This window comes from Microbacterium sp. CFBP9034 (assembly GCF_034045255.1).
In the GTDB taxonomy this organism is placed as follows: domain Bacteria; phylum Actinomycetota; class Actinomycetes; order Actinomycetales; family Microbacteriaceae; genus Microbacterium.
This window is the reverse complement of sequence record NZ_JAXCWC010000001.1, coordinates 230687-344781: the sequence shown is the minus strand read 5'-3', so window position 1 is coordinate 344781 and position 114095 is coordinate 230687. Positions and strand designations below refer to the sequence as shown.

Genomic DNA, 114095 nt, shown 5'->3' with positions numbered 1-114095 from the left:
CGCGGTGCCTGAGCCCTGCACCGAGCCGATGGTGACGACGGGCAGGTCGCACCCGGCCTCGGCGGGCGGGGGCCCGGCGGGGGTGACCGAGTTCGCGGCACCGGGCGTGTTCACGGCCTCGCCCGCCGCCAGCGTGCCGGGGAACCCGGGGATGCCTGCGCGGTCGTAGTCGTTGCGCACCCAGTCGGCGGCGGTGTCGGTGTCCGTGCCGTCGGGGATGCGAGAGGCTCCGCCGACCGAGAACGTCTGCCCGCCGAAGCCGGGGCTGAGCACCACCGAGCTGTAGGTGCGGTCGGCGGCGTTGCCGTCCGAGACGGCGACCGCGTCGACCACGGTGAAGCCGAGGCCGTCATCGATGACGCCGTCGTCGTTCGCGTCGATGTCGCTGCCCGCGGCGGGGATCGTGCCGCTGACCAGGAGCAGCGTCATCGTGCCGTTCTCGAGGGCGCCGTTCGCGAGCGAGGCGAGCGAACGACCGGTGGCACCGGGCGCGGGGAACGAGATGACCTCGTCGACCAACCCGAAGGGCGCGACACCGGAGCTCGGGGCGTCGCCCTCGATCTCGAGCACGCGGTAGGCGGAGAGGTCGCTCGTGGGGGTGGACAGCAGCTCGACGTACTCGACGTCATCCTCGGCCGTGCTCGCCGAGAACTCGTTGATGACGACCTTGGTGACGGGCGGCTCGACGTCGCCGCAGTTCGCGGTGTGCGCACCGAGCCCATCGAACGTGTTGGTGGCATAGCCGTCCCACTGGACGGCGGGATCGAACGCGTCGCCGCCGTTCAGGTCGCCGACGCAGAGGTCGGCCTTGCGGCGCAGGGTGTTGTCGACCGTCGAGGCGAGTCCGGTGCCCCACTCCGTGCCCGGGTCGAAGCCGATCTGCCCGAAGACGTCCACGGTGGTGTCGCCCTTGACGAGCGCGACGGCGTCGTCGCCGTTGAACCAGCCGGAGCCGTTGGTCTGATCGGCGACCGCGAGGATGGCCGGGTCCGCCGTCGCCTGCGCGACGACGTGGACGTCACCGGCCGCCACGGATCCCGCGAGGGGGATGGTCAGCCCGGCGCTGGGTGAGCCGTTGAAGAAGTACCGGAGGCTGTAGCCCTCGAGCGTGACGGAGGCGCCCGTCGGGTTGTAGATCTCCACCGCCTTGCTGTTGCTCGTGCCCTCGACGACCTCGCTGAAGAACAGCTCGGTCGGGGCTTCTGCAGCGAACGCCGCTGGCGCGATCAGCCCGGTCAGGGCGAGCGCACCGGCGGCGGCGACGGCGACGGTTGCTCGTTGTGAACGACGCACGGAACCTCCTACACAGGGAAAAAGGCCGGTAGGCCTTCCGCGCCAGGCTAGGCGAGCGGCATCGCCGGCGGAAGGCCTGGCCGAGGAGAGTTCGTTAACGATCGGTGTCGGGCGGCGGCATCCGTCGTCCAGCGCACTTGGGTGCGCGTCCGCACCGGGCCAGAATGGAGCGCATGACCGCGAACACCGGCGAGCCCTTTCGCGTCGTGTTCGTGTGCACCGGCAACATCTGCCGCTCGCCGATGGCGGACGTGGTGTTCCGTGGATTCGCGGATGCCGCGGGCCTGGGCACGCGCGTGGCGTCCACGAGTGCCGGCACCGGCGACTGGCACGTCGGCGAGCGCGCGGATCAGCGCACGATCGACGCCCTCGATCGGGCGGGCTACGACGGCACCCGGCACCGGGCGCGTCAGTTCACCCATGCCGACTTCGCGCACAGCGACCTGGTGATCGCGCTGGACCGCAGTCACGAGCGCATCCTCCGCGGCTGGGCGCGCAACGAGGCCGACTCCGACAAGATCGGGCTGCTCCTCGCGTTCGATCCGTCGGCCCACACCCTCGACGTGCCCGACCCGTACTATGCCGGGCCCGGAATGTTCGACGAGGTGCTCGGTATGATCGAGAGTGCGAGCCGGGCGCTCTTCCGGCAGCTCGAACCCGCGATCCGCCCGGCGAACTGACGCCGGCGATCCCCCTTGCGTTCCGACGGGAGCCCCGTGACCTCTCTCCCCCCTCAGCCCTTGAGTCCGCTCGACGGCCGCTACCAGGCCGCCGTGACCGAGCTCGCCGACTATCTCTCCGAGGCCGGCCTCAACCGTGCCCGCGTCGAGGTCGAGGTCGAATGGCTCATCGCCCTCACCGACCGGTCCCTTTTCGGCACGGCCCCGCTCTCCGACGACGACAAGGCGCGCCTGCGTGCGCTCTACCTCGAGTTCGGTCAGGCCGAGATCGACTGGCTGGCCGAGAAGGAAGCGGTCACGCGGCACGACGTCAAGGCCGTGGAGTACCTGGTGCGCGACCGCCTGTCGGCGCTCAGACTCGACGCGATCGCCGAGCTCACGCACTTCGCGTGCACGAGCGAGGACATCAACTCGGCGTCGTACGCGCTCACTGTGCAGCGTGCCGTCCAGCGCGTGTGGCTGCCCAAGCTGCGGGCGATCATCGCGGCGCTCGGCGAGCTCGCGGTCCGGCACCGCGATGCCGCGATGCTGTCGCGCACGCACGGTCAGCCGGCGACCCCCTCGACCATGGGCAAGGAACTCGCGGTCTTCGCCTGGCGTCTCGAGCGCGTGGCCCGCCAGATCGAGTCGGGCGAGTACCTCGCGAAGTTCTCCGGCGCGACCGGCACGTGGTCGGCGCACCTCGCCGCCGAGCCCGACGTGGACTGGCCGGAGCTGTCGCGCGGCTTCATCGAGGGCCTGGGCCTCGGGTTCAATGTGCTGACGACGCAGATCGAGTCCCACGACTGGCAGGTCGAGCTGTACGACCGGGTGCGGCATGCCGGCGGCATCCTGCACAACCTCGCCACCGATGTGTGGACCTACATCTCCATCGGCTACTTCACGCAGATCCCGGTCGCGGGCGCCACCGGCTCGTCGACGATGCCGCACAAGATCAACCCCATCCGCTTCGAGAACGCCGAGGCGAACCTCGAGATCTCGGCCGGCCTGCTGGCGACCCTGTCGCAGACGCTGGTGACGAGCCGCATGCAGCGCGACCTGACCGACTCGACCACGCAGCGCAACATCGGCGTGGCATTCGGGCACTCGCTGCTCGCGCTCGACAACCTGCAGCGCGGCCTGCGCGAGATCTCACTCGCCGAGGACGTGCTGCTGGCCGACCTCGACGGCAACTGGGAGGTGCTGGCCGAGGCGATCCAGACCGTCGTCCGCGCCGAGATCGCGGCCGGCCGCTCGCAGATCACCGACCCGTACGCGCTGCTGAAGGACCTCACCCGCGGCCGGCGGGTCGGCGCCCCCGAGCTCGCCGAGTTCGTGCGCGGCCTCGACATCGGAGACGCCGCGAAGGAGCGCCTGCTCGCGCTCACCCCCGCGAGCTACGACGGCCTCGCCTCGCGGCTCGTGGACGAGCTCGGCTGAGGCCCGCGTTTCGTCTCGCTTCGCTCGCTCAACGACCGACAGAGCGCCCACACCGGTCGTTGAGCGAGGGAGCGCAGCGACCGAGACGAACGCCTCAGGCCTTCGGGTCGACGGATGCCGCGGCATCCGTCTCATCGTCCTCATCGGGAAGCAGCACCGGCTTGTCGATGGTCTTCGTCACCTGCGCGGGGTCGATCGCCAGCAGCAGGAGCGAGACGACGAGCAGCACCACGATGAAGGTGACGCCGGCGATGATGAGGGCGAGCACGACGGCGGCGCGCACCTTCTCGGAGCCGCCCTGCTGGAAGAAGCCCATCGACACGAGGGTGACGATCCCGGCGAACAGCGCGGCGGCGAAGGCGAGCCCGAGCAGCTGCACAGGCTTCATGAGGTCGCGGCGGGTGGGTCGGTCGTCGCTCACGCGGGATCCTTCTGGTCGGCGGGAGCGGATGCCGGGGCCTCGGTCGTGACCGGTGCATCCTTTCGCGGCGAGAAGCCGGCGATCCCGAGGTAGACGGCGAGGATCGCGGCATACGCGCCGAAGATCCCGACGCCGATGATGATGCCCGTCAGGGTGAAGGTCTGCTGCGCCTCATCGATCGTGTACTGAACGGCGAAGCCGGTCGGGACGAGCAGGAGGGCGATGCCCAGGAGCACGCCGAACGCTCCGACCACGACGGCGTCCCGGTTGTCGGCGCGCGGACCCGGGTCGATGTCCGCCCTCGCATCCGCGATTCCGGGCGCGATCTCGCGTCGGGCGCGCGGGCCACGCAGGCCGCGCCAGCCGGCGATGAGCTCGATGGCGCCGCTGACGAGGGCCCAGGCGATCACGACGCCGAAGAACCCCGTGATGGTCCGCACCGGGCCGAGTCCGCTCACCATGCCCGCAAGGAGGGTGACCCCGCCCAGAGCGGCGGCGGGCCAGCGGCGGCCGGCCGGGTAGACGAGCCACACCGCGAGGAGGAGGACGATGCCCGTCGCGATCGCGAAGCCGCTGAAGACCGCCATGCCGACGAGCGCCGAGTGGTCGGGCGAGAACGTGATCATCAACGCGGCGAGCGCCGCGAAAGCGGCGCGTGCGAGCTGCACGTGTCGCACGGTGAACGTGCGATCGGAAGAAGCTGAGGTCACGGCGGATTCCTGCGAAGGGTGAGGGATGCCTCCAGTCTAAGTCGTGCACCGGGCCTGGCCTCCCGGTCGGCTGCCCGTGCACCCGCCGGTGCTACCGTGCGATGGTGACCTCGGCACCCCGCGACCTTCCGGCGTCGACGCACGCCGTCCGCGAGATCCATGTGTCGGCCGCCGTCATCACCGACGGAGCCGGCCGGCTCCTGCTCGTGCGCAAGGCGGGCACCACCGCGTTCATGCAGCCGGGCGGCAAGCCCGAGCCCGGCGAGACCGGGGCCGAGACGCTCGCGCGCGAGCTCGAGGAGGAGCTCGGCATCCGTCTTCCGGCCGGCGACCTCAGGCCGCTCGGCTCATTCACCGCGGCGGCCGCGAACGAGCCCGGCCACCTCGTGGTGGCCGACGTCTTCGTCGCCGACATCGGCGAGGCGCGACCGGAGGTGGGCGCCGAGATCGAGGAGCTGCGGTGGATCAGCCGGGCCGACGCCGACGCGCTCGAGATCGCCCCGCTCGCGCGGACGTACTTCCTGCCCCAGGAGTGACGGGCTACCAGGAGCTCTTTCGGTAGTCCTTGAGGAAGACGCCGAACAGGTCCTCGCCCGCCTCGCCGCGCACGATCGGGTCGTACACGCGGGCCGCGCCGTCGACGAGGTCGAGCGGGGCGTGGAATCCCTCCTCGGCGAGGCGCACCTTGGTGAAGTGCGGGCGCTCGTCGGTGATCCACCCGGTGTCGACCGCGGTCATGAGGATGCCGTCGGTCTCGAACATCTCCCGGGCGCTCGTGCGGGTGAGCATGTTGAGCGCGGCCTTGGCCATGTTCGTGTGCGGATGCCCCGGCCCCTTATAGCCCCGGCCGAACACGCCCTCCATCGCCGAGACGTTCACGACGTAGGTGCGGCGAGCGCTCGACGCCGCCATCGAGGCGCGCAGGCGACTGACCAGCAGGAACGGCGCGGTCATATTCGCGAGCTGCACCTCGAGCATCTCGAGCGGCTCGACCTGATCGACGCTCTGCGTCCAGCTGTTGATGTGGTGCTCGTCGGGGACGAGCCCGCCGGCGTCGATCGCGGTGCCGGCGGCGAGGCGCTCGAGGGACGAGGATCCCGCGGCCATCGCCTCGGCGGTGAGCTCGTCGGCCGTGCGGGCGGCCGCGGCGAGGATCGGGTGGCTCGACACCGACTGCGCGAGCGCGAGCGGGTGCGCGTCGTTGGTGTGGCCGAAGGTGAGCAGCTCGGGGAGCGGGCCGGTGGGAAGCGGCGCGAGCTCGGCGTCGACCAGCGGCTTGTAGGCGCCGGCCGAGCGGCGGACCGTCTGGGCCGCGTTGTTGATGAGGATGTCGAGCGGTCCGTCGGCGGCCACCGCGTCGGCGAGCCCGATGACCTGGGCCGGATCGCGCAGGTCGATGCCGACGATCTTGAGGCGGTGCAGCCAGTCGGCCGAGTCCTCCAGTGCGCTGAACCGGCGCACGGCGTCGCGCGGGAAGCGCGTCGTGATCGTGGTGTGGGCGCCGTCGCGCAGCAGGCGCAGGGCGATGTACATCCCGATCTTGGCGCGGCCGCCGGTGAGCAGTGCGCGCTTGCCGGTGAGGTCGGTGCGGGCGTCGCGCTTCTCGTGGCTCATGGCCGCGCAGTCGGGGCAGAGCTGGTGGTAGAACGCGTCCACGAGCGTGTACTGCTGCTTGCAGATGTAGCAGGCACGCGGCTTGATGAGCTCGCCGGCGGTGGGGGCGGTGGTGCGCGTGGCCAGCGGGATGCCGCGCGTCTCGTCGTCGATCCGGTCGGGGGCGCCGGTGGCGGTCGCCGCGACGACGGCGCGGTCGGCCTCGGCGATGCGGTCCCGCTTGTCGCGGCGCGACTGGCGCTTGACGTCCTTGTACATCTTCCCGGTCGCGTGGCGGAGGGCGATGTAGACGGGATCGTCGCGATCCAGCTCGGCGGTGGCCTCGATCACACGAAGCGCCGTCGCCAGATCGGCGGGGTCGATCGGTCGCGGCGCGTCGGAGGAGGGCGTGGAGGGCACAGGGGATTCTACCCGTCGCCACCTGGGCGTCGGCCGGTCGTGGTCAGGCGAGCGAGTCCAGGATCTCGACGAGCAGCTCGTAGGTCGTGAGCGGGCTGATGATCGCGAACCGGAGCACCGGCTCGCCCGCGTGCGAGCTCGGCACCACGAACCCGCGCTGCTCCTCGAGGAGGCGGTTCGACCACGCCTGGTAGTCCGCCATCGTCCAGCCCTCGCGCCGGAACACGACGACGGACAGCTGCGGGTCGCGCACGAGCGAGAGGCCGTCTCGCCGGGCGATCTCGTCGGCGATGCGCTGCGCGAGGTCGATGCCGTGGGCGATCGTCGCCCGGTACTGCTCGGTGCCGTGCGTCGCGAGCGAGAACCACAGCGGCAGTCCGCGCGAGCGCCGGGTGAGCTGGATGGCGAGGTCGGACGGGTTCCAGTCGGGCGAGTCGGTGAGCGTGTCGAGGTACTCGGCCTTCTGGGTGTGGGCGCGCAGCGCGAGCGACGGCTCGCGGTAGATCAGGGCACACGCGTCGAACGGCGCGAAGAGCCACTTGTGCGGATCGACGATGACGGAGTCGGCGAGCTCGACCCCGGCGAAGGCCGGTCGCATCTCGGGCACGAGCATCGCGGCCAGGCCGTACGCGCCGTCGACGTGCAACCAGACGCCCCGGTCCCGGCTCGCTGCGGCCACCCCCGCGATGTCGTCGACGATGCCGAAGTTCGTGGTGCCGCCGGTCGCGACCACGGCGAACGCGGCGTCGCCGTGCGCGTCCAGCGCGAGGGCGACGGTGTCGCCGTGCAGACGCCCGTCGGCATCCGGTGCCGCGGTGACGACGTCGACATCCATCACGGCGGCGGCCGAGGCGATCGAGGAGTGGGCCTCGGCGCTGCACACCACGACCCACCGCGCCGGGTCGGGGCGGCCGAGCTCGCGGTTGCGGGCGCGTGCGGCATCCCGGGCCGTCACCAGGGCCGAGAGGTTGCCGATCGTGCCGCCCTGCACGAACACCCCGCCCGCCGTCGCCGGCAGCCCGAACTCGCGGGCGAGCCAGTGCAGCACCTCGTTCTCGGCGTACACGGCTCCGGCGCCCTCCATCCACGAGCCGCCGTAGATCGCGGATGCCGACACCACGACGTCGAACGCGAGCGACGCCTTGCTGGGGGCCGAGGGGATGAAGGAGAGGTAGCCGGGGTGGTCCGTCGAGATGCACGCCGGGGCCAGCACGTTCTCGAAGAGCGCGATGGCTCGGCGCGCGCCGATGCCGTCAGCCGTGATCGACCCCGAGGCGAGCCGCGCGAGGTCGTTCGGGCTCATCGCCTTGTCGAGCGGCACATCCTCGTACAGCGCACGTCGCCGGGCGTAGTCCAGCACGTCGTCGACGGTGTGGACGGTCTCGTCGGAGATGGCGTGCATCTGCTCGGGACGGGATGACGCGGTCATGGCTTCTCCACGGTTCGGGTGACATCTCACGGTAGGGGCGGGTGCGGGAGGGTTCAAGTGACCCCCGTCGCGTCACGATGCGGCGGAGGAGCGGAATTGCGGAGAGCCGAGGACGCGCTCCACCGCCAGCTCGAGCACCACGCGCTGCGGGTTCACCCGCGGCTGGCGATAGCGGGCCGCGTAGAGCGCGACGGCGTGGGCGACGGCATCCGGATCGTCCACGACGCGAGCCGTGCCCTCGAAGCTGATCCAGCGGGCACCGTCCACCGAGCACACCGACGCGCGTCCGCGGCGCTCGGCGTTGAGGAACTTCTGCGACCCGCGGGTGCCGATGACGCGCACCACACCGTCCTCGACGGTGAAGCCGACGGGCACGGCATGGATGCGGTCGTGGCGCCCGAGGGTGGACAGCGTCGCCAGGTGATATTCGGAGAGGAAGTCGTACGCGGCGTCGGTCAGCACCGATACAGCCTGTCACGGCCCGGGTCGCCCGGGTGCTGTCGGCATCCGGCGGCGCTCACTCCGACACGGTGATCGTGATCGCCCACGGCGCCCCGGACTCCGACCCCCGAAGGACCGACGCGCCGGGCTCGACCGCGCGCACCTCCCACTCGCGTGCGTCGCCACCCGCCACATTGGTCACGAGGATCAGCAGCACCGACGTGCCCTCGAGCTCCGGCTCGGGGGCGTCGGGATCGACCAGCTGCAGCGCCGTGGTCTCACCCACCGTCATCGCGTACGTCCGGCCGTCGTCGACCGGGCCGATGAAGCGGGGCACGGGCACCGCCGCCGAAGCTGACGGCTGCGGTGATGCCGACGGGGACGCCGATCCGTCCGGCGGCGTTCCCTCCGGCGGCGTTCCCTCCGGCGGCGTTCCCGCGCTCGCACAGCCCGTCAGCAGGGCGACGAGGATGAGCGCGGGAAGCCACCGTCTCACGTCGGGCCTCAATCTCCGCTCTGCGTGGCGATCCGCTCGACGATGTCCTTCTGCGCCTTGATCTGCGTCGACGTCGACGCCGGGTTCACCCGGATGGTCTCCGCCGTCAGCATCACCGCGCCGAAGGTGCTGTCGAGCGTGCCGTTGCCGTCGCTGTCGACCGGAGTGCTCAGACTGACCGACCCGTTCGCGAAGTTCAGCCAGGCGCCGAGGGCGTGCTGGTCGAAGATCACGTGCGCCGGCGACTTCGCCGGGTTGTTGAGCACGAGCGTCGCCGCCGCCCGGGTCGAGGCATCCTTCTCTTCGCTGAACACCAGGCTGAAGTACCCCACGATGTCGAGGTAGCACTGCAGCTCCGCGGCGGTGAAGTCGTTGGACTTCTTCACCCGGTACTGGTTGAGCCACCAGCCGTGGCCCTTGGACACCGTGGCGTTCCCGGTGACCACGACCACCGCGGTGTCGGTCGCCGAGACCCCGCCGTCATCATCCTCGGCCGTGACCCCCAGCTCGAACACGCAGGCGTCGCCATAGGTGTGGGTCTCCTCGAGCGTGATGTCGCGCGGCTGCACGGACGGCGACTTCGCCGGATCCGTGACCGGCGGGTTCACCAGACTGGTCTGCGAGTCGGACGAGCCGTCGCCCCAGTCCCACGTGAGCGTGAGGTCGTCGCTGCCGGGATCGGTCGAGCCGGCGGGAACGGCGAGCTCCTCGCCCGCTTCCAGGATGAACGCGCTGACGCCGTCGTAGACCTCCTCGGCGGCGGTGTCGATCGTCGCCGTCGGATCGACGTTGGCGACCGCGGCCACCGCCGTGTCGCAGTTGTCGGTCGTGTCATCGTCGGCGGCGCACACCCTCACCGTGAAGTTCCCGTTGTCGCCGTACTGATGCTGAACGGAGAAGGTGAGCGTGGCATCGGGCCGGGTGTTCTCCTCGACCCCGGCGAGCGCCACCGGCGCCACACCGTCGTCGTAGGAGATCGTCGCCGACAGGTCGTCGAGCCATCCGGGGTCGGTGACGGTGCCCGACACTGTGACCGTGCCGAGCTCGTCGATCGGTGTGATCGCGTCGATCGACACCGTCGGTGCGACATTCGTGACCGTCACCGTGGTGGAGTCGGTGTCCGTGTTCCCGAAGTCGTCGGTGACCTCCAGGCCGACGGTGAACACGCCGTCCTGACCCACCGTCGTGAACGATGGGGTCGGGCCTGTCGCGTCGTCGTACTGGCCGTCATCGTCCAGATCCCACGCGTAGGCGGTGATCGCGCCGGCGCTCGGGTCCGTCCCGGCCGACGAGCCGCTGCCGTCCAGGGCGATGTTCGTCCCTTCCAGCGTCACATACGGCCCGCCCGCATCCGCCTCCGGAAGGCACTCCGCCGGGAGGTCGTCGCTCGCGGTCGGAACGGTGTCGACGCCCGTGGTCGACGCGGTGCCGAGGCCACGGCCGGCGAACGCCGTCCAGATGAGGCAGGTGTTGGCGCCGGCGTCGGCGGCGAGCAGTCCGTTGCGCGCGTCGATGTAGTTCGGGTTCGCCGGTGTCGCCTTCATGCCGTCGAGCACGAGCGTGGCCAGGGGCTCGACCCCACCGGGGAAGAGCTCGCTGATGTCGTAGATCGTGGCCGCCCAGATCTCGCCGTTGCCGTGGCCGCTGTTGGACGTCGTGTTGTACGACTGGAAGGTGCGCGTCGAGATGTCGTAGCCGACCGAGCGGATGCCGTTGACGGCGTCGCCGGTGACGTACTCGCCGACCGTCGCATCGTCCCACTTGAGCAGGGAGATGACGTCGCTCCAGCCCTCGCCCAGCGCACCGCGCTGGTCGGTGTTGCTGTAGCCGAGCGTGCCGCCGCCGACGAGTCGGCTCGAGACGCCGTGCCCGTACTCGTGGGCGATGACGTCGCCGTCCATGTCACCGTCGCGGAAGGGTCGGGAGCCGGCCCACATGTACATCTGCATGCGCGGGCTCGCCCCGTCGGCCGGAGTGCCGAAGTTCGCGTTGTTCAGGCAGCGGATGATCTCGTCATCGCCCGGTGCGGGAGTGTCCTTGTCGTCGACGCACCCGAAGTCCCAGCCGTCCTGCGCCTCGGCGAGGACGGGGTCGCCGCCGCTGCCGCCGCTGCCGAAGTTGTCGATCTGGAAGTTGCCGCTCGCCTCGTCGAAGCCGTGACCGTAGAGCCAGTCGTGCATGACGTTCGTGTAGTAGAACAGCTGCGTGATGATCGCGTCGCGATCGGTGTCGAGCGCCGGGACCGAGGCCACATCAGCGGTGGTCTGCCAGGCGTTCGTGAACGGGTAGAGGAACTGCTGGTATCCGGGGTCGCCGTTCGCCGCCGTCTGGGGCTGGTACTCGTTGTTCGAATCGTCGTCGTTGCGATCGAGATAGGCGTTGACGTTGTTGCCGCTCGTGGTGCGGTCGGTCACCCAGGAGCCGTTGATCCCGGAGAACGACGTGGTCTGCTGGACCGCGCCCGTGGCCTCGGGATGCTGCTCGCGGAACACGTCTCCCTCGGGCGCGGCGTGCGCGTAGCGGCTGCGCTGGTCGATGACCTCGCCGGTGCCGGCGTCCACCACGGTCTCGAACCAGGCATGGTCGGAGGACTCGATGTCGGTCAGCCACGCGAGCCGCAGCGCGGTGCCGTTGGCGTCGGGGTACCAGACCAGCTCGGCGGTCACCGGAGCGGGCTCGGTCACGCCCTCGGCGTAGACGTTCGGATACTCCTTGGGCTTCGCCGACTTCGTGTCGGCCTCGCGCAGCGGACGACTCGCGTCGGCGTCCTGCGCATCGGCGGCCACGTCCAGGGCGGCGTGCGCCGTGAGCTTCGCGGTCGTCCCGGTCCCGTCGCCCGGGGCCAGGAAGCCGGCCATCGACATCAGCCGGCCATCGGCGGCGACGACGCCGGTCATCACGGCGTCGCGCACGCGCAGGCCGTCGACGCGCTGGCCGAGGTGGACAGCCGTCGCTCCCGTCGACAGGCTGAGCAGCTTGTGGACGTAGAGCCCGGCCGCCGCTTCCGGGGCGAGACCGAAGTCCGCCGCGTTCTCCTGCACGTAGCGGAGGGCGACGTCGCCCGGCCCGGCCGTGCTCGCGCCCGTGAGCGGGCCACCGGTCGGAGCGGCGACCACCCGGCCGCTGTCCGGATCGACGGCTACTCGTGGTGGTGGCCCCGAGTCATCGGGAGCGGCGACGGCCGCACCTCCGAGCCCCGAGAAGCAGAGTGCTCCGGTGAGAAGCACGCCGACAGGCAACAGCAAGGAACGATATGGCGCGGACATCTCCGGCCCCCCTCAGGGCATCCGCGGCACCCCCAACCGGCGCGGACAGCGGACCCCAACGCGCCACAACATAGACCCGGAAAGCGGTTCATACAAGGGCCGCGCTGTGCGAGGGCCCGTCGACGGGTCGCGCGATCGATCAGTTTTGGAGAAGCCCGGTGACGCTGTGACGCGTAGCGTGACGTCCACGGACCGACAGCGGTCGGCCGTCTCGCGAAGGAGGATCACGCATGGCCGAGAAGACCGGCTCGTCGGCAGGGCTCACCCAGGAGGAGCGCGACGCCGTCAAGCAGCGCGCGAAGGAGCTGCGGGCACAGGAGAAGGCGGGGAAGAGCCGCGCGGCCGGATTGAAGTCCGTGCTCGATGCCATCGCCGCGCTGGAGCCGGACGACCGGACACTGGCCGAGGGCCTCCACTCCGTCGTCACGACGGTCGCGCCCGACCTCGTGCCGAAGACCTACTACGGGATGCCCGGCTACGCGAACGACGAGGGCAAGATCGTGGTGTTCATCCAGGCGTCGAAGAAGTTCAAGACGCGCTACTCGACGGTCGGCTTCCAGGACACCGCGAACCTGGACGACGGCGAGATCTGGCCGACCGCCTTCGCGCTCACCGCGTGGACGCCCGAGGTCGAGAAGAAGCTCACCGCCCTCGTGAAGAAGGCCGTCGGCTGACGGATGCCGGCGTCGGGGGCGGCAAAGATTACGCCGCCCCGGGTACCTTTGCAACGGGCTGATCGGATGGGCGCCCGTCGCATAGGTTCGCCGCATGAGTTCCGACTACGCACAGACCCCGGGTCCGGCGGATCGACCGGCTCCTCGCACCCCCCCGACCGACGGCGACATCGTTCGCGACGACACCGCTCGTGACGACACCGTCGCCTACGACCGGACGACATCCCTGCACGACGACGTGCTCCAGCGAGAGTCGGACCGCTTCGGCGGCTTCAAGTTCGGCTCTGCGTTCTTCGGCTGGCTGACCGCGATGGGCGCGGCCGTGCTGTTGACGGCACTGGTCGCCGCCATCGGCGGCGCGCTCGGCCTGGCGACGCCCGAGGCGGTCGACGACGCCGCCCAGGCGGCAGAGCAGAACATGGGCGCGGCGACGATCATCGGTGCCATCGCGATCGCGCTCGTGCTCTTCATCGCATACTTCGCCGGAGGATATGTCGCAGGACGCATGGCTCGCTTCAGCGGCGTCAAGCAGGGCATCGCCGTGTGGCTGTGGGCCGTGGTCATCGCCATCGTCGTGGCCATCATCACGGCGATCGCCGGAAGCCAGTGGGACATCCTGACGACGGTCGACAGCTTCCCGCGTATTCCGGTGACGCCCGAGACGGCCACCTTGACCGGCATCCTGACCGCCGTCGGCGCTGCGGTGATCACCCTCGCCGCCGCGATCCTCGGCGGCATGGCCGGCATGCGCTACCACCGGCGGGTCGACCGAGTCGGACTCGGCGACTGACCGCAGGACCTTGTTCACAAAGGAGAGGAGATGCCCATGGGTATGGGAGACGACATCAAGCACAACGCTGAGGACATGAAAGGCAAGGCCAAGGAGGCCGTCGGAGACGCGACGGACAACGAGCGCCTTCAGGCCGAGGGCCACGCCGATCAGGCCAGCGCCAACCTCAAGAAGGCCGGGCAGGACGTCAAGGACGCCTTCACCGACGATCGGTGAGTCCGGCTGACCCGTGCCCCCGGTCTGTGACCGGGGGCACGGGCATGCGTGGCGTCCGTCAGACGATGACGCGCCCTCAGCCCTTGCGCCAGGCGTCGCTCTCGAGATGGGACCCGGCCTGCGGGCCCATCTGCAGCATCCCCCCGTCCACGGTCCAGCTCGCGCCGGTCACGTAGGAGGCGGCGGGGGAGGCGAGGAACGCGATGACGGCGGCCACCTCCTCGGGCTTGCCCGGCCGGCCGAGGGGAATCCCCGGCCGGTGCACCTTCTCGGCATCCTCGGACTCCATGTCGTTGATCGGCGTCGCGATCTCGCCGGGCGCCACCGAGTTCACCGTGATCCCGAACTCTCCCAGCTCCTGCGCCACCGTCCGCACGAGGCCGCCGAGCCCGTGCTTGGCCGCGACGTAGTCCGCCGATCCGACACGCGGCTGGTGCTCATGCACGCTCGTGACGGCGATGATGCGACCGCCGCGCCCGGCCGCGACCATCCGCCTCGCGGCGGTCTGCATCGCCGCGAACGCCCCGTCGAGATTCAGGCCGAGCGTCTCGCGCCAGACGTCCGCTGAGATCTCGAGGAAAGGGCCGCCGGACCCGCCGCCCGCATTGTTGACGAACACGTCGACGCCGCCGAGCTCGTCGGCCAGCCCGTCGATCACGCGGGGGTTCTCGTCGAGGTCCGTCGCATCGAATCGGGCGACGACCGCACGGGATCCGCGTGCCCGCACCTCCGCGGCTGTCTGCTCGGCACCCTCTCGGTCGCTGTGCCACGTGACGCCGACGTCCAGACCGAGCTCGGCCAGCGCGACGGCGGTCGCGGCGCCGATCCCCGAATCGGACGCGGTGACGATGGCGTGGCGAGGCGATCGGTCGTCGGTGGCGCTGCTCATGGTTCCCTGCTCTCCTGCATCGGCTGTCCGGGGGTCCCGGTGTCTCCAGCCTGCAGGGGCGCGGTCGCTCGGACGAGGGCGTTGACGTCGCCCGCGTCTTCTGCCAGCGGCCTCGACCACGCGCTGGTGCGCGCGCAGCAGGAGAGGCGGATGCACGCCATGGCACTCACCCGCCGCCCAGGTCGATTGACCGCCCGCGACCGCGCTGTGAGATTCGAAGCGAGTTCGCGAGCCGCACGACCCCCCGGTCCCGCTCCGTGCTCGCGCCGGCGTCGACCGACGCCCGCCTGGAACCCCCCGTCTAGGAGCACGATGAGTACACGTCGAAAACTGGTCGGCGCCGCATCCGCGGCACTGATCTCGACCGCGATGATGGTCGCCCCGATCGGGACCGCCACGGCGGCTCCCACCCCGCCGCCCGGCACGGCGTCCTCGGCCGCACCCGATCCCGACGGCCCCTTCGCTCCTGGCCGGCCCGGCGCCGCCGAGCCCCGCACGCCTTCCGTGGAGATCGGGCAGCAGTCGACGGCCGCACCCGAGCTGTACGAGCCGCAGGCCGAGCCCGGCTTCCACCCGGTCGACTCGATCGGGTCGTCGGCAGCCGCGACCGACAAGCTCGGCGACGCCGACACGCGGCTCCTGCAGCAGGCTCAGGGCGATGACGAGAAGACCGTCACGGTGATGATGCTCGCCCGCAAGGGCGCGGCCGACGAGGTCGTCGCCGCCGTGCGCAAGGCCGGCGGCACCGTCGGCTCGGTCACGGAGAAGCTCGGCTACGTGCGCGCCACGGTGCCCACCGACAGCGTCGCCGATCTGGCCGGCCTCTCGAGCGTGAAGGCGATCGACCTCAACCGCACGTATCGGGTGCCCGCCCCCGATCGCGGCGCGGAAGCCGCCGCGGTGCGGTCCGCCCGCGACGCGGGCCCCAGCGCCCCCGACGCGAGCACGCCCGCCGCGAACCCCTACATGCCCATCGATGAGACGGGGGCGCTGTCGTTCCTGACGGCGCACCCGGAGTGGGACGGTCGAGGCACCGTCGTCGGCGTGGTCGACACGGGCGTCGACCTCGGGCACCCGGCGCTGCAGACGACCAGCGACGGCAAGCCGAAGATCGTCGACTGGGTCACCGCGACAGATCCGCTGCAGGATGGGGACGGCTCGTGGGTCGAGGTGTCGACCCCCAAGACCGGGCCCACGTTCCGCTCGATGGGCGAGGAGTGGACCGCGCCCACCGGCGAGTTCCTGATGGGCTACTTCTACGAGCTCTCGACCGGCGGCAGCGAGCTCGCCGGCGATCTCGACGGGAACGGCGACGTCTACGACGCCTTCGGGGTGCTCTACGAGCCGTCGACCCACTCGATCTGGGTGGACAGCGACCGGGATCACGACTTCACCGATGCACCGGCGATGGCTCCGTACGCGGTCGACCGGCAGGTGGCCCACTTCGGCGCCGATGACCCGCAGACGGCCGAGAACGAGCAGATCCCCTTCGTCGTCGAGTACCGAGACGGTGTCGACCTCGCGCCTGCCGGCGGTGAACCGGGAGCGACCGCGAGCTTCGTCAACATCGGCCTTCCCTCCGCCGCGCACGGCACGCACGTCGCCGGCATCGTCGCCGCGACCTCGATGTTCGGCGGCGAGATGCACGGCGCGGCCCCGGGCGCGCAGATCGTCTCCTCGCGGGCCTGCACGTTCGACGGGGGCTGCACGCAGGCCGCGCTCACCGAGGGAATGATCGACCTCGTCGTCAACCGGCACGTCGATGTGGTCAACCTGTCGATCGGCGGCCTTCCGCCGCTCAACGACGGGTCCGACGTGATCTCGGATCTCTACGACCAGCTCATCGACCAGTACGACGTGCAGATCGTCGTGGCCGCGGGCAATGACGGCCTCGGGACCAACACCGTCGGCTCGCCGTCCGTGTCCGCCAAGGTCATCTCGGTCGCGGCATCCGTCAGCTCGCGCACCTGGTGGGCGGACTACGGCGCGAAGGTGACGGCGGAACAGGGCATCTTCGGGTTCTCCTCCCGCGGGCCCGCCGAGAACGGCGGCCTCGCGCCGCAGCTCGCCGCCCCCGGTGCCGCCGTGTCGCCCATCCCGATGTGGCTGCCCGGTCAGCCCGTCCCCGAGACCGGGTACGAGCTGCCCGCCGGGTACGGCATGTTCAACGGCACCTCCATGGCGGCGCCGCAGGTCGCGGGCTCCGCGGCGCTGCTGCTCTCCGCGGCGAAGGACTCGTCCGTGCCCGTCTCGGCGGACGGCCTCAAGACGGCCCTCACCGGGACCGCGCGTCTGATCCCGGGCATCCCGACGACCGCGCAGGGCGCCGGACTCATCGACACGTCCGCCGCGTGGAAGCAGCTGGCGAAGAAGGTCTCGGTCAACACGCTCGAGATCTCGGCGCCGGTGTGCAGCTCCCTGTCGGGCATGCTCGACACCGCGGACACCGGAGCAGGGATCTACAACCGCTGCCTGCCCGACGCGGGCGGTCAGGTGACCGGCAAGGAGAAGGCCTACAAGGTCGGCGTCACCCGCACCGGCGGTGCGGGCGGCAGCGTCGTGCACCGCATCGGCTGGATCAGCAACGACGGCACGTTCAGTGCTCGCGCGAGCCTTCCACTCAAGAAGGGAAAGGCGGCGGATGTCTCGGTCGCCGCGACTCCGAAGACCGACGGCATCCACAGCGCGATCATGACGATCGACGACCCGGCCACCGCCGGCATCGATCAGTTCGTCGCCGTCACCGTGCTGTCGACGACGCCGCTGGCCGCCCCGGACTACGCGGTGACCGGCTCGGGCACTCTTCCGCGCGGCGGCAGCACTTCACTGCTGGTCCCCGTCCCTGCCGGCGTGGAGGCGCTGCAGCTGACGCTCGACGGGATCGTCGACGGCAGCCAGGTGCGCATCCTTCCGATCGACCCGGACGGCATGCCCGCGGACTCCAACGCGAGCAACCACTGCTACACCGGCTACGCCGACCCCGCGGAATGCGACGCCACCGCGCGGGCCGTCTACCGGCCCAAGCCCGGCATCTGGGAGTTCGTGATCGAGGCCCGACGCACGTCGGCCACTGACGCCAACGCGTACAGCGCGTCGGTGGCGCTGCAGGGCATGACCGTCGAGCCGGGAGCGAGCACCATCGACTCCGTCACGATGCACGAGCCGACGGACGTCAGCATGACGGGGACGAACGCGTTCGGCACCGTCGATGCGCGCGTGACCACCGGCGAGGTCGGCACCGTCGCGAACCTGTTCTCGACGGTCGCCCAGGGCGAGACGACGCAGAACATGCTCTACGTCCCGCGCGACTCGACCCGGCTGGATCTGACGCTCACTCCCCGCGAGTCCGCCGACCTGGACTTCTCCGTGTACTTCAACGGGAGGCCCGTCGGGCAGAGTGCCACCACCGGCGACGCAGCCGAGCGGATCGTCATCGACGACCCGCAGCCGGGCACGTACTTCATCGTGGTCGCCGGGGTCAGCGTCGCGGGTGAGGACGTCACATTCGACTACCACCAGGAGATGTTCTCGAAAGGACAGGGCACCGTCTCCCCGACGTCGGACGCCACGTACTCGCTCTCCGCGGGCGAGTCCATGCCGGTCGACGGGTCGCTCGTCGTCACGGCACGCCAGCTGACGGGCGACCCCATGGTGGGTCGCGTGCGGGTGGCGAACGCGCACGGCACGATCATCGGGGCGGCGAGCGTGGCCATCACCACCGTCGCGGTGCCGCAGCTCGATGTCGTCAGCTGGGCTCCGCCGTTCGTGGGCGCCGAGCTGACCGACGACGGCGTGGTCGCAGGTGATCGGCAGTTCGAGAGCCGGATGACACCGACGACCTGGACCGTCGACGGGGGCTTCGCCAACCTCGCACTCGAGGGGGAGGGCTACGGTTCGGCGCTCGGGATCAACGAGTCTCGCACGTCCGTGGGCTACGCGACGGACAGCGAGTGGAGCAACCTTCCCGCGCAGTGGGCGGCCGACGGCTCGCTCACGGTGATCGGCGTTCCGGACTGGCGCCCGTACACCAACGGGTATGCGACGGGGGTGAACGACGGCGGCGTGATCGCCGGTTTCGCCGAGCTCCTCGAGCAGGATCCCGAGGGCACCTGGCACAGCTACAGTGACGCGTTCGCGCGCACGCCGGATGGCGCGTTCACGAAGCTCGAGCACCTGTCGGCCGAGCCGTCGGGGACACAGACGCGCGCGGTCAACGCGGCCGGGTCTATCGTCGGACACTCCATCAGCGCCGAGAACGCGGAGCATGCCGTGATGTGGGATGCCGCGACCGGAGCGGTCCGCGATCTGGGCACCCTCCCCGGCCAGTGGTTCGCCCAGGCCACGGATGTGAACACACCCGGCGCCGTGGTCGGAACGAGCGGGGACGACGCCTTCGTGTGGACGGAGGAGACCGGGATGAAGCGTCTCGCCGACTACGGCTACGACGCGACCGCGGAGAAGGTGAGTGACGACGGCTGGGTGCTGGGCACGGTCGAGCTCGCGCCGTACTACGCGGTGTCGGCGCTGTGGGATCCGCAGGGCAGGCTCTGGGATCTGTCGGGCATGGTTCCGGTCGAGGAGGGCGGCTGGTTCCTGCCGACCTACAGCTTCGACATCAACAACGAGCACCAGCTGATGCTCTACGGCGAGGGCGGAGCGAACGGCGCGGAGTCCAGCACCGTGATGCTGAGCATTCCCGCCGGCCTGCGCGACTAGTTTCGTCGCCACCGCGTCCCGTCGAGCCGGTCGTCACCGGTTCGGCGGGACGCGTGCGTTGTACACCGGCCTGCGCCCGGCGCCTGAGCAGTTACTCGCGCGGCCGGTATCGCACGGCGACCGCACCTGACCGGAACTCGTGGCGATCCACGAGCTCGAGCTGGATGCGCTCGCGCAGGCCGGCGAGCAGCGTCGGCCCGTGTCCGGCGAGGACCGGCTGCACGAGGAACTCGTACTCGTCGATCAGTCCCAGATCGGCCAGCGCCAGGGGAAGCGTCACTCCGCCCACCCACAGGCCCTCGCCCGGCTCCTGCTTGAGGGCCTGAACCGCCTGCGCCAGGTCGCCGCGCACCAGCTCGGCATTCCAATCGGCTCCGCTCAGCGTGCTCGACACGACGTGCTTCTTCGCCCGGTCGATGGTCTCGGCGAACGGGACCTCCCACTCGCCCATCCAGTCAGGCCACACGCCCGTGGACGGCTTCCGCCACGCCGACTCCATCATCTCGTAGGTCACCCGGCCGAACAGCAGAGCATCGGCGCGCGCCATCTCGGCCGTCCAGTAGCGCATCGACTCCTCGTCGGGCGGGAGTCCCGCCTCGTGATGAACGCAGCCGTCGAGCGTGACGTTGATCGAGTATCGAAGTGGTCTCATCCCGTAACCGTCCTCTCGCGCACCCCGGTCGGGTAGCCCTGTCGGCCCGCCGATGAGATTGGCCGATCGACACGCTCAATCTTCACGATCGCGTGCCGATCCATCAATTGGAGCTAAGGCTGCACTGCGCCGAAGAACTCGCGTGCCGTCGCCAACTGGGCGAGTGCCATCACGCCGGCCACGGCGACGTAGATCAGCCCGATCGTGTCGATGCCGTAGGCGATTGTGACCGCGGTCGCCAGCACGACGAGCCAGATCGAAGCCCACGCCCAGCGCTGCCTGACACGGTAGGGGAAGAACAGCACCAGCAGCGCCAGCGCGTTGACGACCGCGTAGGCGATGAACATCCGGCCCTCGTCTGCTGACGTGGCCACCAAGAAGATCGCGACCAGGTGATTGAGCAGCATCCCGGCGTTGAGCACGATCAGCACGATCCAGCCCGCCTTGGCCAGTCCAGTCCTCATGCCGCGAGTGTAGGACCGCGTGCCACGCCGCGAAAGACGCGACGAGCGCTAGGGGGTGCCGACGGGTAGCCCCCGTACCCATCTCGCGCCCGAGGGTCCACCTGGGTGGCGCACGGCTGAAGCGGTGCAGCGCACCTTTTCGTCGGCTCGAGTTGTGCGCAGCGAGCTCGGAACAAGCAGAAGAGCCCGTGCGCGGTAGGATAAAACAGTTGGCGCGCCGACAGCAGCCCTACTGGAAGTCGCCGCCGGGGGCCATGTCGGTGAACCGGGAGAAGTGTCCCTGGAAGGCGACGGTGATGGTGTCGGTCGGTCCGTTGCGGTGCTTGGCGACGATGAGGTCGGCCTCGCCCGCGCGCGGGCTGTCCTTCTCGTAGGCGGCCTCACGGTGCAGCAGCACCACCATGTCGGCGTCCTGCTCGATCGAGCCCGACTCACGCAGGTCGGAGAGCGCGGGCTTCTTGTCGGATCGCTGCTCGGCACCACGGTTCAGCTGCGAGAGCGCCACGACAGGAACGGCCAGTTCCTTGGCGAGGAGCTTGAGCGCCCGCGAGAACTCGGACACCTCCTGCTGACGGGACTCGACGCGCTTGCCGCTCGTCATGAGCTGGAGGTAGTCGATGACGACCATCTTCAGCCCGACCTTCTGCTTGAGCCGGCGGCACTTGGCGCGGATCTCGACGAGCGTCATGTTGGGGCTGTCGTCGATGTACAGCGGGGCCTCGTTGATGCGTCCGCGGGTCGCGGCGATCGTCGTCCAGTCGCGGGAGTCGAGCGTGCCCTTGCGCATCGCCTGCAGCGGCACGGATCCTTCGGCGCTCATCAGGCGCATCGCGATCTCGCTGCGCCCCATCTCGAGCGAGAAGAAGATCGTCGGCATGTCGTGCTTGATGGCGGCGACGCGCGCGAAGTCGAGCGCGAGCGTCGACTTACCCATCGCCGGGCGCGCGGCGATGATGATCATCTGGCCGGGGTGGAGTCCGTTGGTGAGCTGGTCGAGTCCGGAGAAGCCGGTCGGGATGCCGGTCATCTGGCCGTCGCGACCTCGCGCGGCCTCGATCTCCTCGACGGCCGCATCGACGGCGACCGTCAGCGGCACATAGTCTTCGGCCGCCTCGGCGCCGGTGACCGAGTAGATCTCGGCCTGCGCGTTGTTCACCAGGTCGAGCGCCTCGCCCTGGCCGGAGTAGCCCATCTGCACGATGCGGGTGCCCGCGTCGACGAGACGGCGGAGCAGCGCCCGCTCGGAGACGATCGATGCGTAGTACCCGGCGTTGGCCGCGGTGGGAACGATCGAGGTGAGAGTGTGCAGGTAGTCCGCGCCACCGGCGCGCTGCAGCTCGCCGGTCTTGATGAGCTCGTCGGTGACCGCGACCACGTCGGTCGGCTCGCCGTGCGAGTAGAGGGTGAGGATCGCCTCGAAGATGAGCTCGTGCTTCGGGATGTAGAAGTCGACGCCGCGGAGGGTCTCGATCACATCGGCGACCGCATCCTTCGAGAGCAGCATGCCGCCGAGCGCGCTCTGCTCGGCGAGAAGGTCGTGCGGGGGAGTGCGCTCGAACTCGCGCGGGCCGCCCATGCGCTCTTCGGAGATGTCGGCGATCGACATAGGTGCAGGATCCTCCACGTCGGTCGGTTCGGTCTCGGCGGCTCGCCGCAAAGCGGTGCTCGATCACTCGTGAGGAGTCGGGATGCCGCAGCGATCTCATGACGTGTTCGCCGGCGCTGACCCGGCATCTTCACTCGCAGACGCTTCGGCACTCTTCCCCTGAGGACCGACCCCCACGCTAGGCAGGGGCCCCGACAGCCGCAACACGGCCTGTGGATAAGTCTGTGGAGGACTTGCGTGAAACGCCGGGAGACCTGTGAACAACACCTGTGGACAACCAGACGATTCTTCACCCCCGTGGCCCAAGATACCGGCTTTCACCTGGGGTTCTCGATTCCACACCCTGTGGAGGGGGATGTGGTTGAAGTGCGGCTTGAAGGTTGAGTGTGCTGCGGGGGCCTGTGCACAATTCTGCGCCGGCGTGTCGCGGGGCAGCCTCATTCGCGAGAGATCCCATGACCCTCTGGACACGTTCGCGGGAGAGCGCTAGCCTGTGGAGTCCAGGCACCCTCAGCGCATTTCCGTTCGGAATGCGTGGCGTTATCAGTCGTGGGAGGTGAACGTGGACATCGCAACCTCAAAGTCGAGGATGTGGCAGCTGGCCCTTGTCGGGGTCGCAACCGCGTTCGCCTGGATCGTCCTCTCGCTGCTCCTCGGCCTCGGGTCGGGACAGGCACGAGCGGATGACTCCACCGACGGTAAAGGCCTGTTGGGTGCCGTCACCTCGCTCGTCGACGAGACCGCTTCGACCGTGACCAGTACCGTGACCGCAGTCACCGGGGAAGTCACCGGCGTCGTGAACGCGGTCGTCGAGGTCGCTCCCGCCCCGGTGCAGCAGCCGGTTCGCGAGGTCGTCCAGAGCGTCGGCACCGTCGTCACCACCGTCACCGAACCCGTGACCCAGGTCGTCTCCGGCGGTGTCGTCGGCACGGTCACCGCGCCGGTCGTCGCCGTCGTCGAAGACGTTCCCGTGGTCGGAGGCATCGTCTCCGATATCGGGCTGGGCGATGCGATAGAAGACGTCGCCGGCACCGTCGACGAGACGGTGGGCGGTGTGGTCGACGCCGTCGATGACACCGGCTCGTCCATCGGGCAGCCGTCGACCGGCGCGAACCCGGCAGTTCCGCCGGTGCTTCCCGAACTCCCGAGTCTCCCCGGCACCACGAGCCCCGACTCGGCGGCCCCCGCCGGACAGGACGCCCGTCCCGCCGCCGGCCCGGCACCCGCGATCGCTCCGACCCCGGCGTTCTCGCCGGGCGCGGCATCCGCTCTGCTGTTCCAGGGCGCGTACGAGCCGGTCGGCTCCGCGTCCTCCGCACCTGTCGTCGTGTCCTCCTCCATGGCGTCGTCCGACGCCCGTGGACCCCTCTCTCCGGCGGGAGACCTCTGCCCGCCGACTGCTTCTTCCTCGGGACCCGGTGGTACGGGTCTCGGCGCTTGGGCGCTGGTCGCCCTCGGTCCGCTCGCCGCACACCGTGCCTGGGTGCGTCGCGCAGGACCCGAGGACGAGCACGCGCCACCGGCGCCTGCAGGATCCACCGACGTCTCCCCTGACTGATCGTCGCGCCACCGCCTCCTGAAGGCGGCAGAGCATCAGCAGTGCACCCTCACGCGCTGCGAAGACCATCAGTCAACAAAGGGGAACAACCATGCGTACTTTCGTCAAGCGCGCCCTCTTGGGCACGCTCCTGGCCGGCGGCATCACGCTGCTCGGCGCTACGGTCGCCAATGCGGCCGAGACGACCGGAGAGGACGGGCTGCTCTCGGGCACCCAGGCTCTTCTGGACGTCACACTCCCGGTGACCGTCAGCGGCAACTCGCTGTCGCTCATCGGCGACTCCCACAGCGAGCAGGCGTCCGCACCGGCTTCCGCTCCCGCTCCCGCACCGGCACCCGCCCCGGCCACCACCAGTGGTCAGGACGGCGTCGGGTCCGGCACCCAGGCGATCATCAACGTGACCGTCCCCGTGACGGTCGCCGGCAACGCGGTGTCCGTCGTCGGCGACAGTTCCCAGGCGGATGCCGCCACCACGGCTCCGGCGCCCACCAGTGGCGCTGCGAGCTCGGCGTCGACCTCCGGCGAGGACGGCCTTCTCTCCGGCACGCAGGGCCTCATCTCTGTGGACCTGCCCGTCACCGTGAGCGGCAACGCCATCTCGGTCATCAGTGACAGCCACAGCGAGGGCGCCACCGCGACGCCCGCCGCCGGCACCACCGGCACCGCGGGCACGGGGGCAGAGGGCTGGACCAGCGGCGAGGATTCGATCCTCGGCGGCACCCAGGTCATCGCTCCCGTCACGGCGCCGGTCGCGGTGGTGGGCAACGCCATCTCCGTCATCGGCGACAGCCACAGCGAGGGCGCCACCACGACGCCCGCCGCCGGCACCACCGGCACCACGGGCGGTACCGGCGGAGAGACCGACGGCACGGGTTCGGTTCTCGGGGGCACTCAGGTCATCGCCCCCGTCGCCGCTCCGATCACGGTCGGCGGAAACGCCATCTCGGGCATCGGCGACAGCTCGTCCGAAGGCGCGACGTCCGGCAGCGCGGGTGCAACGGGCGGGCCGCTGTTCGGCGCGACCGACGGCACCGACTCGCTGCTCGGCGGCACCCAGGTGCTCGCCCCGGTCACCGCACCCATCACCGCGATCGGCAACGCGATCTCGGTGACCGGCGACAGCTCGTCCGCGGGCACGACCACCGGCACGGGGACCGGGACGAGCGGCGGCACCACCGGCGGCGTGACCGACGGCACCGACTCGCTGCTCGGCGGCACCCAGGTGCTCGCACCGGTCACCGCACCCATCACCGCGATCGGCAACGCGATCTCGGTGATCGGCGACAGCTCGTCCACCGGGGCCGTCACGGCACCGGCCGCGGGCGGCACCGGCGGCACGACCGGAACCACGTCGGGACTCGGATCGATCCTCGGGGGAACCCAGATCCTCGCTCCGATCACCCTGCCCATCACGATCGGCGGCAACGCGATCTCGGTGATCGGGGACTCCACCACGGGGACGCCGGTCGTCGTCGTTCCGACGGACCCGACCGATCCGACGGACCCGACCGATCCCACGGACCCGACCGACCCGACGGACCCGACCGATCCCACCGATCCCACCGATCCCACGGACCCGACCGACCCCACCGGCCCGGCCGGCCCCAGCGGCCCGGGCTCGTCGGACGACGGTGACGACGTGATCGGCTCCCCGGCCGGCGCTCAGCCCAGCGCCGCCGCTCTTGCCACGACGGGAGGGACGGGCGCGCTGCCCGCGCTGCTGATGAGCCTCATGCTCCTCGCAGCCGGCGCTTTCGCGCTCGTGTCGCGGCGCCGCTCCGCGTGAGTCGGCACCGGAGGCGAGCCCCAGAGTCGCCCCCGGTCCACTCCGCGTGAGCGCGGCGGGAGGGCCGCTCCCCACCGGCCCTCCCGCTCTCCACACTCGCCCCTCGATCATCGGACGACCGCCAATGCCTGGATCGGCCGTTCGATGATCGGGGGGTGTTCATACGGCGGATGCCGCGACGCGGGGGACTCTCGGCATCCGTCGTGCGTCTTCGCTGCTACTTGGCAGCGACCACCTGAAGGGTGATCACGGCGGTGAGGTCGTCGCGCAGACGGACCGTCGCCTCGTGCTCGCCCACCGACTTGATCGGCGAGGTGATGTGGATCTTGCGCTTGTCGAGATCGCCGAGTCCGGCGGCCTTGACGGCGTTGGCCACGGCCTCGGTCTTCACCGAGCCGAACAGACGGCCTTCGGCGCCGGCCTTGACCGACAGCTTGACCTTGTTGGACTCGAGAGCGTCCTTGAGGGCCACGGCCTCTTCGTGGTCGTGGATGACGCGAGCGTCGCGGGCGGCGCGGATCGACGCCACCTGCTTCTCGCCGCCACGGGTCCACGACACGGCGAAGCCCTGGGGGATGAGGTAGTTGCGGGCGAACCCGTTCTTGACCTCGACAACGTCACCGGCGCTACCAAGCCCGGCGACCTCATTCGTGAGAATCAGCTTTGCCATTGGGTGCTCCTTAGCGGCCAGCGCCGGCGTAAGGCAGGAGCGCCATTTCGCGCGCGTTCTTGATCGCCTTGGCGATCAGACGCTGCTCCTGCACCGAGACACCGGTGATACGACGGGCGCGGATCTTGCCACGCTCCGAGATGAACTTGCGAAGAGTGGCGACGTCCTTGTAGTCGATGAGACCGACCCGGATCGCCTTCGCGGGAGCGGCGTTCTTCGCGCCCTTCCGCGGCTTGCGGCGGTCGCCGCTTGCCTTTCCAGCCATGGGTGTTTCCTTACTGAGATGAGAGATTCACCGGATGCCGAGGCATCCGAAGTGCTTTAGAACGGGGTGTCGTCGCCGTAGCTGCCGGGAGCGCTCCACGCGTCGGCACCGGCGGCGGCGCCGGCGTTGCCGCCTGCGTTCGCCGAACCCGGAGTCGACCACGGCTCGTCGGCGACCTGCGACGGGCGTGACCCGCCGCCGCCGCCACCCGCAGCGCGCGTGACCTGAGCGGTCGCGTAGCGCAGCGAGGGGCCGATCTCGTCGACCTCGAGCTCGATCGCGGTGCGCTTCTCGCCCTCGCGCGTCTCGTAGGAGCGCTGCTTCAGGCGGCCGGTCGCGATGACGCGGGAGCCCTTCGTCAGCGATCCCGCGACGTGCTCGGCGAACTCGCGCCACACGCTCGCGCGGAGGAACAGCGCTTCGCCGTCCTTCCACTCGTTGGCGGCGCGGTCGAAGTTGCGCGGCGTCGACGCGATCGTGAAGTTCGCGACGGGGAGACCGTTCTGCGTGTAGCGCAGCTCGGGATCAGCCGTGAGGTTTCCCACGACGGTGATGATCGTCTCGCCGGCCATCGTCGTTACGCGTCCTGCTTGACGGGCTTCGCGGGACGGGCAGCCTTGCGGGCGGCCTTCTCGTCGGCACGCGCCTTCTCGGAGGCGATCATGGCGATCGCTTCCTCGGCACGCATGACCTTGGTGCGCATGATCAGCTCACTGAGGTTCAGCTGACGATCGAGCTCCTTGGTGGTGTCGCTCGTCGCGGTGAAGCTGACGACGGCGTAGATGCCCTCGGTCTTCTTCTGGATCTCGTAAGCGAAACGACGGCGACCCCAGATGTCGATGTTCTCAATCGAGCCACCATCGTTGGTGATGACCTTGAGGAACTTGTCGAGATTCGGGGCGACCTGGCGCTCATCGATCTCAGGGCTCAGGATGACCATGAGTTCGTACTGGTGCGTCACTAACCCACCTCCTTCGGACTTGAACGGCTGTCGGGCATTTCCCGGCAGCAGGAGGGTGTGTGCACGTCATCCGACTTCCCGCGCGCTGGGGCGCGTGCGGACAACCCTCCTATGCTACCGGATGCCTGGTCACGCGGCTAATCCCCGTCTGGGGCCGTCACCGGAAGGCGCTGATGCCCGTGAGGTGCTGGCCGAGGATCAGGGTGTGGACCTCGTCCGTGCCCTCGTAGGTGCGGACCGACTCGAGGTTGGCGGCGTGGCGGATCGGCGAGTGCTCCAGCAGCACGCCGTCGCCGCCGAGGATGGTCCGGGCCTCGCGCGCGATGGCGATGGCCTCCCGCACGTTGTTGAGCTTGCCCAGCGAGATCTGGGTCGGCGTGAGGGTGCCGGCATCCTTCGACCGTCCGATCTGCAGCGCCAGGAGTGCGCCCTTCTGCAGCTCGACGACCATGTTCACGAGCTTCTGCTGGGTGAGCTGGAACGAGGCGATCGGCACCCCGAACTGCTCGCGTCGCAGCGCATGGCGCAGCGCGGCCTCGTAGCTGTCGCGCGCGGCGCCCAGCGCGCCCCACACGATTCCGTACCGGGCCTCGTTGAGCGCTGAGAACGGTCCGCGCAGCCCGGTCGCGCCGGGAAGGAGAGCGGATGCCGGCAGCCGCACCTCGTCGAAGTGCAGCTCCGTCTGGATCGAGGCCCGCATCGACCCCTTCGGCGCGAGCACCGTCGCCCGGAACCCCGGGGCGTCCGTCGGCACCAGGAAGCCGCGCACGCCGTCGTCGGTCTGCGCCCACACGACCGCGAGCTGCGCGATGCTCGCGAGTCCGATCCAGCGCTTGGCGCCCGAGAGCACCCAGTCGTCACCGTCCCGGCGGGCGAAGGTGGTCATGCTCGACGGGTCGGACCCGGCGCCCGGCTCGGTCAGCCCGAAGCTGCCGATCACCTCGCCCGCCGCCATCCGCGGGAGCCACTCGTTCTTCTGCTCCTCCGAGCCCCATCTATGGATCGACCCCATCGCCAGCGATCCCTGCACCGAGACGAAGGTGCGCAGTCCCGAATCGCCGGCCTCGAGCTCGAGCGCGGCCAGGCCGTACTCGACGGCGGTGCGGCCGGGGCATCCGTAGCCCTCCAGGGTCATGCCGAGCACACCCAGCGCTCCGAACGCGGGGACGAGCTCGGCGGGGAAGTGGGCGCGGTCGAACCAGTCCGCGATATGCGGCCGGATCTCCGCATCGACGAAGGCGCGCACGCGGTCGCGGGTCGCGCGCTCCTCCGGGCTGAGCAGGGCATCGAGGCCGAGGACATCGGATGCCGCGCGCAGCGCGTCCAGATCCTCGGGGTCGCGTCGAGGCATCTGCCACTCCTTCGTTCGGCCGTCGCGTCCGATTCTGCCCGGGTTCGCGCCGGGGCGTGTCACAACTCCGCCCGTCCGCCGCCGGCCGGTTGATCCACCCCCGGTTCACGCGGGCGGTCCCGGCCCGCGGTGTCGCCCAGGCGGAGCTGTGACACACCGGGCGCCCCCACCGGCGCCCCGCCGGACGCCGAGCGGCGCCGGTAGCGTGGGCGCATGACCCTCCCCGGCGGCTCGGAGGCCGCACAGCCCGCGTACCCGTTCGATGCGCGGCCGCTCGTCGAACCGGTCGACTCGGCCGCTGTGCGCGCTTTCACCCAGCAGCAGCGGATGGCCGGCGGGCTGCCGTCGGGGTTCACCGGTTCGTCGGTGGTCGGCATCGTCGTGTTCGGCGTCGCGACGGTGATGTTCGCCTCGGTGTTCCTCACCGTGGCCTTCACGGTGATCGACGGCGGCCTCGGCGGCCTCGGCCTGCTGGTGGGTCTGATGCCGCTCCTGGTCATCGGCCTGGTCGCGACGGCAGTGGCGATCGCCTTCGTCGCCGGGACCCGTGTCGCCGCGCATCGCATGTACCGGCTCGACCGCTTCGCTCGCGCGAACGGCATGTCGTACCTGCCGGCGCTCGGCACCCACTCCCTTCCCGGCCTGATCTTCGGCGTAGGCAACGGCCGAATGGCGACCGACGTCCTCCGGGGCGAGCAGCCGCGCTTCGTCGAGTTCGCGAACTATGAGTATTCGACCGGATCGGGCAAGAGCAGGACCACCCACAAGTGGGGCTACGTGGCCGTGAAGCTGGACGTGCCGCTGCCGCACATCGTGCTCGACGCGACCGGCAACAACGGCCTCTTCGGCTCGAACCTTCCGGCTGCCTTCGACAAGGACCAGCGGCTCGGCCTCGAGGGCGACTTCGACCGCTACTTCTCCCTGTACTGCCCCGAGGGGTATGAGGCCGACGCCCTGTACCTCTTCACGCCCGACATCATGGCGCGCTTCATCGACAACGTCGCCGCGCTCGACGTCGAGATCGTCGACGACTGGCTCCTCCTCTATGCCAAGCGCGAGTTCTCCGGCCTCGATCCCGCCACGTGGGCGTGGCTGTTCTCGGTCGTCGGCGCCCTGCTCGACAAGTTCGCGCAGTGGGCGCGGTGGCGCGATGACCGGCTGCGCGCCGAGGCGGCGGCGGAGGCGGATGCCTCGGCCCTCGCCGGCGCCGGCCCTGGGATCGCAGCCGGGGGCGCAGCATCCGCTATGCCTTTTCAGGCTCCGCTCGATGCGCTGCGGCCGCCGCCGGGCGTCGCGCTGCAGGGACGCCGGCTGCAGCGCGGGGTGCCGTGGGTGTCGTTCATCGTCGTGGGCGCGATCGCCCTCTACTGGCTGCTCAGCCAGACCGGGATCCTGGCGCTCTTCTTCCGCTGACACCCGGGACGCGGCGCGCGCACCAGCCGTGACTCAGCCGCCGAAATCGCGCTCCCACGCCACGCGCCGGGCGGCCTGCTCCACGGGATCGGGCACCGGCAGCGAGGCGATCAGGCGCCGGGTGTAGGCATCCTGCGGATCGCCCAGCACCTGGGCCGTCGGGCCCTCCTCGGCGATCTCGCCCTTGTGGAGGACGACGACCGAGTGCGCTAGCAGATCCACGACCGCGAGGTCATGCGTGATGAACAGCGTCGCGAACCCGAACTGCGCCTGCAGATCGCGGAACAGGTCGAGCACACGTGCCTGCACCGAGACGTCGAGCGCGCTGGTGGGCTCGTCGGCGATGAGCAGCTTCGGATCGAGCGCCAGCGCCCGGGCGAGCGACGCCCGCTGGCGCTGCCCGCCGGAGAGCTCGTGCGGGTAGCGTTCGCCGAACGCCTTCGGCAGCTGCACGGCTTCGAGCAGCTCGTCGACCTTCGCGCGCGCGGCGTTCGCATCCTTCGCGTCGGTGTGCACGATGAGCGGCTCGGCGACGTTCTGCGCGATCGTCAGCAGCGGGTTGAAGCTCGTCGCGGGGTCCTGGAAGACGAAGCCGAGCTCCCTGCGGCGAGGGCGGAACTGGCGCTCCTTGACGCCGAGCATCTCGGTGCCGAGCACGCGCAGCGACCCGCCGGCGACCGGCGTCAGGCCCGCGATGGCGCGGCCGATCGTGGTCTTGCCCGACCCGCTCTCGCCGACGAGGCCCAGCACCTCGCCGGGCTTGATCGAGAAGCTCACCTCGTTCACCGCGCGGAAGGCCGCACGGCGGAAGCGGCCGGCGTACTCGATGACCAGCTTGTCGGCGACGACGACGGGCTCGGCGCCGATCGACGACTCCGGTAGCTGCCGGTCGGCGATCTCGAGCCGAGGGACCGCCCCGAGGAGCTTCTTCGTGTACTCGTGATGCGCGTCGGCGAAGAGCTCCGTCGCGGTCGCCATCTCGACGATCTCGCCGTTGAGCATGACCGCGACGCGGTCGGCCAGATCGGCGACCACGCCCATGTTGTGCGTGATGAGGAGGATCGACGTGCCGTCCTCGTCGCGAAGACGACGCAGCAGCTCGAGGATCTCAGCCTGCACCGTGACGTCGAGCGCCGTGGTCGGCTCGTCGGCGATGATGACGGTCGGCTCCAGCGCGAGGGCCATCGCGATGACGAGGCGCTGCTTCTGACCGCCCGAGAACTGGTGCGGGTAGTCGTCGACCCGCAGCTCCGGCTCCGGGATGCCGACGCGCTGCAGCATCTCGATGGCCCGCTGGCGCGCCTGCGACTTCGTGAACTTGCCGTGGGCGCGGAGTCCCTCGGCGAGCTGCCAGCCGACGGTGAAGACGGGGTTCAGTGCCGTCGACGGCTCCTGGAAGATCATCGCGGCCTTGGTGCCGCGGACCCCGCGGAGCTCCTTCTTGTCGAGGGCGACGACGTCGGTGCCGTCGAGGATGACGACACCCTCGGTGCGCGCCGACTCCGGGAGCAGGCCGAGGATCGTGCGGGCGGTGACCGTCTTCCCGCTGCCCGACTCGCCGACGATGGCCAGGACCTCTCCTCGGCGCACGTCGAGCGTGACGCCGCGCACGGCGTGGACGTCACCGCCGTCCGTGGCGAACGAGACGTCGAGGTTCCGGATGTCGACGGCCAGGTCGTCGGATGCTGCAGGTACGGCGGCCATCACTCCACCTCTCCCATGAACTCGCGCGACACGGGCTGGCTCGCGGCGACCGCGTCTGCCGGGGTCTGGGTCTTGCCCGCGCGGCGCCGCGCTCGCAGGCGCGGGTCGGCGAGATCGTTGAGGCTCTCGCCGATGAGCGTGACGCCGAGGATCGTGAGCACGATCGCCACGCCCGGCGGGATCGCCGTCCACCAGATGCCCGCGGACACGTCGCCGATGGACTGCTGCAGGTCGTAGCCCCACTCGGCAGCGGAGGTCGGCTCGATGCCGAAGCCCAGGAAGCCGAGCGCTGCGAGAGTCGCGATGGCCTCTGACGCGTTGAGCGTCACGATGAGCGGCAGCGACCGGGTGGCGTTGCGCAGCACATGGACGAACATGATGCGCGGGGTCGAGGCGCCGATCACCATGGCCGACTCGATGAACGCCTCGGACTTCACCCGGACGACCTCGGCGCGCACGACGCGGAAATACTGGGGGATGAAGACGACGGTGATCGAGATGGCCGCGGCGAAGATCCCGGGCCAGAGACCTGACTGCCCGCCGCTGATCGCGATCGCCGCCACGATGGCCAGCAGCAGCGTGGGGAAGGCGTAGATCGCATCCGCGATGACGACGAGCGTCTTGTCGACCCAGCCACCGAGGTAGCCGGAGACGAGACCGATGAAGATTCCGATGAACACCGAGAGCAGGATCGCCACGACGATCACCATGAGCGCCGTCTGCGCGCCCCAGATCGTGCGCGACAGCACGTCATAGCCGCCGACGGTTGTGCCGAGGAGGTTGACGGGGTTCGGCGGCACCTGCGAGCCGAAGAGGCCGTCGGGTCCCTCGAGCTGGCTGAAGCCGTACGGCGCGATCCACGGGGCGAAGATCGCCATCAGGAGGAACACCGCGGTGAGCACGAGGCCGGCGACGAGCATTCCCCGCTGGAGTCCGACACTCTGCCGGAGCTGGTGGACCACCGGCAGGCGGTCGATGATGCGACGCTTCGCCATGTCAGTACCTCACCCTCGGGTCGAGGAACGCCGCGATGATGTCGACGGCGAAGTTGGTCAGGGCCACGATGATGGCGATGACCGCCACGATGCCCTGAATGGCGACGAAGTCCCGAGCCCCCAGGTACTTCGCGAGCTGGAAGCCGAGGCCCTGCCACTCGAACGTCGTCTCGGTCAGCACAGCCCCGCCGAGCAGCAGCGCGATCTGCAGGCCGATGACCGTGATGATCGGGATGAGCGCCGGCTTGTAGGCGTGCTTGCGGACGAGCCGGTACTCGCTGACGCCGCGCGACCGGGCGGCGTCGATGTACGGCATGTTGTGCGTGGCGATCACGTTGGTGCGCACCAGCCGCAGGAAGATACCCGCCGTGAGCAGGCCCAGGACCATGGCCGGCAGGAAGGCGTGCAGCAGCACGTCCTGCACATACGCGGGGTTGCCTGAGCGAAGGGCGTCGATCAGATAGATCCCCGTCGCCCCGTCTTCGCGTGTCAACGCGAGTTCCGTGCGCACGCTCGCGCGCCCACTGACGGGGAACCAGCCGAGCCACACCGAGAAGACGAGCTTCGCCACGAGTCCGGCGAAGAACACGGGCGTCGCGTAGAAGAGGATGGCGCTGACGCGCAGGGCCGCGTCCGGCGCGCGGTCACGCAGCGCGGCGGCCACGAGTCCCAGTGGAATGCCGACGATGAACGCGACGATGAGCGCGTAGATGACCAGCTCGAGCGTGGCCAGGCCGTAGTTGACGAGGACTTCGGTGATCGGCTGCCGATCGGTGATCGTCGTGCCGAAGTTGCCGGTGGCGATCTGGCCCAGGTACTCGATGTACTGGACGAAGACCGGCCGGTCGTACCCGGCCTCGTGGATGCGTTCCTGCAATTGGTCGGCAGGAAGGCGTCCGCCGAGTGCGGCGGTGATCGGGTCGCCGGTGAGCCGGATCAGGAAGAAGACGACCGTGACGAGGATGAAAACGGTCGGGAAGATGAGGAGGAACCGGATCAGGATGTAGCGGCCGAGGGTTCCGCCCGTCTTCGGGCGTCTCTTCGCCAGGAACGGCGGTGGTTCATCGACGGGCGACGGGTTGCGTGCGCCGCCGGGGGCGCTTGCGGCGAGCCCTGCGTCAACCATGCGGGAGCCTAACTTTGAGAGTGCGAGCCCGAAGCTCCGGTCGTGGCGATGGGGCGGCCCGTCGAGCGGACCGCCCCATCGACCTTCAGCCGGTTACTTCGTGACGGGCGCGAAGCGGAACTTGAACGACGAGTCCAGGACGACGCCCTCGACCTCGGCTCCGGCCACGGCCACCTGAGCGCCCTGCAGCAGCGGGACGGTCGAGAGGTCACCGGCGACGAGCTCCTGGATCTTCTCGATGTCCGCGGTACGGGTGGCGGGATCCGTCTCGACGGCCTGCTCGAGGATCAGGTCGTTGACCTCGGGGTTGTCGTAGTGGTTGCCCAGGAAGTTCTCCTTCAGGAAGAACGGCGCGAGGTAGTTGTCGGCGTCGGAGTAGTCCGGGAACCAGCCGAGCTGGTAGGCCGGGTAGACGTCGGCAGTGCGGTCCTCGGAGTACTGCACCCACTCGGTCGACTTGAGGTCGACGGTGAACAGGCCGTCCTTCTCGAGCTGCGATTTCACCATGGCGTACTCGTCACCCGACGAGGGACCGTAGTGGTCGGGGCTGTACTGCAGGCTGAGTGCGACCGGCGTCTCCACACCGGCGGCCTCGAGCCTCTCCTTGGCCGCTGCGGCGTCGGGGCCACCCTCACCGTCGCCGTACAGGCCCTTGAGCGCCTCCGTGGCCCCCGCGAAGCCCTCGGGAACGTACGAGTAGAGCGGGGTGTAGGTGCCCTTGTAGACCTGCTGCGAGATCGCGTCGCGGTCGACGAGGTCGGCCACGGCCTGACGGACGGCGAGCGCCTTGGCCTCGTCGGCCTCCGGCGTCTCGATGCCGTACGGCTGGGTGTTGAAGTTGAACACGATGTAGCGGATCTCTCCACCGGGACCGTCGATGACCTGCACGTTGTCGTTGCCGCTCAGGTCCTCCACGTCGGTGGCCGACAGGCTGCGGTACGCCACGTCGACGTCGCCTTCCTGCACGGCGAGCTTCAGGTTCGACGACTCGGCGAAGTACGTCAGGATGACGCCGGCGTTGACCGGTGCATCGAGCAGACCCTGGTACGCCTCGTTCGGGGTGAACTCGACGGTCTTGTTGAAGTCCCACGACGTGACCGCGTACGGTCCACCGAAGGCGTTCGCGTCGACGATCTCGTCATCCGGCGTGAGCGCGTCGGCGGCGAAGACCTCGTCGTCGACGATCGCGCCGGGGAAGCTCGTGAGGATGAAGGGGAAGACCTGGTCGTTCTCGGTCTTCAGGTTGAAGACGACCGTGGTCTCGTCGGGGGTCTCGACGCTGTCGAGGTTGTACAGCAGGCTCGAGGCGCCGTTCGGGTCGGCGATCGCGATGTTGCGGTCGAACGAGAACTTGACGTCGGAAGAAGTCAGTTCGTTGCCGTTGGCCCACGTGAGACCCTCGGGCAGGGTGACCGTGTACTCGGTCGGCGAGGTGAACTCGGCCGACTCGGCGAGGTCGGGAACGACCTCGTTGCTGTTGTAGTCGGTGTTGACGAGGTACGGGAAGACCTGCGTCTGAACGGCGAGCGAGCCGTTGTCGTAGGAACCGGCCGGGTCGAGCGTCGTGACCTTGTCGGTGGTGCCGACGATGATGGGCTCGCCCGATGCGTCGCCGTCGTCGTCGGTTCCGCCGCCGCCGCCACCGGCGCAGCCTGCGAGAAGAAGTGCCGAGGCACCGAAGGCTCCGACGGCGAGGCCGAGACGGCCGCGCTTGCTGTGGTGCAGTGACATAGTGCTACCTCTGCTGTCAAGGGTCGGCCGCGTCCGATGGCGCGGCCCTCGGCCATCTTTCCCCCGATTCCCGGAAAACGACAATCCAGTGAACGATTCGTAACCAGACTGAAACTCTCGCTCAACACAGGAGGCGGGGGCTGCGCGATCTGTCGGGACCCGCTCAGGCGAGACCGTCGCGCACGAGGATCTCGCGGTAGTGCGGGTTCTCCATGATCCCGAGGATGTTGCCGAACGGATCCACCACGGCGGCGGTGTTGAAGCCCTCGCCTCGCTCGATGACGGGCTGATAGGGAGTCGCGCCGAGCTCGAGAAGGCGGGCGAGGGCCGCATGCACGTCATCGACGGCCCACTGCATGACCGCTCCGGCCGCACCGTCGGGCATGGGCGGCCGGTACTGGGCATCGATGATCCCGAGCTCGTGCTCGTAGTCGCCGACGCGGAACTCGATGTACGCGGGCGTCACGAAGTACGGCTCGCTGCCGAGCACCTCGGCGTACCAGCGTGCGGCCGCATCGAGGTCGGAGGCGTAATAGCTGATGGTCGCGAATCCTCGCAGCATGATGTGCCCTTCGCTTCGGCGGGACGGGATGCCCCGCGCTCGGGTCCAGTCTCACCCGGAACGCGGACATATCACGTCCGCGATCGCGCCTCGCTCTCCTGCTCTCCCATGGGGCATCCTCGAGGGATGACCTCCCCCGTCGCCGACACGCTCGACACGCGTCCTCTCGTCGAACCGCTCACCCCGGCCGACGTCGAGGCGGAGCTCGAAGTGCTGCGGCGCTCGGAGGGTCCGAGAGGCGTCTCGCGGTTCGCCGGTCATGTGACGGCGATCCTGCTGGTCGGCTTCCTCGCGGTGGTCTTCGTCGGCGTCGGCCTCGGCATCCCGTATCTCCTCTCGCAGGACTCGCTCGACCCGCTGCCGGCGGCCGCCGTCCTCGTGCCGCTCGCGGTCACGGCTGCCGGTGTCGTCGCCGCCCTGATCGCCGCACGCCTCATCCGCCGGCGCGACCGGCTCCGCGCCGCGCGGATGAGCCGCTTCGCTCGGGCGAACGGGATGGCGTATCGCGCTCACGTGCCCGGTCCTCGGCCGGGCATGATCTTCCGAGCGCACAGCGACGGTGAGGCGGTGACCCGCGACGGCGAGCGCTCGTGGGAGGTCGGCGGGGTCACCACGCGGGTGCCCTTCGGCCGCAGCACCCGACGCGGACCACGGTGGGGCTACACCGCCGTGCAGCTGGACCGGCCACTGCCGCACATCATGCTCGACGCGCGGGGCAACAACAGCCTGCTGGGCCGCACCCGCCTCCCGGACACCGCGCTGCGCAGCCAGCGACTGAGCCTCGAGGGCGACTTCGACCGATGGTTCACCCTGTACTGCCCGGCCGGGTACGAGCGCGCCGCGCTGTACCTCTTCACCCCCGACATCATGGCGATGATGATCGACCGCTTCGCCGAGCTCGACGTGGAGATCATCGACGACTGGGTCTTCTTCTACTCGCGGAACGAGCTCGTGTCCTTCGACCCTGCGGTGTGGGAGTGGCTCGTCGCCGTCACCGCGGCGGTAGAGCGCAAGCTCGGTCAGTGGGAGCGGTGGACCGACGACGACGCCCCGCCGCTGCCGTCTTCACACCCGGCCGTGGACGCGATACCCGGGGCGTCGCGGCCGCCGCATCTGCGCCGTCGCGTGCGCCTCGCACCGATCCTGTACGTGTCGGGCCTGTGCCTGCTCGGTGTCGTGCTGATCGTCGATCTCGTCGTCCAGCTCCTCGGCCGCTGAGGCCGCTGCCGCGCACGGCGATCGTCAGTCCCGCGCGGCCCACCACTCCCGCAGGCGCCGCTCGGCGACATCCTCGCCGAGAATGCCTTCGTCCAGCCGCAGGTCGAGGAGGAACCGGTACGCCTCGCCGACCTCGCGACCCGGTCCGATGCCCAGCACGGCCTGGATGCGATTGCCGTCGAGCTCGGGACGCATCGCGTCGAGCTCCTCCTGCTCGGACAGCTCGGCGATCCGCCGTTCGATGTCGTCGTAGGCCCGCGCGAGACGCCCGGCCTTCTTCGTGTTGCGGGTCGTCACGTCGGCCCGCGTGAGGATGTGCAGGCGTTCGAGCTCGTCGCCGGCGTCCCGCACGTAGCGGCGCACCGCGGCATCGGTCCAGGCGCCCTCGGCATAGCCGAAGAACCGCAGATGCAGCTCGATGAGCCGCGTCACGACCGAGATGGTGTCGGAGTCGAAGCGCAGAGCGAGCAGCCGTTTGCGGGCCAGTCGCGCACCCTTGATGTCGTGGTGGTAGAACGTCACGCCGCCACCGGGCTCGAGCTTGCGCGTGGCCGGCTTGCCGATGTCGTGCAGGAGCGCCGCGATGCGCAGCGGGACGTCGGGCGCGGCATCCGGAAGCCTCGACGCCTCGAGCGCGATCGCCTGCCGGAGCACGGTCAGCGAATGCTCGTAGACGTCCTTGTGGTGGTGGTGCTCGTCGACCTCGAGCTTCAGCGCGGGCACCTCGGGCAGGAACTGGTCGATCAGCCCGGTCTCGACGAGCAGGCGGATGCCGCGCACCGGGTCGCCGGTCGCGAGCAGCCGGACGAGCTCGCCCTGGATGCGCTCGGGGCTGACGATCGACAGGGTCTCGCGGAGCGCGGCCATCGCGTCGACCGTCGCGGGCTCGACCTCGAAGCCGAGCTGCGAGGCGAACCGCGCGGCCCGGAGCATGCGGAGCGGATCGTCGCCGAAGCTCACCGAGGGATCGGCCGGGGTCCGCAGTCGCTTCGCGAGCAGATCCTCGACGCCACCCGTCGGGTCGACGAGGGTGCGCGCCGGCACCCGGAGCGCCATCGAGTTCACGGTGAAGTCGCGGCGCACCAGGTCGCCCTCGAGCGTGTCGCCGAATTCGACCGTGGGCTTGCGGGTGACCCCGTCGTAGCTGTCGGCGCGGTAGGTCGTGATCTCGACCTGCTCGCCGGCGACCTTGGCGCCGATCGTGCCGAAGGCCCGGCCGATGTCCCACTGCGCGGTGCTGATCGGCTTGACGATCCGCAGGATCTGGTCGGGCAGCGTGTCGGTGGTGAAGTCGAGGTCGTTCACGGCACGCCCCAGCAGCGCATCCCGCACGGGTCCGCCGACGATTGCCAGGTCGTGGCCGGCGTCGGCGAACGCGTCGGCGAGCGTGGAGACGACGGGAGACTCGGCGAGCGCGCCGAGGCGGGCGATGCCCTCGGCCATGTTGAGCATGGGCTCCAGCCTAGAGCCCGGTCGTTGAGCGAGCGAAGCGAGACGAAACGCCCCCAGGCACCCCGCGAGCCCGAGCCGTTTCGTCTCGGTCGCCGGTGCCCCGGCGCTCAGCGACCGGGAAGGAAGCCGAGGAAGCCGGTGAACGCCAGCTCGCGCACCCGCGGGATGAGGTCGGCGCGGAGGGCCGCGGCATCCACCCCCAGAAGCTCGGCGATCGCGTCGATCAGCACCCCCGCGGAGAGGTCGCCGTCGCACGCGCCGACGAGGGCGGCGAGGCCGGGATCGACCCCCAGCGCGCGGCCGAAGCCACCGCCCTGACGGAGTTCGATGATCGTCGGGTCCTCTTGCCCCGGCACGTGATGGCGGGCTTCCGTGACATCGGGCGAGACGACGAACACGGATGCCGCGACCTCCTCGTCGTCGAGCGACGCCAGCCGGTCGTGCGCGGCGAGCGCCGCCGCGAGGTGCCCGCCGAGGTCGTCGCCGCCGATCGCCTGATGCAGCACCTCGTACCGGCGCAGCGTCGGCTCCGCCGAGACGGGACGGCGCAGCAGCAGGTAGCCGAAGCCCACCTCCGTCACCTCGCGCGCGATGAAGTCGTCGAGCCAGGCGTCGAGGAGACGCGAGAATCCGGGGGTGCCGGGCAGGGTGCCGCCGTCCCTCACCCAGAGCTCGGCGTACGAGAGCGGGTCCAGGCTCTCGCGTTCGACGACCCATGCGTCCAGCGGAACCGGCGACGACTCCACCCAGGTGCGCACCCGGTCGAGGCCGGCGACGCCGCCCCGAGTCTCCCAGTTGCCCAGAAGCTGTGCGATCCCGCCCGGCTCGAGGTGCTCGCCGACCCCGCGGACGAAGGCGGCCACGATGTCATCGCCCACCATCCCTCCGTCGCGATACTCGTACGCCGGCACGTCGGCGACGCGCGGCGTGATGACGAAGGGCGGATTCGACACGATGCGGTCGAAGCGCTCGCCTGCGACGGGGCCGAACAGGCTGCCGAGCCGCGTCTCGACGCCGTCGACGCCGTTGAGCAGCGCGTTGAGCCGGGTGAAGGCGAGCGCCCGCGCCGAGATGTCGGTGGCGACCACATGCGCGACCTCGCGCCGGGCACGGAGGGCCTGGATGCCGCATCCCGCACCGACGTCGAGCCCCCGGTCGGCGGGCGTCGGGAGCTGCAGGGCGGCGAGCGTCAGCGAGGCGCCGCCCACGCCGAGCACGTGATCCTCGGGCAGCGGCCCGCCCAGCGCGGCCTCGTCGAGATCGCTCGCGATCCACCAGGTGCCCGATCCGTCGCCGTCGGGGTCGGAGGAATCCGCGTACGGCTGCGGACGCACCACGGCGAGCGGGCGCACCCCTTCGCCGGCCCGGGCGGCGAGCCCCAGGCGCGCGAGGCCCTCCGCGCCGGTGCGGGGAAGTGCGAGGGCGACGGATGCCTCGGCCTGCGGCATCCCGAGCATGAGAAGCCTTCCCAGCACCGCCAGAGCGTCGTCGCGGGCGGCGAGGGCGCGATCGGCCGGACGACGAAGCCCGCGCGCGATCGCATCGTCGGCGGCGGAACCCCAGGCCTCGCGCAGCGCTTCGGCCGTGTACCCCGCGTCGCGGAGGTCGTCGGCGAGGGAGCGGCACAGGGCGGGATCCGGTTCGGGAAGCACGGGTCCATTCAACCCTGCGACGCCGACGCCCGCGGGTGCGCCGGGTGCTCGGAGGCTCGGACCGTAGAATCTGAGACGATCGTGCGGTCCGGACATCGCACAGGAGCGAAACCACAGGATGACCGTGACCCCCCGTAGGCCCGCCCGTCGCCGCGCCCCGCGCGCCGCCGCGGTCCTCGCGGCGCTCCTCTTCGCGCTGACGGCCGTCGTCCTCCCCGCTCCCGCATTCGCCGATACGCCGTCACCCAGCCCCACTCCCACCCCCACCCCCCCGATCCCCGTCGGCACCACCGCCTTCACGCTCGCCCCGATCTCGAACGGGCTCGTGGTGTCCGGGGAGCCCCTCACCGTCTCCCTCACCCTGCAGAACGAGACGGATGCCGCGACCGCCCCCGCTTCGGCGACCGTCTCCCTGGGCCGCACCCCCTTGCCCGATCGCGCGGCCCTCGCCGCCTGGCTCGACGGCGACACCTCGGGCGTGCAGACGCAGGCTGTCGCGACCGCCTCGATCGGCGCCGTGGCGCCCCGGGGGCAGGAGGTCACGCCCGCCCGCGTGGCGGCGGACGACCCGGCCCTCGCCGGTCTGCCGCCCGGGGTGTATCCGCTCCAGGCGTCGTACGAGGCAGGCGCCGAGAAGGTCGTCGCGACGAGCGCCATGATCGTGCCGCCCTCTTCCGACCGCGAGATCGGCATCGGCGTGCTCGTGCCCATCACGGTAGGCCCCCTCACGGGGGGACTGCTCGGCGCCGACCAGCTCGCCGCGCTCACCGCCCCGGACGGCGACCTCACCGCGCAGCTCGACGGCATCGACGACACCTCCACCATCCTCGCGGTGGACCCGGCGATCCCGGCCGCGATCCGGGTGCTCGGCACCGCCGCCCCCGCGAGCGCTCTGGCTTGGCTGGAGCGTCTCGAGGCGCTTCCCAACTCCCGCTTCGCGCTGCAGTTCGGCGACGCCGACGTCGTGGCGCAGCTCGAGGCGGGCCTGCCCCGCCCGGTCGGACCGTCCTCCCTCACGGCCTATATGAACCCGGCCGACTTCGTCCCCGAGACCGAGCCGACCCCGGCGCCGACGCCGACCGAGGGCGTCGACCCCGATGCCCCGGTCTTCCCCGACCTCGCGACCCTCCTCGACGTCGGGCCGGGCACTCGCACGGGCGTGTACTGGCCGGCGGCCGGAAGCGCCGGCTCGGCGAGCGTCGCCGAGCTCGGGGAAATCCGCATCGACGGCAGGTCGTCGCTGACCCTCATCCCGTCGGACACGACGTCGGCGGGCGCAGACCACGCCACCGTGCCTGCGCACGGCCGGGCCGGTGACGCCGACGTGCTGGTGTACGACGCCGACGTCTCGCGGGCTCTCACCGAAGCCGCCGGGCTGGAGGAGACGTCGCTCCGCGGGGCCGCGTTGACCGAGGCCACCGCCTACCTGGCCTTCGCCACCGGCGAGACCGGCGGTGCGCCCCTTCTCGTGACGCTCGGGCGCGAGGTCGAGCGGTCACGCGTCGCACTGGGCGCCACCATCGGTACGGCGCTCGGCGCTCCGAACGTCGTTCCGCTGACCCTCGGCGGGCTGGCGAACTCGGCGGTGAGCGAGCTCACGGTCGACGACTCTCCGCCGGAGGAGGCGCGGGCGGCCGCGGCATCCGCTCTCTTCGAGGAGGAGGCCGAGTTGTCGCGCTTCGCCACGATCCTCGACGACACGCGGCTCATCACCGGTCCGGAGCGAGCCGAGATCCTCCAGCTGCTCGGCATCGCGTGGCGCGCCGACGACGTCGCGTGGACGGCGGGGATCGTCGAGCACCGGACAGGAACCCGGACCACGCTGGACTCGGTGGGGCTCGTGCCGACGAGTGAGATCGACCTGTACGGCTCGAACGCGGGCCTGCGGTTCTTCGTGCGCAACGACCTGCCGTATCCGGTGAACCTCGTCCTCTACGTCACGCCGGACGACCTGCGGCTCGACGTGCAGCGCGCCAACCCGATGGTCGCCCAGCCGTCGAGCAACAGCCGCGTCGAGGTGCCGGTGCAGGCGCGAGTCGGCAACGGCGAAGTCACGCTCGACCTCCAGCTGCGAAGCCGCGCCAGCGTCGCGATCGGCGGCTCGGAATCGGTCGACGTCAACGTGCGCGCCGAGTGGGAGACGTTCGGCATCGCCGCCCTCGCCGTCGTGGTCGGCGGACTCCTGCTGCTCGGCATCGTGCGCACGGCATTGCGCCTGCGGGCGCGCCGCCGGGGGACGGATGCCGCGGCCGACGAGGCGCCGGAGCCCGAGGCGGAACCCGAGCCGAGGCGCGAACCCGAGCCGAAGGACACCGAGTGAGCATCGGCCGTGCGAGCGCCCTGATCGGCGCGGGAACGATCGTGTCGCGGCTCAGCGGATTCCTGCGCACCGTCGTGCTGGTGGGGGCGGTCGGTGCGACGACCGACGGCGGCAACGCGTTCGCGGTGGCGAACCAGCTGCCCAACAACATCTACGCGATCATCTCGACCGGTCTGCTGACCGCCGTCGTCGTGCCGCAGATCGTGAAGGCGGCCGCGCACGACGACGGCGGGAGCGCCTTCGTCTCCAAGCTCTTCACTCTCGGCACTGTCGTGCTCCTGGGCACCGCCGTCGTCGCCACGATCGCCGCTCCCTGGCTGGTCGCGCTCTACGCCCCGGGCTACGACGAGGCGCAGAAGGCGCTGGCAACGGGCTTCGCCTACTGGTGTCTGCCGCAGATCCTGTTCTACGGTCTGTTCGCGCTGGTGGGAGAGTCGCTGAATGCCCGGCGGGTCTACGGGCCGTACACCTGGGCGCCGATCGTCAACAACGTCGTGTCGATCGCGGGGTTCCTCGTCTTCATCCGGCTGTTCGGGGCCGGCGGTGCCGACACGGCCTGGACGCCGGAGATGGTGGCCGTGCTGGCAGGCACGGCGACGCTCGGCATCGTCGTTCAGACCGGGATCCTGTTCCTGTTCTGGCGCAAGACGGGGCTCCACGTTCGGCCGGATTTCGTCTGGCGCGGTGTGGGACTCGGGCAGATCGGGCGCCTGGCGGGCTGGACCTTCCTCATGGTGCTCGCCGGCCAGCTCGCCGGCCTGGTGCAGTCGCAAGTGCTCTCGCAGATCCCGAAAGGCGATCCCGGCTTCTTCGTGTCGCAGAACGCGTGGCTCCTCTTCATGCTCCCGTACTCGATCATCGTGCTGTCGATCGGGACGCCCTACTTCACGCAGCTGAGCGAGCACGCCTCGGCCGGCCGGGACGACGAGGTCCGCTCCGACGTCGGCCGCGGCATCCGCACGCTCGGTCTGTTCGTCGTCGGCGCGACCGCCGCCCTCGGCGTCGCCGCCGTGCCGGCGTCGCGGATCTTCACCGATTCCCGCAGCGAGGCCGTCCTCGCGGGCGCCGTGCTGCTCTGCTACCTCGTGAGCCTCGTGCCGCTCGCGGTGCTGTTCGTCGTGCAGCGGACCTTCTACGCCTACGACGACACCCGCACTCCCTTCTTCTTCACGCTGCTGCAGTGCGGGCTCGTCGTCGCGACGGCTCTGCTGGCGTCGTGGGCGGTGGGCTCGGCGAGTCTCGAGCTCTGGCGGCTCGCCGCTGCCGTCGCGCTCGGCCAGTCGTTCGCGACCGTCGTGCAGGTGATCGTGGCGACTTCGCTGCTCCAGCGCCGACTGGGCGGGCTGCGCATCGGATCATGGATGCTGTCACTCGGCCGCTTCGCCCTCGCCGCCGTCCCGGCCGCCGGCGCCGGCTGGCTCACGTTCCAGCTGCTCGGGGGCGCGGAGGGCTGGACGGTGTCCGACAAGCTGCTCGGCGCTCTCGGCGCCGCCGTCATCGGCTCGGTGGTGCTCGTCGTCTACGCGGGTTTCCTCGCACTTCTCCGCGCGCCGGAGCTCGCCACGGCCACCGGACTGGTGCGCCGCCTCCTGCCGGGCGGGCGCTGACCACAGGGGTCGCGGCGGGCCGGCGCCGACCGCAGCGGTGGAATGCCGCACGGCTACCATGTGTTTAGTCATCTGGGGCTTTCCGTCCCGAAACAGAAGGGGGCGCTGGTGCGTCACGTCATCATCATCGGTTCGGGGCCTGCGGGCTACACGGCGGCCATCTACGCGGCGCGCGCCAATCTCGAGCCTCTTGTGGTCGCGAGCTCCGTCGAGGCCGGCGGAGACCTGATGACCACCACCGACGTGGAGAACTTCCCCGGCTTCCCCGAGGGCATCCAGGGCCCCGACCTCATGACGAAGATGCAGGAGCAGGCCGAGCGATTCGGCGCCGAGGTGCTGTTCGACGACGTCGTGTCGCTCGAGCTGGACGGCCCCGTCAAGAAGGTCAAGCTCGGCAGCGGTGCCGAGTACGAAGCCCGGTCGATCGTCTACGCCACCGGATCGGCCCATCGCAAGATCGGCATCGAGGGTGAAGAGCGCCTGTCGGGCCGCGGAGTGTCGTACTGCGCGACCTGCGACGGCTTCTTCTTCCGTGAGCGCGTCATCGCGGTCGTCGGAGGCGGCGATTCGGCGATGGAGGAGGCGACGTTCCTCACGAAGTTCGCCTCGAAGGTCTACGTGATCCACCGCCGTGGCGAGCTTCGCGCCTCGAAGATCATGCAGGAGCGCGCGTTCGCCAACGAGAAGATCGAGTTCGTCTGGAACAGCGAGGTCGTCGACGTGCTGGGTGACGACGCGGTGACAGGCGTCGTGTTGGAGAACCTGGTGGACGGCACCCGCAGCGACCTCGCGCTGGACGGCCTGTTCGTCGCGATCGGCAACGACCCCCGCACGCACCTCGTGCACGAGAAGCTCGAACTGACCCCCGAGGGCACCATCTGGGTCGACGGGCGTTCCTCGCGGACTTCGGTCACTGGCGTCTTCGCGGCCGGCGACGTCATCGATCCCACCTATCGTCAAGCCGTCACCGCGGCCGGCAGCGGAACCGTCGCCGCTCTCGACGTCGAGCACTACCTGGCTTCCGTCGGCGAGGCGGGCGCTCCGGCCGTGGATGCCGATCAGATCGAGGGCCTCCCCGAGGCCGACGCCGCCTGACTTCCACCCGCATTCGCGCGTGGAACAATCCCACCGCGTCGCGTGTTCGAACAAACGACATACTTTGCCATCGAAGGAGAGATCATGACCGCCAAGGCGACGACATCGGCCACGTGGGAGCAGGACGTGCTTCAGGCTGAAGGCCCCGTGCTCGTGGACTTCTGGGCCGCGTGGTGCGGACCGTGCCGCATGGTCGCGCCTGTGCTCGACCAGATCCAGTCCGAGCACCCGGACAAGATCACGGTCCTGAAGCTCAATGTGGACGAGAACCCCGACCTGGCCATGAAGTACCAGATCACCTCGATCCCGGCGATGAAGGTCTTCAACAAGGGACAGGTCGAGACGACGATCATCGGCGCGAAGCCGAAGTTCGCCCTCGAGCAGGACCTCGCCGCGTACATCGCGTAACCTTCACGGCTCCTGCCGTGCGCCCCGGTGACCGTTTCTTCGTTTCCTCGAAGAATCCCTGGTCACCGGGGTTTTCGCATACATGCCGCCTACGGCATCCATCGATTCTGAGATCGATTTCAGGAAGGATGTCGATCCGGGCGTCCGTCGTTCGACGCACGGAGTGAAGGGGCCGGAGCGGCCCTGCGAGCCGGTCGGCTCACAACGACGAAGGAGCGGGACATGCGTTACATGCTGATCATGCAGGTGGAGCCCGAAGCTGCTGCACGCGCGGCGGAGGATCTCGACATGGAACAGGTCGTCGCGGCGATGGGCGCCTACAACGAGGAACTGCAGAAGGCCGGCGTCTTCCTGTCGGCCGAAGGGCTCTCCGACGCGAGCGAGGGGTTCCGCGTCGACTTCACCTCGGTTCCTCCGGTGGTGACCGATGGGCCGTACGCCGAGGCGCGCGAAGTCTTCACCGGCTTCTGGATCCTCGAGGTCGCCAGCCGCGAAGAGGCGGAGCACTGGGCGAAGAAGTGCCCGCTCGGGCCCGGTGTCGGGCTCGAGGTGCGTCGAGTGAACGAGTTGAGCGACTTCGACATGCCTGACAACGAGTGGATCTCGAAGGAGCAGGAGTGGCGCGCCACCAACTCATGAGTCCGAGCGCGTGAGCTCAGGACGCATCGGCACGCACCGTCGCATCCCAGCGACGGTGCGTGTTCGCGTCGCCCAGCAGTCGCCACACCGCTTCGGTGAGCGGCGGGTACTCGAGGGCGATCTGGCGCAGCACCCGGTAGTGGCGGGCGGCGTTCGGACGGGAGCCGCCGTTCGCCTCGATGTTCTCCGCGCGGAGGGTGAAGACCACGAGCTCGTCGACCGTCGGCAGGTCCTCCATGAAGTCCCAGGGGTCTTCGCCCGCCCGCAGGCGTTCGGCGATCACGACCGCCAGCTCGTCGGACGCCTCGGCACGCAGGAGCTCGAGACTGGCGCGGCGGCGCGGAGTCTGTTGTTCTGGCGGCACCATTCCAGGGTACGACGCCCTTCGGACGCGTCGGCCCGTTACGCGCCTACGCTGGCAGGATGATCGAGGATTCCCACGCTCGTCGCGCGGTCGAGGCCGTCTGGCGGGCGGAGTCAGCGCGCATCGTCGCCGCCCTCATCCGGCACACCGGCGACTTCGCCTGGGCCGAGGATCTCGCTCAGGATGCCCTCCTCGAAGCGATCGCGAAGTGGCCTGAGAGCGGCATCCCCGACAACCCGGGCGCCTGGCTCCTCTCGGTGGCAAAGCGTCGCGCGATCGACGGGTGGCGGCGGCGGGAGCGCCTCGCCCTTCGTGAGCCCTTGTTCGCGGTCGAGGTGCGCGAAGCCGAGCAGCATGACTCCGTGCCGGACCTCGCCGATCCCGACCACATCGAGGACGATGTCCTTCGCCTGGTCTTCATCGCGTGCCACCCCGTGCTTCCCGCACAGGCTCGACTCGCGCTCACCCTGCGCACGGTGGCCGGCCTCACGACCGAGCAGATCGCTCGCGTGCTGCTCATGACCGTGCCGACCGTGCAGCAGCGCATCGTGCGCGCGAAGCGGACGCTGTCCGAGGCCGGCGTGCCGTTCGAGGTTCCGGACCGCGCCTCGCGCCCGGCCCGGCTCGCCAGTGTGCTCCAGGTCATCTACCTCCTCTTCACCGAGGGCTACGCCGCCGCGGTCGGGGATCGGCCTGTGCGGCCGGACGTCGCGCGCGAGGCGGTGCGGCTGGCGCGGCAGCTGTCGGCCCTGATGCCGGGTGAGCCCGAGATCGACTCGCTGATCGCTCTCATGGAGTTCCAGTCATCCCGCTTCGCAAGTCGGATCGATCCCGACGGGCTGCCGCTGACCCTCGCCGAGCAGGACCGCCAACGGTGGGACCGCTCCTCCATCGCTCGCGGCCGAGAGGCAATGGCACGAGCGGATGCCGCGGGCCGCGGCCTGGGCTACTACGGACTGCAGGCCGCCATCGCCGAGTGCCACGCGGTCGCGCCATCCTTCGAGGAAACCGACTGGGATCGCATCCTGAGCCTCTACGACGCGCTGGAGGCGCTCGCACCGTCAGCGGTGGTGCGACTCAACCGCGCCGTCGCCGTGTCGATGGCCGAAGGTCCGGCGGCTGCTCTGTCGGTCGTCGCGGAGCTCGAGCCGGAGCTGGGCGACTTCCGGCCGTGGCACGCTGTCCGGGCTGAGCTGCTGGAACGCCTGGGGGAAGCGGATGCCGCGGCCGCGAGCTTCCGCGTTGCCGCTGAGCTTCCCGGAAACGAGGCGGAGGCCGCCGTGCTCCTCCGCCGGGCCGCGGCGCTCCAGGTCGACGCGCCGACGTGAGGGATACCTGGTGGACTGACTCAGGCTGATCCGTAGCCGCTCTCGCCGATCTCCTCGAGAATGCGATTGAGGTCCTGAATGCTCGCGAAATCAATACTGACCTGGCCTTTTCGTGCCGTCAGTGAGATTCGCACACGCGTGTTCAGCCGGTCGCCGAGTCGTTCGGCCACCTCATCCAGGTGAGCCCGGCGCGCGCCGGGCTGTGGCTTCGGGGCACGGCTGCCGGCGGCATCCGGAAGCTTCGCGGCCGCCTCGGCCGCGCGGACCGACAGGTCTTCGTTCACGATCTTGTCGGCGAGGCGCTGCATGGCCTCGGGGGTGTCGAGGGACAGGATGGCGCGGGCGTGGCCGGCAGTGAGCACACCCGCGGCGACGCGCTGCTGCACCGGGACCGGGAGCTTGAGGAGCCGGATGGTGTTGCTGATCTGAGGGCGGGAGCGTCCGATTCGGGACGCCAGCTCTTCCTGCGTGATGCCGAAGTCCTCGAGGAGCTGCTGGTACGCCGACGCCTCCTCGAGCGGGTTGAGCTCGGAGCGGTGGAGGTTCTCGAGCAGCGCATCGCGGAGAAGATGCTCGTCCGCCGTGTCGCGGACGACGGCCGGGATCGAGGTGAGTCCGGCCTCACGGGCGGCGCGGGTGCGGCGCTCGCCCATGATGAGCTCGTACTCGCCGTTCCCGTTGGCCCGGACGACGACCGGCTGCAGAACCCCGAACTCGCGCACGCTGTGCACCAGTTCGGCCAGATCCTCGGAGTCGAAGTGGGTGCGAGGCTGACGCGGATTCGGCACGATGGAGTGCGGATCGATGTGCGCGAGGTGCGCGCCCGGCACCTGCACCAGCTCGGCGGCGGAGGCCTCCAGTTCGGCGACGTCGTCGGCCGTGACAGCGCGGGGGAAGAAGACGTCGGACGGACGGTCCTCCGCCTGCTCCGTCGTCGGGATCAGCGCGCCGATCCCCCGTCCGAGCCCTGTGCGTTTGGCCATCAGGCACCCCCTTCGATCTTCGATTCGGCGTTCGGTGCGGCCGCGAGCTCGGAGTCGCGGTTGATGATCTCGACCGCGGCCTCGCGGTAGGCGATCGCCCCGGCCGACTGCCCATCGTAGGCGATGACGGTCTGCCCGAAGCTCGGAGCCTCCGAGACGCGCACGGACCGTGGGATCACGCTCTGCAGGACTTCCTTCGGGAAGTGCTCGCGCACCTCCTCGGCGACCTGCTGCGCGAGGCGCGTGCGGCCGTCGTACATCGTGAGGAGGATGGTCGACAGTGTCAGGCGCGGGTTCAAGTGCTTCTGGATCATGCGCACCGTTCCGAGGAGCTGGCTCAGGCCCTCGAGTGCGTAGTACTCGCACTGGATGGGGATGAGCAGCTCCCCCGCGGCGGTGAAGGCGTTGATCGTGAGGAGTCCCAGCGACGGTGGGCAGTCGATCAACACGAAGTCGATGTGCTCCTCGAGCGTCGCGAGGTATTCATCGAGCGCGGTGCGGAGCCGGTGCTCGCGAGCGACCTGGGAGACCAGCTCGATCTCGGCGCCGGCCAGGTGGATCGTGCTCGGCGCGCACAGCAGATTCGGCGACTCCGGGCTGACCTGGACGATGTCCGCCAGCGGGAACTCGTCGATCAGCACGTCATAGACGCTCGGGATGTCGGCGGTGTGCGGGACGCCGAGCGCTGTCGAGGCGTTGCCCTGCGGATCGAGGTCGATGACCAGAACCCGGGCGCCCACAGACACCATCGCGGCAGCGATGTTGACGGCGGTCGTCGTCTTGCCGACGCCGCCCTTCTGATTCGACACCGTCAGCACACGGGTTCGGCCCGTCAGCTGTACGTCAGCGCTCTCGAGCACGCGTCGGCGCGCGGAAAGGTCGGCGATTTCGCGGGCGAGAGGAGTGTCGTCGAACGAGAAGGGTGCTTCGGCCGCCGCCTCGTCGGGCTGTTTCACGTGAAACACTCTCCCTTTCGCGAGCGGTTGAACAACGTCTTCCACTCTATCCCGACCCCACCGACGATCCCTCCGGTGGGACGGTCTTCGGGGGCGCATTCGCTGGATTTCGCGGCTGGTTGCCTGCGAGTGGCGGCGGTGTTCGCGGTGACGTAGTGGTCGACGTCCAGACGGTCGACCAGCTTCCCACCCTGGTCTGGCGATGGCGCTAGGCCCCAACACACGTGCCTGCTCGCTTTGCTCGCATGGCCGGCGCGGCCGTCGGCCTGGCCGAGCGTGGCTCACGGGTTGCACCGAGACTCGCAGTGTGTCCTGGTGTGGACTGGCGCTGGAGTCGCGCCACTGACCTGTACGGGGTCTCGCATTCGGCACCCGCCTCCGATTCCCAGTGCGACAGTCCCCAGCCACGTTCCGGATCGCCGCGGAAATGGCCGTTTCACGTGAAACATCACCCCGAACCGGCGCTGCGTGCCGCGCGCCGCGTGCGGGCGCGGCAATGGCGGCGGGGATGTCACTGCCGCGGCGGCTATCCCGGTTCCGAGGATTCGGTTGCTCGACTGTGACGACGTCGAGGGGGATGTTTCACGTGAAACACTCCCCCTCAGCCGTTGCGCCCCTTCGGAGGTGTCAGCTCGTCCCACATGGGTTGCTGCACAAGATGTTTCACGTGAAACATGTGAGGCCTAGAGTCCACTCAGCTCAGTACGGACGGATGCCTGGCCACGTTCCAGCAGCAAAGATGGTCCGAAATGCTCGGGGCTGTTTCATTGCCGGTCGCGGTGCCGGCCCGGTAAGTAGGGCTCGGGCTGCGGCCAGTGAAAGTGAGGGCTAGCAGCGCTCGAGTGCCGGCTCATTCTTCAAATCGGACCGAGGTCTCCTCGGACTCGAGCGGTCGATCCAGCCTGGAAGCGTCCGCACGGGAGAGGAGTCTCCACTGTTCACCAATCTCGCTCCAGGACATGACGCCGATCCGGTGTCGCCGCCGGAGGGCTCGCCTCGACCGAGCAGAGTCCGCATTGAGCGCGCCAAGCCAGAGTGGAGGGCGCTCGTCAGGTCTGCGTGGCCGGCTGTGCCGTTGACGTCCGTCGGCTGCCCTCCATGCGCGTCCGCCGTGTCGCGTTGCTCCCGCCGCTCATCCTTGGCGTGGTCAGCCTCGTCGCGTGGTTCCGGAGGCCCAGTCGGCCGGCTGTCCTGTCGCGGCCCTGGCGTGCGTCGTCCTGTAGGCCCAGTCGGCCGACGGTCCTGTCGGCCCGGCGCGTCGTCCTGTCGGCCCCCTGTTCCAGTTGCCCGCGTAGGCGATGCCGGGCTCGTCATCAGGTCACCTCCGTTGCCCGTAGCCCGCCGCCGCCCCGTTGCGTAGCCCGCGTTTGGGGCATCCCCCTGTTTGGGACATCCCCCCGGCACGTCAGCAGTTCACGTCTGGTCATCCACACCTCGCCTCCTCCGCTTCCCGGTCTCTCGGCCGTGATCCCTCTGACAGTCAGGCAATTGATCCGAATGGGATCGATGACGCGTCGCTCCTCTGCCACGCAGGACCCATCAGATGGCTCTCCCGTACGTCCGCACCCGCGGCTGTGCCCACGAACTGCGCGCCTGGTCGAGCCCTCTCGGTGCGCAAGCCGGCTAGCGACACGGAGATTCACTGCCCCTCCGGAGTCGCGAACGGTGGACGTTGGTGGCGCCCGAAGATGTGCGATGACCTCCGAGCCGGCCGAGTGCCTGTGTACCACGTCGAGACACGGGTCAGCTCGGGGCGATGACCCGACCGTGATCCGTCCGGTCGCCCGCCCGTGGATACTCGTTCCCGAACTTTCCAATCCCGCGTCCCGGCCGGATTTCTCGCCCGCCAACTGAGGTCCCGTGGACGAGGCCAACGAGGCGGCAGGGCGGGGGGATACGCGTTCACAGAGCCAGCGCGGGCGGGACCGGAGACCTGCGGAGGAAGAGGCCGCAGGAGACCTGAAGATAACGGCAACCTGAACCAGTACGAATTCGGTTGGCCGAGCAGTCGCCCCGGACGCGAGGCAGATCAATCCGCATCTGGCGGTCGCGTCCCGCGGGGGACGACGACGCGCCACGCTGAGCGCGTTTCGTCACGCGGCTTTGTGGCACCGGGGAGATGTTTCACGTGAAACATCGATGCAAGCTCACACACCACCACGCCCAGTGTTTCACGTGAAACATCTCGCACACGCCGGCGCCGGAGGACTCCACCACTCCCCGCAACGCCGTCATCGACGTATTGACCAAATGGACCGGGCTCTCGTCCACAGTCCACGTCCGCGGACACGATGTTTCACGTGAAACATCGTGAGCGTTCTCTACCGCCGCTAGTAGGGCGTGGGAGCCACTTACGAATCGGACAGTCAACTACCGCCCCCGCCGACAGTGGTTTCTCCCCAACCTCACCAGGCCACGCAACAGCCGGCCGAGTCGGCGATCCGAGCCACCCGCCGCGCAGGGCGACCTGACGCGTCACAGATCCAGCAGCGAAGCGAGCGACGACACACCAGCGAGGCGCGGCATCCGATCTCAGCGAACGGTCCCGCGCACCACTCGGGACGGTTCCTCGAGGATGCCCTCGCCGACGATCTCCACGCGGGCATCCGTGACCCGGAACTTCCGAAGCTGCTTCTGAGCGGCCTCGATCTCGTTGCCCGCGCTGGCACCCTTGAGCAGGATCAGCTCACCGCCATTGCGAACCAGGGGAGCAGTGATCGGCACGAGGGTCCGCAGCGCGCTGACAGCCCGGGCGGTGACCGCATCCAGCACGGGCCCTGACTTCCAGTCCTCGGCCCGCGCGCGCACGACCTCGACGTTGTCGAGGCCCAGCGCTTCGACCTGCTCAGTGAGCCAGGCGACGCGTCGTTCCATGGGCTCGATGAGCACCCACTCGACATCGGGACGCGCAATCGCAAGCACGAGCCCTGGAAGTCCGGCGCCGGACCCGATGTCGCCCACGCGACCCGGCGAGAACAGCGGAGCGATCACCGCGCTGTTCAGGATGTGCCGGCTCCAGAGCCGCGGTGGCTCCAGGGGTCCGATGAGCCCACGCTCTTCGCCGTGCTCGCCCAGAGCGGCGGTGAACCGGCGGGCCACCTCGATGCGATCGCCGAACAGCCGCTCGGCGACGGCGGGTTCAGGCTCGATCTCGATCATCGATGTTTCACGTGAAACGCAGCGTCAGCCGCGTCGGATCACCGTGTGGCGGTCGGCACCTTCGCCGTACGACTCGGAGATGAAGCCCCTGTCCGAGACCACGTCGTGGACGAGCTTGCGCTCGTAGCTCGACATCGCGGGCAGCGAGGCCTGCGACGCACCCTCTTCGAGCTTGTCGATCGCTCGATCCACGAGGATGGCGAGCTGGCGCTGACGAGCGTCTCGGGAGCCGCCGACGTCGAGGATCAGGCGCGAGAAGCGGCCGGTGCGCGTCTGGACCGCGATACGCGTGAGCTCCTGGAGCGCCTGCACCGTGTCGGGCTCGGCGATGAGCGAGACCGAGCCGCGTTCGGGAGCTTCGACCGACACGTACGCGCGGCCGGCGCGCACGTCGAGGTCGAGGTCGCCGTCGATGTCGGCGATGTCGAGCAGGCCCTCGAGGAAGTCGGCGGCGATGTCGCCTTCCTGCTCGAGCTGCTCGACGGTGGCGGGCTCGCGCTCGGCGGGAGCCGAGTCGCTCGCCGCGGTGCGGGCGGCAGCCCCGTCGGTAGGGGCGGTGTCAGGCGTGGTCATGGTGTCCTCGGGATGGCTCGGCGTGGAAGGAGATCGACAGGACGGGATCAGGTCGTCGTGCCCGCGGCGTTTCCGGCGGAATCGCCGGCGTCGGGCTTCGGTGCCGGCTTCTGCTGCCCCTGCTTCTTCGCCCGCTGCTTGCTAACGGGCTGCTGGCGCTTGGGGGTCGTGGCGCGAGCCTTCTCGGCCTCTTCGTACAGGCGCTGCTGCTCCGCGAGGTACTTCTCCATCGGCACGACCTTGCCGGACGCGTCGATGGCCTTGCCCTTGCGAGCCAGGCGCTCTTCGCGTTCCTTGGCCGCCTCGGACCCGGGCGTCGGCATCTCACGGATGACGAGGAACTGCTGTCCCATCGTCCAGAGGTTGGAGACGAACCAGTAGATGACGACGCCGAGGGGGAAGAACACGCCGGAGAAGACGAAGGCGAAGGGCAGAACGTAGAGCATGACCTTCTGCATCTGGTACGCCTGGCCGGTCTTGGCCTCGGGGGAGAGGTTCTTCGAGATGATCTGCAGCTGCGTGAAGAACTGCGACGCGATCATCAGGACGACGAGGGTTGCGAGGATCGCGATCGCCGCGGTGTTGCCGGTGTTGACGGCGTCGATCAGCGTCTCGTGGAGCGAAGCGACGCCGAACAGCTTCGCGTTGTAGAACTCCGCGGTGAGCTCCGCGTTCAGCAGTCCCACACCGCCGACACCGTCGTTGTAGTGCTTGGTGACATCGTTCAGCACACTGAAGAGGGCGAAGAAGATCGGCATCTGCACGAGCAGCGGAAGGCAGCTCGACACGGGCGTGGTGCCGTGCTTCTTGTACAGGGCCATCGTCTCGCGGCTCATCGCCTCGCGAGAGAGCTGATCGCGCTTGCCCTTGTACTTCTCCTGAACTTTTCGCAGTTCAGGGGCGATTTCCATCATCTTCCGCTGGCTCTTGATCTGCTTGACGAACAGCGGGATCAGGGCCGAGCGGACCACGATGACGAGGCCCACGATCGAGAGCACCCACGTGATGCCATCGGCCGGCGGAAGGCCGATCGCGGTGAAGAACCAGTGCCACGCGACGAGCACCGCCTCGACCGCCCACTTCAGCGGCCAGAGGATGGTTCCGATGAGGTCGAAACCGGCGGCCGGCTCGGGAGCAGGCGTCGTCGAGGCGAGCAGCAAGAGATCCATGCGGAGGATCAGTCCTTTCCAATGGATGCAGGCACGACGAAGCCCCGGGGGGTCAGCGCGTGCCGGAAGTGCGAGTGTGCCGGGACGTCGTCGACGCCGCCGGCAGCCCAGGGGTGACAGCGGGCGAGACGAGCGGCCGTGAGGGCCGTTCCTTTGATCGCACCGTGCTGCTGGACGGCGCCGACGGCGTACGCCGAGCAGGACGGGTAGTACTTGCAGACGTCCCCGTAGGTATGCGAGATCGTGGCGCGGTAGCCGTGCAGCAGAGCGAGCAGGGCGTTGCGGGGGAGGAGCGGGACAGTCCGACCCAGATCCGAGGCCTGGAGGTGCGCATCACCGAGCGCGTATGCCGGAAGGACGCTCATGCGGCTCTCCTCGCGAGGCATCGGGCGACCTCGTCACGGAGCTCGCCGAAGGACACGGTCGCTGCACTCGGAAGGGCGCGGATCACGATGTCGTTCCCCGGTCGGATGGTGGGCAGCGACTCGGCGCAGAGCGCCTTGAGGCGTCGACGAACAGTGTTGCGGACGACGGCACCGCCCACCTGCCGGCTGACGATGAAACCGAAACGCGCCGGGCCATCGGCCTCGGCGGGTTTCACATAGGTCACGGTATGCGCGCCGGAACACCGACGGCCCCGACGGACGACGGCCTTGTATTCCGCTCCGCTGGTGAGTCGGTTCGGCCTCGCGAGCACCGCTCGGGTCAGGCCGAGAGCTCGGTGCGCCCCTTGGCGCGACGAGCGGCGAGGATGCTGCGGCCGGCACGGGTGTGCATGCGGGCGCGGAAGCCGTGCTTCTTGGCCCGACGGCGGTTGTTCGGCTGGAATGTGCGCTTGCTCATGAGGATCGCTTCCGGATCGTGTGTCGCCGGGGCTCTGAGACCGGAGACGCTTCGTACAAAGGGACTGCCGCGTAGGCATAAGTCAACCGATTTAGGGTACGCCGAGCCGCCTGAGAACTCAAACTGAGCGCCTGCGCCGGGCATTATGCCGCGGAACCATCTTCCCTCCTGGCAACGACACACCGGACCGATCTACAGTGGAGTTTGCTCCGGGGGCGCCTGCTGACTAGCGTGGCTCCGGCAGTTATCCACAGGCCCGGCGTGATCTTTCCGCGGCCTCCCGTGGACTCATCAACAACCCGGGGGGGCCATGTCACCGCACGAAGTTCCAGATGTTCCTGTCTGGTCGGCGGTGCTGGACGAGCTCGTCGGCGACGACCGCATCACGCCGCAGCTCCAGGGGTTCCTGAGCCTCGCCGTCCCGCAGGGCGTCATGGGCGGGACTCTGTACCTCGATGTTCCCAACGATCTGACCGCGGCGCAGTTCACCAAGCGCATGCGCACGCCGATCATGGAGGCCATCGCCCGGGTGGGGGAGCAGGATCCCGGTGCGCCGACGACCTTCCGCGTCGTGGTGAATCCCGACCTGGTCGACGCGCACCTGACCTCGCCCATCCCTGTTCAGAGTCAATCAGCGCCTGCGCCGGTCGCCGTCACCCGGCAGACGCGTGAAGAGACGCCGGATGCGGCATCCTCCGTCTCGCGCAGCGATACGCGACTGAACCCGAAGTACACGTTCGACAACTTCGTCATCGGCCAGTCCAACCGCTTCGCCCACGCGGCCGCCGTCGCGGTCGCGGAGGCGCCGGCCAAGGCCTACAACCCGCTCTTCATCTATGGGGACTCCGGACTCGGCAAGACGCACCTCCTGCACGCGATCGGCGACTACGCGCTCAGCCTCTATGCCGGCATCCGCGTGCGCTATGTGTCGAGCGAGGAATTCACGAACGACTTCATCAACTCGATCGCGAACAACCGCGGTTCGGCGTTCCAAGCCCGCTACCGGGACGTCGACATCCTCCTGATCGACGACATCCAGTTCCTCCAGGGTCGCGCCGAGACGCAGGAGGCGTTCTTCCACACCTTCAATACGCTCCATGATCACGACAAGCAGGTCGTCATCACGAGCGACGTCCCGCCGAAGCACCTCACCGGCTTCGAGGACCGCATGCGCAGCCGGTTCGAGTGGGGCCTGATCACCGATGTGCAGGCGCCCGACCTCGAGACCCGCATCGCGATCCTGCGTAAGAAGGCGCAGAGCGAGCGGCTGCACATTCCCGACGAGGTGCTCGAGTACATCGCCACCGTCGTGTCGTCGAACATCCGCGAGCTCGAGGGCGCGCTGATCCGCGTGTCGGCGTTCGCGAGCCTCAATCGCTCGACGCTCGACATGTCGCTCGCACAGACCGTGCTGCGCGACATCGTCGATCAGGACGACGCCAACGTCATCTCGCCGACCGACATCATCACGGCGACGGCCGCGTACTTCAAGCTGACCGTCGACGACCTGTACGGCTCCAGCCGGTCGCAGTCCGTCGCGCAGGCCCGTCAGATCGCGATGTACCTCTGCCGTGAGCGGACCAGCCTGTCCCTGCCGAAGATCGGGCAGCTGTTCGGAAATCGCGATCACACCACGGTGATGTACGCGTACAAGAAGATCAGCGAGCTCATGAAAGAGCGTCGCTCCATCTACAACCAGGTGTCCGAGATCACCACTCAGCTGGGCCGTACCGGCCGCTGACGGCACCTGCGGACATATGCCGCAAGAAGTGCTTGACACGCGCCCGGAGCAGGGCCATTATTTCCGTTCTTCACAGTGTGGAAAACCTGTGGATAACTCTGCGGCCCTGCGGAAACATTGTGAACGGCGGGGGCGAACCTGTGGATGAATCCGGAACAGCCGCGCCTCGGCACCGAACCTTCCGGACCTCGTTCCGCAGCCACTCCACAACTCACAACGGTGTGGTTTCCCTGTCCTCACAGGGATGCGCCGAGTTGTCCACAGTTTCCACAGCGGTTAACACCATGACAAAAAGAGATTGATGAAGAAGGAGTCCGATCACCTTGACGGTGGAAAGTGCGGTGGACGGAAGCCGTCTCTCTTCGGGACTAGCATCGGACCGGCCTGCCACTAGCATGAGAAGGCCCAACCCGGAGCCGAGGGAGCATTCGTGAAGTTCCACGTCAATCGCGATGTGTTCAGCGAAGCCGTGTCGTTCGTCGTCAAGCTCCTGCCTCAGCGCAATCCGCAGCCGATCCTGGCCGGTGTGCTGATCGAGGCCTCCGAGGCCGGCCTGTCGCTCGCGGCGTTCGACTACGAGGCATCCGCCCGCACGACCATCGAGGCGACCGTCGACGATCCCGGCACGATCCTCGTGCACGGCCGTCTGCTCTCCGAGATCGCGAGCCGGCTGCCCAACGCGCCGATCCAGGTCGAGGTGGACGAAGACGGCGGCATCCTGCTGACCTGCGGCTCCGCGCGGTTCACCCTCGCCTCGATGCCGGTGCAGGAGTACCCCGCCATCCCTGAGGTGAGTGGCGACTCCGGACTCGTCCCGGCCGAGGACTTCGGAACCGCCATCGCACAGGTGGCGTTCGCGGCATCCCGCGATGACGTCACTCCGGTCCTCACCGGCGTCCAGCTCGAAGTCTCGGGCACCGGCCTCAGCCTCGTCGCGACCGACCGCTACCGCGTCGCACTGCGAGAGATCCCGTGGGACGGCGGCGACTCCGCTTCCGACGAGCCCACCGCGGCCCTCGTTCCGGCGCGCACGCTCACCGAGGTCGGCAAGACCTTCGCCCACGGCGGCGACATCTCGATCACGTTCTCCGGATCCGGCGACCGCGAGATCATCGCGTTCACGGCGGGCAACAAGACCGTGACGTCGCTGCTGATCAAGGGCAACTTCCCTCCCGTCCGCCGGCTCTTCCCCGAGGCGACGGAGCACCACGCCGTGGTGAACACGGCCGAGCTCGCCGAAGCCGTGCGCCGTGTGTCGCTGGTGCTCGACCGGTCGGCCCCGCTGCGGTTCACGTTCACGACCGACAGCGTGTCGATGGATGCCTCGGGCACCGAGCAGGCGCGGGCCACCGAGTCCGTCGACGCCAACCTGGTCGGCGAGGACGTCACCCTCGGCCTCAACCCCCAGTATCTGCTCGAGTCGCTCAGCGCGGTGAAGAGCGAGTTCGTGCGCATCACGTTCACCTCGAGCGAGAACGCGAACAAGCTGAGCCCCGTGCTGATCACTCCGCAGACCTCGGTCGACAAGGCCGGCGCGGATTCGTTCCGCTACCTGCTGCAGCCCAATCTCCTCCTCCGCTGACCTTCTCATCCCTCCTATCCCTTCCGGGTCTCACCTCCGGCACCGGAAATCCGAGCAACGCGCGGAGCGGGATCATGCGGAGAGCGTGCGGGCATCGGGACTGGCGTGGCGCCGACGACGAAGTCGACGTCGCAGGGTAAGCACGCCGGAGCATGTTCCCGCGCAGCGGCCGTCGCACAGAAACCGCGCGTCGGCGCCGCTCATTAGGCTTGACCGGTGATCGTGGAGCAGCTGAGTCTCGTCGACTTCCGCAACTACGCGGTCGCCGATGTCACGCTCGCACCCGGTCCCAACGTCTTCGTCGGCCGCAACGGCCAGGGCAAGACCAACCTGGCCGAGGCGATCGGGTTCTTCGCCACCCTGGGCTCGCACCGCGTGTCGAACGACGCCCCGATGGTCCGCGACGGAGCGGATGCCGCGATCATCCGCGCGCGGCTGGTCCACGGCGAGCGTCACGTCCTGCTCGAGGCGCAGCTCAACCGGCAGGGATCCAACAAGGCGCGGGTCAACGGCGCCGCGGTGAAGCCGTCGGAGCTTCCGCGCTACGCGCAGGTCGTGCTCTTCGCTCCGGAAGACCTCCAGATCGTGCGCGGCGACCCGTCCGGGCGCCGCCGATTCGCCGATCAGCTGCTCGTCCAGCGCACACCGCGTCTCGCCGGCGTGCTGGCCGACTATGAGCGCGTGCTCAAGCAGCGCACGGCTCTGCTGAAGTCCGCGAAGGCCCGCGGCATCCGGGGCGATGCGCTGGCGACGCTCGATGTCTGGGACGACAAGCTGATCTCACTGGGAACAGAGGTCATCGAGGCGCGCCTGGGTCTGGCCGCCGACCTCGCCGGGCCGCTCGCCGCGGCGTACACGTCCATCGCGGGCGCCGATCATCGTCCCGAAGCGGAATGGGTGCTCTCGGTATCGGGTGCCGATCCCGAGGAGGGCACCGACGCACCGGCGGCCGCGGCATCCGCCACCCGCATCTCGGAGCTGTTCCGCCACGCTCTGGCCTCCCGTCGCTCCGCCGAGCTCGACCGGGGTATCACCCTCGTCGGACCCCACCGTGACGACCTCGTGCTGAGGGTGCGCGGGCTCCCGGTGAAGGGCTACGCCTCGCACGGCGAGTCCTGGTCGGTGGCGCTCGCGCTGCGGCTGGCCTCGGCCGAGCTGCTGCGTGCCGAATCACGGCTCGGCGACCCGGTGCTGATCCTCGACGACGTCTTCGCCGAGCTCGACACCGACCGCCGCGCCCGGCTCGCCCAGCTGGCGGGCGGCTACGAGCAGGTGGTCGTGACCGCCGCGGTGGAGGAGGATGTCCCCGCCGCCCTGCGCGCACGCATCGTGCGGGTCGAGGCGGGCACGATCGTGGAGGCAGCGGATGTCTGAGCCCGGCGCGCGGCCCGAGGGCGCAGGCCCGGTGTCACAGACCCCGGTCGAGACGGTTCCGGAGACCGTGGCGACCTATCTGCGCCTGCGCGGGCTCGAGCCCTCGGCTCGGTCCTTCCGCAAGAAGCGACGCCGCACCGACGACGACGAGAACGCGCCGTTCACCGCCGGCCGCGACCCGCGGGGCGTCGGAGCCGTGCTCTCCGACCTCACCCGGGAGGCCGGATGGGACAAGCAGCTGGCCCGCGAGGACGTCGTTCACGCGTGGTCCGATGTGGCCGGCGAGGACACCGCGCGGCACACTCGCCCGGTCGCCTTCTCCGAAGGCACGCTCACAGTGCAGGCGGATTCCACAGCATGGGCGAAGCAACTCCAGCTGATGCGTGCGCACATCCTCTCGGAGATCGTCCTCCGATTCCCCGACGCCGGGGTCGACGCGATCCGCTTCATCGGCCCCGACGTCCCCTCCTGGAAATGGGGTCCCAGAACGATTCCAGGGCGTGGCCCGCGCGATACCTACGGCTGAGGCACGTCAGATATCGTCTCGAACGATTTCCTCGCGCCAGAGAGGCGTATAAGCCCTGAACCGGGGGCTGAACTTGGTAGACTGTCAGTGCCCTTGCCGAACGATCTGGAGTGCCCTGACTTATGACGTCCGTGAACCCCGACAACGCTCCAGAGGAACCCGAAGCACGACCCGCTGAGACGGTTCAGAACGAGTACGGGGCCGACGACATCCAGGTGCTCGAAGGTCTGGAGGCGGTGCGCAAGCGCCCCGGCATGTACATCGGCTCGACCGGCGCCCGTGGCCTCCACCACCTCGTGCAGGAGATCGTCGACAACTCCGTCGATGAGGCACTCGCCGGGTACTGCGACCTCATCGACGTCACCATCCTCAGCGATGGCGGCGTGCGCGTCATCGACAACGGCCGCGGCATCCCGGTGGACATGCACCGAGAAGGCAAGTCCACCGTCGAAGTCGTGCTCACCGTGCTGCACGCCGGCGGAAAGTTCGGCGGCGGCGGATACGCGGTGTCGGGCGGACTCCACGGCGTCGGCTCGTCTGTGGTGAACGCCCTCTCGACGCGCCTCGAGGTCGAGGTCAAGCGTCAGGGTCACATCTGGCGGCAGTCCTACCGTGACGGCGGTCAGCCGCAGGGGCCCCTCGCCCAGGGCGAGGAGAGCAGTGAGACCGGCACGACGATCACGTTCTGGCCGGACGACTCGATCTTCGAGAACGTCGACTTCGACTACGACACCCTCCGCACCCGGTTCCAGCAGATGGCCTTCCTCAACAAGGGCCTCCGCATCAGCCTGCGCGACGAGCGCGCCGAAGGCCTCGTCGAGCTGTCCGAGTCGGGCGACAGCGACGAGCTGCAGCCGCGCCACGACAGCTTCCTCTACGAGCGGGGCCTCGTCGACTACGTCGAGCACCTCAACAAGGTCCGTCATGCGGACGTCGTCAACGACGAGATCATCGACTTCGAGTCGGAGGACACCGACCGCAAGATCGCGCTCGAGCTGGCCATGCAGTGGACGACGAGCTACACCGAGAACGTGTTCACCTACGCGAACACGATCAACACGCACGAGGGCGGCACCCACGAAGAGGGCTTCCGCGCGGCGCTCACCACGCTGGTGAACAAGTACGCGCGCGCCAAGAACCTCCTCAAGGAGAAGGACGACAACCTCTCGGGCGAAGACGTGCGCGAAGGGCTCACCGCCGTCATCTCGGTCAAGCTCTCCGAGCCGCAGTTCGAGGGCCAGACCAAGACCAAGCTCGGCAACACCGAGGCGAAGGCGTTCGTGCAGAAGGTCGTCGGCGACCAGCTGGGCGACTGGTTCGACCGCAACCCCGCGCAGGCCCAGAACGTCATCCGCAAGGCGATCGACGCCGCGACCGCACGTCTGGCCGCCCGCAAGGCGCGTGAGACCGCCCGCCGCAAAAGCGTCTTCGAGTCGGCCGCGATGCCCGACAAGCTCAAGGACTGCACCAGCAAGGACCCGTCGATCAGCGAGATCTTCCTCGTCGAGGGAGACTCGGCCGGCGGTTCGGCGGTGCAGGGTCGCGACCCGCACACGCAGGCGATCCTCGCGCTGCGCGGCAAGATCCTCAACGTCGAACGCGCGCGCCTCGATCGTGCTCTCGGCAACAAGGAGGTCCAGGCGATGATCTCGGCCTTCGGCACGGGCATCGGCGAGGACTTCGACATCGAGAAGGCCCGGTACCACAAGATCGTGCTGATGGCGGATGCCGATGTCGACGGCCAGCACATCACCACGCTGCTGCTGACGCTGCTGTTCCGCTACATGCGAGGGCTCATCGACGCCGGGTTCGTGTACCTCGCTCAGCCTCCGCTCTACCGGATCAAGTGGTCCAACGCCCCGCACGAGTACGCGTACAGCGACCGTGAGCGCGACGCCCTCCTGGTCGACGGCGCCGCGAACGGCCGTCGCGTCCCCAAGGACAACGGCATCCAGCGCTACAAGGGTCTCGGTGAGATGAACGACCACGAGCTGTGGGAGACGACCATGGATCCCCAGACCCGCACGCTCAAGCAGGTCACCATCGACGATGCCGCCGCCGCCGACGAGATCTTCACGATCCTGATGGGCGAGGACGTCGAGTCCCGCCGAGGGTTCATCCAGCGAAACGCCAAGGATGTGCGCTTCCTCGACATCTGATCGCTCGCCCCGCGAGAGATCCCAGACGAAGCGCCAGAAGGAACTGAGAACACATGGCTGACGAAGAACGTCCCGAGCCCGAGCACGACCACGGCAAGATCGACCAGGTCGACCTGCAGCTGGAGATGCAGCGCAGCTACCTCGACTACGCGATGAGCGTCATCGTCGGGCGTGCGCTGCCCGACGTGCGCGATGGCCTCAAGCCCGTGCACCGCCGCGTGATCTACGGCATGTACGACGGCGGCTTCCGTCCCGACAAGTCGTTCTCGAAGTGCGCCCGTGTCGTCGGCGAGGTCATGGGGCACTATCACCCGCACGGTGACGCCCCGATCTACGACGCCCTTGTCCGCCTGGTGCAGCCGTGGTCGCTTCGCTACCCTCTCGCTCTCGGCCAGGGCAACTTCGGCTCCCCCGGCAACCAGGGCGCTGCCGCCCCTCGCTACACCGAGACCAAGATGTCTCCGCTCGCGCTCGAGATGGTGCGCGACATCGAGGAAGAGACGGTCGACTTCCAGGACAACTACGACGGCCAGACGCAGGAGCCGACGGTCCTGCCGGCGCGGTTCCCGAATCTCCTCGTCAACGGCTCGGTCGGCATCGCCGTCGGCATGGCGACGAACATCCCGCCGCACAACCTCCGCGAGGTGTCGGCCGGCGCCCTGTGGGCTCTCGAGAATCCGGATGCCTCGCGCGAGGAGCTGCTCGAAGCGCTCATGGAGCGCATCCCCGGCCCCGACTTCCCCACCCACGCGCAGATCCTCGGGACGCGCGGCATCAAGGACGCGTACCGCACCGGTCGCGGCTCCATCACGATGCGCGCTGTGGTCAACGTCGAGGAGATCCAGGGCCGCACTTGCCTCGTGATCACCGAGCTGCCGTACCAGGTCAACCCCGACAACGTCGCCGTGAAGATCAGCGACCTGGCGCGCGAGGGCAAGATCACCGGCATCGCCGACATCCGCGACGAGACGTCGGGCCGCACCGGCCAGCGTCTGGTCATCGTGCTCAAGCGGGATGCCGTCGCCAAGGTCGTGCTGAACAACCTGTACAAGCACACGCAGCTGCAGGAGAACTTCGGCGCGAACATGCTCGCGATCGTCGACGGCGTGCCGCGCACGCTGCCGCTCGACGGCTTCATCACGCACTGGATCGACCACCAGATCGAGGTCATCGTCCGCCGCACCACCTATCGGCTGCGCAAGGCCGAGGAGCGGATGCACATCCTGCGCGCCTACCTCAAGGCGCTCGATGCCCTGGACGAGGTCATCGCGCTCATCCGGCGCTCGCCCACCGTCGACGAGGCGCGGGAGGGGCTGAAGTCCCTGCTCGACATCGACGACCTCCAGGCCGACGCGATCCTGACGATGCAGCTGCGCCGCCTGGCCGCGCTCGAGCGCCAGAAGATCATCGACGAGGCGACAGACCTCGAGCTGCAGATCGCCGACTTCAAGGCGATCCTCGCGGACGAGATGCGCCAGCGCACGATCATCCGCGACGAGCTCGTCGCGATCGTCGACCGCTTCGGCGACGACCGTCGCACGCAGATCCTGCACGGGTTCGACGGAGACATGTCGATCGAGGACCTCATCCCCGAAGAGGAGATGGTGCTCACCGTTACGCGCGACGGCTACATCAAGCGCACGCGCAGCGACAACTACCGCTCGCAGCACCGCGGCGGCAAGGGCGTCAAGGGCGCTCAGCTGCGGGCCGATGACGTCGTCGAGCACTTCTTCGTGACGACGACGCACCATTGGCTCCTCTTCTTCACGACCAAGGGCCGCGTCTACCGGTCCAAGGCGTACGAGGTCCCGGAGGCGGGGCGCGACGCCAAGGGCCAGCACGTCGCCAACCTGCTCGCGCTGCAGCCCGACGAGGAGATCGCTCAGATCCTCGACATCCGCGACTACACCGTCGCGACGCACCTCGTGCTCGCCACGCAGAGCGGGCTCGTCAAGAAGTCGAAGCTCACCGACTACGACACCAACCGGCAGGGCGGCGTCATCGCGATCAAGCTGCGCGAAGGCGATGAGGTCGTCAGCGCGATGCTCGTCGAGTCGGGCGACGACATCCTCCTCATCAGCCGTCACGGGATGTCGCTGCGCTTCACCGCGGGCGACGACGCGCTCCGTCCGATGGGCCGCTCGACCGAGGGCGTCAAGGGCATGTCGTTCCGAGGGGACGACAGCCTCCTCTCCGCCTCGGTCGTGAGGGACGACGGCTACGTGTTCGTGGTCACCGAGGGCGGCTACGCGAAGCGCACTGCGGTCGACCAGTACCGCAGCCAGACCCGCGGCGGACTGGGCATCAAGGTGGCCCGTCTGTCCGACAATCGGGGAGTCCTCGCGGGCGGTCTGATCGTCTCCGACGACGACGAGGTCTTGGTGGTTCTTGCCAGCGGCAAGGTGGTACGCTCTGCCGTGGCCGAGGTCCCAGCCAAGGGACGCGACACCATGGGCGTCGTATTCGCCCGTGCCGCAGACGAAGACCGCATCATCGCCATCGCGCGGAACGGAGAGCGGGGCCTGGCCGAGAACGCAGAGGCCGCCGACCCCGACGGATCGGTCCCTGAGCCTGCCGAAGGGCCTGAGGCCTCCCCCGAGACCCCCGAAGAGAGTACTGACGCATGAGCACCGTAGCCGACAAGCTCGCCAAGAAGTCCAGCCACAAGACGAGCGCCAAGCAGGTCCGTCTGCGGTTGGTGTACATCGACTTCTGGTCGGCGGTGAAGCTGTCGTTCCTGGCTGCCATCGCGATCGCCGTGGTCACCGTCGTGGCGTTCGTGCTGGTGTTCCTCGTCGTCCAGACGACCGGTCTCATCACGAAGGCCGACGGGTTCCTCGGCAACTTCACCGACGGCACCATCCTGCTCTCGAGCTTCGTCAGCCTGCCGCAGGTGCTGGCGTTCTCCGCGATCGTCGCCATCCTCAACCTCGTCGTCGTCACGGTGCTCGGCGCCGTCCTCGCCGGCATCTACAACCTCGCGGTCAAGGTGACCGGCGGGCTCCTGGTGGGCTTCACCTCCAACTGACGCCCGCCGTGGTGATCGCCGGCTTCGCGGAGAAATCCGTGAGGCCGGCGATTTCGTTTCCGCTGTCCTGACGCAGGCTCCCGATTCGTGAAAACCGCGAGCGTCGGGTAAAGTCTTGGAGGTTGAAGGCGCGCGAGCGCCGCAGCAGGCGGGGGTATAGCTCAGGCGGTTAGAGCGCTTCACTGATAATGAAGAGGTCCCAGGTTCAAGTCCTGGTACCCCCACATAACAGCCCCGGGGCCTTAGCTCAGTTGGTAGAGCGCCTGCTTTGCAAGCAGGATGTCAGGAGTTCGAATCTCCTAGGCTCCACAGCGTGAAAAGGCCGGCCCATCGGGCCGGCCTTTCGCATTCTCCCTGGTTCGGTGCGCTGATGATGCTCCTCCGGACGCACGTTTTCCCGGCCTTTGTGGGGTTCGTCCCCCAATCGGTGGACACCCTGTAGACAGGCTACAAAGAAACATTCCGCACGTGCAGCTGATCCGAGCCACTGCTGCCAAGAGTTCGGCGCCTGGTGTACGTGGAGGTCTAAACCTGCCTCACCAATAGCGAACAGCGTTGTTCGCGGGAGAGGGGTCATCATGTATTGGTCATGGTTGAGGCTCGGGGCTGCGGCCATCGGGCTGTCGGGAATCGCGGCGGGCTACATCGTCAACGTCGATCGTGCGACGAGACAGGGGCAGGATCTGGCGATCGTCCTCGCAAACTACTTCAGTCTCTTCACGATCGTCTCGACGACCTTGAGCATCGGGGCGCTGACGGCGGCAGCGGCGTGGTCGCGCCTGCACCCCGGCACGACGCGCGAGCCGCTCGGCATCGCGCTTCCGATGGCGCTGGTGACCGGCCCCGTGCTGCTGCTCGGGCTCGTCTACAACGCCCTGCTGCGCGACGTGCCGTCCGAGGTCGCACTCGGCGACTCCGCCGGCATCGCGACGCTCGACGCCTATGCGATCGAGGTGCTCCATGTCGTCCTGCCGCTGTACTTCCTCGCCGACCTCTTCTTCGCGACCCGGCGCCGCGGCCTGCCGTGGTGGACGCTCCCCGTCCTGGCCGGCTATCCGCTCCTGTGGCTGGTGTACACGATGGTCCGGGGCGAACTGGTCGCCGATCCCTCGGGCGCGACCGTGTGGTGGTATCCCTACCCCTTCCTCGATCCTCACGGGGCGGGCGGGTGGACGTCTGCCGGCATGTACATCGGCGCGATCTTCGCCGCATTCGTCGGAATCGGCGCAGGGATCATCGCGATCGGGCGCTTCCGCGAGCGCCGTGCGGCGCGGCACGAGGCGATCGCCCCGCTCGTTCCCGTGCACCACGTCTGATCGCGGCATCCGGACGCGCGCCTCGTCACGCGAGCGGCCGGTCGGTAGGGTGAAGCATGGATCTGCGCGTGGCGGCCTATGCCGTCGTCATCGACGAGGATGAGCGGATCCTGCTCGCCCACTGGAACGAGGGCCGGCGTGCGGCGTGGACGATGCCCGGCGGCGGACTCGAACCGGGGGAAGAGCCGGAAAGCGCGGCGCGGCGGGAAGTGCGCGAGGAGACCGGCTACAAGGTCTCGATCGACGAGCTGCTAGGCATCCATTCGCGCGTCATCCCGCCCGGACGACGCCTCACCGCCGGAGTGACCGAGCCCCTGCACACCCTGCGCATCATCTACCGGGCGCACGTGACCGGCGGCAGGCTCCGCAACGAGGTGGACGGGACGACGGACCGCGCGCAGTGGTTCCCCCTGGCCGAGGTGCGCAGCCTGCAGCGGGTGAAGCTCGTCGACATCGCTCTCGAGATGGCCGGGGCTCCGTAGAGCGGATGCCGCTACCCGGCCTCCTGTGAGATGTCGGCGACCGTCGCACCGTACGCGGCGATGAGGTCGTCGGCGTGGACGAACAGGCTGTACCCGTGGGCGCCCGCTCCCATGGCGATGCGCTGGCCGACGATCCGGTCGTCGGCGTAGATCGGCCAGTCGTGGGAGCTGCCGATGGGGACGATGGTGCCCCGCTCGTAGCCGGTGGCATCGAGCGCACGCTGTGGGTCGGGCAGCTGAAGCTTGTTCACTCCGACCACCGCGCGCAGCTTGGGCCAGGAGATCGAGCGGTCCCCGGGCACCAGAGCGAACAGGAACGTGTCATCGCTCCGCTTGACCACGAGGGTCTTCACGATGCCCGCGGGCGCGATGCCGAGCAGCTGCGCGGCCTCCGGGAGGCTGTTCGCCACCGGCCGCTCGCGGATCTCTATCGTGAGATCGCGAGCGGATGCCGCAGCCCTGACGCGGTCGAGTCCGTCGCCGGACTCAGCCGGCATCAGGCATCGGGGGCGCGGAGGGGGTCGTCGGCCACCCAGAGCTCGTCGTCGGCGCGGAGTGTCTGCCACGCGGCATAGAGCACTCCGAGCGCCGCGGCGACGCCGAGGATGATCGCGATGACGCCACCGGCGCTGATGCCCCTCTTCGGAGGCTGGACGCCGAGCTTCGCCGACATGGCCTTGGTCGCCTGCTTGGCGTACTTTTCCATGTTCTTCGAGTACTTCGTTCCGTCGGGGATCGAGAAGCCCTGACCGGCGGCGAGGCGCGAGCGCGTGTCGTTCGCGGCATCCCACACCGACATCGCGGAGCCGACGACGGCGCCCGCCGCGGGGACCACACTCTTCTCGAGCACGTTCCTCGAGACCTTCACGCCCTTGTCCACGTAAGGGGCGGCGAAGCGTTCGTAGCTCGCCTGCACCTGGGGCTTGACCTGCTCACGGCCGAGTGCGCCGAGCTGCTTGCTCGCCGCCCGTGCGACGCTCGCAGCTTCGCCCACGAGGACCTGCTGGGCCTCCCACAGGTTGGTCGCCTGGGACTGGAGCTTGCGGAGTTCCTTCTTGCGCTTGCGGCTGAGGCTCACGATGCCCTCCTGATCGAACCGGGGATGTGGTTCGACCCATCTTGCCAGACCTGGCCGCGGGCGGGAGGGGTTGCACAGAACTCTGGAAGAATGTAGGAATGCCGATCCACACCGCTGTCGCCACATTCCACACCAACCACGGCGACATCGTCGTCAACCTGTTCGGTGACCACGCTCCTCGCACGGTCCAGAACTTCATCGGCCTGGCCGACGGTTCGGGGTCGTGGACCGACCCCGCCACCGGCAAGCCGGGCGAGGGTCCGCTCTACAAGGACGTCGTCTTCCACCGCATCATCTCGGGCTTCATGATCCAGGGCGGCGACCCGCTCGGCCAGGGCGTGGGCGGCCCGGGCTACACGTTCAACGACGAGATCAGCCCCGAGCTCACCTTCACCGAGCCCTACAAGCTCGCCATGGCCAACGCCGGACTCCGCCGCAACGCGATCACCGGACAGGCCGAGGGCACGAACGGCTCGCAGTTCTTCATCACGGTCCCCGGCCAAGGCGGGCGCGGCCCCGAGTGGCTGCAGGGCAAGCACACGATCTTCGGCGAGGTGGCCGACGACGCGTCCAAGGCCGTCGTCGACGCGATCTGCGACGTTCCCACGGCCGCCGGCGATCGTCCGATCGAGCCGGTCGTGCTGCAGTCGGTCGACATCGTCGCGGCCTAGGCGCTCCGCCCCTTCGTGACCACCGACGACTTCCGTCGCAACCGCGACAACTTCTGCTATCGGCACACCGACAGGCAGAGCTTCGTGCTCTGCCAGCGGTGCCTCCGCACGATCTGCCCCGAATGCCAGACGCCGGCCGCCGTCGGCGTCGTGTGCCCGGAGTGCCTGCGCGATCAGCAGAAGGCTGCGTCCCCGGCGCAGCGGAAGGCAGAGCGTCGGTGGTCACGACCGCGCGCTGTGAGCGTCAGCGACTCACGCCCGATCGTCACGTACGCGATCATCGGCGTGACGCTCTTCTTCTATCTGCTCCAGCTCATTCCCGGATTCGGATCGGTGGTCACCGAGGCGCTCCTGTTCTGGGCGCCCTATCTCTACCCCGGAATCACCGGCACGTTCGAGCCCTGGCGGCTGCTGTCCGTCCTGCTCGTGCACGATCCGAGCGGCATCTGGCACGTCGCGCTGAACATGCTGGCGCTCTGGATGATCGGGCGCAGCCTCGAGCCGCTGCTGGGTCGATGGCGCTTCCTGACCCTCTACCTCCTGAGCGGCCTCGGCGGCTCGGTGGCAGTGGCACTGCTGGGCTTCAGCACGCCCGTGGTCGGGGCATCCGGGGCCATCTACGGTCTCTTCGGCGCGCTGCTGATCATCGGACGCCACATCGGGGCGAACATCACGGGCATCATCGTGATCCTGGGCATCAACCTCGTCATCACGTTCATGCCGCTGCTCTTCGGCGGCGGGGTTAGGGTGTCGTGGCAGGCGCACGTGGGCGGGCTTCTTGTCGGAATCCTCGTCGCGTTCATCTTCACCCGCACGCGTTCAGTGCAGCAGCAGAGGGTTCAGATCTGGCTGCTCGCCGCGGTCACGGCGGGGCTGATCGGCTTGCTCTTCGTACCGCCGTTCCTCTTCGCCTGATGGCGACGGGGCCGGCTGCGCCGAGTTATCCACAGGCTCATCCACATCTGGGGATGAATCACACGCGTGTAATTCACAGGTGTTAACAACCCTGTTAACAAGTCGCGAGCAGAAGAAAGCCCCGGTCGGACCGGGGCTTTCGTGGTCGGGAGGCTAGCGCCAGCGCGTCGTCATCAGGAACCCGAGGAAGGCGATTCCGAAGCCGATGACGAGGTTCCACCCCGCAATGCCGGGGATCGGGTACTGCATGCCGCTCAGATAGAACACGAGCACCCATACGAGGCCCACGAGCATGAGGCCGATCATGATCGGCTTGAACCACACCGGGTTGGGTGCGGCTTCGCCTTCTGCGCGCTCGATGAGCGAATCGTCTTCTTTGCCGGGTCGTGCCATGCCAGCAGTCTAACCGGCAGTCGGTCCACAGCGTGCGCTGAGTAGAATCGCCCTGTGGAGGAAGCACTGGCCGGCCACGCGGGGGACGCCGGAACCCGTGGCGATCGCGCGCGCCCGCGGCGCCGGGCGTCCGTCCTGGGTGTCATCGGCGAACTGCTCATCACCGCCGGCGTCATCACCCTCCTCTACGTGGTCTGGCAGCTCTGGGTCGGCGACATGATCTACGGCGCCGAGCGGAACGCGACCGGACACGAGCTGTCCGAGGTGTGGGCGCAGGAGTTCGTCCCGCCGCCGACCGCGACCGCTGAGCCCGAGGACCCCGACGCTCCGGTCACGGCCGAGCCGGTCATCCTGGCCGAGCCCGGCGACGGCGAGGAGTTCGGCGTCCTGCACGTCCCTCGCTTCGGCTCGGACTACGCCGTGCCCATGGCGGGCGGGGTCACCCGCGCGAACACGCTGGACCCCATCGGCATCGGTCACTACCCCGGCACGAGTATGCCGGGCGAACCCGGCAACTTCGCTGTCGCCGCGCACCGCACCACCTGGGGGAAGCCGTTCAATCGGATCGCGGATCTCCACGTGGGCGATGCGATCGTGGTCGAGACGCAAGAGGGCTGGTATACCTATCGCTTCCGCACACTCGAGTACGTGACCCCCGACGAGGTCGAGGTGCTGCTCCCCGTCCCGCAGGCGCTCGACGTCCCGGCCGGCACGCCCTACATGACCATGACCAGCTGCAGCCCGATGTACTCTCTGGCCGAGCGCATCGTGGCCTACGGCGTATTCGACTCCTTCACTCCGCGATCGGCCGGCGCCCCGGCTTCCCTGACCGAGGCGGCCGCCTGATGTACGCCGCGCTGTGGCACGTGCTGCCCGGACCCTGGTGGGTTCGGGTGCTGATCCTGCTGGTGCTCCTGGCCGCCGCCCTGTACGGGCTGATCTTCTACGCCTTTCCCTGGGTGAGCCAGTTCGTGAACCCGCAGGAAGTCACTGTCCAGTGACGTCGCGCCCATGAGCGCGGCGCCGATCCTCGTGGTCGACAACCACGACAGCTTCGTCCACACCCTCGAGGGCTATCTGCACGAGCTCGGGTGCGCGACCGACCTCGTCGAAGCCGACGCCGTGGAGGACGCGACCGTGCTGATCGCCCCCTACCGCGCCGTCCTGGTGTCGCCCGGTCCGGGAACTCCCGCCGACGCCGGCGCCTCGATCGACGTGGTCCGCGCGGCGGCGGCCACCGGAACCCCCCTGCTCGGAGTCTGCCTCGGTCACCAGGCCATCGCGGAGGCGTTCGGCGCCACCGTCGCCCACGCCCCCGAGCTCATGCACGGCATGACCTCACTCGTGCAGCACGACGACAGCGCCCTCTACGCCGGGCTGCCGGATCCCTTCACCGCGACGCGCTACCACTCACTGGCCGTCGTGCCCGGAACACTGCCCGACGAGCTCGTCGTCACGAGCCGCACCGCAGGCGGCGTCATCATGGGGATCGCCCACCGCTCGGCGCCGATCGTCGGCGTGCAGTTCCACCCCGAGAGCGTGCTCACCGAGGGAGGGCACCGTCTCCTGGGCAATTGGCTGGCGACGGCGGGATTCCCGGATGCCGCCGTCCGCGGCGCCGCGCTCAGCCCGCGTCGCTGACGCCTACGCGCCGGAGCAGAACACCAGGACGATGGCGGAGTGGATCGGCACGTCACCCGGTGGGAGGGACTGCGTGAGCACGACCGGCGGGGCGACCGCGGGACACGACGTGTCCTCCTGTGTCGACACCGTGAGCTCGAGCTCCTCGAGGTCGCGCTGAGCGGCCTCGATCGTGTAGCCCTCGACGTTGACGATCGTCACCTTGCCCGACGCCACGGTGAGGTTCACCACCGTGCCGAGCGCGACGCTCGCGCCCTCCGCCTGGTCGGCGGCCATCACGGTGCCCGCCGACAGCGCCGGATCGTTCTGCTGGGTCACCGATCCCAGAGCGAGCCCGGCCTGGTCGAGAGCGGCGGCAGCGGCATCCTGTCCCAGGCCCTCGAGCGCGGGAACCGTGGCCATCTCCTGGCCCATCGAGACGTACACCTTGACGGTCTGGCCGGGGCTCACGGATGTCCCGTCCTCGGGGTCCGTCCGGATCACGATCCCTTCTGCGACCTCGGCGTTCTCCTCGTCGACGCGGAAGGCGCCGAGGTCGGCATCGAGGAGCTCTTCGTTCGCCCTCTCGTACGTCATGCCCGAGACGTTCGGCACGATGCGGGAGTTGGTCGGAACGGTCTCTTCAGGATCGATCGTGAGCACCCAGATCAAGACGGAGACGAGCAGTACGGCCAGCACGCCGAACCCGGCCCAGATCCAGGCGACGGGAGGGCCCGCCTGCGTGCGCTTCATGGTCGTGTCGGTACTGAGCTGCCGGAGCGAGCGCGCCGTCTCGGCCGCCTGCTTGGGGTTCGGGCCGTAGAGCTCGCTCGTCAGCGCGCCGACCTGGCGCTTGCTCGGCGAGCGGCCGTCGATCGTGGCATCGAGGGCCTGGCGGAAGGTCGCCGCGTCCTGATAGCGCTGGAAGGGGTCCTTCGCGAGCGCCCGGAGCGTCACGGCGTCGAGCGAGCGGGGGACCGACTCGCGTATCTCGGACGGAGGGACGGGTGCCTCGCTGACGTGCTGGTAGGCCACCGCGACGGGCGACTCGCCCCGGAACGGCGTGCGGCCGGCCAGCAGCTCGTACAGGACGACCCCGGCGGAGTAGACGTCGGCGCGGGCGTCGACGGGCTCGCCCTTGGCCTGCTCGGGCGAGAAGTACGCCGCGGTGCCGAGGATGGCGGTGGTCTCGGCCACGGTCGAGGAGCTGTCGGACACCGCGCGGGCGATGCCGAAGTCCATGACCTTCACCTGCCCGGCCTCGGTCAGCATGACGTTGCCCGGCTTGATGTCGCGATGCACGACGCCGGCCCGGTGCGAGTACTCGAGGGCCTCGAGGATTCCGTCGACGTAGCGGACGGCATCGGCCACGGGAACCGGGCCGGCGGCGATGATGTCCTTCAGCAGGGAGCCCTTGACGAGCTCCATGATGATGTACGGCACAGGCCGAACGGTGCCGTCCGGCGCGGTGTCGGTGTCTTCGCCGGCGTCGTAGACACGCACGATCGTGGAGTGCGCCATACGCGACGCGGCTTGGGCCTCGAGGCGGAAGCGCGTGCGGAACGCATTGTCGCCGGCCAGCTCGCGATCGAGGATCTTGATCGCCACCGAACGGCCGAGGGTCAGGTCGTACCCGCGGTAGACGCTGGCCATGCCGCCGCGTCCGATGGGCTCGTCGATGCGATAGCGCCCCGAAAGCACGCGCGGCTCAGCTGTCACGGTCACTCCCTGCGTGGAACATCAGCCAGACTAGTCGAGAGGGAGCGAGGCCCGCGTTCACGCGAGCCCCGTCCCGCTCGATCACGGCGTGGGGGACGGCTGCGGCTGCGGCGCCTCGATGGTCGCCGTCGCCTCCGGTGAGCCTCCGGACGTCCGCTCGCCCGAGGGGCCGCCGGTGCAGGTGACCGTGTAGGTGACGATGAGGGTGCCGGTCGCGTTGTTGGGCACGCTGATCTGCGCGTTCCGGTCGGACTGGCCGAACGCAGCGGTCGACTGCCCGTTCGAGAACGTGCCGTTCGTCGCCGAGAGGTTGTAGGCGCTCACCGAGCCTTCGCCGGAGGGGCAGGTGTACCCCGGCCAGCTCGCGTCGACCGTGCCGCCGGGTGCCACTGTCGCGGCCGTGAGCGTCGGAGGAAGCGGAGCCGGCATCGCTACCTGCGCCCCATAGACGGTGAGGTTGATGGTGGTGCCGAGCGGCACGCGGCCCGTGGGATCGACCGCGTAGACGAGACCCTGCTGAGCCTCGGTCGGTGCGGCGTTGCCCTCGGCGCAGCTGGGCACCAGATCGACCCCCTCGAGGATGGCGCGCGCCTCGTCGCAGGTCTTGTCGACCAGACCGAGAGCGCTGACGTCGACACGCTCCTCCACCGGTTCGGTCGGCGTCTGCGACGGCGTCTGCGACGGGGTCCTGCTGGCCGTGCTCGACGGGGTCGACGGGCCGGGCTCCGGCCTGTCGCCCTGGTTCGCGACCAGCGCCCAGATGGTGCCGCCGAGGACCAGGAGCAGGAGGACGATGAGAGCGATCAGGGGCCAGGTCCACGGGCTGCGCTTCTTCTTCTCGCCCTCTTCGACGGCGTCGGCGTCGGCTTCGGGCAGCAGCATCGTGGCCGTGGCAGTGCCGCCGGCGGTGAGCAGCTGCGTCGCGTCGTCGCCCGCGACCGCGCCGCCGGCGATGGCCGGGACGGCCGCCACGGCTGCAGGGACATCGCCTCGGCGCAGCGCGGTGGCCGCGCGCGCCACCGCGGCGGAGGAGGCAGGGCGCTCCTCGGGCTTCTTGGCGATCATCGCCATGACGAGGTTCTGCACCGGAGCTGCCACGGTGGGCGGGAGCGGCGGCGGCTGCTCGTTGATCTGCGCCATGGCGATCGCGACCTGCGACTCGCCCGTGAAGGGGCGCTTGCCGGCGAGGGACTCGTACGCCACGATGCCGAGCGAGTAGGTGTCGGTGGCGGGTGAGGCGGGGTGGCCCGACGCCTGCTCCGGCGACAGGTACTGCACCGTCCCCATGACCTGGCCGGTGGCGGTGAGCGGCACCTGATCCGCGATGCGGGCGATGCCGAAGTCGGTGATCTTCACGCGGCCATCGGGCGTGATGAGCAGGTTTCCGGGCTTGATGTCGCGGTGCACGAGGCCGGCGGCGTGCGCGGCCTGCAGTGCGGCAGACGTCTGCGCCACGATGTCGAGCGTCTTGTCGGTCGAGAGAGACCCGTCGCGCTCGAGGATCGTCGACAGTGCCTCGCCGGGGACGAGTTCCATCACGAGGAAGGCGCTGCCCGCCTCCTCGCCGTAGTCGAACACGCTGGCGATGCCCTCATGGTTCACCAGGGCGGCGTGCCGGGCCTCGGCGCGGAAGCGCTCGAGGAAGCCGGGATCCCCCATGTACTCGTCTTTGAGGATCTTGATGGCGACCGTACGTCCGATGACGTGGTCGGTCGCCTCCCAGACCTCGCCCATGCCGCCGATCGCGATCCGCGAATCAAGCTCGTAGCGGCCGCCGAAGGTCACCCCTTGCGTCGGTCTCATCTGCCCAGCACCGCCTCCATGACCTTCTTCGCGATAGGCGCGGCAATGGTGTTGCCGCTGCCCGACTGCCCTTGCCCGCCGCCTTCTTCGACGACGACGGCCACGGCGATCTGCGGGTTATCCGCCGGAGCGAACCCGGTGAACCACAGCGTGTACGGTTCGCCGGCCGTGTTCTCCGCGGTACCGGTCTTCCCGGCCACGTCGGCCCCGTCTATTCTTGCACCCGATGCCGCACCGTCACTGACATTGGCGACCATCATGGCCACCAGTTCCGCGGCGATGTCCGCGTCCAGCGCACGCCCGAACTCGACGTCGTCGAAAGTCTCCTGCACCGACAGGTCGGGGGCGATCACGCGGTCCACCATGCGAGGGCTCATCACCACACCGCCGTTCGCGATACCGGCCGAGACCATCGCCATCTGCAGCGGCGTCGCGGTCACCTGCCCCTGGCCGAAGCCGGTGAGAGCGGTCTGCGCGTCGTCGAGGGCCCGGGGATAGCTCGAGGGCGTCGAGACGAGCGGGAGCTCGAACGACAGGTTGAACCCGTACTTGTCGGCCTCCTCGCGGATGGCGGTGTCGCCCAGCTCCACGGCGAGCTCGGCGAAGGGGATGTTGCAGCTGAGGCGCAGGGCGTCGGCGATCGTCACGGTCGCACCCGGCCCGCACGTGCCGCCGCTGGCGTTGTGCACGACGCTGTTCGACTGCGGCAGCTGGTAGGACGCCGGGTTCGGGAGAGTCGACTCCGGCGTGTAGTCGCCCGAGGCGAGGGCCGCCGAGGCCACGACGAGCTTGAACGTCGAGCCCGGAGGATTGAGGTCGCCGTTGATGGCCCGATTGGACAGCGGCTGGCCCGGATCTGCCTCGAGGGCGTCGTACGTGGCGTTGACCTCGGATGGGACATGGGCCGCCAGCAGGTTCGTGTCGTAGCTCGGGCTGGTCACCATGGCGAGCACGCGCCCGGTGGCCGGCTCGATGGCGATGACGCCGCCCTCCAGATCGCCGAGGGCCTCGTACGCGGCGCGCTGCACCGCGGAGTCCAGGCTCAGCACCACGTTCGAGCCGCGCGGGGGCTGGCCGGTGAAGATCCGCTCGATGCGCGTCAGGAACTGCGATCCGGCCGTGCCGCTGAGCACCGAGTTCATGGCCTGCTCGATGCCGGTCGCCGACCCCAGGGCGGGATTGATGTAGCCGGTCACGGGCGCCCACATGTCGGCATCCGTGTACACCCGCTGCCAGCTGTAGACGTCGTCCGACCGCACCGACGAGGCGATGGCCGCTCCGCTCGCGATGATCGAGCCGCGCTGCACCTCGTACGAGTCGTACAGCGCCCGCGTGTTGCGGGGGTTCTGCGCCAGCTGCTCGGCGTTGAGCACCTGGATCCAGCTCGTCGAGCCGAACAGGGCGAGGAACATGATCAGCATCAGGATGCTGAGGCGCCTGAGTTCCTTGGTCATCTCAGCCGATCACCACCCGGGGCCGGCTGCGCACGGCGTCCGAGATGCGCAGCAGCAGCGCGACGATGATCCAGTTGGCCACGAGCGACGAGCCCCCGGCTGCGAGGAACGGGGTGGTGAGACCGGTGAGCGGGATGATCCGCGTGACGCCGCCGACCATGATGAACACCTGCAGCGCGATCGTGAACGACAGGCCGGTCGCGAGGAGCTTGCCGAAGTCATCCTGGCCCGCGAGGCCGATGCGGATGCCGCGGCTGGTGAAGACCATGTACAGCGCGAGGATCGCGAACACCCCGATCAGTCCGAGCTCTTCGCCGAGCGCCGGGAGGATGTAGTCGCTCTCGGCCACCGGCGTGAGGTACGGCCGTCCCTGCCCCAGTCCGGTGCCGATGAGCCCGCCCTGCGCGAGCCCGAAGAGGCCCTGGACGAGCTGATAGCTGCCGCCGTCCGCCTCGATCACGTTGGGGTTGAAGGCGTCGAGCCAGTTCGTGAAGCGGCCGTTGACGTAGCTGAGGACCTGCGAGGCGATGACGGCGCCGACGGCGGCCAGCGCGACGCCCATGAGCACCCAGCTGGTCTTGCCGGTGGCGACGTAGAGCATCGCGACGAACATGCCGAAGATCAGCAGGCCGGTGCCGAGGTCGCGCTGCAGCACGATGATGCCGAGTGAGATCAGCCAGATGACCAGGAGGGGTCCGAGCTCGCGGGCGCGCGGCCAGGTCAGTCCCAGCAAGCGCGTGCCCACCGACGTCAGGCTCTCGCGCGTGCGCACGAGGTAGCCCGCGAAGAAGATGGCCAGGGCGATCTTCGCCAGCTCGCCCGGCTGGAACGAGAAGAAGCCGAGCGACACCCAGACATCGGCGTTCGCGTTGGTCCCGAGCCCCGGCACGATCGGGAGGATCAGGAGAGCGATGCCGACGAATCCGAAGATGTAGGTGTAGCGGAACAGCACCCGGTAGTTGCGCAGCAGGAGCACGACGACGACCGCTCCGATGAGCGCGATCGCGGCCCATGCCAGCTGGCGCGTCGAGTACGCGTCCCAGCCGTGCCGCTCCGCCGCGATGTCCAGACGGTAGATCATCGCGAGGCCGAGGCCGGTGAGCAGGGTCGCGATGGGAACGACGAAGGGGTCGGCATCGCGGGCGCGCAGGCGCAGGACGATGTGCAGGGCGACGACGAGTGCCGTGAGTCCCCCGCAGTACACGAGGAAGGTCCAGTCGATGGCGCCGAGAGCGCCGAGCTGGACGAGGGCGACCGCCGAGCCGTTCATCGCGAAGGCGAAGACCAGCAGGGCCAGCTCGCGGTTGCGCTGGGTCTGCGGGACGCGGATGCGGCGCAGGGCGCGTACGACCGCCGTGTCGGTGGAGACCGCTTCGGTCGCCGTGCTCGTTCGGGCGCTGCTCATCCGCCTCCCTCCGCGGTGTCGCTGATGGTCGCGACGATACGCCGCGCGTCTGAGAGGGAGCTCGCCGAGATCGTCTGCTCGACGGTCACGCGCGCGAACTCCGACAGCGAGTCCAGCGGGATCTCGGTGTCCTCGTACGGCGTCGACAGGGCGATCGGGCCGATGCCCTGCTGCACGCCGCGGTAGATGACGACGGTGTCCTCGTCGGCGCCGACGTAGTAGCGCGTCTGCGTCCATTGGTAGCCGAGCCACAGCGCCCCGGCGAAGATCACGAGCACGAGCACGAGGCCGGTGATCCACCCGATGCGGCGGCGGCGCACGCGGCGGCGGTCCTCCTCGATGAGCTCCTCGAGGAACTCCGCGGCGGGCTCGAAGTGGGTCGGCTCGTTCGCCGCTTGACGGTTGGGGTGGAGCCAGCTGGTGCGGCCGGGACGCGAGGCCGGTACGGCGACGCCGAGCGGGTTGGAGGCGGCGCCGACGACCGTCGGGGTGCCGGAGAAGAGCGGATGCTGCCCCCCGACGTCGACGAGCACGATGGTGACGTTGTCGGGGGCGCCGCCGTCGAGGGCCTGCTTGAGAAGGTTGTCGGCGGTGCGACCGGGCGCCAGGCCCAGGCCGAGCGCCTTCGCCGTGTGCGCGTCGTCGACGACGCCGGAGAGACCGTCCGAGCAGAGCAGCCAGCGGTCGCCCGGCTGCGTCGGCATGATGAAGGTGTCGAGCTCGGGGTCGGGATCCATGTCGCCGAGCACGCGCATGAGCACCGACCGGCGCGGGTGGTAGCGCGCCTCCTCGGGGGTGATCCGCCCAGAGTCCACGAGTCGCTGCACGAACGTGTGATCCGTCGTGATCTGCGTGAGCGCGCCGTCGCGGAAGAGGTAGATCCGCGAGTCGCCGATGTGCGCGATGACCGCGTAGTCGTCGACCATGACCAGGGCGCTGACGGTCGTGCCCATGCCCGCGAGCTCGGGGCGGTCGCTCACCGTGTCGATCAGCTGTGCCGCCGCATCCCCGATTGCGTCACGGAGCTCCTTCTCGGCCGCCCCCGTCGTCTCGAACGGGCGGTCGAGGCCTTCCAGCCGGGCGATCGCCAGGCTCGACGCCACGTCGCCGCCGGCATGGCCGCCCATGCCGTCGGCCACCACGAACAGGTTCGACCCGGCATAGCCGGAGTCCTGATTGTTCGATCGCACCTTGCCGGTGTGCGAAATGGCGACGCTGGAGCCTTGGAAAACCATGTCTGAGGAGTCCGCCCGCTACTTCCGCAGCTCGAACGTCGTCGCGCCGACCTTGATCGGAGCGCCGATCGTGACCGGAGCGGGAGCGCTGACGCGGACGCCGTCGTGCCAGGTGCCGTTCGTCGAGTCGAGGTCCTGGATCATCCACTGATCGCCCCAGAGGACGAGGCGCGCGTGGTGGCTGGAGGTGTAGTCGTCGCGGATCACCAGGGCGGACTCGCTCGAGCGGCCGATCGTGAGCGGCTCGTCGCCGAGCGGGAGTTCGATGCCGGCCTTGGGCCCGCTCGTGATGACGATGCGCGAGACGGCCGACGCGGTCGCCGGTCCCCCCTTGGGGCTTGGCTTGGGTCCCGCCGGCGCGGGGGTGACGGGCGCCGTGGCACCCGCGGCCCGGGATGCCGCCGCCGGCGCGGCGCCGGCGGGTGCGGCCTCCGGCATCCGCCTCACCTTCACGCCGAACAGATCGGCGCGCAGGGAGTAGACGATCGCGAAGACGAACGCCCACAGCAGCACGAGGAACCCGATCTGCAGCAGCAGCAGGGTCAGTTCACTGATGTCGCTCATGACAGCGGACCTCCGTCGCGCAGGTTGTACGCGCGGGTCGCGTCGTCGGCGGACATGGGCGGCTTCGGCGGCGTCGCCGCCTGAGCGACGACCTGGAACACGATGTCGGTGCGGCCGATCGTCACGGTGGAGTCCGGCGTCAGCGCCGCCTCGACCACCTTGCGACCGTTGAGCAGCGTGCCGTTCGTCGAATTCATGTCGCGGACCATGGCGCGCTCGCCGTCCCAGAGGATCTCGACGTGCTTGCGGCTCGTGCCGGCGTCGGCGATCGTGATGTCGGCGTCGCTGCCCCGGCCGATCACCGTGCGGCCCTTGACGAGCGGATGCCGCTTCCCGGCGATGTCGACGACCCCGCGCCACGAGACCCGGCCGCCCTGGGCGGTCGTCGACTCGACGCGCAGCGTGCCGGTGGACAGCTGATCGTCGCGCTCGACGGTGATCGAGACCGGCCCGGCGAAGCTGTAGCCCTGCGCCTTGGCGTGATTGTGCACGAGGGTGTCGAGCTCGTGGCCGAGGGCGTCGCCGAGGGAGCTCATCTTCTCGTCGTCGGCCGGCGACAGCTTCACGACGAACGTGTTGGGCGCCAGGATGCGGTCGCGGCTGACGACCGCCGCCTTCTTGTCGAGCTCGCTCCGCAGGGCGGATGCGATCTCGACGGGCTGGATGCCACTGCGGAAGGTCTTGGCGAACGCGCTGTTCACAGCGCGCTCGAGACCTTTCTCGAAGCTGTCAAGTAGTCCCACGGGGCTCCTCGGACGGGGGGTGGCCGGTTGGTACATGCTAGTTGCACTCTCTGGCAGGGCCGTGGACCCTCGACGGAGATCACCTCGGTTCGGGAGCATCTGCGCTGCGTGATATCCTCGCTAGGTTGAGTCCTGCGGTGTCCTCGGATGCCGTGGCTCGCGCGAGTGGCGGAATAGGCAGACGCGCTGGCTTCAGGTGCCAGTGCCCGAAAGGGCGTGGGGGTTCAACTCCCCCCTCGCGCACAGAGCGCAGAAGAAGGGCCCCCGGATCGGGGGCCCTTCTTCGTTGTCAGCTGTCGCGCGACTCAGATTCCGTCGAGCGCCGGCACGAGCGTGAAGACGATCTCCTCGACCTCTCGGCCGACGCCGGGCGCGAAATCCACGTTGCGCGAGACCTCGGTGAAGCCCACCTTCGTCAGCACCGCGATCGATCCGGCATTGTGCGCGGCGGCCCGCGCGAACAGAGGACGCTCGGGCTCACGGGAGATCAGCAGGCGCAGGGCGGCGGTGGCGACGCCCCGGCCCCACGCGTGCCGGGCGATCCAGAAGCTCACCTCGCGATCGCCGTCGACCGTGAAGGCCGCCGCAGTGCCCGCGAAGCCGCCGTTCTCCGTCACGACCAGGCAGAGGACGGCATCCGCGTGCCGTTGACGATCGATCCAGGCGTCGAACGTGGCGCGGTCGTCGGGGTCGGCGGTCGTGAATGCCGCCATCGCCACCGCTTCGGGGTCGCGCATCATCTCGAAGATCGCGTCGAGATCGTCGTCGTCGAGTTCACGCAGCTCGATGTGGTTCACACGTCCACCGTAGCGACGGAGTCCGACTCAGGAGAGGCCGTGCAGCTCCCGCAGCAGAGCCTCCGCCTTCGGGCCGTCGCGCTGGATCATCGCCTCGCGGAAGCGCTCGTACGTCGACGTGCGCCCGACGGGGCACTCGATCAGCGGGCGCCACGTCGCGACGTTCCGGCGGATGGCCAGCTCCGCCTCCCGCATGAACCGGATGATCGCGACGTTCCCCGTCGCCCGCGTCAGCTTGGCGAAGAAGGCATGGCTCGTCTCGAGCAGCGCGGGGTAGTCGTCGGTGCGCGACGCAGCGATCACGGCGTCGAGCTCCGCGAGGGCATCGTCGAGCACATCATCCGAGGCGTGCAGGACCGCCATCCGCGCGGCATTGCCCATGAGATAGGCGACGAACTCGAGGGTGTCGGACTGGGCCTTGTCGTTGGGCGTCGACACGCGCGTATAGCGGTGGGGCGAGACCTCCACGAGCCCGACGCGTTCCAGACGCTGGAGCGCTTCGCGCACCGGGGTGCGCGACACCCCCAGCCACTCGGCGAGATCGTGGTCGCGCAATCGCTCGCCCGGCGCCAGGCTGCCGGAGAGGATCGCCTCGCCCAGTCGCGCGTAGACCTCGTCGCCGAGGACGGTGCCGCGCGGGGCGAGCGGAGCGAAGGGGATGGTCATGGGTGCGACCAGAGTACAACTGCCGATTCAGGCGCATGGAACTTTCTCGCGCACGCAGGACGATCGTGTCCGGATTGAGTCCTCGAGGGGCACTTGTCAACCCCCCGTTCGCCCTCGCCGTCACGCCGATATATCGGTACCATGAACGGGTCACGCTTCGGCGTGGCCTATCCGGGGGGATCCGTCGACGCCCGGGCTTCGAGCACTGCTCAGCCCGGGCGTCCGATGGGCCCGGGGATTGGACCGATCCTGCGGCTGTGCAACATTTTCGTCACCTTCCGACACGCATCTCGCGGTCGCCCGCAGAGTTCATTAGCGTTTGTCTGGACCCGTGGCATGAGCGCGGGGCATCCCGGAAGAATGGCAAGTAATGAGCACGCAGGGCACCGTCAAGTGGTTCAACTCCGAGAAGGGCTTCGGCTTCATCACCCCCGATGAGGGCGGTGCAGACGTCTTCGCGCACTACTCCGCCATCTCGGCGAGCGGCTACCGCTCCCTCGAGGAGAACCAGCGGGTCGAGTTCGAGATCGCCCAGGGCCCCAAGGGCCTGCAGGCCGAGGACATCCGCCCCATCTGATCGTCTGGGCCGCGACTCAGTCGCGGTCGCCGCGCACGAGCTCCAGCCCCGCGCCGGCGAACTGACGCACGGTCGCGTCCGGCAGGAACGCGCGCGTGAGTCCGGCGCCGATGCGGGTGAGGTCGCTTTCATCGCGGAAGAGCAGGTACATCGTCTCGTACCGAGGGTGGAACTTGCCCTTGAAGCGGTGGAGCGACTGGAAGCCGTAGACCGGCTCGAGCATGCCCGCGAGCTTCTCGGAGAGCGCGGCAATGGCTCCGGCATCCGGCGGATACTCGTGCGCCAGCGGCGCGCCCGAGAGCGACATGATCTCGGCGCCCTCGTCGGAGAACAGGCGCGCAGAGGACCCGATGAGGTACTCCATCACCGGTCCGAAGCCGCCCTCGCGGCGGCGCATCAGATCGAGCGTCCACCCGCGGACGGACCCGGCCGCGCCGTAGACGGGCAGCCACGACAGGAATCCGTCGATGTCGCCCGCCGGTGACACGGCGAGGGCGAGCCGGACTTCCGGGTCCTCCCCCTCGTCGAGCGTGCCGAGGGTGAACCGCATCTCGGGGAGGCCCTTGTCGCCCACCCACATCTCCGAGATCGCCCGCAGCTGCTGCCGCACGCCCCAGGGCTCGTCGCCGAGTCGTGTCATCCGGAATGTCATCTCCTCGCGCCCCGCACGGTTGAGCGAGGTGCGCACGGCGTTCCAGCTCTTGCCGCTGAACTGGAGTCCGGGCAGATCGACGATGGTGTCGTCGGCCACCACCAGGCTCCGCCACCCCGCGGGCACCGCCGCTCGGGTGGCCTCGCTCGCGCTGAAGAAGCACGGCACGAGGCCGGCCCGCTCCGCGGCGTCGATGAACTCGATGACCGAGCCGGGCCGGGACTCTTCGGGGCCGAGGGGATCGGCCAGCGCGATCGCCACCCCCGCGCGCCGCTGGTAGGCCACGACGCCTCCTTCGGCGGTGCGGGCGTAGTCGTTCCCGTCCCACGTGGTCATCCACGACAGGGTGCCGCCGCCGTGGGCGCGCAGCGCCGCCCTGACGTCGTCCCGAGAGGGGGCGGGCGGGATGCCGATCTCGGACGACCGGCGTGCACGGAACGCGCGCCGGACCCAGAGCAGGTACACGAGCAGGAGGAGCCACATCGCCGATTGCGCGAGCGCGACGCTCGCGTCGCCGTACTGCTCCGCGACGACGTCGGGACCGAGCGTCACCAGCGCCACGACGAGCAGGAGCCCGGTGAGGATGTTGACCGATGCCAGCACGACGGTCCAGATCCACGCCCAGCGCCGGCCCCGCCGGAGGCCGGTGGCCAGCAGGGCGATGACCACCACGTCGAGCGCGATGTCGAGCAGCGAGCCGCCGGTGGCCTCGGTGTGTCCGAACGGACCGTCGGTGGGCACCAGGAAGGTGAGGATCTCGACCGCGAGGATCACGAGGACCGCGATGAAGGCGATGAGCCGCTGCTCCCGCACCGTCGTTCGCTGAACTCGCAGCGAGCGGTCCACGAACAGCACGAGAAGCACGGCGAACGCGTGTTCGAGGTCGGCCAGCGAGCCCCAGAAGAACAGGGTCACGAACGAGAAGCCGAGGATGACGAGCCAGGCGCGCACGCGCCAGGGTGACGCGAGCAGTCCCGCCGCCGCCGCGATGCCCGCCATGGTGCCGCCCGATGGACCCACGTCGAGCATCGTCGCCTCGACCTGTGCCCATGGCCAGGGCAACTGCGACGTGATCGCCAGGAAGAGCGCGCTCGCGAAGATCGCGAACAGCTGTCCGATGCCGAAGTAGCCCAGCGCCGCGAGTGAGCCGCGCCGGAGCTCGAGATACGCGAGCCCGGCGAAGCTGGGGATCACGAAGAGATACACGATCGGATGATCGACGAAGAAGGTGCCGGTGATCGGCGTCCACCAGCGACCCTCGAGCAGCGCGGGCAGGCCGTAGGCGACGGAGTCGAAGAGCGGGTTCGCCGCGAACGGACTCCAGAGGCCGCCCCACACGACCCCCACGACGAGCAGGAGCGCGACCAGCGACAGCGTGGCGGGCAGCCGGGAGATCATGGCGAGGACGGGGCGGCGCGATCGCTTCTCGGCGTCGGTCATGGGTTCACGTTACCGACGCGCGTGGATCAGGGGCGGTCGATCCGCGAGTAGTCCGCGAGGGCCTTGGCGTCTTCGGCATCCCGCATCGCCCGCCGTGCGGCGTCGAGGGCGGCGACCGGGTCCTGCGCCTGCCGAGCCTGAGCGAGCTCTCGCTGGGACGAGATGAGCCGCGCGCGGGCGTCGGCCCCGGCACGAGCGTGGGCGACGGATGCCTCGGCCTGAGCCACGGCGCCGCGGGCGGCGGCGAGCGTGCCCGGGAGGGCGGTGCGCGCGCCGCGGATGCGCTGCTGCGACGTCCGGGCGTCGCCGAGTGCGAGGTCGAGGCGGTCGCGCAGGCGTGCGATGCGGTCCACCGTGCGGGACGGGCGGCGCGCGGCATCCGCCTCGATCGCGGTCAGCTCCGCCTCGATCGCGCGAAGCTCGGCGCCGAGCCGTTCGGCGTCGGGGGCATCGAGGTGCTCGCGCGTGACCGCGGCCTGGCGGAGCGCGGTGCGCGCGGCGTCGATCTCGCCGGGCACCGCCTGCGCCGCCTGCAGCACCAGTCGATGGCTCTCCTCCAGGATGCGCGCATCGACCTCGGCTCGGCGCAGCGACCGCTCGGCGGCTCCGAGCTCGGCGAGTGCGCTCCGCGACGGGTCGCCGCCGTGCGCGGCAGCGGCGTCGAGCAGGCGCCCGGACTCGCCGGCGGCGGCCAGCGCGGCGTGCGCAGCCTGAGACGCGTCCCGCCACTCGTCCTCGGCGAAGCGAGCCGACAGCTCGGCCACCAGTGCCGCGGGATCCCCCATCGCGGCGCGGAGCTGGCCGAGGCGTTCACGGGCCGCGGCGATCTGGCTCGCCGCCGAGACGTTCGCCTCCACCCAGGAGGAATGCTCTGCCCGGGCGGCCGCGATCGTCTTGAGGGCCTCGGTGGCACGCCGCTCGATGTCGGCCGACCCGCGGCGCACCTCGGCGGGCGCGACATCCGCTCCGCTCAGACCCCGGTACGCGTCGAACGAGGCGTCGCGCACGTGCTGGGCGTTGAGCCGCGCCCGCCGCAGCGAGACCGGTGCACTGCCGCCGTACAGGGCTCCCGACAGACCGACCTCGAGATCGAGCTCGGCGACCTCGTCGTCGAGTCGCACCAGGGCGGTGCCGGCGCGCACGCGCACCCGCTCGGCGGCGGCGCGGGCACGGGGAGACCGGCGGGCGCGTCGGACCGCCCACACGGTGATGGCGAGGGCGAGGGCGGCGACGCCGAACACGACCAGCGCGGGGATGAGCCACGCGAGGATCGAGCCGACGATCTCAGGCATCGACGTCTTCGAAGAGCAGGAGCCGGCGCAGCTGAGCCACGTCGTCGACCGCGGCCTGCGCGCCGTCCGCCTCGTGCGGCCAGCTGAATCCCCAGCGCACGAAGATCACGGGAACGCCGTGCTGCGCTCCGCCCTCGACGTCGTGGTGCCGGTCGCCGATGAGCACGGGCCGGCTGGTGTCGACGCCCGTGGCCTCCAGACGGCGGAGCGCCTCGGCCACGATGTCGGCCTTCGCGCTCAGTGTCTTCTCATCGGGGGTCGCGCCGACGATCGCGGTCAGCGACGTCGAGAGGTCGAAGTGGTCCATGAGCGCGACGACCTGGATCTCGGGCTTGGAGCTCGCCGTCGCCTGCGGGATCCCGGCGGACGCGACATCCCGGACCAGCTCTCCGACTCCGTCGAAGAGCTTCGCCCCCGTCGTGTAGCCGTCCTTCTTCCCGAGCACGCGGTAGAACGCCACCGCGTCGGTCGCCTCCGCGGGGGTCATGCCCACGTTGGCCTGGAACGACTCGTACATCGGCGGTCCGATCCAGTGCACGAGCTCCGCCCGCGTGGGCGGGCGCTTGCCGAAGTGATCGAGCGCGATCGTGAGGCGACGCAGGATGCCGTCGGACGCATCCACGATCGTGCCGTCGACGTCCCATAGCACGCAGGTCCACGGCGATCGGTGAGGCATGGACCCCAGCCTATTCGGGTCCTGGGTGGCCGATCGGCGCGGGGTCAGAACAGCCGCGGAGCGCCGGACTCGATGCCCTTCATCCCCTCGTAGTCGAGGGTGACGCACCGGATGCCGCGGTCCGCCGCCAGCACCTTCGCCTGGGGCTTGATCTCCTGTGCGGCGAAGACGCCGGTCACGGGGGCGAGGTGCGGGTCGCGGCCGAGGAGCTCGAGGTAGCGGGTGAGCTGCTCGACGCCGTCGATGTCGCCGCGGCGCTTCACCTCGACCGCGATCGTGCCGCCGGCCGGGTTGCGCAGCAGCAGGTCGACCGGTCCGATCGCGGTCGGGAACTCGCGCCGGACGAGCGTGAGGTCGTCGCCGATCACCTCGACCTGCTCGGCCAGCAGTCGCTGCAGGTCGGCCTCGACGCCGTCCTTCTGCAGTCCCGGGTCGAGCCCGAGCTCGTGCGCCGAGTCGTGGAGAACCTCGTAGATGCGCACGAGCAGTGCATCACCGGTCTTCGCGTGCGTGACCCGCCAGTACTCGAGCACCCCGGCGGAGGCGGACTCGGCATCCGGCGCCTCCACGTCCAGCCGGCAGGGCGGGCTCATCCAGTTCAGCGGCTTGTACGAGCCGCCGTCCGAGTGCACGAGCAGACTGCCGTCCCCCTTGTGGACCAGCAGCCGCGTCGCGAGGGGGAGATGCGCGGTGAGCCGACCGGTGTAGTCGACGGAGCAGCGGGCGATGACGAGACGCACCCGACGAGCCTAGCCCCGGGCCATCACCGCGGTGCGCGTGCGGCTCGGGGCGCGATGGGCCGATCGGGGCGGATGAGACCGCGCCCCGAACCCCGAAACGCGCCCCGAACCCCGCCCTCGACCGCGAGTCTCAGTGGTGGGGGTGCCCGGCGCCGACGGTCGAGCCGGCGATCGGCTTCGCGGCCGGGGAGGCGATTCCGGATGCCACGGCCAGCGCCACGAGGATGTACAGCGTGTTGAGCAGACCGATCTGCTCGCTGATGAACCCCAGGATCGGAGGCCCGCACAGGAAGGAGATGTAGCCGATCGTCGCGGCCGCGCTCACCCGGGCGGCGGCCTTCACCGGGTCGTCGGCGGCGGCGGACATGCCGAGCGGGAAGCCGAGCGAGACACCGGCGCCCCACAGCGCCGCCCCGACGAAGACGAGCGGGATGTTCGGAGCCAGGATGAACAGCAGCAGCCCGCCCGCGGCGAGCACCGAGAGCACCCGGAGCGTGTTCACACGCCCGAACCGGTCGACGAGCGGCCCGCCGAAGACCCGGACGACCGTCATGCTCACCGAGAACACCGTGAGGCCGAGCGCGCCCACGGCGACGGTGGCGCCGTGGCCCTCGACCATCCCGAGTGCGAGCCAGTCATTGGCGCCGCCCTCGGCGAAGGCCATGCCGAGCATGATCACGCCGAGCGCGTAGGTGCGCGGCTCGCGCCACGCCTCGAGAGACGTGTGCAGGCGATCGCGCCAGTGGGGGCGGTCCTCCTCGGCGGCGGCATCCATCGTCATCTCCCGCGCCGGGACGTTCGCGTAGGCGGCGAAGGCGATCACGAGGATCACGACCGACATCACCGCGGTGTGGACCAGCACGTTGAGGTGCAGGGCCGCCGCAGCCGCGCCGATGCCCGCGCCGATGACGGTGCCGAAGCTGAAGAAGGCGTGGAACAGCGGCAGGATCGTACGGCCGCTCTGCTTCTCGATCGCGGCGCCCTCGACGTTCATCATGACGTCCACCGCGCCGTTGCCCAGGCCGAAGAGCGCGAGTCCGGCGACGACGACCTCGAAGCTCTGCGTCACGTCGGTGCCGACGCCGATGAGCACCACCCCGAGGGCGAAGACGATCATCGCGCCGAGCATGCCCTTGCGGGCGCCCAGCCGGGCGAGCACGACGGGAGCCAGGGACAGACCCACGATGGACGCGATGCCGGCGCCCAGCAGCATGAGGCCGATCTGGATGTTGTCGACGTCGAGGGTCAGCTTGATGGTCGGCACCCGCGACGCCCATGTCGCGATCGAGAGGCCGCTCGCGAGGAAGATCGCGAAGATGGCGGTGCGCCAGCGCACCAGTTGCGCGCGGGAGAGGGCAAGTTCCATCCGAACACTGTAACGAATCGATTCGGAGGCTGTCGAATCGATTCGACGGATGCGGCGCGACGACGGTACGATCGATCCACCATGAGCACGCGCCGAGCGACCATCTCCGACGTCGCGCGCGAGGCCGGAGTCTCGCCGTCGACGGCATCCGTGGTGTTCAGCGGCAAGACGCCGGTCTCGGACGCCACCCGCCGCCGCGTGATCGACGCGGCCTCGGCCCTCGGCTACACCGGCCCTGATCCGCGGGCCGCCTCGCTGCGCCGCGGCCGCTCGGGAATCGTCGGCGTCGTGTTCGAGGAGCACCTCGGCACGGCGTTCCTCGATCCGGTGAAGACCCTCATGATGGACGGTCTCGCCGACGGAGTCGCGCCGCTGGGCGCCGGGCTCCTGCTGCTGCGCGACCACGACCCCTCCGGCACCGGCTCCTCGCTCACCACCGCTCCGATCGACGCCGCCGTGCTCGTGGGCTGCAGCGGTCACCTGCGCGAATCGCTCGATGCGGTGCGGGCCCGCGGCATCCCGGTGGTCGTCATCGAGGGCGATGCGGGCGGCGAGGTGCCGCGCATCGGGCTCGACAACCGCGAGGCCCAGCGACAGGCCGCGAGCCACCTTCGCGCGCTCGGCCACCGTCGCGTCGCCATCGTGGCGCTGCCCGCCCGCGCCGGGTGGGAGGCGGGCTGGATCCTCGACGGCACCGCGGTCACCGTCGATGTCACCCGCGAGCGGCTCGCCGGTGCCCTGGACGTCTATCCGGATGCCCCGACCTACGCGGCGGCGGGCAGCTTCATCGACCAGGGTCTCGCGGCCGGCCGGGTGCTGTTCGCCGATCGCGCCGACCGCCCGACCGCCGTCATCGCGCAGAGCGACCTGCTGGCCGCCGGTGTGATCCGCGCCGCCGAGGAGGCCGGGTACCGCGTGCCGGAGGATGTCAGCGTGACCGGGTTCGACGGCATCGTCGTGGACGGGCTGGCACCGTATGAGCTCACCACGCTCGTGCAGCCGGCCACCGACAAGGGCCGCGCTGCCGGCGAGGCCGTGACCGCGATGCTCGACGGCGGCGAGGCGGCGTCGATCCGCTTCACGTGCGAGTTCCGCGAGGGCAACACCTCGGGTCCGGCGCCCGCGACGGACCGCTAGGAGCGCTGCGGCCCGAGTGGCAGCAGGCGCTCGCCGAAGTCGGCGATCGTGTACCGGCCGCAGGTGACGAGTTCCGCACTGGCGAGTGCCGCTCCGCCCGGAAGCGCGAAGGGCACGGTCTCGTCGTCGAGCACGAGGAAGGACACCTCGCCCACGGTGAAGTCGTCGCGGTTGACCAGCCACGCATAGCCCCGCAGCTCGTGGTCGACCTGCACGAGCCGTCGCGGATCGGCGAGGTGGGCCTTGGGCAGGCGCACGGTCCAGAACTGCCCGGCACCGGTGCGACCCGAGGCCTCGGTCCACGAGACCACGCAGTCGAGGTCGGGGTCGGCCGCGGTCGTCGCGGCCGCGATGCGCGGGAGGCCGGCCGCCGCGGCGACGACGAGCGCCGCGACCGCGACCACCGCCGCGACGGCAGGTCGGATCCGGACACGCGCGTCGCCGCGGAGCAGTCCCGGCAGCACCACGAGGCCGAGCAGCGGCGCGAAGGCGATCGGCTGGAGGTAGCGGGCCGCCTGGGTTCCGAGCGCGACGGCCCCGACCACGACGATCAGCGGCATCACCCAGCCGCAGGCAGCCACGACGAGCGCTCCGCCCTCGCCGCGGCGCGCGAGGAGCACCGTCGCGCCGATGCACCAGCCCCACAGCGCGACCCCCAGCACGACCGCGACGGGGCCGAGCGGCGTGCTCCATCTGTCGGCGAGGAGGCCGGCGTAGTAGCCCAGGGACTCGAGCCAGCGCGACGGGTCGGCGTAGCCGGCGCCGGAGTTCGCGATGAGGCCGGCGAGCGGCATCCGTGCGAGGAATCCGATGAGGGTGCCGGCGCCCAGCGCCGCGAGGATCCACGCGGCATCGCGACGCCGTCGCAGAGCCCAGACGACCCCGAGCACGAGGCCGAGAGGGACGGTCGCCCACGCCGCGAACATCGGATTGGTGAGAACGGATGCCGCGGCCACCCCCGCGAGCGTCCAGAGCAGCGCAGGGCTGCGCGGACGATCGAGCGCCCGGCGGGCGAGCCCGACCGCCACGACCACCCCGAGCACGGTGGCGCTGTAGTAGGTCGTGGTGAGCAGCAGGGAGGCGGGCTCGAGGGCATCTCGGTCGGCGGACAGCTCGGTGGCGGCGAAGGCCGCGAACACCGCGAGCGCCAGGAGCGACCCGGCGATCGGAGCGGACGAGCGTGCGGCGGACCCCGCGGCGACGCGCAGCGCGCCGTAGAGCGCGACGAGGTTGACCACCGCGGCCACGGCGAGGGTGCCGGCGACGCCGAGTCCGAGGACGGAGAGCATGGCGAGGGCGGCGGTCTCGGGAAGGAACAGCACCGACGACATCGCCCAGTCCTGCGGATGCCCCGCCCTGAGCGAGTGCACGAGCAGTGTCGTCACGAGCGAGTCGGAGTCGCGGAAGAGCAGCTCGGAGCGAGGCGACGAGGCGACGATCGCGACCGTCGTGAGGGCGACGGCGAGGGCGGATGCCAGCCCGATCGCCTCGCGCATCCACCACGGCGCGCGCGTCCTCGCGTCGTCGGCGTCCACGCTCCCACTCTGGCACGGCGGCCGCGGACCGGGCGGGGAAGACGCGGCTCGCGGCCGGGCGAGGCGACGACCCCCGTAGACTGGACCGGACACCCTGATCGCCCGAGCCGCGCGCGTGAGCCCCCGGCCGACGACCACGAGGAGGCCGCGGATGCTGCTTCTCCTCGGCGCGTTCGCAGTCGTCCCGATCCTCCTCCCCTGGCTCGTCACCCGAATCGGCCCGCGCGCCTTCTACGTCGCGGCGCTCCTGTCTCTGGGTGCGTTCGCCTACGCGGCGGTGCTGACCCCGGCCGTGCTGGCCGGCGACACGCCCTTCGAGACGTACGACTGGATCCCGGCGCTCGGGATCCAGCTCTCGATGCGGATGGACACCCTCGCGTGGCTCATGACGCTCATCGTCACCGGCGTGGGCGCGCTCGTGATGATCTACTGCCGCTGGTACTTCCGGGGCAAGACCGAGGGCCTCGGCCAGTTCTCCGCGGTGCTCCTGGCCTTCGCCGGGGCCATGTACGGGCTGGTGCTCACCGACGACCTCGTCGTGCTCGTGATGTTCTGGGAGATCACGAGCGTGCTGTCCTATCTCCTCATCGGGTACTACAACCGCCGCGCGGCGAGCCGCCGAGCCGCGCTCCAGGCGCTGCTGGTCACCACGCTCGGCGGACTCGTCATGCTGATCGGCGTGGTGCTGCTCGTCGTCGATGCGGGCACCTCGAGCATCTCGACCATCCTCGCCGACGCCCCGACCGGCCCGGTCGTCGACGCCGCGCTCGTGCTGCTGCTGGTCGGAGCGCTCAGCAAGTCCGCGATCTTCCCCTTCCACTTCTGGCTTCCCGGTGCGATGGCGGCGCCGACCCCGGTCAGCGCCTACCTCCACGCCGCCGCGATGGTCAAGGCGGGCATCTACCTCATCGCGCTGCTGGCCCCGGTGTTCGCGGGCGCTCCCACCTGGCGCCCGATCGTCATCTCGCTGGGCGTCTTCACCATGCTGCTCGGCGGCTTCCAGGCGCTGCGCGAGACCGACCTCAAGCGGATCCTGGCGTTCGGCACGGTGAGCCAGCTCGGACTCCTGGCGGTCGTGCTGGGCTACGGCACGCGCGACACCGCGCTCGCCGGGCTCGCCCTCCTGCTCAGCCACGCGCTCTTCAAGTCTGCGCTCTTCCTCGTGGTCGGCGTCATCGACCGCCAGCTCTCGACGCGCGACATCTCGGAGCTCAGCGGCGTCGGCCGCCAGGCGCCGGTCATGGCGACGTTCTCGATCATCGCGGTCGCGTCCATGGTCGGGTTCTTCCCCACCATCGGGTTCGTGGCCAAGGAAGGGGCGCTCACCGCCCTCTTCGACGAGGCCGCCGCCGGAGCGCCCTGGGGCATCGTGGCGCTGATCGGGATGATCCTGGGATCGATCCTCACGGCGGGGTACGGCATCCGCTTCATCTGGGGCGCGTTCTGGACGAAGCGCGACCGCCGTCGCCAGCCGCTGCCGGCGACCGAGTGGCCGGATCCGCCGATCGGCTTCCTGGGCGCCCCCGTCATCCTCTCCGGCCTCACGGTTGTCGCCGGCCTTGCCGCCCCGCTCCTCGACACCGCGTTCGCCGGCTACGCCGACCTCGCGCCCCTGGGTGCCGCGGAGCATCCGGCGCACCTGGCCCTCTGGCACGGGCTGGAGCCCGCGCTGTGGATCTCGCTCGGCACCATCGCGGCCGGCGCGCTGGTCTTCTGGCTCACCGCGCCGCTGCACTGGACCCAGCGCGTGCTCCCGTTCACCGCCGCCGACGTCTACAACGCCGCGCTCCGCGGCATCGCGCGCCTCTCGGTCATGACCACGAGCTTCACGCAGCGCGGCTCGCTCCCCGTGTACGTCGGGACGATCTTCGTGGTGTTCGTCGCGGCCGAGGGCACCGCCCTGCTCGCGAGCCCCGACTGGCGGGTCGAGCTCGACGCGTTCCACACGCCCATCCAGCTCGTGGTCGCGCCGGTCATGATCGCGGCCGGGCTCGTGGCCGTCCGCGCCAACAAGCGCTACACCGGCGTCGTGCTCGTCTCGGCGACGGGCCTCGGCATGGTCATGCTGTTCGCGACGAGCGGTGCCCCCGATCTCGCGCTGACCCAGATCCTCGTCGAGACCGTCACCCTCGTGGCGTTCGCGCTCGTGCTGCGGCGCATCCCCTCGCGCCTCGGCCAGCACAACGCCTCGGTGTGGCCGATCGCCCGCGCCGTCCTCGGCGCCGCGGTCGGCATGACGATGGCCATGGTGGCGCTGGTCGCGACCGCCGCGCGCACGGCCGATCCGATCTCCGAGCGGTTCCCCGACCTCGCGTACACCCTCGGCCACGGCAAGAACGTGGTCAACGTGGCCCTGGTCGACCTTCGCGGTTGGGACACCATGGGCGAGCTCTCCGTGCTCATCCTGGCCGCGACGGGCGTGGCATCCCTCGTCTTCGTCACCCACCGCTCCGACACGCTGTCACGCTTCATCGCCCCGCTGCCCGCCGCCGTCGCACGCACGCGCCGGCCGCTCGTCGAGACCGCCGACGGCGTCAAGCCCCGCGGCGAGGGCAGCGGACGCATGGCGTGGCTCGTCGGCGGACAGAAGGTGAATCCGGAGAATCGCTCGATCATGCTCGAGGTGATCGTGCGGATCCTGTTCCACACCATCATCATCGTGTCGCTCTACCTGCTGTTCGCGGGGCACAACCTGCCCGGCGGCGGGTTCGCGGGCGGCCTGGTCGCCGGTATGGCGCTCGTGATGCGGTACATCGCCGGCGGTCGCTACGAGCTCGGCGCCGCGGCGCCCACCGACGCCGGACGGCTGCTGGGCGTGGGCATGACGATCGCCGTGGCATGTGCCATCGTGCCCCTTTTCTTCGGCGCCGCACCGCTGACGAGCACCTACTTCGAGGCCGACCTGCCCGTGCTCGGGCACGTGGAGTTCGTGACGTCGACCCTGTTCGACGTCGGCGTGTACCTGGTCGTGATCGGTCTCGTGCTCGATGTCCTCCGCAGCCTCGGCGCAGAGGTCGACCGGCAGGCGCAGGAAGCGCACGACGGGCAGGCCGCGGGGGTGGACGTCTCGTGAGCGTCTCCCTCGTCCTCATCGTCGTGATGGCCGTGCTGTTCGCCTGCGGCGTGTACGCCATGCTCGAGCGGAGCCTCACGAGAGTCCTGATCGGGTTCCTCCTGCTCGGCAACGCCACCAATCTGCTGCTGCTCATCGTGATGGGCGAGCCGGGCGTCGCGCCGTTCTTCGGCGCCGCGGCGTCGCCCGACGAGATGTCCGACCCGCTGCCGCAGGCGCTGACCCTCACGGCCATCGTCATCACGTTCGCCGTCTCGGCGTTCCTCCTGGCGCTGATCTACCGGTCGTGGCAGCTCGGTCAGGCCGACACCGTGGAGGATGACGAGGCCGACCGCGCCATCCGCGAGCGCACCGCCGACGTCGACGACACGATGGACGACGAGATGGAGATCGAGGACGAGGACGACGACGCCACCACGGACTTCGTCGGACTCGCCACCGCCCCGATCACCATCGTGAGCAGCCGCGACTTCACCCGGTTGCGCGACGACGCCCCCGTCGACCGGCCGGCCGAGCCCGGCAAGGGAGGCGACGAGACATGACCGGCATCGCCCCCGCCCTCGTTCCCCTCCTCGTGACGCTGCCGTTGCTCGGAGCGGCCCTCACTCTGATCGCCGGTCGTCACCGCCGCACCCAGGTGATCGTGTCGGTCGCCACGCTCTCGGTCGTCTGCGTCATCGCCGCGATCCTCCTCTTCGTCGTCGACACGAGCGATCAGGCGATCGCGGTGTCGGTGGGCGGCTGGCCGATCCCGTTCGGCATCGTCCTCTTCGTCGACCGTCTCGCCGCCCTCCTCGTGGTCGTCTCGAGCATCGTGCTGCTCGCGGTCCTGCTGTTCTCCGTCGGCCAGGGAGCCGCCGACGGCGACGACGAGACGCCGGTCTCGATCTTCCACCCGTCGTACCTGATCCTGGCGGCCGGCATCTTCACCGCCTTCATCGCGGGCGACCTCTTCAACCTCTACGTCGGCTTCGAGATCCTCCTCGTCGCGTCGTACGTGCTGATCACCCTCGGCTCGACGGAGTCGCGCATCCGCACGGGCGTCGTCTACATCGTCGTCTCGCTGGTGTCGTCGATCCTCTTCCTCGCCGCGATCGCGATGATCTACGGCGCTCTGGGCACCGTCAACATGGTCCAGATCTCGGAGCGGATGGGCGAGCTGCCGCAGGAGACGCAGCTCGTCCTGCACCTCATGCTGCTCCTCGCCTTCAGCATCAAGGCGGCCGTCTTCCCGCTGTCGTTCTGGCTGCCCGACTCGTACCCGACCGCGCCCGCTCCGGTCACCGCCGTGTTCGCGGGCCTGCTGACCAAGGTCGGCGTCTACGCGATCATCCGCACCGAGACCGAGCTGTTCCTCGACAACGACGTGAACTTCCTGCTCCTCGTCGTGGCGCTGGCCACGATGATCGTCGGAGTGCTCGGCGCCGTGGCACAGGCCGAGCTCAAGCGAATCCTGTCGTTCACGCTGGTCAGCCACGTCGGCTACATGATCTTCGGGCTCGCGATCGCCACGCCGGCGGCCATCGGGGCGACGATCTACTACATGGTCCACCACATCGTGGTGCAGACGACGCTCTTCCTGGCCGTCGGCCTCGTCGAGCGCCGCGCCGGCAGCACCTCCATCCTGCGCGTCAAAGGGCTCATGCGCGTGGCGCCGGTGATCGCGGTGCTCTACTTCATCCCGGCCATCAACCTCGGAGGGCTGCCGCCCTTCTCGGGCTTCATCGGCAAGTTCGCGCTCTTCGACGCGGCCGCCGAGGTGGGCACCCCGATCATGATGGTCGTCATCGTGGGCGGCATCCTGACCAGCCTGCTCACGCTCTACGCCCTGATGCGCGCGTGGAACCTCGCGTTCTGGCGCGAAGAGGACGACTCGGCCGAGACCGAGGCGCGCATCTCGTACCTCGGCGCCTCCCCCGGCGGCGTCGACACCCAGCGCCGCGTCATCCCCAAGATCATGACGGCATCGACGGCGGGCATGGTCGCGATCACCGTGGCCCTGACGATCTTCGCGGGCCCGCTCTACGACATCTGCGCCCGCATCGGCGCCTCGCTCCTCGAGCCGGTCACCCTCGTGCAGCTCGAAGAGCAGCACGACGTGAGCACCGGCGGCCTCGAACAGGGCGGTCAGCCGTGACGGCCGTGCGCGGCGACCGCGCCGAGAAGCGGATGCTGCTGACCCAGCTGTGGCGTCAGCTGCCGTTCTTCGTGTGGCTGGTCGCCCTCTGGATGCTGCTGTGGGGACAGTTCACGTGGGTGGCGTTCTTCACGGGCCTCATCGCCGCCATCTTCGTCACGCGGGTGTTCCGCCTGCCCCCTGTCGAGCTGTCGGGCCGCGTGGATCTCTGGCACGGTGTCATCTTCGTCGGGGAGTTCGTCCTCGCCCTGGTGGCGGGCTCGCTCACGGTCGCGGCGCAGGTGCTCGACTTCCGGAGGCAGCCGGGGACCGCGATCATCGCGGTGCCGCTGGTGACCGACGACGACCTGATCATGACGCACACGGCGGTCACGGCATCACTCATCCCCGGTTCGCTCATCATCGAGACCGACCGCGATCGGCGCATCCTGTATCTCCACGTCATCGGCGTCCGCTCGGCGCGCGACGTCGACCGGCAGCGCGAGAGCGTGCAGCGATGGGAGCGGCGCATCGTGATGGCCGTCGGCTCGCGTGCCCAGGTGGCCGCCGTGCGCGCGGTCGGCCCGACCCGTGGAGGTGTCGCGTGAACGTCCTGCTCGTCGCGATCTACGTGGTGTTCGGCGTGGCCGCGCTGCTCACCCTGTGGCGCATCGTCATCGGACCGTCCATCCTCGACAGGGCCGTGGCATCCGATGTCCTCCTCACCGAGGTGATGTGCATCCTGGGCGCGGAGATGGCCATCAACCACCACACCCGCACGCTGCCGGTGCTGCTCATCATCGCCGCGGTCGGGGTGTTCGGGTCGATCTCGATCGCCCGCTTCGTCGCACGAAGGGACAACGCGCCACGATGACTCTCGACGACTGGCTGGACGTCTCCGCGCTGATCCTCATCCTGATCGGCGCACTCCTCTGCCTCACGGCCGCGATCGGGCTGCTGCGATTCCGCGACGTGCCCACCCGGCTGCACGCGGCCACCAAGCCGCAGGTGCTCGGCCTGATCCTCATCTGCCTCGCGATCGCGCTGTCGCTGCGGTCCTGGCCCGTGGTCGCCTTCCTCGTGCCGATCGTGCTCATCCAGCTCGCGACGGCGCCGCTGTCGGCGCACATGGTGGGCCGCCAGGCCTACCGCAACGGCACGATCGACGAGACCGGTCTGTTCGTCGACGAACTCGCCGACTCCCGCCGCACGCCGCCCGCCGCCGGCGGCTGAGCCGGAGAGATCCGGGTCAGCCCGCCGGGACGAGGGTGAGGGTGTTCTCGGTCGCATCCGCCACGGCATCCGGCGAGAACGCCCACGGGGTCAGGCGGGCCTCCTGCCACGCGGCGGTCTGGTCGATGTAGTTCGGGTGGAAGGCGTGGCCGCTCGTGCCGGTGAGCTGGTTCCAGCCGGAGTCGTCGAAGTCCGCGAGATCGATCACCATGCGCATCGAGGGGACGGTGACGGTGGCGAAGCCCTCGTCCATGACCCAGCCCGTCGCGTTGACGACCGACGAGCCGCCGCCGACCGGGAAGGGGCCCCGGTTGAACAGCCACTCGATCGGCGCGATGCCCGATGCGCCGAAGGTGTCGCTCACCAGGGGCAGCGCGTGCAGTTCTCCCCAGTTCCACTTGGACGGGTTCGAGCCCTGCAGTTCGACGAGTCGCGCGTGGGCGTTGATGGCCGACCGCTTCAGCATCTCCTGCTGTCCCGTCACGCCGAGCGCCTCGTTCGTCCACCACTCCGACGCGGGGTCGTCGAGCATCTCGTCCATCACCAGGAACAGGCGGGCCTGGTCGGTGAGCGGCGCGGGGTGCTCGCGGCCCTCGACGAACACGTTCTCGGCGAGTTCGCTCCAGAGCACGTTGGCGTAGGCGGCTGCGGCCGAGTCGGCCCCGTTCTGGGCGTCCCAGGCGCGCAGCAGGTCGAGCGCGGCATCCGTCCCCCCATCGCCGGTCGCGATCTCGTGGTACGCGCCCGACAGCCGCATGCCGAGGAAGAACCCGTTGTCGGCCTGGATGTCGCGCATGTCGCCGGCGGTGAGGGCGCCGTTCGCGGACTTCCGCTGGATGAGGTCGACGATGCGGGCGGCGCGCCAGCCGTGGTCCCAGTCCCGGGTGAGGAAGAACGGGTAGTCGTCGGCGACGACGGCGTTGTTCGCCGTGACGATGTAGCCCTCGTCGGGGTTGTACACGACGGGCAGCTTCTCGAACGGGATGTAGCCGCGCCAGTCGGAGGCGGAGTCCCAGCCGGGCTGCGGCATCGACCCGTCGCCGGCGCCCCGGATGGGGAGGCGTCCCGGCGTCTGGTAGCCGATGTTGCCGTCGACGTCCGCGTAGACGAGGTTCTGGGCGGGCACCGCGAAGAGCTCGGCCGCGCCCCGGAAGTCGTCGAAGTCCTGCGCCGCGTTGAGGGCGAAGATGGCGCCCGGCGTGCTGGTGGGCTCGAGCGCCGTCCACTTCAGGCTCACGGCGTAGTCGCCGTCGGGTGCGTGCCGGGGCTCCTTGACGGCGCCGCCGCTGCCCACGTACGGGGCTTCGGCGATGGCGGTGTAGTCGTCGGTCAGGCCGGAGATGATCGGGCCGTTCCCGGTCGAGCGGATCTCGAGCTCCACATCCTCGCCGCCCGCCACCTCAAGGGTTTCGGTGCGCACGTCGAGCGGGACGAGCTCGTCGTCGCGCCAGTAGCTGTCGCCCTCGATCTTCTCGAGGTAGAGGTCGGTGACGTCGGTGGTGAGATTCGTGAAGCCCCAGGCGATGCGCGCGTTGTGCCCGATGATGATGCCCGGCACGCCCGAGAAGTCGAAGCCGGCGACGTCGAAGGGGCAGGTCTCGGACACGACGCGGCACTTGAGACCGGACTGGTGCCACACACTCGGCAGCGATGCTCCGAGATGCGGGTCATTGGCGAGGAGCGGCATCCCGCTCTCGGTCAGATCGCCCGACACGACCCACGAGTTGGAGCCGATGCCCTCGCCCACCGGGCCGACGAGCGCGCTGACGGCCTCGATGACGCCGTCGACCTCGGACCACTCGATCGACGCGGTCGCGGCATCCGCTTCGCCGTCGTCGACCGTGTCGGCGACCGTTCCCACGGCGGGCACGGTCGAGATCGACGGCACGATCACCGGATTGCGGTCGAACGGGTACGTCGGGTACAGCTGTCGCATCTGGTCGCCGGTGAAGTCGGAGGCGACGATCGCGCGCTCGGTCTCCTCCTCGATGTTCGAGCGGAGGTCCCAGGCCATGGCCTTGAGCCACGCGACCGAGTCGGCCGGACTCCAGGGCTCGATCTTGTAGTCGTCGTTCTGCAGCCCGAGCACCGCGTACTCGAACGAAGCGTCGGCTCCATCGTGATCGGCGAGGTACGCGTTGACGCCCTCGGCGTACGCGTCGTAGTAGGCGCGCGTCGTGTCGTCGAGCGCCTCGACCTCCTGCTCGGCGATCGCGCGCCACCCGAGCGTCCGCAGGAACATGTCGGTCGGCAGCTGCGATTCGCCGAAGAGCTCCGACAGCCGCCCACTGGTCACGTGGCGGCGGAAGTCCATCTCCCAGAACCGGTCCTGGGCGTGCACATACCCCTGCGCGAAGAAGAGGTCGTCGGTGGTGCCGGCGGTGATGGTCGGGACGCCCAGGTCGTCGCGCTGCACCCTGACCTCCTCGCCGAGCCCCGCGACCGCGACCTCGCCGTCGACCTGCGGGAACGAGCGCTGGACCGTGTAGGCCACGAAGCCCGTGGCGAGAAGCGCGATGACGACGACGCCCGCGACGATGCTGTACAGCGCGATGCCCAGCTTGCGACCGGCCGAGCGGCGGCGGGGTTCGCCGGGCGCGCCGGGAGCGTCGACGGTGTCGATGGGCGCGGTGGAGGTCTTCGACATTGAAGGTCTTTCAGTTCGGCGAGAACGGAACGCGGTGCCGGGCATCGCGATCCTCGGTGTCGCGCTTTCGGGTCGCGGGCACCGTGTCGAATGGTAACCCGCGCTCGGGTCCGCGACGAATCACCTGGGGATTCGCCGCTCGCGTCCTGCCGGTCAGGCTCCGGGCGAACGGGCCTCAGTCGGAGCCGAAGTCGAACGCGGCACCCTCGGATGCCTCGTCCACCGCGTCGGCGAGTTCTTCGCGCGCCGCGTCGTAGACCTCCGCCTGCTGGGTGATCTCGTCGGCCTCGCCCGCGGTCACGCGTCCGACCAGGTCGGCCGCCGCGCCGCCGATGATGCCCTGCGCCGCGTAGTGCTCGAGCCGTGCGCGGGAGTCGGCGATGTCGAGGTTGCGCATGGTGAGCTGGCCGATGCGGTCGGTCGGACCGAACGCGGCGTCGCCGACCCGCTCCATCGACAGCTTCTCGGGGTGGTACGACAGGCCGGGGCCGCTCGTGTCGAGGATCGTATAGTCCTCACCGCGGCGCAGGCGCAGCGTGACCGTGCCGGTGATCGTGGAGCCGACCCACTTCTGGATCGACTCGCGCAGCATGAGCGACTGCGGCTCGAGCCAGCGGCCCTCGTACATGAGCCGGCCGAGCCGGCGGCCCTGCTCGTGGTAGGTGGCGAGGGTGTCCTCGTTCAGGATGCCGTTGAGCAGGCGCTCGTACGCGGTGAACAGGAGCGCCATGCCCGGCGCCTCGTAGATGCCGCGGGACTTCGCCTCGATGATGCGGTTCTCGATCTGGTCGCTCATGCCCAGTCCGTGGCGACCGCCGATGCGGTTCGCCTCGAAGACCAGCTCGACCGGGTCGGGGTACTCCACGCCGTTCAGTGCGACGGGGCGGCCGGCCTCGAACGTGACCGTGACGTCCTCGGCCGCGATCTCGACCGACGGGTCCCAGAAGCGGACGCCCATGATCGGCTCGACGATCTCGAGCGAGACGTCGAGGTGCTCGAGGGTCTTGGCCTCGTGGGTGGCGCCCCAGATGTTGGCGTCGGTCGAGTAGGCCTTCTCGGCCGAGTCGCGGTAGGGGAAGCCGTGCTCGACGAGCCACTCGCTCATCTCCTTGCGGCCGCCGAGCTCGGTGACGAAGTCGGCGTCGAGCCACGGCTTGTAGATGCGCAGGGCGGGGTTCGCGAGCAGGCCGTAGCGGTAGAACCGCTCGATGTCGTTGCCCTTGTAGGTCGAGCCGTCTCCCCAGATGTCGACGCCGTCGTCCTTCATGGCGCGCACCAGCAGGGTGCCGGTGACGGCCCGGCCGAGCGGTGTCGTGTTGAAGTACGTGCGTCCGCCCGTGCGGATGTGGAAGGCGCCGCACGCCAGGGCGCCGAAGCCCTCCTCGACGAGCGCGGGCTTGCAGTCCACGATCCGCGCCAGCTCGGCGCCGTACTGCAGCGCGCGGTCGGGGATCGCCGCGATGTCGTCCTCGTCGGGCTGCCCGAGGTCGCCGGTGTAGGTGCAGGGGACCGCGCCCTTGTCGCGCATCCACGCGACGGCGACGGACGTGTCGAGCCCCCCGGAGAAAGCGATGCCGACGCGCTCGCCGATGGGCAGTGACTGGAGGACTTTCGACATGGAGGCCAGTCTATCGAGCGGCCCGCGCACGCTCTTCCGGTGTGACGGGGTGGAATGGCGGATGGGCCCCTCGTGGTCCAAGGTGGACATATGACGATCCACGTGAACGCCGACAATTTCGTGCGCGCGGAAACCGACCGCATGTTCGGCGACATCCAGCGCGACGCCGGCGGGGTGAACACCTTCCGTCACAGCCGCGAGCCCGCGTCGATCGACGCGCAGACCGTGATCCGGCTCAACCGCGACACCCTCTACAGCTTCGCGATCGTCGACCTCTCCGAGGGTGGCAGCATCGTCGTCCCCGACGCCGGCGACCGCTATCTCTCGGTCATGATCGTGGACCACGACCACTACGTCCGCGCTGTCATCCACGACGCCGGAACCTACGACCTGGCGGAGCACGCCCCCGGTGCCGACTACGTGCTCGTGGCCGCCCGCACCCTGGTGGACCCCGACGAGCCCGACGACCTCGCGGTGGTCGCGGCGATCCAGGACGGACTGCTCCTCGAGGTCGGCTCCGCCGTGGAGTTCGAGAGCCCCGAGTACGACACGGCCTCGCTGGACGCGACCCGCACAGCGCTGCTCGCGCTCGCCGCGGGACTCCGGTCCTTCGATCGGACTTTCGGCACGCCGGAGGAGGTCGACCCCGTCCGCCACCTCATCGGCACCGCTGCGGGCTGGGGCGGCCTGCCGGTCACGGAGGCTTCCTACGTCGGGGTGGACCCTCAGCTCCCGGTCGCCTTCTACGACCTCACCATGAACGACGTGCCCGTCGACGCCTTCTGGTCGGTCTCGGTGTACAACGCGTCGGGCTACTTCGAGCCGAACGCAGAGAACCGCTACTCGGTCAACAGCGTCACCGGCGTGCGCGACGAGGACGGCTCCATCACGGTGCACTTCACGCCCCCGGGCGGAGCCACCGAGCCCAACAGCATCCCGCTTCCGGAAGGCTGGAACTACCTGATCCGCCTGTACCGTCCGCGCTCCGAGTTCGCCGAGGGCAACTGGCACGTGCCCGACCTGGTGCGCCGTCGCGACCGTGACGCGGAGCACGCGCCGGCTGTGCCGGAGCCGACGCCGGAGGCGGAGACGGATGCCGAGCCCGCTGCCGGGCCGGAGGGTGAGGCGGGAGCGCCGGACCAGGGTCAGGCGCCCGACGAGCAGGTCGGCTCAGAGGCTGGGTCCCAGCCTGGGGAACCGGCCGAGGCGACGTCGGAGGCTCCCTCCGAAAGTTCCGACGAGTGGCCGCCGGCACCAGAGGGCGAGCAGCGCACCGACTGATCCGACGGCCGACGGAAATCGTCAGTTCAGCGCTTCGCGCGCGTCTTCCCACTCCTCTTCGACGTGATCGCCGGTGTCGTGGTCGAGCTCGCGCTCCCGGCCGACGCGGCGTCCCCACCCGATGACGAGCGCGGCGACGACGAGCACCGCGGCCGCGATGCCGAGGACGTACAGGATCACCGAGGGCCAGCCGCCAGGACCGTTCGGGTTGAGGAACGGGTACGGGTACCAGAACGGATCCCCGGTTCCCGGGTTGACGACGAGCGGCCCGCGCACGAGCGTGTAGATCACCCAGATGATCGGGAAGGCGATGACGCTCCAGATCGCCCGCCAAGGCAGCGCCCGGCGCAGCGGACCGACGAAGAGGTCGGCGAGCAGGAACAGCGGCGCGATGAGGTGCAGCACCTCGTTGGACCACGGCACGGGCCGGCTGCCCAGCGGCAGCTCGATGAGGCGCAGGAGCAGGTTGTAGACCAATCCCGTGATGATCATGTACGTCGTCACCGATGCCAGGGCGCGGGCGAGGAGCGGCGTCTCGACGGCGGCACGACGGCCGCGGGTGAAGTACCAGACCGCCGCCGAGGCCAGCACGACGGCCGCCGCGGCGTTGGAGAGGATCGTGAAGAAGCTGAAGAAGTTCGCCACCACGGTCGCGACGTCGCGGCCGAGTTCGATCGTGGTGCTCACCGATTTGACCAGTTGCGTGACGATCGCCGCCACGATGAGCGCCGCCATCGCCAGACGCATGACCGACCAGGTACGAGCCCATGCCTTCGTTCGCATGGGCCTCACGATATCGGCGGGACGAGGCGACGCGCCGATAGGATGGGGTGTAACCGTCCGATAAACGGGGGAGTAGCCCATGCCAGGCATCGTGATCGTCGGAGTCCAGTGGGGAGACGAGGGCAAGGGCAAGGCCACCGATCTGCTGGGTGACCGCACCGATTGGGTCGTCAAGTTCAACGGCGGCAACAACGCCGGTCACACGGTCGTCATCGGCGACGAGAAGTACGCGCTGCACCTGCTGCCGAGCGGCATCCTCTCGCCGGGTGTCAACGCCGTCATCGGCAACGGCGTGGTGATCGATCTCGAGGTCCTCTTCGCCGAGCTCGACGCGCTGCACGCTCGGGGCGTCGACGCCTCCCGTCTGCGGGTCAGCGCGAACGCGCACATCATCACGCAGTACCACCGCACGCTCGACAAGGTCACCGAGCGCTTCCTGGGCAAGCGGCAGATCGGCACGACGGGTCGCGGCATCGGTCCCGCATACGCCGACAAGATCAACCGAGTCGGCATCCGCGTGCAGGACCTCTTCGACGAGAACATCCTCCGTCAGAAGGTCGAGGGTGCGCTCGACCAGAAGAACCACCTCCTGGTGAAGATCTTCAACCGCCGTGCCATCACCGTCGATGAGATCGTCGACGACCTGCTGTCGTACGCCGAGCGGCTGCGCCCCATGGTCGCCGACACCGGTCTGGTGCTCAACGGAGCGCTCGACGCGGGCGACGTCGTGGTGTTCGAGGGGGGCCAGGCGACGATGCTCGACGTCGACCACGGCACCTACCCGTTCGTGACCTCGTCGTCGGCGACAGCCGGTGGCGCCGCGACCGGCGCGGGCGTCGGCCCGAACCGCCTCGACCGGATCGTCGGCATCGTCAAGGCGTACACGACGCGCGTCGGCTCCGGACCCTTCCCCACTGAGCTGTTCGACGAGAACGGCGACTTCCTCCGCTCGCGCGGCTTCGAGTTCGGCACCACGACGGGCCGCCCGCGTCGCGTCGGCTGGTACGACGCTCCCATCACCCGCTACGCGACCCGGATCAACGGCATCACCGACCTGGTGCTCACCAAGCTCGACATCCTCACCGGCCTCGACGAGATCCCGGTGTGCGTCGCGTACGACGTCGACGGCGAACGGTTCGACGAAGTGCCCGTGAACCAGTCCGACTTCCACCACGCGAAGCCGATCCTCGAGTTCTTCCCGGGCTGGAAGCAGGACATCTCGACCGCGCGCAGCTTCGACGACCTCCCGCGTGAGGCGCAGGAGTACGTGCTCGCGCTGGAGGCGATGAGCGGCACGCGCATCTCGGTCATCGGCGTCGGGCCCTCCCGTGACGCCGTGATCGTCCGACACGACCTCATCGACTGACATGCTGCGTTTCGACTCGCTGCGCTCGCTCAACGACCGGGAACCTCATCGACGCGACGGAACGCGCCGATGAGGTTCCTGCTGGGCGGGTACACCGCCGACATGGACGGCTCGGCGAGCGGGATCGGCCTGCTGCTCTCGGGCGCCTCGGGCGATGCCTCGGCCGGCGGCTCGCTCACCTTCGCGGGCGATGTCGTCGCCGCGGACTCGCCCTCCTGGCTCGCCCCGCACCCCACTCTCGATGTCGTCTACGCGGCGCTCGAGGCGCGCGGTGCCGTGCAGGCGTTCCGTCGCACCGGCGATGCGTCGTTCGTCCCGCTGGGCGAGCCCGTTCCGGCCGGCGAGGCCACCTGCCACGTCGCCGTCGCGCCCGACGGCGGCTCACTCGTCGCGGCCTGCTGGGGCGACGGGCGCGTGGTGCGGATGACGCTGGATGCCGAGGGCCGGGTGTCCTCGCCGAACATCGCGCCGGCCGCCGTCGACCCGTACGGACCCGCGGCCGCGCCTGCGCCGGGTGACGTCGATCTCGCGGCCGCCACGCGGGCGCTGCGCGAGGCCGCCGGCGCCGAGTACGCCCACCTGCTGCCGGATCACGATGCCGAGCCGGAGGCGGAGGCCGCGGCATCCGCTCGCCCTTCCCGTGCGCACCAGACCGCCTTCCTGCCCGGAGGGATCGTCGCCACCACCGACCTCGGGCTCGACCTCGTGCGGTTCTGGACGCCCGGCCCGCGTGGCCTGCGCCCCGGTCAGCAGGTCGCACTGCCCGAGGGGAGCGGTCCGCGGCACATGGTGTTCCACCCGAGCGGGCACCTGTACGTGGTGACCGAGCTGTCGTGCGAGGTGTTCGCACTCGCGGCCTCGGCGGACGGCACCTGGCGGATCGTCGGCGGCACGCCCCTGGGCGCCGGCGGCACCTTCCCCGGCGACACCGCGGCGGAGCTGACCTCGTCGCGCGACGGCGAGTTCCTCTACGCCGGCGTGCGGGGCAGCAACACGATCGCGACCCTCCGGGTGCGCGGTGCCGGCGAGACGCTCGCGCCCGTCGCGCTCGTCGACTCGGGTGTCGACTGGCCGCGGCATCACGTCGTGGCGCGCGACACTCTGCTCGTCGCGGGCCAGCTCTCGGACGAGGTGGCATCGCTCACCCTCGACCTGCGCACCGGCGTTCCGGGGCGCGTGCGCCACCGTGCCGCAGCGCCCTCTCCGACGAGCCTGCTGCCGTTCGACTGATCGGCCGGCAGTCGCGCTAGATCTTCGCGTTCTGCTTCTTGAAGAAGACCTGCTTGATGATGAGCAGGATCGATGCCGTCACCGGGATGGCGACGAGCGCTCCGATGAACCCGAGCAGGGTGCCGCCGATGAGCGCTCCGATCACCACGAGCGAGCCCGGGATCTCGATCGCCCTGTTCATGACCTTGGGTGTGAGCACGTAGGCCTCGATCTGGATGTAGATGAGGTAGCAGATGGCGAAGATCAGCGCGGCGATCGGGCTCGTGAACAGTGCGATGACGGTGGCGACGATCCAGTAGAGCACCGGGCCGATCAAGGGGATGATCGTGATGGAGAAGGCGAGCACGCCCATGAGCAGCGGATACGGCAGCTGCAGCACCACGTGCAGCAGGGTCGCGACCACGGAGTTGAAGAACGCCAGGACGACCATGCCCATGAGGTAGCCGCCCACCGAGTCGGTGATCTGGTCGGTCATGGCCCGCACGCCGACGCGCCGGCGTGCCGGCGCGAACTGCATCAGCGAGTCCTTGATCGCAGGGAGCGACGCGGTGAAGTACAGCGTGAGGACGACGACGATCAGCGCGCCCGACACGGCAGTGGCGATGCCCGCCCCCACCTTCAGCAGACCCCCGGAGATCGCCGCGATGTTCTTCGGGTCGGTGATGAACTTCTCCACCTCGTCGACGAGCTGCGTGAGCCCGGTGCCGAAGATGCCCTCGAGCCACGTGTAGAAGTCGGACTTCTCGAAGTTCGAGATCAGGTCGGGGATGCCGGTGACGAACGCCCCGATCTGCTGGACCAGGGTCGGAACCACGAGCAGCAGGAGCCCGACGGCGATGATGGCGCCGGTCAGGAAGATGATGGCGATCGCCCATCCTCGCTTGACACCGTGCTTGCCCAGCCACTTGATCACCGGGTCGAGGCCCAGAGCGGCGAATGCCGCCAGCCCGATGTAGACGAGGATCGTCGCGATATTGGTCAGCGCGATGCCCAGGAGCACGGCGACGAGTCCGCCCAGGGTCAGCAGCAGCCCCACGGTGAAGGGGTTGTCGAGTCGCGCCCAGAACGGGCGCCCGGGCCCGTTGTCATCGAGCTCGACGACCGCGACGGCGGGGCCGCCATCGGCCACCACCACGCTGGTCGCACCGGCGTCCGTTCCGAAGGCGGGATCGGCGGCCAGGGGCGAGGGGTTCTCGGCGCCGCCGGCACCGGAAGCTGACGAGGCGTCGGTCATGGACACACTCTAGGGGCGGGCTGTCCATGCCGACGACGGCAGGGAGCGATTTCACCCCGATCGGGGGACAGGCCCGCGGCGGCGGGGCCGCCTGGGCCCACGGTACCCACCACCGGCATCGGCCGCCCGGCCGCCGCTTTCCGCTCGGGTATCGTCGAGGCGTAGGAGGACGCCATGACCGAGGACCCCACGACGACGCTGACACGGCTGCGCAGCAGCATCGACAACATCGACGCTGCGCTCATGTACATGCTCGCCGAGCGGTTCAAGGCGACGAAGCAAGTGGGGCACCTGAAGGCCGAGCACGGGATGCCGGCCTCCGACCCCGCCCGTGAGGAGCAGCAGGTCGCGCGCCTGCGCACCCTCGCCGCCGAGGCCGACCTCGACCCCGCCTTCGCCGAGAAGTGGTTCAACTTCGTCGTGGCCGAGGTGATCCGCCACCACACCGAGGCGGCCGACAGCCGCTGACGGCGCCCGGAACGCCGGATGCCCCGACCCGCCGGGCCGGGGCATCCGCTCTTCGTCATTCCGATCAGGGAATTGTGCGGCGCAGTGTGAGGTACGAGATCGCCGCGAGGACGGCACCGCCCAGGACACCCCAGAGCGACAGTCCGATGGCGGTCTGCGAGCCGAACCAGGTGAAGACCTCCTCCCAGGCGTCGTACTGTCCGATGAACCACAGGAGTCCGACGAAGGCGAATCCGATGGCCACCAGCACCGCGGTCAGCCAGAGCGAACCGAAGCGCTTGTAGATCGTGGCGGCCCAGAACCCGACGACGAAGAAGAGCATCGCGACGATGAAGTACACCGCGAACGCGCCCAGCGGCCCCGAGGCCCAGATCCAGTTCAGGTAGAAGAAGTACCCGTTGACGCCCCAGCCGGCCGTCGCCTGCTCGAGCAGGCCGCCGACCACGAAGATCGCCGACAGCATCGCCGACGTTCCGGTGGCGGCGAGCAGCGTGCCGAGGTAGAACTCCCGCCGGGTGACGCTCATCTCCTGCGAGAACGGGAACGTCAGAGTGAGGGATTGAATGCCGACCACCATGAAGTACCAGAGCGGCGCCTGCGAGCCGCCGCCGTACTTGGCGAAGTCGCCGGGGATCATCGCGAAGATCAGGATGCTGAGCACGAAGGACCCCGCGAGGACGAGCAGCGGCACCCAGATGTAGGTCAGCTTGTTGACGAACTGCATACGGACGACATTGAGCGTGCGGCTCATCGGAGTGCTCCTTCGTCGAGGGCGGATGCTTCGACCGCCGCGCCGGCGGCGTGCTGGGTGGTGCGCACGATCAGCTGCTGCAGAGACACCGGGGCGACGTCGAGGCCGGCGGTGGCGAGGCGGCTCCGGTCGTCGTCGGTGAGCGCCCCGAGCACCGTCACGGACGCCACGCGGCCGAGGGTCTCGCGGTGGATGACCTCGCGCCCCGCGACGAACGCGTCGACGGCGGCGGCGTCGCCCACGATGTTGGCGGCGCGGTCGCGGACGGCATCCGTCGACTCGTCCATCAGGATGCGACCGCGGTCGATGACGAGCACCCGCTCGATCAGGTTCGAGACCTCGTCGATCAGATGGCTCGACAGGATGATCGTGCGGGGATGCTCGGTGTAGTCCTCGAGCAGACGGTCGTAGAAGATCTGGCGGGCGACCGCGTCGAGGCCGAGGTAGGGCTCGTCGAAGAAGGTGATCTCGGCGCGCGACGCGAGGCCGATGATGACGCCGACCGCCGACAGCTGGCCGCGCGAGAGCTTCTTGATCCGCCGCTTGACGGGGAGCTGGAAGTCCTCGATCAGCCGGTCTGCGAACTCCTGGTCCCAGTTCGGGAAGAACAGGCGCGCCGAGGCGAAGGCGTGGCGGGGCATGGCGTCGTCCGGATACCGCTGGCTCTCGCGCACGAAGCACATGCGGGAGAGCACCTTGGCGTTCTCGTACGGGTTCGCGCCGAACACGCGGACGCTGCCGCTCGTGGCGAAGTTCTGCGCGGTCAGGATCGACATCACGGTCGTCTTGCCGGCGCCGTTGCGGCCGAGCAGGCCGTAGATCGTGTCCTGCTCGATGGTGAAGCTCACGTCGTCCACCGCGAGCGTCTCGCGGTAGCGCTTGGTGAGGCCGGTCACCTCGATCACGTTCGTCATCCTTCGGTTCCTTCCGTGTTGGGCGCGATCGGCGTGGCGGCGCGGTCGCGGATGAGCTGAGCCAGATCGTCGGGGCCGAGCCCGAGCTTGCGCGCCTCGGCCAGCAGCGGATCGAGAAAGCGGTCGGCGAAGAGGCCGCGCCGCTCGGCGAGGAGCCTCTCCCGGGCGCCGGGGGCGACGAACATGCCGATGCCGCGCCGCTTGTAGAGGACGTTCTTGTCGACGAGCAAGGCGACTCCCTTCGCTGCCGTCGCGGGGTTGATGCGGTAGAAGGCGGCGAGCTCGTTCGTCGACGGCGCCTGGGTCTCCTCGGCGAGCGAGCCGTCGATGATGGAGTCCTCGACGCTCTCGGCGATCTGGAGGAACAGCGCTTTGCCTTCTTCGACCACATGAACTCCGCTTCATTGGTTACTTAGTTGAGTAACTAACCGCGCAACGCGGGGCATCTCCCTGTCAACCCCGTCCGTGCATCGCGGTCATCGCCGCCGGAGGCAGGCGGACTATCGTCGCAACGGAAGGGAGGTTCGACATGTCTACCGCATTCGTCCTCGGCGGCGGTGGTGTGCGTGGCGCCGTCGAGATCGGCATGCTCCGCGCGCTCCTCGAGCGAGGCATCCGCCCTGATCTCATCGTCGGCACCTCGATCGGCGCGATCAACGGTGCCCTGGTCGCGAGCGACCCCACACCCGCCGTCATCGACGCGCTCCTCGACGCGTGGATGTCGCCCGAGGCGAATGCGGTGTACGGCGACTCGCTGCTGTCGCAGTTCACCCGACTGGTGAAGACGAAGACCCACCTGAACTCACCCGCTCCTCTTCGCCACCTGCTCGAACGCGCGCTCGGCGCAGATGCGCGGTTCGAGGACCTTCCCGTCAGGCTGCAGGTGGTCGCGGCGAGCATCGAGCGCGCGGCTGAGCACGTCTTCGAGTCGGGACCGCTCGTCGAGGCGATTCTGGCCTCCGCCTCTGTGCCCGGCCTCCTGCCGCCCACGCGGATCGGTGAGGAGCACTACATCGATGGAGGCATCGTGAACTCCATCCCGATCGAGCAGGCTGTGTCCGCGGGCGCCGACACGATCTTCGTACTCCAGGTCGGTCGGATCGAGCAGGCGCTGCAGGTTCCCCGCTCCGCCGTCGAGACCGCCCGGGTCGCGTTCGAGATCGCCCGACGCCACCGGTACGCGCGCGACATCGCGACCCTTCCGCCGGGGGTCTCGCTGCACGTCATGCCGAGCGGCGGAGGGCTCGAAGGCGACGACTCGCTCATGTCGTACCGGCGGATGCAGACCGTCCGCCGCCGGATCGATCAGGCCCATCAGGCGAGCGAGGGATTCCTGGCGGAGCGCGAGCTCGGCAGTGGCGCTCGGACGGAGGGGTGATGCGTCTTCCGCCGACCTGGGTGCGACGAGTCGTCCTCGCGCCGCTGGTGATCGTGGCTGCCGCGTTCATGGTGGTACTGACCCCGGCATGGCTGATCCTCGCGCTCGCGCTGACGTCGCTCGTGCCGGGGCGCTTCCGGCTGCCCCGCGTGGTCCTGCTCGTCACCGTCTACCTGGTCTGGGACGCGCTGCTCGTCCTCGCGCTCTTCGTCGTGTGGGTCGCCTCCGGCCTCGGCTGGAAGCTGCGTTCGCCCGCCTTCGAGCGAGCCCACTACCGACTCGGCGGCTGGGCGCTCCGCGTGCTGTTCTGGGTCTTCAACGGGCTGCTGCGGCTCACCATCGTCACCGCCGGCTCGGATGGCCGCGATGAAGCGGTCGCACGGCGAGACTTCGAGCGCCTCTTCGCACCCGGCGCGCCCGTGGTGGTGGCGAGCCGCCACGCGGGGCCCGGAGACTCGTTCATCCTGGTCCACACCCTGCTGAACGATGTCGCCCGTCGCCCACGCATCGTCCTGAAGTACACGATGCAGTGGGATCCCGCTGTCGATGTGCTGCTGCACCGCATCCCGACCCGGTTCATCGTGCCGTCGGGGTTCGGTCGCGCGGCGACGGGTGGAGGTGCCCGGGTCGAAGAGACGCTGGCCGACCTCGCGACCGGTCTCGGTGCCGATGACGCCTTCGTGATCTTCCCCGAGGGCGGCAACTTCACCCGCACGCGCAGGCTGAGCCGGATCGCGCGGCTGCGCGATGCCGGGCGGGAGGCGATGGCCGAACGCGCCGAGGACCTCCGCAACGTGATGGCGCCGCAGCCCGGCGGCGTGCACGCGGCTCTCTCATCCGCCCCGGACGCGGATGTCGTCTTCGTGGCGCACACGGGTCTCGAGCAGTTCGTGACCCTGCGCGACATGTGGCTCGGCCTGCCGATGGACAAGAGCATCACGATGAGGGCCTGGCGCGTTCCCCGTTCCGAGATCCCGGAGGATCGCGATGCACAGACCGCATGGCTCTTCGACTGGTTCGCGCAGATCGACGCCTGGATCGGCGCGCGGAGGGCGGAACCCGGGGACGATGCCGACGACCGGGCGCCCGAGACGTCAGGGGTGTGACTTGGGGTGGATGACGCGGCCCGGCGCCGTATCGCCGGAACCGCGGGCGGGCACCGGCCAGGGTGCGGGCAACGGCTCGGGCGCGGGCTGGGGGGCGGCGCGGCCGGCTCCGGCGGGAGCGGCCGGAGGCGGGGTGGTCGAGACGCGG

Annotated in this window: 104 protein-coding genes and 3 tRNA genes (2 of these 107 running past the window's edge); 48 read left to right on the top strand and 59 right to left on the bottom strand. The window is 69.6% G+C overall.

What is annotated here, in order from left to right:
* Positions 1-1293, bottom strand: the 5' portion of a protein-coding gene (locus tag SOM19_RS01505) for an ExeM/NucH family extracellular endonuclease (protein WP_320484786.1). The gene continues 1968 nt to the left of window position 1, outside the view; the window shows 1293 of its 3261 coding nt (coding positions 1-1293); its start codon is at positions 1291-1293; the stop codon falls past the left edge of the window.
* A 173-nt stretch (positions 1294-1466) separates the two neighbouring features.
* On the opposite strand from SOM19_RS01505, the gene SOM19_RS01500 reads away from it, so the two are divergent.
* Together SOM19_RS01500 and purB are read left to right on the top strand one after the other, a co-directional pair.
* A complete protein-coding gene (locus SOM19_RS01500) occupies positions 1467-1973 on the top strand; it encodes a low molecular weight protein-tyrosine-phosphatase (protein WP_320484785.1) in 507 nt (168 codons plus the stop codon).
* A 36-nt stretch (positions 1974-2009) separates the two neighbouring features.
* Positions 2010-3392 (top strand): adenylosuccinate lyase, encoded by a 1383-nt coding sequence (gene purB / locus SOM19_RS01495; protein ID WP_320484784.1) that lies wholly within the window; start codon positions 2010-2012, stop codon positions 3390-3392.
* A 94-nt stretch (positions 3393-3486) separates the two neighbouring features.
* On the opposite strand, the gene SOM19_RS01490 is transcribed toward purB, so the two are convergent.
* Positions 3487-3813 (bottom strand): amino acid transporter, encoded by a 327-nt coding sequence (locus SOM19_RS01490; RefSeq protein WP_320484783.1) that lies wholly within the window; start codon positions 3811-3813, stop codon positions 3487-3489.
* Positions 3810-4523: an acyl-CoA synthetase gene (locus SOM19_RS01485; protein ID WP_320484782.1), complete on the bottom strand. Its 714-nt coding sequence runs from the start codon at positions 4521-4523 to the stop codon at positions 3810-3812. Before SOM19_RS01485 ends, SOM19_RS01490 begins: the two co-directional genes overlap by 4 nt.
* Before the next feature lie 104 nt (positions 4524-4627).
* Here SOM19_RS01485 and SOM19_RS01480 point away from each other — a divergent pair, with 104 nt between their 5' ends.
* Positions 4628-5059: an NUDIX hydrolase gene (locus SOM19_RS01480; protein WP_320484781.1), complete on the top strand. Its 432-nt coding sequence runs from the start codon at positions 4628-4630 to the stop codon at positions 5057-5059.
* Positions 5060-5063: 4 nt separating this feature from the next.
* Here SOM19_RS01480 and SOM19_RS01475 read toward each other — a convergent pair whose 3' ends face one another.
* The 5 genes from SOM19_RS01475 to SOM19_RS01455 all read right to left on the bottom strand — a co-directional run bounded on the left by SOM19_RS01475 (position 5064) and on the right by SOM19_RS01455 (position 12129).
* Positions 5064-6536 carry an SDR family NAD(P)-dependent oxidoreductase gene (locus tag SOM19_RS01475; protein WP_320484780.1) on the bottom strand — a complete coding sequence of 491 codons (1473 nt, stop codon included), beginning with the start codon at positions 6534-6536 and terminating at the stop codon, positions 5064-5066.
* Positions 6537-6579: 43 nt separating this feature from the next.
* Complete coding sequence (locus SOM19_RS01470) at positions 6580-7965, bottom strand: pyridoxal phosphate-dependent decarboxylase family protein (protein WP_320484779.1); 1386 nt, start codon at positions 7963-7965, stop codon at positions 6580-6582.
* 72 nt (positions 7966-8037) lie between these two features.
* Entirely contained in the window at positions 8038-8427 is a 390-nt protein-coding gene (locus SOM19_RS01465; RefSeq protein ID WP_320484778.1) for a PPOX class F420-dependent oxidoreductase, read from the bottom strand.
* 55 nt (positions 8428-8482) lie between these two features.
* Positions 8483-8902, bottom strand: coding sequence for a putative periplasmic lipoprotein (locus SOM19_RS01460; RefSeq protein WP_320484777.1), 420 nt, complete (start codon positions 8900-8902; stop codon positions 8483-8485).
* Positions 8903-8910: 8 nt separating this feature from the next.
* Positions 8911-12129, bottom strand: a complete 3219-nt coding sequence (locus tag SOM19_RS01455) for a M36 family metallopeptidase (RefSeq protein ID WP_320484776.1) — start codon at positions 12127-12129, stop codon at positions 8911-8913.
* A gap of 269 nt (positions 12130-12398) precedes the next feature.
* On the opposite strand from SOM19_RS01455, the gene SOM19_RS01450 reads away from it, so the two are divergent.
* The 3 genes from SOM19_RS01450 (at position 12399) to SOM19_RS01440 (ending at position 13848) form a co-directional block, all read left to right on the top strand.
* Positions 12399-12842, top strand: coding sequence for an iron chaperone (locus SOM19_RS01450; RefSeq protein WP_320484775.1), 444 nt, complete (start codon positions 12399-12401; stop codon positions 12840-12842).
* Positions 12843-12936: 94 nt separating this feature from the next.
* Positions 12937-13632, top strand: a complete 696-nt coding sequence (locus tag SOM19_RS01445) for a hypothetical protein (protein WP_320484774.1) — start codon at positions 12937-12939, stop codon at positions 13630-13632.
* 36 nt (positions 13633-13668) lie between these two features.
* Positions 13669-13848 (top strand): CsbD family protein, encoded by a 180-nt coding sequence (locus SOM19_RS01440; RefSeq protein ID WP_320484773.1) that lies wholly within the window; start codon positions 13669-13671, stop codon positions 13846-13848.
* A gap of 76 nt (positions 13849-13924) precedes the next feature.
* Here the strand turns inward: SOM19_RS01440 and SOM19_RS01435 are convergent, their stop codons facing one another.
* A complete protein-coding gene (locus tag SOM19_RS01435; protein ID WP_320484772.1) occupies positions 13925-14737 on the bottom strand; it encodes an SDR family oxidoreductase in 813 nt (270 codons plus the stop codon).
* A gap of 312 nt (positions 14738-15049) precedes the next feature.
* Between SOM19_RS01435 and SOM19_RS01430 the strand changes: the two genes are divergently transcribed.
* Positions 15050-19453, top strand: coding sequence for a S8 family serine peptidase (locus tag SOM19_RS01430; RefSeq protein ID WP_320484771.1), 4404 nt, complete (start codon positions 15050-15052; stop codon positions 19451-19453).
* Positions 19454-19544: 91 nt separating this feature from the next.
* Here the strand turns inward: SOM19_RS01430 and SOM19_RS01425 are convergent, their stop codons facing one another.
* From SOM19_RS01425 to dnaB, 3 genes are all read right to left on the bottom strand, one after another.
* Entirely contained in the window at positions 19545-20105 is a 561-nt protein-coding gene (locus SOM19_RS01425) for a dihydrofolate reductase family protein (protein ID WP_320484770.1), read from the bottom strand.
* A gap of 113 nt (positions 20106-20218) precedes the next feature.
* The gene (locus tag SOM19_RS01420) at positions 20219-20569 is read right to left on the bottom strand and encodes a hypothetical protein (protein ID WP_320484769.1); all 351 of its coding nucleotides are present in this window, start codon (positions 20567-20569) and stop codon (positions 20219-20221) included.
* A gap of 229 nt (positions 20570-20798) precedes the next feature.
* Positions 20799-22175 carry a replicative DNA helicase gene (dnaB, locus tag SOM19_RS01415; protein ID WP_320484768.1) on the bottom strand — a complete coding sequence of 459 codons (1377 nt, stop codon included), beginning with the start codon at positions 22173-22175 and terminating at the stop codon, positions 20799-20801.
* A gap of 562 nt (positions 22176-22737) precedes the next feature.
* Here dnaB and SOM19_RS01410 point away from each other — a divergent pair.
* The gene (locus SOM19_RS01410; RefSeq protein WP_320484767.1) at positions 22738-23733 is read left to right on the top strand and encodes a hypothetical protein; all 996 of its coding nucleotides are present in this window, start codon (positions 22738-22740) and stop codon (positions 23731-23733) included.
* Positions 23734-23824: 91 nt separating this feature from the next.
* Positions 23825-25519 carry a chaplin family protein gene (locus SOM19_RS01405; RefSeq protein ID WP_320484766.1) on the top strand — a complete coding sequence of 565 codons (1695 nt, stop codon included), beginning with the start codon at positions 23825-23827 and terminating at the stop codon, positions 25517-25519.
* A 217-nt stretch (positions 25520-25736) separates the two neighbouring features.
* Here the strand turns inward: SOM19_RS01405 and rplI are convergent, their stop codons facing one another.
* The 5 genes from rplI to SOM19_RS01380 form a co-directional block, all read right to left on the bottom strand.
* Positions 25737-26189, bottom strand: coding sequence for a 50S ribosomal protein L9 (gene rplI, locus SOM19_RS01400; RefSeq protein ID WP_320484765.1), 453 nt, complete (start codon positions 26187-26189; stop codon positions 25737-25739).
* A gap of 10 nt (positions 26190-26199) precedes the next feature.
* Positions 26200-26454 (bottom strand): 30S ribosomal protein S18, encoded by a 255-nt coding sequence (rpsR, locus tag SOM19_RS01395; RefSeq protein WP_320484764.1) that lies wholly within the window; start codon positions 26452-26454, stop codon positions 26200-26202.
* Positions 26455-26510: 56 nt separating this feature from the next.
* Positions 26511-27026 (bottom strand): single-stranded DNA-binding protein, encoded by a 516-nt coding sequence (locus tag SOM19_RS01390; protein WP_320484763.1) that lies wholly within the window; start codon positions 27024-27026, stop codon positions 26511-26513.
* 5 nt (positions 27027-27031) lie between these two features.
* Positions 27032-27415, bottom strand: coding sequence for a 30S ribosomal protein S6 (gene rpsF / locus SOM19_RS01385; protein ID WP_320484762.1), 384 nt, complete (start codon positions 27413-27415; stop codon positions 27032-27034).
* Between the two features lie 157 nt (positions 27416-27572).
* Positions 27573-28766: an acyl-CoA dehydrogenase family protein gene (locus SOM19_RS01380; protein ID WP_320484761.1), complete on the bottom strand. Its 1194-nt coding sequence runs from the start codon at positions 28764-28766 to the stop codon at positions 27573-27575.
* 213 nt (positions 28767-28979) lie between these two features.
* Between SOM19_RS01380 and SOM19_RS01375 the strand changes: the two genes are divergently transcribed.
* Positions 28980-30179 carry a hypothetical protein gene (locus SOM19_RS01375; protein ID WP_320484760.1) on the top strand — a complete coding sequence of 400 codons (1200 nt, stop codon included), beginning with the start codon at positions 28980-28982 and terminating at the stop codon, positions 30177-30179.
* A gap of 33 nt (positions 30180-30212) precedes the next feature.
* Here SOM19_RS01375 and SOM19_RS01370 read toward each other — a convergent pair whose 3' ends face one another.
* The 5 genes from SOM19_RS01370 to SOM19_RS01350 form a co-directional block, all read right to left on the bottom strand.
* Entirely contained in the window at positions 30213-31883 is a 1671-nt protein-coding gene (locus SOM19_RS01370) for an ABC transporter ATP-binding protein (RefSeq protein WP_320484759.1), read from the bottom strand.
* Positions 31883-32878 (bottom strand): ABC transporter permease, encoded by a 996-nt coding sequence (locus SOM19_RS01365; RefSeq protein WP_320484758.1) that lies wholly within the window; start codon positions 32876-32878, stop codon positions 31883-31885. The genes SOM19_RS01370 and SOM19_RS01365 overlap by 1 nt, the downstream gene beginning before the upstream one ends.
* A gap of 1 nt (position 32879) precedes the next feature.
* Positions 32880-34004 (bottom strand): ABC transporter permease, encoded by a 1125-nt coding sequence (locus SOM19_RS01360; RefSeq protein ID WP_320484757.1) that lies wholly within the window; start codon positions 34002-34004, stop codon positions 32880-32882.
* A gap of 93 nt (positions 34005-34097) precedes the next feature.
* The gene (locus SOM19_RS01355) at positions 34098-35735 is read right to left on the bottom strand and encodes an ABC transporter substrate-binding protein (protein WP_320484756.1); all 1638 of its coding nucleotides are present in this window, start codon (positions 35733-35735) and stop codon (positions 34098-34100) included.
* 163 nt (positions 35736-35898) lie between these two features.
* Positions 35899-36297, bottom strand: coding sequence for a VOC family protein (locus SOM19_RS01350; RefSeq protein WP_320484755.1), 399 nt, complete (start codon positions 36295-36297; stop codon positions 35899-35901).
* 126 nt (positions 36298-36423) lie between these two features.
* Between SOM19_RS01350 and SOM19_RS01345 the strand changes: the two genes are divergently transcribed.
* Complete coding sequence (locus tag SOM19_RS01345) at positions 36424-37515, top strand: hypothetical protein (protein ID WP_320484754.1); 1092 nt, start codon at positions 36424-36426, stop codon at positions 37513-37515.
* 24 nt (positions 37516-37539) lie between these two features.
* Here SOM19_RS01345 and SOM19_RS01340 read toward each other — a convergent pair whose 3' ends face one another.
* Together SOM19_RS01340 and SOM19_RS01335 are read right to left on the bottom strand one after the other, a co-directional pair.
* Positions 37540-38967, bottom strand: coding sequence for a CCA tRNA nucleotidyltransferase (locus SOM19_RS01340; RefSeq protein ID WP_320484753.1), 1428 nt, complete (start codon positions 38965-38967; stop codon positions 37540-37542).
* A gap of 107 nt (positions 38968-39074) precedes the next feature.
* On the bottom strand, positions 39075-40619 hold the full coding sequence (locus SOM19_RS01335) for a DUF7059 domain-containing protein (RefSeq protein ID WP_320484752.1): 1545 nt from the start codon (positions 40617-40619) through the stop codon (positions 39075-39077).
* Positions 40620-40743: 124 nt separating this feature from the next.
* Between SOM19_RS01335 and SOM19_RS01330 the strand changes: the two genes are divergently transcribed.
* The 5 genes from SOM19_RS01330 to SOM19_RS01310 all read left to right on the top strand — a co-directional run bounded on the left by SOM19_RS01330 (position 40744) and on the right by SOM19_RS01310 (position 46688).
* Positions 40744-42939: a DUF6049 family protein gene (locus SOM19_RS01330; RefSeq protein WP_320484751.1), complete on the top strand. Its 2196-nt coding sequence runs from the start codon at positions 40744-40746 to the stop codon at positions 42937-42939.
* Positions 42936-44546: a murein biosynthesis integral membrane protein MurJ gene (murJ, locus tag SOM19_RS01325; protein WP_320484750.1), complete on the top strand. Its 1611-nt coding sequence runs from the start codon at positions 42936-42938 to the stop codon at positions 44544-44546. Before SOM19_RS01330 ends, murJ begins: the two co-directional genes overlap by 4 nt.
* Before the next feature lie 108 nt (positions 44547-44654).
* Positions 44655-45641 (top strand): thioredoxin-disulfide reductase, encoded by a 987-nt coding sequence (gene trxB, locus SOM19_RS01320; protein WP_320484749.1) that lies wholly within the window; start codon positions 44655-44657, stop codon positions 45639-45641.
* An 84-nt stretch (positions 45642-45725) separates the two neighbouring features.
* Complete coding sequence (trxA, locus tag SOM19_RS01315; protein WP_320484748.1) at positions 45726-46049, top strand: thioredoxin; 324 nt, start codon at positions 45726-45728, stop codon at positions 46047-46049.
* Between the two features lie 222 nt (positions 46050-46271).
* Positions 46272-46688, top strand: a complete 417-nt coding sequence (locus SOM19_RS01310) for a YciI family protein (protein WP_320484747.1) — start codon at positions 46272-46274, stop codon at positions 46686-46688.
* Between the two features lie 16 nt (positions 46689-46704).
* On the opposite strand, the gene SOM19_RS01305 is transcribed toward SOM19_RS01310, so the two are convergent.
* Entirely contained in the window at positions 46705-47055 is a 351-nt protein-coding gene (locus tag SOM19_RS01305; RefSeq protein ID WP_320484746.1) for a tryptophan synthase subunit alpha, read from the bottom strand.
* A 56-nt stretch (positions 47056-47111) separates the two neighbouring features.
* Between SOM19_RS01305 and SOM19_RS01300 the strand changes: the two genes are divergently transcribed.
* Positions 47112-48380: an RNA polymerase sigma factor gene (locus SOM19_RS01300; protein WP_320484745.1), complete on the top strand. Its 1269-nt coding sequence runs from the start codon at positions 47112-47114 to the stop codon at positions 48378-48380.
* A 20-nt stretch (positions 48381-48400) separates the two neighbouring features.
* Here SOM19_RS01300 and SOM19_RS01295 read toward each other — a convergent pair whose 3' ends face one another.
* The 8 genes from SOM19_RS01295 to rpmH form a co-directional block, all read right to left on the bottom strand.
* Positions 48401-49363, bottom strand: coding sequence for a ParB/RepB/Spo0J family partition protein (locus tag SOM19_RS01295; RefSeq protein WP_320484744.1), 963 nt, complete (start codon positions 49361-49363; stop codon positions 48401-48403).
* A complete protein-coding gene (locus SOM19_RS01290; RefSeq protein ID WP_320484743.1) occupies positions 49363-50319 on the bottom strand; it encodes a ParA family protein in 957 nt (318 codons plus the stop codon). The genes SOM19_RS01295 and SOM19_RS01290 overlap by 1 nt, the downstream gene beginning before the upstream one ends.
* Positions 50320-52851: 2532 nt before the next feature.
* Positions 52852-53478 (bottom strand): 16S rRNA (guanine(527)-N(7))-methyltransferase RsmG, encoded by a 627-nt coding sequence (rsmG, locus tag SOM19_RS01285; RefSeq protein ID WP_320484742.1) that lies wholly within the window; start codon positions 53476-53478, stop codon positions 52852-52854.
* A gap of 24 nt (positions 53479-53502) precedes the next feature.
* A complete protein-coding gene (locus SOM19_RS01280; RefSeq protein WP_320484741.1) occupies positions 53503-54051 on the bottom strand; it encodes a Jag family protein in 549 nt (182 codons plus the stop codon).
* A 47-nt stretch (positions 54052-54098) separates the two neighbouring features.
* Entirely contained in the window at positions 54099-55220 is a 1122-nt protein-coding gene (yidC, locus tag SOM19_RS01275) for a membrane protein insertase YidC (protein ID WP_320484740.1), read from the bottom strand.
* Positions 55221-55228: 8 nt separating this feature from the next.
* Complete coding sequence (gene yidD / locus SOM19_RS01270; protein ID WP_320484739.1) at positions 55229-55585, bottom strand: membrane protein insertion efficiency factor YidD; 357 nt, start codon at positions 55583-55585, stop codon at positions 55229-55231.
* Positions 55582-55917 carry a ribonuclease P protein component gene (gene rnpA / locus SOM19_RS01265; RefSeq protein ID WP_320484738.1) on the bottom strand — a complete coding sequence of 112 codons (336 nt, stop codon included), beginning with the start codon at positions 55915-55917 and terminating at the stop codon, positions 55582-55584. The genes yidD and rnpA overlap by 4 nt, the downstream gene beginning before the upstream one ends.
* An 8-nt stretch (positions 55918-55925) precedes the next feature.
* Positions 55926-56063 (bottom strand): 50S ribosomal protein L34, encoded by a 138-nt coding sequence (gene rpmH, locus SOM19_RS01260; RefSeq protein WP_320484737.1) that lies wholly within the window; start codon positions 56061-56063, stop codon positions 55926-55928.
* Between the two features lie 310 nt (positions 56064-56373).
* On the opposite strand from rpmH, the gene dnaA reads away from it, so the two are divergent.
* The 11 genes from dnaA to SOM19_RS01205 all read left to right on the top strand — a co-directional run bounded on the left by dnaA (position 56374) and on the right by SOM19_RS01205 (position 68271).
* Complete coding sequence (gene dnaA, locus SOM19_RS01255; protein ID WP_320484736.1) at positions 56374-57804, top strand: chromosomal replication initiator protein DnaA; 1431 nt, start codon at positions 56374-56376, stop codon at positions 57802-57804.
* 430 nt (positions 57805-58234) lie between these two features.
* The gene (gene dnaN / locus SOM19_RS01250; RefSeq protein WP_320484735.1) at positions 58235-59386 is read left to right on the top strand and encodes a DNA polymerase III subunit beta; all 1152 of its coding nucleotides are present in this window, start codon (positions 58235-58237) and stop codon (positions 59384-59386) included.
* A gap of 216 nt (positions 59387-59602) precedes the next feature.
* The gene (recF, locus tag SOM19_RS01245; RefSeq protein WP_320484734.1) at positions 59603-60760 is read left to right on the top strand and encodes a DNA replication/repair protein RecF; all 1158 of its coding nucleotides are present in this window, start codon (positions 59603-59605) and stop codon (positions 60758-60760) included.
* Positions 60753-61286: a DciA family protein gene (locus SOM19_RS01240; protein WP_320484733.1), complete on the top strand. Its 534-nt coding sequence runs from the start codon at positions 60753-60755 to the stop codon at positions 61284-61286. The genes recF and SOM19_RS01240 overlap by 8 nt, the downstream gene beginning before the upstream one ends.
* Before the next feature lie 122 nt (positions 61287-61408).
* Complete coding sequence (gene gyrB / locus SOM19_RS01235) at positions 61409-63445, top strand: DNA topoisomerase (ATP-hydrolyzing) subunit B (RefSeq protein ID WP_320484732.1); 2037 nt, start codon at positions 61409-61411, stop codon at positions 63443-63445.
* Positions 63446-63498: 53 nt separating this feature from the next.
* Positions 63499-66072 carry a DNA gyrase subunit A gene (gyrA, locus tag SOM19_RS01230; RefSeq protein WP_320484731.1) on the top strand — a complete coding sequence of 858 codons (2574 nt, stop codon included), beginning with the start codon at positions 63499-63501 and terminating at the stop codon, positions 66070-66072.
* The gene (locus SOM19_RS01225; RefSeq protein WP_320484730.1) at positions 66069-66473 is read left to right on the top strand and encodes a DUF3566 domain-containing protein; all 405 of its coding nucleotides are present in this window, start codon (positions 66069-66071) and stop codon (positions 66471-66473) included. Before gyrA ends, SOM19_RS01225 begins: the two co-directional genes overlap by 4 nt.
* Before the next feature lie 150 nt (positions 66474-66623).
* A tRNA-Ile gene (locus SOM19_RS01220) sits at positions 66624-66697 on the top strand.
* A gap of 12 nt (positions 66698-66709) precedes the next feature.
* A tRNA-Ala gene (locus SOM19_RS01215) sits at positions 66710-66782 on the top strand.
* 269 nt (positions 66783-67051) lie between these two features.
* Positions 67052-67789 (top strand): Pr6Pr family membrane protein, encoded by a 738-nt coding sequence (locus SOM19_RS01210; RefSeq protein WP_320484729.1) that lies wholly within the window; start codon positions 67052-67054, stop codon positions 67787-67789.
* Positions 67790-67845: 56 nt separating this feature from the next.
* Positions 67846-68271: an NUDIX hydrolase gene (locus SOM19_RS01205; protein ID WP_320484728.1), complete on the top strand. Its 426-nt coding sequence runs from the start codon at positions 67846-67848 to the stop codon at positions 68269-68271.
* Between the two features lie 11 nt (positions 68272-68282).
* Here SOM19_RS01205 and SOM19_RS01200 read toward each other — a convergent pair whose 3' ends face one another.
* Positions 68283-68768, bottom strand: coding sequence for an aminoacyl-tRNA deacylase (locus SOM19_RS01200; protein WP_320484727.1), 486 nt, complete (start codon positions 68766-68768; stop codon positions 68283-68285).
* A complete protein-coding gene (locus SOM19_RS01195; RefSeq protein WP_320484726.1) occupies positions 68768-69349 on the bottom strand; it encodes a DNA helicase in 582 nt (193 codons plus the stop codon). Before SOM19_RS01195 ends, SOM19_RS01200 begins: the two co-directional genes overlap by 1 nt.
* Before the next feature lie 98 nt (positions 69350-69447).
* On the opposite strand from SOM19_RS01195, the gene SOM19_RS01190 reads away from it, so the two are divergent.
* Positions 69448-70020: a peptidylprolyl isomerase gene (locus SOM19_RS01190; RefSeq protein WP_320484725.1), complete on the top strand. Its 573-nt coding sequence runs from the start codon at positions 69448-69450 to the stop codon at positions 70018-70020.
* Positions 70021-70035: 15 nt separating this feature from the next.
* Positions 70036-70935 carry a rhomboid family intramembrane serine protease gene (locus SOM19_RS01185; RefSeq protein ID WP_320484724.1) on the top strand — a complete coding sequence of 300 codons (900 nt, stop codon included), beginning with the start codon at positions 70036-70038 and terminating at the stop codon, positions 70933-70935.
* A 153-nt stretch (positions 70936-71088) separates the two neighbouring features.
* Here the strand turns inward: SOM19_RS01185 and SOM19_RS01180 are convergent, their stop codons facing one another.
* On the bottom strand, positions 71089-71328 hold the full coding sequence (locus SOM19_RS01180) for a cell division protein CrgA (protein ID WP_320484723.1): 240 nt from the start codon (positions 71326-71328) through the stop codon (positions 71089-71091).
* 54 nt (positions 71329-71382) lie between these two features.
* Here SOM19_RS01180 and SOM19_RS01175 point away from each other — a divergent pair, with 54 nt between their 5' ends.
* Genes SOM19_RS01175 through SOM19_RS01165 form a run of 3 tightly spaced genes read left to right on the top strand, consistent with a single transcriptional unit; the run spans position 71383 to position 72969 of the window.
* The gene (locus tag SOM19_RS01175; RefSeq protein WP_320484722.1) at positions 71383-72174 is read left to right on the top strand and encodes a class E sortase; all 792 of its coding nucleotides are present in this window, start codon (positions 71383-71385) and stop codon (positions 72172-72174) included.
* Entirely contained in the window at positions 72174-72329 is a 156-nt protein-coding gene (locus tag SOM19_RS01170; protein ID WP_320484721.1) for a hypothetical protein, read from the top strand. Before SOM19_RS01175 ends, SOM19_RS01170 begins: the two co-directional genes overlap by 1 nt.
* Before the next feature lie 10 nt (positions 72330-72339).
* A complete protein-coding gene (locus tag SOM19_RS01165; RefSeq protein WP_320484720.1) occupies positions 72340-72969 on the top strand; it encodes an anthranilate synthase component II in 630 nt (209 codons plus the stop codon).
* A 3-nt stretch (positions 72970-72972) separates the two neighbouring features.
* Here SOM19_RS01165 and pknB read toward each other — a convergent pair whose 3' ends face one another.
* The 7 genes from pknB to SOM19_RS01130 form a co-directional block, all read right to left on the bottom strand.
* Positions 72973-74667 (bottom strand): Stk1 family PASTA domain-containing Ser/Thr kinase, encoded by a 1695-nt coding sequence (gene pknB, locus SOM19_RS01160; RefSeq protein WP_320484719.1) that lies wholly within the window; start codon positions 74665-74667, stop codon positions 72973-72975.
* Positions 74668-74748: 81 nt separating this feature from the next.
* Positions 74749-76470 (bottom strand): serine/threonine-protein kinase, encoded by a 1722-nt coding sequence (locus SOM19_RS01155; protein WP_320484718.1) that lies wholly within the window; start codon positions 76468-76470, stop codon positions 74749-74751.
* Complete coding sequence (locus SOM19_RS01150; protein ID WP_320484717.1) at positions 76467-77924, bottom strand: peptidoglycan D,D-transpeptidase FtsI family protein; 1458 nt, start codon at positions 77922-77924, stop codon at positions 76467-76469. Before SOM19_RS01150 ends, SOM19_RS01155 begins: the two co-directional genes overlap by 4 nt.
* Before the next feature lies 1 nt (position 77925).
* Positions 77926-79329 carry an FtsW/RodA/SpoVE family cell cycle protein gene (locus tag SOM19_RS01145; protein WP_320484716.1) on the bottom strand — a complete coding sequence of 468 codons (1404 nt, stop codon included), beginning with the start codon at positions 79327-79329 and terminating at the stop codon, positions 77926-77928.
* The gene (locus SOM19_RS01140) at positions 79326-80564 is read right to left on the bottom strand and encodes a PP2C family protein-serine/threonine phosphatase (RefSeq protein WP_320484715.1); all 1239 of its coding nucleotides are present in this window, start codon (positions 80562-80564) and stop codon (positions 79326-79328) included. The genes SOM19_RS01145 and SOM19_RS01140 overlap by 4 nt, the downstream gene beginning before the upstream one ends.
* A gap of 18 nt (positions 80565-80582) precedes the next feature.
* Entirely contained in the window at positions 80583-81119 is a 537-nt protein-coding gene (locus tag SOM19_RS01135) for an FHA domain-containing protein FhaB/FipA (RefSeq protein WP_320486639.1), read from the bottom strand.
* 5 nt (positions 81120-81124) lie between these two features.
* Complete coding sequence (locus SOM19_RS01130) at positions 81125-81871, bottom strand: FHA domain-containing protein (RefSeq protein ID WP_320484714.1); 747 nt, start codon at positions 81869-81871, stop codon at positions 81125-81127.
* 159 nt (positions 81872-82030) lie between these two features.
* On the opposite strand from SOM19_RS01130, the gene SOM19_RS01125 reads away from it, so the two are divergent.
* Positions 82031-82114, top strand: a tRNA-Leu gene (locus SOM19_RS01125).
* Positions 82115-82176: 62 nt separating this feature from the next.
* Here SOM19_RS01125 and SOM19_RS01120 read toward each other — a convergent pair.
* Positions 82177-82668, bottom strand: coding sequence for a GNAT family N-acetyltransferase (locus SOM19_RS01120; RefSeq protein ID WP_320484713.1), 492 nt, complete (start codon positions 82666-82668; stop codon positions 82177-82179).
* A 27-nt stretch (positions 82669-82695) separates the two neighbouring features.
* Positions 82696-83334, bottom strand: a complete 639-nt coding sequence (locus SOM19_RS01115) for a GntR family transcriptional regulator (protein WP_320484712.1) — start codon at positions 83332-83334, stop codon at positions 82696-82698.
* 370 nt (positions 83335-83704) lie between these two features.
* On the opposite strand from SOM19_RS01115, the gene SOM19_RS01110 reads away from it, so the two are divergent.
* A complete protein-coding gene (locus SOM19_RS01110; RefSeq protein ID WP_320484711.1) occupies positions 83705-83911 on the top strand; it encodes a cold-shock protein in 207 nt (68 codons plus the stop codon).
* A gap of 16 nt (positions 83912-83927) precedes the next feature.
* On the opposite strand, the gene SOM19_RS01105 is transcribed toward SOM19_RS01110, so the two are convergent.
* The 5 genes from SOM19_RS01105 to SOM19_RS01085 all read right to left on the bottom strand — a co-directional run bounded on the left by SOM19_RS01105 (position 83928) and on the right by SOM19_RS01085 (position 90077).
* Complete coding sequence (locus SOM19_RS01105) at positions 83928-86003, bottom strand: bifunctional lysylphosphatidylglycerol flippase/synthetase MprF (protein WP_320484710.1); 2076 nt, start codon at positions 86001-86003, stop codon at positions 83928-83930.
* Between the two features lie 26 nt (positions 86004-86029).
* Entirely contained in the window at positions 86030-87295 is a 1266-nt protein-coding gene (locus tag SOM19_RS01100) for a hypothetical protein (RefSeq protein ID WP_320484709.1), read from the bottom strand.
* Positions 87288-87971: an HAD hydrolase-like protein gene (locus tag SOM19_RS01095; RefSeq protein WP_320484708.1), complete on the bottom strand. Its 684-nt coding sequence runs from the start codon at positions 87969-87971 to the stop codon at positions 87288-87290. The genes SOM19_RS01100 and SOM19_RS01095 overlap by 8 nt, the downstream gene beginning before the upstream one ends.
* 44 nt (positions 87972-88015) lie before the next feature.
* Positions 88016-88711 (bottom strand): endonuclease NucS, encoded by a 696-nt coding sequence (nucS, locus tag SOM19_RS01090; protein ID WP_320484707.1) that lies wholly within the window; start codon positions 88709-88711, stop codon positions 88016-88018.
* Positions 88712-88841: 130 nt separating this feature from the next.
* A complete protein-coding gene (locus SOM19_RS01085; RefSeq protein ID WP_320484706.1) occupies positions 88842-90077 on the bottom strand; it encodes an MFS transporter in 1236 nt (411 codons plus the stop codon).
* An 81-nt stretch (positions 90078-90158) separates the two neighbouring features.
* Here SOM19_RS01085 and SOM19_RS01080 point away from each other — a divergent pair, with 81 nt between their 5' ends.
* The gene (locus tag SOM19_RS01080; protein WP_320484705.1) at positions 90159-91214 is read left to right on the top strand and encodes a LacI family DNA-binding transcriptional regulator; all 1056 of its coding nucleotides are present in this window, start codon (positions 90159-90161) and stop codon (positions 91212-91214) included.
* Here the strand turns inward: SOM19_RS01080 and SOM19_RS01075 are convergent.
* The gene (locus SOM19_RS01075) at positions 91211-92749 is read right to left on the bottom strand and encodes a hypothetical protein (RefSeq protein ID WP_320484704.1); all 1539 of its coding nucleotides are present in this window, start codon (positions 92747-92749) and stop codon (positions 91211-91213) included. The two genes, SOM19_RS01080 and SOM19_RS01075, sit on opposite strands and share 4 nt — an antisense overlap.
* Before the next feature lie 151 nt (positions 92750-92900).
* Between SOM19_RS01075 and SOM19_RS01070 the strand changes: the two genes are divergently transcribed.
* The 6 genes from SOM19_RS01070 to mnhG are packed head-to-tail and all read left to right on the top strand — an operon-like array spanning position 92901 to position 99171.
* Positions 92901-95822, top strand: a complete 2922-nt coding sequence (locus SOM19_RS01070; protein WP_320484703.1) for a Na+/H+ antiporter subunit A — start codon at positions 92901-92903, stop codon at positions 95820-95822.
* Complete coding sequence (locus SOM19_RS01065; RefSeq protein WP_320484702.1) at positions 95819-96364, top strand: Na(+)/H(+) antiporter subunit C; 546 nt, start codon at positions 95819-95821, stop codon at positions 96362-96364. Before SOM19_RS01070 ends, SOM19_RS01065 begins: the two co-directional genes overlap by 4 nt.
* Positions 96361-97959, top strand: coding sequence for a Na+/H+ antiporter subunit D (locus SOM19_RS01060; protein ID WP_320484701.1), 1599 nt, complete (start codon positions 96361-96363; stop codon positions 97957-97959). The genes SOM19_RS01065 and SOM19_RS01060 overlap by 4 nt, the downstream gene beginning before the upstream one ends.
* A gap of 32 nt (positions 97960-97991) precedes the next feature.
* Positions 97992-98546 (top strand): Na+/H+ antiporter subunit E, encoded by a 555-nt coding sequence (locus tag SOM19_RS01055; protein WP_320486638.1) that lies wholly within the window; start codon positions 97992-97994, stop codon positions 98544-98546.
* Positions 98543-98812: an MrpF/PhaF family protein gene (locus SOM19_RS01050; RefSeq protein ID WP_320484700.1), complete on the top strand. Its 270-nt coding sequence runs from the start codon at positions 98543-98545 to the stop codon at positions 98810-98812. Before SOM19_RS01055 ends, SOM19_RS01050 begins: the two co-directional genes overlap by 4 nt.
* Positions 98809-99171: a monovalent cation/H(+) antiporter subunit G gene (gene mnhG / locus SOM19_RS01045; protein ID WP_320484699.1), complete on the top strand. Its 363-nt coding sequence runs from the start codon at positions 98809-98811 to the stop codon at positions 99169-99171. The genes SOM19_RS01050 and mnhG overlap by 4 nt, the downstream gene beginning before the upstream one ends.
* A 16-nt stretch (positions 99172-99187) precedes the next feature.
* On the opposite strand, the gene SOM19_RS01040 is transcribed toward mnhG, so the two are convergent.
* Complete coding sequence (locus SOM19_RS01040; RefSeq protein WP_320484698.1) at positions 99188-101818, bottom strand: penicillin acylase family protein; 2631 nt, start codon at positions 101816-101818, stop codon at positions 99188-99190.
* Between the two features lie 175 nt (positions 101819-101993).
* A complete protein-coding gene (argG, locus tag SOM19_RS01035) occupies positions 101994-103436 on the bottom strand; it encodes an argininosuccinate synthase (RefSeq protein WP_320484697.1) in 1443 nt (480 codons plus the stop codon).
* Positions 103437-103526: 90 nt separating this feature from the next.
* On the opposite strand from argG, the gene SOM19_RS01030 reads away from it, so the two are divergent.
* On the top strand, positions 103527-104717 hold the full coding sequence (locus SOM19_RS01030; RefSeq protein ID WP_320484696.1) for a DUF1214 domain-containing protein: 1191 nt from the start codon (positions 103527-103529) through the stop codon (positions 104715-104717).
* A gap of 21 nt (positions 104718-104738) precedes the next feature.
* Here the strand turns inward: SOM19_RS01030 and SOM19_RS01025 are convergent, their stop codons facing one another.
* Positions 104739-105500 (bottom strand): Pr6Pr family membrane protein, encoded by a 762-nt coding sequence (locus SOM19_RS01025; protein ID WP_320484695.1) that lies wholly within the window; start codon positions 105498-105500, stop codon positions 104739-104741.
* Between the two features lie 79 nt (positions 105501-105579).
* Here SOM19_RS01025 and SOM19_RS01020 point away from each other — a divergent pair, with 79 nt between their 5' ends.
* Together SOM19_RS01020 and SOM19_RS01015 are read left to right on the top strand one after the other, a co-directional pair.
* Positions 105580-106866: an adenylosuccinate synthase gene (locus SOM19_RS01020; RefSeq protein WP_320484694.1), complete on the top strand. Its 1287-nt coding sequence runs from the start codon at positions 105580-105582 to the stop codon at positions 106864-106866.
* Between the two features lie 69 nt (positions 106867-106935).
* Positions 106936-108096, top strand: a complete 1161-nt coding sequence (locus SOM19_RS01015; RefSeq protein WP_320484693.1) for a lactonase family protein — start codon at positions 106936-106938, stop codon at positions 108094-108096.
* 16 nt (positions 108097-108112) lie between these two features.
* Here the strand turns inward: SOM19_RS01015 and SOM19_RS01010 are convergent, their stop codons facing one another.
* Positions 108113-109330, bottom strand: coding sequence for an AI-2E family transporter (locus SOM19_RS01010; protein WP_320484692.1), 1218 nt, complete (start codon positions 109328-109330; stop codon positions 108113-108115).
* A 174-nt stretch (positions 109331-109504) separates the two neighbouring features.
* Here SOM19_RS01010 and SOM19_RS01005 point away from each other — a divergent pair, with 174 nt between their 5' ends.
* Positions 109505-109798: a chorismate mutase gene (locus tag SOM19_RS01005; RefSeq protein ID WP_320484691.1), complete on the top strand. Its 294-nt coding sequence runs from the start codon at positions 109505-109507 to the stop codon at positions 109796-109798.
* Positions 109799-109862: 64 nt separating this feature from the next.
* Here the strand turns inward: SOM19_RS01005 and SOM19_RS01000 are convergent, their stop codons facing one another.
* From SOM19_RS01000 to SOM19_RS00990, 3 genes are read right to left on the bottom strand one after another with little or no spacing between them, the layout of a single operon-like run.
* Positions 109863-110549, bottom strand: a complete 687-nt coding sequence (locus SOM19_RS01000; protein ID WP_320484690.1) for a hypothetical protein — start codon at positions 110547-110549, stop codon at positions 109863-109865.
* Complete coding sequence (locus SOM19_RS00995) at positions 110546-111463, bottom strand: ABC transporter ATP-binding protein (RefSeq protein ID WP_320484689.1); 918 nt, start codon at positions 111461-111463, stop codon at positions 110546-110548. The genes SOM19_RS01000 and SOM19_RS00995 overlap by 4 nt, the downstream gene beginning before the upstream one ends.
* A complete protein-coding gene (locus SOM19_RS00990) occupies positions 111460-111852 on the bottom strand; it encodes a GntR family transcriptional regulator (protein WP_320484688.1) in 393 nt (130 codons plus the stop codon). The genes SOM19_RS00995 and SOM19_RS00990 overlap by 4 nt, the downstream gene beginning before the upstream one ends.
* 140 nt (positions 111853-111992) lie before the next feature.
* Here SOM19_RS00990 and SOM19_RS00985 point away from each other — a divergent pair, with 140 nt between their 5' ends.
* Both SOM19_RS00985 and SOM19_RS00980 read left to right on the top strand, forming a co-directional pair.
* Positions 111993-112841: a patatin-like phospholipase family protein gene (locus tag SOM19_RS00985; RefSeq protein ID WP_320484687.1), complete on the top strand. Its 849-nt coding sequence runs from the start codon at positions 111993-111995 to the stop codon at positions 112839-112841.
* Positions 112841-113947, top strand: coding sequence for a 1-acyl-sn-glycerol-3-phosphate acyltransferase (locus SOM19_RS00980; RefSeq protein ID WP_320484686.1), 1107 nt, complete (start codon positions 112841-112843; stop codon positions 113945-113947). The genes SOM19_RS00985 and SOM19_RS00980 overlap by 1 nt, the downstream gene beginning before the upstream one ends.
* On the opposite strand, the gene SOM19_RS00975 is transcribed toward SOM19_RS00980, so the two are convergent.
* Positions 113936-114095 carry the 3' portion of a hypothetical protein gene (locus SOM19_RS00975; RefSeq protein WP_320484685.1) on the bottom strand. 794 nt of this gene lie beyond the right edge of the window, so only the last 160 of its 954 coding nucleotides appear in the window; its start codon lies off the right edge, out of view; it ends in the stop codon at positions 113936-113938. The two genes, SOM19_RS00980 and SOM19_RS00975, sit on opposite strands and share 12 nt — an antisense overlap.

What these genes read in the sequence shown, in the direction of transcription:
- SOM19_RS01500 (WP_320484785.1), top strand. Translation starts at nt 1,467, where the DNA reads ATGACCGCGAACACCGGCGAGCCCTTTCGCGTCGTGTTCGTGTGCACC.
- SOM19_RS01470 (WP_320484779.1), bottom strand. Translation starts at nt 7,965, where the DNA reads ATGACCGCGTCATCCCGTCCCGAGCAGATGCACGCCATCTCCGACGAG.
- SOM19_RS01450 (WP_320484775.1), top strand. Translation starts at nt 12,399, where the DNA reads ATGGCCGAGAAGACCGGCTCGTCGGCAGGGCTCACCCAGGAGGAGCGC.
- SOM19_RS01445 (WP_320484774.1), top strand. Translation starts at nt 12,937, where the DNA reads ATGAGTTCCGACTACGCACAGACCCCGGGTCCGGCGGATCGACCGGCT.
- SOM19_RS01440 (WP_320484773.1), top strand. Translation starts at nt 13,669, where the DNA reads ATGGGTATGGGAGACGACATCAAGCACAACGCTGAGGACATGAAAGGC.
- SOM19_RS01435 (WP_320484772.1), bottom strand. Translation starts at nt 14,737, where the DNA reads ATGAGCAGCGCCACCGACGACCGATCGCCTCGCCACGCCATCGTCACC.
- SOM19_RS01430 (WP_320484771.1), top strand. Translation starts at nt 15,050, where the DNA reads ATGAGTACACGTCGAAAACTGGTCGGCGCCGCATCCGCGGCACTGATC.
- SOM19_RS01425 (WP_320484770.1), bottom strand. Translation starts at nt 20,105, where the DNA reads ATGAGACCACTTCGATACTCGATCAACGTCACGCTCGACGGCTGCGTT.
- SOM19_RS01420 (WP_320484769.1), bottom strand. Translation starts at nt 20,569, where the DNA reads ATGAGGACTGGACTGGCCAAGGCGGGCTGGATCGTGCTGATCGTGCTC.
- dnaB (WP_320484768.1), bottom strand. Translation starts at nt 22,175, where the DNA reads ATGTCGATCGCCGACATCTCCGAAGAGCGCATGGGCGGCCCGCGCGAG.
- SOM19_RS01405 (WP_320484766.1), top strand. Translation starts at nt 23,825, where the DNA reads ATGCGTACTTTCGTCAAGCGCGCCCTCTTGGGCACGCTCCTGGCCGGC.
- rplI (WP_320484765.1), bottom strand. Translation starts at nt 26,189, where the DNA reads ATGGCAAAGCTGATTCTCACGAATGAGGTCGCCGGGCTTGGTAGCGCC.
- rpsR (WP_320484764.1), bottom strand. Translation starts at nt 26,454, where the DNA reads ATGGCTGGAAAGGCAAGCGGCGACCGCCGCAAGCCGCGGAAGGGCGCG.
- SOM19_RS01390 (WP_320484763.1), bottom strand. Translation starts at nt 27,026, where the DNA reads ATGGCCGGCGAGACGATCATCACCGTCGTGGGAAACCTCACGGCTGAT.
- SOM19_RS01380 (WP_320484761.1), bottom strand. Translation starts at nt 28,766, where the DNA reads ATGCCTCGACGCGACCCCGAGGATCTGGACGCGCTGCGCGCGGCATCC.
- SOM19_RS01375 (WP_320484760.1), top strand. Translation starts at nt 28,980, where the DNA reads ATGACCCTCCCCGGCGGCTCGGAGGCCGCACAGCCCGCGTACCCGTTC.
- SOM19_RS01370 (WP_320484759.1), bottom strand. Translation starts at nt 31,883, where the DNA reads ATGGCCGCCGTACCTGCAGCATCCGACGACCTGGCCGTCGACATCCGG.
- SOM19_RS01365 (WP_320484758.1), bottom strand. Translation starts at nt 32,878, where the DNA reads ATGGCGAAGCGTCGCATCATCGACCGCCTGCCGGTGGTCCACCAGCTC.
- SOM19_RS01360 (WP_320484757.1), bottom strand. Translation starts at nt 34,004, where the DNA reads ATGGTTGACGCAGGGCTCGCCGCAAGCGCCCCCGGCGGCGCACGCAAC.
- SOM19_RS01355 (WP_320484756.1), bottom strand. Translation starts at nt 35,735, where the DNA reads ATGTCACTGCACCACAGCAAGCGCGGCCGTCTCGGCCTCGCCGTCGGA.
- SOM19_RS01350 (WP_320484755.1), bottom strand. Translation starts at nt 36,297, where the DNA reads ATGCTGCGAGGATTCGCGACCATCAGCTATTACGCCTCCGACCTCGAT.
- SOM19_RS01345 (WP_320484754.1), top strand. Translation starts at nt 36,424, where the DNA reads ATGACCTCCCCCGTCGCCGACACGCTCGACACGCGTCCTCTCGTCGAA.
- SOM19_RS01340 (WP_320484753.1), bottom strand. Translation starts at nt 38,967, where the DNA reads ATGCTCAACATGGCCGAGGGCATCGCCCGCCTCGGCGCGCTCGCCGAG.
- trxA (WP_320484748.1), top strand. Translation starts at nt 45,726, where the DNA reads ATGACCGCCAAGGCGACGACATCGGCCACGTGGGAGCAGGACGTGCTT.
- SOM19_RS01310 (WP_320484747.1), top strand. Translation starts at nt 46,272, where the DNA reads ATGCGTTACATGCTGATCATGCAGGTGGAGCCCGAAGCTGCTGCACGC.
- SOM19_RS01305 (WP_320484746.1), bottom strand. Translation starts at nt 47,055, where the DNA reads ATGGTGCCGCCAGAACAACAGACTCCGCGCCGCCGCGCCAGTCTCGAG.
- SOM19_RS01300 (WP_320484745.1), top strand. Translation starts at nt 47,112, where the DNA reads ATGATCGAGGATTCCCACGCTCGTCGCGCGGTCGAGGCCGTCTGGCGG.
- SOM19_RS01295 (WP_320484744.1), bottom strand. Translation starts at nt 49,363, where the DNA reads ATGGCCAAACGCACAGGGCTCGGACGGGGGATCGGCGCGCTGATCCCG.
- rsmG (WP_320484742.1), bottom strand. Translation starts at nt 53,478, where the DNA reads ATGATCGAGATCGAGCCTGAACCCGCCGTCGCCGAGCGGCTGTTCGGC.
- SOM19_RS01280 (WP_320484741.1), bottom strand. Translation starts at nt 54,051, where the DNA reads ATGACCACGCCTGACACCGCCCCTACCGACGGGGCTGCCGCCCGCACC.
- yidC (WP_320484740.1), bottom strand. Translation starts at nt 55,220, where the DNA reads ATGGATCTCTTGCTGCTCGCCTCGACGACGCCTGCTCCCGAGCCGGCC.
- yidD (WP_320484739.1), bottom strand. Translation starts at nt 55,585, where the DNA reads ATGAGCGTCCTTCCGGCATACGCGCTCGGTGATGCGCACCTCCAGGCC.
- rpmH (WP_320484737.1), bottom strand. Translation starts at nt 56,063, where the DNA reads ATGAGCAAGCGCACATTCCAGCCGAACAACCGCCGTCGGGCCAAGAAG.
- dnaA (WP_320484736.1), top strand. Translation starts at nt 56,374, where the DNA reads ATGTCACCGCACGAAGTTCCAGATGTTCCTGTCTGGTCGGCGGTGCTG.
- SOM19_RS01240 (WP_320484733.1), top strand. Translation starts at nt 60,753, where the DNA reads ATGTCTGAGCCCGGCGCGCGGCCCGAGGGCGCAGGCCCGGTGTCACAG.
- gyrB (WP_320484732.1), top strand. Translation starts at nt 61,409, where the DNA reads ATGACGTCCGTGAACCCCGACAACGCTCCAGAGGAACCCGAAGCACGA.
- gyrA (WP_320484731.1), top strand. Translation starts at nt 63,499, where the DNA reads ATGGCTGACGAAGAACGTCCCGAGCCCGAGCACGACCACGGCAAGATC.
- SOM19_RS01225 (WP_320484730.1), top strand. Translation starts at nt 66,069, where the DNA reads ATGAGCACCGTAGCCGACAAGCTCGCCAAGAAGTCCAGCCACAAGACG.
- SOM19_RS01210 (WP_320484729.1), top strand. Translation starts at nt 67,052, where the DNA reads ATGTATTGGTCATGGTTGAGGCTCGGGGCTGCGGCCATCGGGCTGTCG.
- SOM19_RS01205 (WP_320484728.1), top strand. Translation starts at nt 67,846, where the DNA reads ATGGATCTGCGCGTGGCGGCCTATGCCGTCGTCATCGACGAGGATGAG.
- SOM19_RS01200 (WP_320484727.1), bottom strand. Translation starts at nt 68,768, where the DNA reads ATGCCGGCTGAGTCCGGCGACGGACTCGACCGCGTCAGGGCTGCGGCA.
- SOM19_RS01190 (WP_320484725.1), top strand. Translation starts at nt 69,448, where the DNA reads ATGCCGATCCACACCGCTGTCGCCACATTCCACACCAACCACGGCGAC.
- SOM19_RS01180 (WP_320484723.1), bottom strand. Translation starts at nt 71,328, where the DNA reads ATGGCACGACCCGGCAAAGAAGACGATTCGCTCATCGAGCGCGCAGAA.
- SOM19_RS01170 (WP_320484721.1), top strand. Translation starts at nt 72,174, where the DNA reads ATGTACGCCGCGCTGTGGCACGTGCTGCCCGGACCCTGGTGGGTTCGG.
- SOM19_RS01165 (WP_320484720.1), top strand. Translation starts at nt 72,340, where the DNA reads ATGAGCGCGGCGCCGATCCTCGTGGTCGACAACCACGACAGCTTCGTC.
- SOM19_RS01155 (WP_320484718.1), bottom strand. Translation starts at nt 76,470, where the DNA reads ATGAGACCGACGCAAGGGGTGACCTTCGGCGGCCGCTACGAGCTTGAT.
- SOM19_RS01150 (WP_320484717.1), bottom strand. Translation starts at nt 77,924, where the DNA reads ATGACCAAGGAACTCAGGCGCCTCAGCATCCTGATGCTGATCATGTTC.
- SOM19_RS01145 (WP_320484716.1), bottom strand. Translation starts at nt 79,329, where the DNA reads ATGAGCAGCGCCCGAACGAGCACGGCGACCGAAGCGGTCTCCACCGAC.
- SOM19_RS01140 (WP_320484715.1), bottom strand. Translation starts at nt 80,564, where the DNA reads ATGGTTTTCCAAGGCTCCAGCGTCGCCATTTCGCACACCGGCAAGGTG.
- SOM19_RS01115 (WP_320484712.1), bottom strand. Translation starts at nt 83,334, where the DNA reads ATGACCATCCCCTTCGCTCCGCTCGCCCCGCGCGGCACCGTCCTCGGC.
- SOM19_RS01110 (WP_320484711.1), top strand. Translation starts at nt 83,705, where the DNA reads ATGAGCACGCAGGGCACCGTCAAGTGGTTCAACTCCGAGAAGGGCTTC.
- SOM19_RS01105 (WP_320484710.1), bottom strand. Translation starts at nt 86,003, where the DNA reads ATGACCGACGCCGAGAAGCGATCGCGCCGCCCCGTCCTCGCCATGATC.
- SOM19_RS01100 (WP_320484709.1), bottom strand. Translation starts at nt 87,295, where the DNA reads ATGCCTGAGATCGTCGGCTCGATCCTCGCGTGGCTCATCCCCGCGCTG.
- SOM19_RS01095 (WP_320484708.1), bottom strand. Translation starts at nt 87,971, where the DNA reads ATGCCTCACCGATCGCCGTGGACCTGCGTGCTATGGGACGTCGACGGC.
- SOM19_RS01085 (WP_320484706.1), bottom strand. Translation starts at nt 90,077, where the DNA reads ATGGAACTTGCCCTCTCCCGCGCGCAACTGGTGCGCTGGCGCACCGCC.
- SOM19_RS01080 (WP_320484705.1), top strand. Translation starts at nt 90,159, where the DNA reads ATGAGCACGCGCCGAGCGACCATCTCCGACGTCGCGCGCGAGGCCGGA.
- SOM19_RS01070 (WP_320484703.1), top strand. Translation starts at nt 92,901, where the DNA reads ATGCTGCTTCTCCTCGGCGCGTTCGCAGTCGTCCCGATCCTCCTCCCC.
- SOM19_RS01060 (WP_320484701.1), top strand. Translation starts at nt 96,361, where the DNA reads ATGACCGGCATCGCCCCCGCCCTCGTTCCCCTCCTCGTGACGCTGCCG.
- SOM19_RS01055 (WP_320486638.1), top strand. Translation starts at nt 97,992, where the DNA reads ATGCTGCTGACCCAGCTGTGGCGTCAGCTGCCGTTCTTCGTGTGGCTG.
- mnhG (WP_320484699.1), top strand. Translation starts at nt 98,809, where the DNA reads ATGACTCTCGACGACTGGCTGGACGTCTCCGCGCTGATCCTCATCCTG.
- SOM19_RS01040 (WP_320484698.1), bottom strand. Translation starts at nt 101,818, where the DNA reads ATGTCGAAGACCTCCACCGCGCCCATCGACACCGTCGACGCTCCCGGC.
- argG (WP_320484697.1), bottom strand. Translation starts at nt 103,436, where the DNA reads ATGTCGAAAGTCCTCCAGTCACTGCCCATCGGCGAGCGCGTCGGCATC.
- SOM19_RS01030 (WP_320484696.1), top strand. Translation starts at nt 103,527, where the DNA reads ATGACGATCCACGTGAACGCCGACAATTTCGTGCGCGCGGAAACCGAC.
- SOM19_RS01025 (WP_320484695.1), bottom strand. Translation starts at nt 105,500, where the DNA reads ATGCGAACGAAGGCATGGGCTCGTACCTGGTCGGTCATGCGTCTGGCG.
- SOM19_RS01020 (WP_320484694.1), top strand. Translation starts at nt 105,580, where the DNA reads ATGCCAGGCATCGTGATCGTCGGAGTCCAGTGGGGAGACGAGGGCAAG.
- SOM19_RS01015 (WP_320484693.1), top strand. Translation starts at nt 106,936, where the DNA reads ATGAGGTTCCTGCTGGGCGGGTACACCGCCGACATGGACGGCTCGGCG.
- SOM19_RS01010 (WP_320484692.1), bottom strand. Translation starts at nt 109,330, where the DNA reads ATGACCGACGCCTCGTCAGCTTCCGGTGCCGGCGGCGCCGAGAACCCC.
- SOM19_RS01005 (WP_320484691.1), top strand. Translation starts at nt 109,505, where the DNA reads ATGACCGAGGACCCCACGACGACGCTGACACGGCTGCGCAGCAGCATC.
- SOM19_RS01000 (WP_320484690.1), bottom strand. Translation starts at nt 110,549, where the DNA reads ATGAGCCGCACGCTCAATGTCGTCCGTATGCAGTTCGTCAACAAGCTG.
- SOM19_RS00995 (WP_320484689.1), bottom strand. Translation starts at nt 111,463, where the DNA reads ATGACGAACGTGATCGAGGTGACCGGCCTCACCAAGCGCTACCGCGAG.
- SOM19_RS00985 (WP_320484687.1), top strand. Translation starts at nt 111,993, where the DNA reads ATGTCTACCGCATTCGTCCTCGGCGGCGGTGGTGTGCGTGGCGCCGTC.
- SOM19_RS00980 (WP_320484686.1), top strand. Translation starts at nt 112,841, where the DNA reads ATGCGTCTTCCGCCGACCTGGGTGCGACGAGTCGTCCTCGCGCCGCTG.